Genomic DNA, 113826 nt, shown 5'->3' with positions numbered 1-113826 from the left:
TTCGTGTTCATTGCCGATCTGGTGCGCGAGCTGGACCTGCCGATCGAGGTCGATTTTCTAGAGGCGTCCAGCTATGGCGACGGCATGGAAAGCAGCAGAGAAGTGCGCATTCTCAAGGACTTGCGCGGTGCAATTGAAGGGCGCGATGTGCTGGTCGTCGAGGATATCGTGGATACCGGCCATACCCTGCACCACGTGCGCAATCTGTTGATGTCGCGCGAACCGGCGCGTCTGAAAACCATTGCGCTGCTGGACAAACCCAGCCGCCGCGAGGTCGACATGAAGGCCGATTGGATCGGCTTTGAAATACCGGATGAATTTGTTGTGGGCTATGGCATCGATTTTGCCCAAAGCGACCGCAATCTGCCCTTTATCGGCAAGGTGCGTTTCACATGATGAGCCCCGTCTGGTTCATGCGGATGAAACGATGGGCGCAAAACCCGCCGTCGCCGCGGCGGGTCAAGTTCATCTTTGCCATCATTCTGGTCGCGGCGATCATCTTTGGTCTGGAATACGCCGGCTATTGGCCCGAGTGGTTAACCGCGACCCGTATCGGCCGCGGGCTTTAACCTAACGCGCTGAGAGTTTCGCCAGACGGGCCGCCCGCAGGCGGGCAAAATCATCGCCCGCGTGATAGCTGGACCGGGTTAACGGTGTCGCTGATACCATCAAGAACCCTTTGCCAAACGCCGCCTTTTCATAGGATGCGAATTCCTCAGGATGCACGAAACGATCCACGCGGTGATGTTTTGGCGTGGGTTGCAGATATTGCCCGATGGTCAGGAAATCGATGTCGGCGGCGCGCATGTCTTCCATGACCTGAATGACCGATTGGCGATCTTCGCCCAAGCCGACCATGATGCCGGATTTGGTAAACATCGACGGGTCCAATTCCTTGACCCGCTGCAACAAACGCAAGCTGTGGAAATAGCGCGCGCCGGGGCGGACCTCTGGATATAGGCCCGGCACGGTTTCCAGATTGTGGTTAAACACGTCAGGGCGCGCTTCGACCACCGTCTCAAGCACGGATGGATCGCAGCGGATGAAATCGGGGGTCAGAATTTCGATTGTGGTGTCGGGCGACCGTTTGCGAATGGCGCGAATGGTTTGGGCGAAATGTTCGGCCCCGCCATCGTCGATATCGTCGCGGTCGACGGATGTGATGACCACGTGGTTCAGGCCCAGTTTTGCCACGGCAGCAGCGACGCGGCCCGGCTCGAATACATCCAAATCCTCGGGTGGTTTACCGGTCGCGATGTTGCAAAAGGTACAGGCGCGGGTACAAACCTCGCCCATGATCATCATGGTGGCGTGCCCCTGCGACCAGCATTCCCCCACATTGGGGCAGCCCGCTTCCTCGCACACCGTGACCAGCTTGTTTTCGCGCATGATCTTGGCCGTCTCAGCATATCCTTGACCGCCGGGTGCCTTAACGCGAATCCAGCTTGGCTTTTTCGGCTGCGGATTGTCGGGGCGTTTGGCTTTCTCGGGGTGGCGCTGCTCGGGAATCTTTAGGTCGCGCATGATCAGGCTCCGTATGGCGGTTCGTCTGCAATGTAGTCGGTTCGTGCCCTACAGGAAAGGGGCGTCGGGCGCATGGCGGGTTTTCGTCGTTATGCGTGTTTCCAAACGGTTACGCCCCCCTGCGGCAAATGGAAATCCCCGCCCTGCGTGTATGTTTTTCCTTCGCACCGCCATGTATCGCCCCTATGGTTGTCGCAAATCGGATGGTTACAGTAAAATCGGATGGTTACAGTAAAAAGGGAAATTTTATGTCTACACCGACCAAGACCCAAGATGTCTGCATTATTGGCTCCGGCCCTGCCGGGCTGCAGGCTGCCTATTATTTTGCCAAAAAGGGGCTGTCATTTACCATTCTGGAACGGTCGGACAAGATCAGCGCGTTTTTGCGTAATTTTCCGCGCCACCGCACATTTATTTCGATCAACAAGGTCCACACCGGGTTAAACAACCCCGAAACCCGCCTGCGCCACGACTGGAATTCGCTGCTGAATGACGAGGGGATTCTGTTCAAAGACTGGAGCCGTAAGTATTTTCCCAGTGCCGATGATTTTATCGATTATGCCGAAACCTTTGCCAAACCCTTGGCCGATCACATCATCTGCAATTCCGATGTTCAAAGAATCGAAAAATCCGACGACGGGTTTTTGATTGCCTGCGCCGATGGGGCCACCCACCGTGCGGCCAATGTGATCGTGGCCACGGGGGTCAGCCAAGCCTGGGATCCGGGCATCGAAGGATTTGAGCTGGCGGCAAACTATACCGAATTTGATACCGATCCTGCGCTTTATGAAAACAAACGGGTGCTGATCCTTGGCAAGGGCAACTCGGCCTTTGAAACAGCGGATTCGCTGGTCGAACATGCCGCCAGCATCCACGTGATGAGCCCGAACCCGATCAAGTTCGCGTGGCAGACCCATTTTGTGGGTAACCTGCGGGCGGTGAACAACAATTTTCTAGACACCTATCAATTGAAATCCCAGAACGCGGTGATTGACGCCAAGGCGCTAGAAATCACGAAAGATGGCGACGTTTACACGGTGCGTGCCGCAATGACGGCGGCAGAGGGGCATGAGATTGTGCTGACCTATGATCACGTGATCGCCTGCACGGGCTTCCAATTCGACAATTCAATCTTTGCGCCGGACATCCAGCCCGCCTCGCGCCATTTCGATAAATTTCCCGTCATGACCGGCGAATGGGAAAGCGAAAACGTCAAAGGGTTGTTCTTTGCCGGGACGATTATGCAATCCTGCGATTACAAGAAAACCATGTCGGGGTTCATTCACGGCTTCCGGCACAACGTCAAAAGCTTGGCTGATTTGATCGTGGCGCGGGTTCAGGGCACCGACTACCCCACCGTCACGACGCCGCTAACAGCACCGGCGCTCGGCGACAGTATCATTCACCGGATTAGCACGGCTTCGGGGATATTCCTTCAGCCCGGTTTCATGGCTGATCTGATTTTGCTGGATGGTGATGAGGCGGGTAAAACCTATCACGATGTGCCGGTGTCTTGGGCACAAAACGCGCCCTTCACCACGGGCCGGTTCTTGCAAGTCACGCTGGAATATGGGGATTTTGGCACGGATGCATTGCATGTCAAACGCCAGAACAATGTCTTTGGCAAAGAGCCGGACGCGTTTATTCACCCCGTGATCAGGCTGATAAGCGACGGTGAGGTCGTGGATGAGATGCACATGGCCGATCATCTGGATGCCGATTGGCGCCCCCGTGACGCGCGCGACGGCGACCAAGGCACGGTGTTGCAAATGACATTTGCCGATGCGGGTGGCACGGTTGATCCTGCCGATGTCGCGCGCCGACAACTTGATGCGTTTCTGGCCCGCGTGGGTATCGGCCAAGCCCAGCAACAGGCCGCCGCAGAATAAGGAAATGGCGCGACATATCGTTGCCGCGCCATCCCTGCCCCCACCGTTGGTGATTTTTGGCTATCCGATCATCGCGCTTTCTGGCCCGAGTGTTTCGTCATAATGCTTGCGCAACCGCATCAAGGCGATGCGCAGCACAATCTTGCCGGACCGCGCGGACCAGCCAAGCCGCTTTTCCGTGGTTTCCAACCCTTCAAGATAGCAACAGCAGCGCAACACCACATCCGACAGTCCGGGCCCCAAATCGGCCAGTGCCGAGGCAACCCGCGCACGTGCCGCCGACGGGGCGCTGCCGCTAAAGCTGCCGCTTGGTGCGTCACCGCCGGGGGTCAGGAACCGGTCCCAATTCTGGGTGGTTTTCTCGCCCATTTGAGCCAGTTCAAAATCCTCTCTCAACCGCTCGCCTGCTTGCACCAAACGGTCCGACAGAAAGTTCGTGCCATCCTTGTCCCGGCGCCGCGCAAGGGCGGCCAAGGGGCTTTCGGCCAATGTATAGCGCGCCCTGCGTGACATGCGCGGCGTCTCGTCTTCGTCTTGTTGGGGGGTAAACTCGGCTTGTGCGTCGGCAAAGCCTTGTAGCGCGCGGGGTTTTTCCTGCTGTAGCAACTGCTCAAGGGCCGTGCGCCCCGCTGCGGTAATGAAATAGCGGGTGATGCGGCCGCCGCCATTGGTCGCAATCCAGCCCTTCAATGCCATCGCCTGCGCAATCGGCCGGTCAACCACCGCCGTGCGCGTGCTCGTGCCACCTGCCCCGTCGCGCACCACAACGGCCTTCTCCATTTCCGCCGCGACTGCCAGCACAGCACCGGTTTCGCACAGGCGCCGCAAAATGCGGTGGGCCTCGCAGTTAAGCGTTTCATCATCTGGCATATTCGGGTCATTGGGCTGGTTCATCTTGGGCCTTTCGATATCTGCGGGCATTTCATTACGGCTGGCGCGGCCCAGAGTTTCCAAAGCATCATCAATCAGCGGGTCATCCCGCCGTGTTTCAAGTTTTCTGATCTGGCGTAAAATCGTCGAGGCGTGGCAATCGGCGGAACGCGCCAGCGCACGGATGGGGCACCCCAATTCTACATGCGACAGATAGTGCCGCGCCTCTGTCGGCACCCAGCCCGGTATCTTTGATCCCGCGAAAACTGGCGAAGCATGTGTGTTTAATAGCCCTGTCATAGCAAATGTCCTTTTTCTCCAGGTGGCCGACTTATCCCCAGACTTATCCACATAACCTACGGATGTACTGGTTACGCGTTTGTTAAAATTCGACCGTTCGCTCAATCATTGTTTCTAATTCGTAAACAGCTGTAACCATCCCGTTCGGAGGGATCAAAAGCGACGCAACGGGCGGAAAATTCGTGGAAAGGTTGTGCAGTACCTACATCCAACGTGGGGTCAATCAACCCTTTAAGGACATGAAAACATGCAAGATATTCTCACCCGTCTCAACAGCTTACACCGCCCGTCTCTCTTGATGCGTGCGGCGCGTATTGGTTCGGAACGTTACCGACGGGCAAGCCATTTGCGCCGCCTGTTGGGGTGCAGCACCCTGCCCCGCAGCGGCCCGGCGTTAATGCATCTGATCGAGATGGAGGCAGAGCTGAACGACCAACGAAAAATGGCGGACGCAAGCTATTGCCTGGTCCGCCATGTGGAGGTCGTTATCGCGATGATCGGCGAGGCCCGCGTTTTACGTGGCGGGCTTGATCAGATCACATAAAGCTGTCCGGCTCCGCCGCTTTACGTTCTGCCACAAATGCGTCGAGCGCCTCGCGAATGGCCGGATCCATGGGGGGCTGAACATAGTCGCCCAACAGTTTTTCAACCCGCGCCGTGGCCAAGGTTTGGGTGTCACGTGACCCCTCATCCGACCAGGTCTCGAACGGTTTGTAATCCAGCAAATCGGATTTCCAGAACGCCTGTTTGAAATTCGCCTGGGTGTGGGCGCAGCCCAGATAATGGCCGCCCGGCCCAACCTCGCGGATGGCATCCAACGCTTGGGCGTTCTCGTCCATCTCAATCCCGCGGGCCAGATGGTGCAAGGTGCCCAATTGGTCCGCGTCCATCACGAATTTCTCGAAGGAACTGACCAAACCACCCTCAAGCCAGCCGCAAGCGTGGAGCATGAAGTTCACGCCCGACAACAGGCCCATGTTCAGGCTATTTGCGGTCTCATAAGCCGCCTGCGCGTCGGGCAGCTTCGATCCGCAGAACGATCCTGCGGAGCGGAACGGCAGTTTCATCCGCCGCGCCAACTGTCCCGCGCCATAGGTGATATGCGCGGCCTCTGGCGTGCCGAATGTGGGCGCGCCGGAGTTCATATCAATCGACGTCACAAAGGCACCAAAAATCACCGGCGCGCCTTTGCGGATCAACTGGCTATAGGCGATACCCGCCATCACCTCGGCCAGGACCTGCGTCAGGGTCCCCGCCACCGACACAGGTGCCATCGCCCCGCCGACGATAAAGGGCGAAATAATCGCTGCCTGATTGTTCTCGGCGAACACCTTCAACGCGCCCATCATCACATCGTCAAATGTCATGGGCGAGTTAATGTTGATCAGCGATGTCATGACCGTGTTTTGCTGCACGAAATCAGCGCCAAACAGGATGTTGCACATATCAACCGAATCCTGTGCACGGCTTGGTTCAGTCACAGAGCCCATAAACGGCTTGTCGCTTAGGGTCATATGGGCGTGCAGCATGTCCAGATGCCGTTTATTCACCGGCACATCCGTTGGCTCGCAAACGGTACCACCCGAATGGTGCAGCCATTTCGACATATAGCCAAGCTTCACGAATTTGTTGAAATCATCCATCGTGGCATAGCGGCGCCCGCCGGCGGCATCGCGCACGAATGGCGGGCCGTAAACTGGCGCCAACACCAGATTACGCCCGCCGATCACGACGTTACGCTCCGGGTTGCGGGCATGTTGGGTGTACTCAGACGGGGCGGTCTTGCACAGTTCACGGGCCAAACCACGCGGAATGCGCACACGGTCACCGGTCACAGTGGCCCCGGCTGCGCGCCACAGCTCCAACGCCTCAGGGTTGTCTGGGAAATTCACGCCGATCTCTTCCAGAACGATATCCGCGTTGCGCTCGATGACCTCCAGCGCCTCGTCGTTCAAAATCTCAAAGTTCGGGATATTCCGTTCGATGTACTTTGCGGTCTCAAAGGACACGGCCGAACGCTCCGCTCGCCGTGCTGCCCCACCGCCACCACGCCCACGTCTTGCTGATTCCGCCATGTTACTTTCCTTTTCGTCAAAACTGCCGCCTAGCTACCCTATTCTTACGGGCGGCTTCACTCGGATAACGGCTTTAGGGGTCAAAAACCGACATTGTCTCCCTTCGGCCCCTTCTCTGGCTTAAAAATATCCCGGGGGTCTGGGGGCTGGCCCCCAGTCCTCTCTTGCCACGCGGGCGATCCGCCCATAATCAGTCTGCATGACAGATATCTCCCATGACCGCCTTCTCATCATCGACTTCGGCAGCCAGGTCACCCAGCTGATCGCCCGCCGCTTGCGTGAACTTAACGTGTTTTGCGAAATTCATCCGTTCAACACGGTGGATGACGCCTTCCTCAAGGAGTTTGATCCCAAAGCGGTGATCTTCTCGGGCGGGCCGTCTTCGGTATTCGCCGAAGGGGCCCCCATGCCGCCGCAATCGGTGTTCGATCTGGGCGTGCCGATCTTGGGGATTTGCTATGGCCAGCAAGTGATGATGCACTGCCTGGGCGGCAAGGTTGAACGCGGCCACGGCACCGCAGAATTCGGGCGTGCCTTTGTTACGCCGACCGTAGAAAAGCTTGATCTTCTAGAGGGTTGGTTCACGCAAGAGCGCGAACAGGTCTGGATGAGCCACGGCGACCACGTCAGCGCCATCGCACCGGGGTTCGAGGTTTACGGCACCTCGCCCAACGCACCCTTTGCCATCACCGGCGATGCGTCGCGCCATTTCTACGCGGTGCAATTCCACCCCGAGGTACACCACACCCCGAACGGTGCCAAGCTATACGAAAATTTCGTCAAACTGGCGGGTTTCAAGGGCGACTGGACCATGCGCGCCTACCGCGAGGAAGCGATTGCCGCGATCCGCGAACAGGTGGGCGACGCCAAGGTGATCTGCGGTCTGTCCGGCGGTGTTGATTCGTCCGTCGCCGCCGTGCTGATTCACGAGGCGATCGGTGACCAGCTCACTTGCGTATTTGTCGACCACGGTTTGCTGCGCAAAGGCGAAGCCGAAGAAGTCGTGAAAATGTTCCGCGACAACTACAACATGCCGCTGATCCATGCCGACGAACAAGAGCTGTTCTTGGGTGAATTGGACGGGGTTTCCGACCCCGAAACCAAACGCAAGATCATCGGCAGGCTGTTTATTGACGTATTCCAGAAACACGCAACTGCCGTGGGCGATGCCAAGTTTTTGGCCCAAGGCACGCTGTACCCTGATGTCATTGAATCCGTGTCGTTTTCGGGTGGGCCGTCTGTCACCATCAAATCCCACCACAACGTCGGCGGCTTGCCCGAAAAGATGGGCCTGAAGCTGGTCGAACCCCTGCGCGAATTGTTCAAGGACGAGGTCCGCGCCTTGGGCCGTGAATTGGGGCTGCCCGCCAGCTTTATCGGGCGGCATCCTTTTCCTGGCCCCGGTCTGGCCATCCGCTGCCCCGGCGAGATTACCCGCGAAAAGCTGGCGATCCTGCGCGAGGCGGATGCCGTCTATATCGACCAAATTCGCAAGCATAATCTGTATGACGAAATCTGGCAGGCGTTTGTCGCGATCCTGCCAGTGCGCACGGTCGGCGTGATGGGCGATGGTCGGACCTATGATTTTGCCTGCGCCCTGCGTGCGGTGACATCTGTGGACGGGATGACGGCGGATTACTATCCGTTCACCCATGATTTCCTTGGTGAGACCGCAACGCGGATCATCAACGAGGTGCCGGGGATCAACCGGGTCACCTATGACATCACGTCCAAACCTCCCGGCACGATTGAATGGGAATAAGGACCAAAAGAGATTCTTTGCCTTCGGCGAGGATTTTAGTCCATTTGGAAATAGAATTGTGAACCCGACCCTTAAGGCTGCGCTTTGGATGGTCGGGTCGATCAGTTCATTTTCCGCCATGGCTGTCGCGGGCCGCGAGCTTTCGGGTGTTTACGATACATTTGAGATCATGATGTACCGCTCTGCGGTGGGTGTTCTGATTGTTGTGACTTTGGCCCTTGCCACGGGCGTGTGGCGGCAGATCAACACGCGTAATCTCGGGCTTCAGATCGGGCGCAATCTGGCGCATTTTACCGGGCAAAACCTGTGGTTTTATGCGGTGACGGTGATACCGCTGGCGCAGGTTTTCGCGCTGGAATTCACCTCGCCCTTATGGGTGATCGTGCTTTCCCCGCTGATATTGGGTGAAAAACTGACCAAGATCAGAGCGTTGGCTGCCATCATGGGCTTTGTCGGTATTTTGATCGTGGCGCGGCCCACAGTTGCAGGGATCAACGCGGGTGTCATTACGGCGGCGTCATCGGCGATCTTTTTTGCCCTGACGATCATGCTGACCAAACGTTTGACCCGCACCCAGAGCATAACCACGATCCTGTTTTATCTGACCGTGACACAGCTGGTGTTTGGGTTGGTTATGGCCGGGTATGACGGCGATATTGCATTGCCTGACATGACGCATGGCCCGCTTTTGCTGGTGATCGGGATTGCCGGACTGGTGGCGCATTATTGTCTGACAAATGCGTTGTCGATTGCCCCGGCCACCGTGGTGGTGCCGATTGATTTCATCCGCCTGCCGGTGATCGCAATCATCGGGATGCTTGTTTACGCAGAGGCTTTGGACATCTGGGTATTTGTCGGGGCGGCCATTATCTTTGCCGGTAACTATATCAATCTGTGGTTTGAGACACACAAACGCGCCTAGCCTGTCAGTCGATTTAGTTGCCGCAAAGTCACCCGAGGTTGACCCTAGGTCCTCGTTGACGGAGCGTTTCCCTTACCCTTTCTAATTGTAAAACGCGTGCTCGAACCTGAGCCGTTTTTGACCTTGGGAGGGGTTACAGTAATGAAGAAGTTGATTGCAGTTGCAGTGCTGGCCGGCAGTGCAACAGGGGTTCAGGCGGGCGGGCTTGACCGATCGAACCAGGATATTGGTATTATTTTCGAAAGCGGCAACCGCTTTGAGCTGAGCTTTGGCCAAGTGTCGCCAAGCATTGATGGCACGGATGTGCGCAGTGGCGGCCAAACCACCAGCAATATCGCCAATGACTTCAACATCCTTAGCGGTGCGTTGCGCTATGAACTGTCCGATCAGTGGTCGCTGGGTTTGATTGTTGATGAACCGTTTGGGTCTGACGTTGCGTACCCCGTGATTGCGACTTCGCCCTCTTATGGTGGTACTAAGGCGACGGTAGAGACCGTGGCCCTGACCGCTGTCGCACGGTATAAATTCAACGATGCGTTCAGTGTTCATGGTGGCTTGCGCTATCAAGAGCTGAAAGCGTCGGTCACCCTAAGCGGCCAAGGATATGGCGGGCTGAGCGGCTATAGAGGTGACTTTGCCTCGGACGGGGCTGTTGGGTATGTTGTCGGGGCCGCGTTTGAAAAGCCCGAAATCGCGTTGCGGGTCGCGTTGACCTATAACTCGAAAATCTCGCACCATGTTTCCACTACTGAAACCCTTAACGGGGCTGCGGTTACGGCGGGACCAAGCGAAACACTTGTTGAAACACCTGAAGCCTTAAATCTGGAATTCCAGACGGGCGTCGCAAAAGACACCTTGGTCTTTGGCTCGGTGCGCTATGCACGCCATAGCGGCACCTATGTATCACCAACCTTTTTCAACACGCAGACAGGCGGCGGCAACCTGACCGATATCGAGGATTCGACCGATTATGAAATCGGTATCGGGCGTCGCATCAATGACCAGTGGTCGGGGTCAGTGGCTATTGGCTACCAAGACGAACAGGGCGATGATCTTGTGTCCCCCCTGTCGCCGACGGACGGCGCCACATATGTGTCGGTGGGTGCGAAATACCAAGCGACAGAGCAGTTGGATGTGTCGGTTGGTGTGCGCTATACCAAGCTGGGCGATGCCCGCGCTGCGACGAGCGGGGTAGCTCAAGCAACCTTTGCAGACAACTCAGCCGTGTCTGTGGGCGTGAAAATCGGTTACAATTTCTAATACCGCTGATCACCTGTGAAACTGGCCCGTCGCAAAACTGCGGCGGGCTTTTGCGTTTGGGGGTAATGGGGTGGCTAGTCTATCTGCAAGCCATTTGATAGTTAACGCAAAACCGTTTGATCCAAGGACGATACTGATGCTTTACCCTTCCGCTGATGCATGGCGTGCCGCGCCGCGCAAAAAGGTGCTGTTATTTGCCATGTCGGGCCTTGGGAAAACCCATCTGGCGCATCTGTTGCGCAGCAATGGCGACTGGTTTCACTATTCCATCGATTACCGCATTGGGACCCGCTATCTGGGCGAAACCATTGCCGACAACGCCAAGGCCGAAGCGATGAAGGTGCCGTTTCTGCGCGATCTGCTGCTAAGCGACAGCATTTATATCGGGTCAAACATCACCTTTGATAACCTAAGCCCCGTCGCCACATGGCTGGGCAAGCCGGGCGATCCGGCAAAAGGTGGCCTGCCCATGGCTGAGTATGCAAAGCGGCAAGAGGCGTTCAAACAGGCAGAGCTGTCGGCGTTGATGGACACTGCCCATTTTGCCGACCGTGCCCAAGCCCTGTATGATTATCCGCATTTTATTTGCGACACCGGCGGGTCGATCTGCGAATGGGTTGATCCCGATGACGATCACGATCCGCTGATGACGGCCCTGTCCGAGGAATGCCTGCTGGTCTGGATCAAGGGCGATGATGCCCATACGCAGGAGCTGATCCGTCGCTTTGACAAAGCCCCTAAACCGATGGCCTATCAGCCCGAGTTTTTGGCGCGTGTCTGGAATGAATATCTAAGCGAAAACAACTGCGAAGAAGGCGATGTTGATCCTGATGCCTTCGTGCGGTGGACCTATGCCCAAGCGCTTGCCCACCGTCAGCCGCGTTACGAGGCGATGGCACGTTGGGGGGTCACCGTAAGCGCCGATCAGGTGGCGGCATTGACCTGCGAAGAGGATTTCGTCGACCTGATCGCCAAAGCGATTGACGGCTGACCCTTGGCAGGGATGCCCGCGCGCTCTATCTACTGAACACCCCTTTCTAGACGTCTGTTTCAAGTTGGAATTCACCTATGCCGATCAAGCTCCCCTCTGACCTGCCCGCCTATGATGTGCTGACGCAGGAAGGCGTTATGGTGCTTGATGAAGGTCAGGCCGCCAAGCAGGACATCCGCCCGCTGCGCATTGCATTGCTGAACCTGATGCCGAAGAAAATTCAGACCGAAAACCAGTTTGCCCGCTTGATCGGGGCCACACCTTTGCAGATCGAACTCAGCCTGCTGCGTATGTCAGATCACCAGTCACGCAACACGGCGGCCGACCATATGGAGAGCTTTTATCGTCCTGTTTCCGAAGTTTGGGACGAAAAATTCGATGGTTTGATCATCACAGGCGCGCCGATCGAGCATATGGATTTCGAGGATGTCACCTATTGGGATGAACTGACCCGGGTGATGGACTGGACCCAAACCAACGTGCATTCGACCTTTGGCGTGTGCTGGGGTGGCATGGCCATGATTAATCATTTCCACGGCGTGAAAAAACACATTCTGGATCAAAAGGCCTTTGGCTGTTTCAGGCATACCAACTTGGTGCCATCATCGCCGTATTTGCGCGGTTTTTCAGACGATTGCGTGGTGCCTGTCAGCCGTTGGACCGAAATGCGCGCGGCGGAGGTTGAGGCCGTACCGGGCCTGAATATTCTGCTGGGCAGTTCCGAGGTTGGCCCCTGTCTGGTCGAAGACGCGGCGCACCGCGCGCTGTATATCTTTAACCACTTTGAATATGATCGCGACACGCTGAAAGACGAATATGACCGCGATGTCGAAGCGGGCGTGCCGATCAACGTGCCGGGTAATTATTATCCCAATGACGACCCGACACAGGTGCCGCTGAACCGGTGGCGCAGCCATGCGCATCTGCTGTATGGCAATTGGATCAATGAGATTTACCAGTCGACGCATTTTGATATCACCAAAATTGGCACCTAACCCATGCTGACAACTGTCCTGCTGATTGTGGGGCTGGTGGCCCTTGTCCAATGGCGCGCTTACCGTCGCGAGGCCGCAGCGAATGCGCAATATCCCCCCATTGGGGAGCTGTTGGATGTGAACGGCACGAAGGTACACGCACTGGTGCAGGGGAGCGGGCCTGATCTGGTGTTGATCCACGGCGCGTCGGGCAACATGCGTGATTTCACCTTTGACATGGTCGATGAATTGGCGCGCCGTTACCGGGTGATCCTCTTCGACCGTCCCGGCCTTGGCTGGACAGATGTGTTGCCCCAACACGCCGGGGCGTGGAACAAGCGCGCGGCCTCGCCCGCCGATCAAGCGGCGCTGTTGCAACAGGCAGCCGATCAACTGGGTGTTCATAATCCGATAGTTCTAGGTCATTCCTATGGCGGCGCGGTCGCCTTGGCTTGGGGCTTGTCGCGGCCGGATCAGACCAGCGCGCTCGTCCTTGTTTCTGCCGTGTCCGAGGAATGGCCCGGCAGCCTTGGCTGGCAATATCAGCTGACCGGATCGACCCTTGGTAGTGGTTTGTTGATCCCTGTCATCACGGGCTTTTGGCCGGAAAAACTGGTGCAGCACAGCATCGACAGTATATTCGCACCTCAGCCCAGCCCGGCGGGGTATATCAATCATATCGGTCCCGACCTTGCCCTGCGCCGCGTCTCGATGCGGGCCAATTCCCAACAGGTGAATTCGCTTTTACCACATATCAAGGACATGGTCCCACGCTACAGCACCCTGACCATGCCGGTTGAGGTGATCCACGGCACCGCAGATACGATTGTGCCGATGGATATTCACGCCAAGGTTCTGATGACGCAACTGCCCAACGCCCACCTGACCACCCTGCCCGGCATTGGCCATATGCCCCAACATGTTGAACGCCGCGCGGTTTTTGACGCGATTGACCGCGCAACCGCGCGTGCGGGTTTGCGCTAGGGGCCGGAACGCTTCATAACAAGATAACAACACCACTCAGGAGGCCGCCATGGACCTGCCATTTGACGGGGCAATCAGCGCCTATTTCGAAAATGAAGCCCCCGATTCAATCCGCAAAGAAATCAAACGCGCGGAAAAGGACGATATTTTGGGCGACAGCTATCCGCATTCCGAACGGATGGGCCGCAAAAGCTATGACAAGGAAATGGCACGTCTGCAGATCGAACTGGTGAAATTGCAATCATGGGCACGTGATACAGGCACCCGCATCGCCATGTTGTTCGAAGGACGTGACACCGCTGGCAAGGGCGGCACGATTGAACGTTTCCGTGAAAACCTGAACCCCCGCGAGGCGCATATCGTTGCCCTGCCCAAACCCACCGAAACCGAAATGGGCCAATGGTATTTCCAACGGTATATCCAACACTTACCGAGTGCAGGCAATTCGGCCTTCTTTGACCGGTCTTGGTATAACCGTGGCGTGGTTGAGCCGGTATTCGGCTTTTGCACCGACGCGCAGCGCGAACATTTCTTCTCTCAGGTGGTGCCGTTCGAGCAGATGCTCGTGGACGACGGCATCCATCTGTTCAAGTTTTGGCTGAACGTCGGCCGCGCCGAACAGCTGCGCCGTATGCTGGCGCGCGAGCGTGATCCGCTCAAGCAATGGAAGCTAAGTATGATCGACGTCAAAGGTCTGGCAAAATGGGATGCCTATAGCGCCGCGATCAGCGACACTCTGGCGCGCAGCCACAACGCTGTCACGCCATGGACGGTCATTCGGTCTGATGACAAACGCCGCGCCCGATTGCAGGCGATCCGTACCGTGTTGCACGCGTTTGACTATGCGCAAAAAGACGCACGTGCGATTGGCACTATTGACGATCAGATCTGCGGCGGACCGGATATCTGGGATGCCTAAACAAGGGTATCATCACGGCAATCTACGCCAGGCGCTGATCGATGCAGCGCTCGAGCTGATCGAACTGCGCGGCCCCACGGGCTTCACCCTTTCCGAGGCCGCCAAACAGGCGGGCGTGACCCCCGCTGCCGTTTATCGCCATTTCGAGGGGCGCGAAGACCTGATCGCCGAAGGGGCGCTGCAAGGCTATGTGATTTTCGCCGATCTGATGGAGGCGGCGTATAACTCCGGCCAACCCTCCGCCCTCAAGGCGTTCGAGGCGACCAGCCGCGCCTATCTGGCCTTTGCCCGCGCCAACCCCGGCCATTACATCGCGATGTTCGAAAGCGGAATTTCGGTGAACCGCACGCCCGAACTTGCCGCCGCAGCCAATCGGGCCAGCAATGTTCTGGAACAGGCGGCAAGCGACCTAAGCCAGCATATTCCAGTTGAAAAGCGCCCGCCTGCGTCAATGTTCTCGGCCCATATCTGGGCGTTCAGCCACGGCGTGGTCGAACTTTTCGCGCGGAATTCGCCCGGGCGGGCATCGCCCTTCCCAGCGGATGAATTGCTGGAAAGCGGCGTTGGTATTTATCTGCGCGGATTGGGTTTGGTTGACCCCGACGCCTAGGGACGCGCCCTTAGGCCGCTGCGCGCCCCACCAGTTCCGATAGAACATCCGCCGCAATTTCAAAGGATTTAACCCGCGCCGCATGGTCGTGGATCTGCCCCGTCAGGATCATTTCATCGGGTTGATAGCGCTCGATCATCTCCGCAAGCTGTGCGCGGACGCTATCTGGGCTGCCGACGGCCGTCACCCGCAAGGCCTGATCGACCGCTTGGCGCATCTGCGTGCCAACTTCGGCGTCAATATCATCGACGGGGCGCGGCAGCTTGCCAGGTCGGCCCGTCCGCAACCGGACAAAGGCCTGCTGCATCGAGGTACGCAAATACGCCCCTTGTTCATCGGTATCCGCCGCAAACACATTTGCAGCCAGCATAAAATGCGGCTTTGCCCACTGTGCCGACGGCTTGAAATCACGCCGGTAAATAGCGATCGCATCCTCCAGCGCGTCCGGCGCAAAATGCGAGGCAAACGCATAAGGCAATCCAAAATGCGCGGCCAATTGCGCGCCATAAAGCGATGATCCCAAAATCCAGATCGGCACATGGGTACCTTGGCCCGGATGCGCCTTGACCGGCGCATTGGGCTGCGCGTCGTCAAGATAGCTCATCAATTCGGCCACATCATCGGGGAACCTGTCACCCCCCTGCATCCCGCGCCGCAGCGCATGGTACACGGCCTGATCGCCCCCGGGCGCGCGGCCCAAGCCTAGATCAATCCGGTCGCCGTGGATCGTGGCCAAGGTGCCAAACTGCTCTGCAATGGCCAATGGCGCGTGGTTGGGCAACATAATCCCGCCGGCCCCGACGCGGATCGTTGACGTATGATCTGCCACGTGGCCGATCAAAACAGACGTGGCCGCCGACGCAATCCCCGGCATGTTGTGATGCTCGGCCATCCAATAGCGGTGATACCCTGCCGCCTCGGCCCGCTTTGCCAAATCAACCGTGTTTGCAATGGCTTGGCGCGCATCCGACCCTTCAGGGACGGGCGAAAGATCCAAAACAGAATAGCGCATGGGGATGTCTCCTTTAACCTTGCTGCTAATCTAAGCACGCAAGGGTCAAAACAAAACCACCCCGCCCGTTTCATTTTGCCAAATAAACTCTCCCCGAAGGGTCGGCCCGCCAAAAGCGCCAACGGAAAAAGGCCGCCCCCGGGCAGGAGCGGCCTTTTCCAAATACTCTGAAGATAAAACTTAGCGCTTGGAGAACTGGAAGCTCTTACGCGCTTTGGCCTTACCGTATTTCTTACGTTCAACAACACGGCTGTCACGGGTCAGGAAGCCTGCCGCTTTCAGCGCGCCGCGCAAGGAGGGATCATAAAGCTGCAGTGCTTTGGAAACACCGTGCTTTACCGCGCCGGCCTGACCGGACAGACCGCCACCCTTAACAGTTGCAACAACGTCAAACTGACCGTCGGTGCCTGTGATGGTGAAAGGCTGTGCCAGGATCATCTGCAGAACGGGGCGTGCAAAATATTCGTTTTGCGGCTTGCCGTTTACGATCACCTTGCCGGAACCTGGCTTGATCCAGACGCGGGCAACCGCATCTTTACGCTTACCGGTTGCATAGGCACGGCCAAGCGCGTCACGGACGGGCTCGCGTGGGGTCATTTCAACTTCGGTGCCTTGAACAGCGCCGATGTTCTCGGTTACGGCCGCTTCGAGGCCTTCGAGTGTTTTGATTTCATCAGCCATGCTTATGCACTCCGCGTGTTTTTAGGGTTCATGGATTTCACGTCCAGAACCTCGGGGCTTTGCGCCTCGTGGGGGTGTTCGGAACCGGCATAAACGCGCAGGTTTGTCATGATCTGACGGCTCAGGCGGTTGCCAGGCAACATGCGCTTAACAGCCAAAGTCACGATGCGCTCTGGGTGTGCACCCTCAAGGATTTGCGCCTTGGTGCGCTCTTTGATACCGCCGGGGTGGCCAGTGTGCCAATAGAAGTTTTCTTCGCGCTTCTTGCCGGTCATCTGGATTTTCTCAGCATTGATGACGATGACGTTGTCGCCGCAATCCATGTGAGGTGTAAAGGATGCTTTGTGCTTGCCGCGCAAACGCATGGCGATGATCGATGCAAGACGGCCAAGGACAACGCCTTCAGCGTCGACGATGATCCATTTCTTATCGATATCTGCCGGTGTTGCAGAAAAGGTTTTCATGGAGGGAATTCCCGTTAATGTGGTGAAGGGGCCCGAAACGCGAACCCCGCTATCTGATGGCTGGGTTATAAACACGCCCCATGTCGCGTCAAGCGCAGCTTTTCCGAAATAACCGTTCAAAAACAATGTCTTGAAAATTAGGTATAATAATACCCCACGAAAATCACACGCTCAACTGCTCTGGCGGGTTATCCAGAAGCTGCCGCAGCCGCAAAATCGCGGCCTCATAGCTTTGCAGCGATACTCCGGCATTCACAGCCATCCGTACCGCATGGGGCGCGCGGGCGTCCCGGCTCACGAATTCCTCGGCCGATCTGATCTGCACCCCTTGGGCTTCGGCGGCTTGGCAAAACGCCCCTGCCCGCCAGCCTTGTGGCAAGCGCAGCCAAAGATAGGGCACATTCGCCCGCCAGCTTACGTCATAGCCGCCCAGAATGTTCACAGCGCTTTGCACATAGACGTTAAATCCCTGACGGGTGTTTTCGGCCAAGGTGTCGATTTGCGGATGGGTCAGCAGTTTCGCGCAGAGGTCAATCAACGGGGTGGCAAGGCCAAAGCAATTGTATTCCGCCACGCGGCGGAGATCGGGGGTGCGCCCTTCGGGGGCGACGGCAAAACCGATCCGCAAGGCGGGGGTCAGGATTTTTGCCAGTGACGAGATATACCAACCGCGTTCGGGTGCCAGCATGCGGTAGGTTGGCGCGCGTTCGACACGCATGCGGTAACAATCATCCTCGACGATTTGAATGTCATATTTCCGCGCGACCCGCACCAATTCATTGCGCCGTGCGACGGGGGTAAAGCCGCCGGTCGGGTTGTGGACCTCTGGCGAGGTGCAAAAGATCTGCGCGTCGTGGTTTCTAGCGGCTTCCTCCATCGCCTCGGGGATCACGCCATCAGCGTCCATCGCAAGCGGGATCACATCGGCGCGCAGCAGCTCGGCAGCGCGGCGAAAGCCGGGATAGGACAGCTCTTCGATCAAAATCGCGGGCCTGCGCCCTTGCAAGATCGCCTGAAACGCAAGCAACAGCGCATGCTGCCCGCCATGTGACAGGACCACATCACTTTGATCAAAGGCCCCCATCGGTGTGCCGGTTAACCATCGCACCACAGCTTCGCGGGCCGGTTGCGCGCCGATACGGCTGGGATAATGCATAATGCCCGAGGGCGGTTCCTGCGCCACTTCGGCCAGCAGTTTGCGGATCAGACGTGCCTGCCCGCCTGACGGCAAATGTGGTGAGAACATATTAACGTTATAGTGGTCATCCAGCTTTTGCGACTGGTGGGCGATGACATCAATTTCAATCGGGCCTTCGGGTTCGGGTTTCGGCGTCTTTGATGCCACAAAGGTGCCGCGCCCGACCTCGGCCAGCAATGTGCCGCTTTCGGTCAGCATCGTATAGGCGCGCGCCACGGTGCCGGGGGTAATTTGCAAGGTCCACGCCAGATCGCGCACGGGGGGCAGTTTATCGCCCTCTTTCAGGTCGCCGGTTTCAATGCCTTGCCGAATGGCTGCAACGACAGCTTTGTACTTGGGCCCTGCCCCGTGATCCAGTGACGGCTGCCAAATTGTACCCATTACAATGTTTTCCTTTTCAAAATGTACTGCATTTTGTACCACTTTATTACGGTACACTCAGCATTGTGTCAATACAATTAGATATTAAGGAGATTCTCATGACACAGACCCTTACCCTTTCCACTGAAACAGTGGCCATCCTGAACCAGCGCGGAACGCCTGTTCTAGCTGTTATTGCGGTAAAATTCGCGGTCTGCGTCACGAAAATGGCAACACGTCGCCGTACACGTCATGCTCTAAAACAGTTAGAGGCGTGGCAGTTGGATGACGTAGGACTGACACCTAAACAGGCTCATGATGAGTCTATTCGGGTGTTCTGGAAAGCGTAACGTCCCTGTGGCGCTTGCCAGACCTCTTCACTTGGGCCGGTATATACCGGCCCTTTTTTCAATTGTACCAAAGGTGTTTTGATACATTTATTTTGGCGGAATGGCATAGGTTAGCGATGCCCGCGCCACGGGTTGTTCCATCCCATCGGAAAACACCAGCACATCACAGACTGACAGCAGTTTACCCAGCTTAAGAAGCCGTGTTTTGGCGATCAGATCGACGCCGGCCCCGGGTTTGCGCATGAAATCAATCGAACAGTTTGTTGTCACCGCCAGCGCCTTTGGCCCGATCCGCGCAAGTGTCATCAGATAGGCGCTGACATCGGCCAGCGCAAAAATCGACGGGCCTGACACCGTGCCACCGGGGCGCAGATGGCGGTCGCTGACCAACAGCCGCGTGGTCAGATCGGTCTCTCCTACGTGGTCAATAGCAAAATCATCAGCGACTTGTTTAAACACGTCTTTCATAAAAACGGCGAGCGCATCGGCATCCATCATAATCGGCATACTTGTCTTCCTTCTTATGTCGGGGCTACGCTCTGGCAAATTGATCAGGAGGGCAAGATGACAATTCTCGAAGTTGAAAGTGACGGTGCGGTAGCAAGGTTAACCATGAATGCACCCGAGCGGTTGAATGCCCTTTCGGATGAAATGCTGGCTGCGTTGCAAACCACATTGGACGAGATCGCCGAGACACCTTCGATACGGGTTGTCACCCTCGCCGGACGCGGCAAAGCGTTCTGTGCGGGCCATGACCTCAAGCAGATGACCGCCATGCGCCAGACCCAAGACGGGGGCGCTGCAGCGTTCAAGGATCTGTTCGAGCGGTGCAGCCGCGTGATGGCGCGCATCCAGTCGATGCCGCAGCCGGTGATCGCCCAAGTGCACGGGATCGCCACGGCCGCCGGATGCCAATTGGTCGCGACCTGCGACATGGCCGTCGCCGCCGAAGGCACACGGTTTGGCGTGAATGGCGTGAACATCGGCTTGTTTTGCTCGACCCCCATGGTCGCGCTTAGCCGTAACATCCCGCGCAAACACGCGTTTGAAATGCTCACGACCGGCGAATTTATCGAGGCGTCCCGCGCGCAAGAGTTGGGGCTGGTGAACCGCGTGGTGCCTGAACACGAGCTGGCCATGGAAACGCAAGCGCTGTCTGACCAGATCGCGGCCAAGTTGGGCGTGGCCGTCAAAATCGGCAAACAGGCGTTTTATAATCAGCTGCAACTGCCCACCGATCAGGCCTATGCCTATACGGGCGATGTAATGGTCGAAAACATGCTGCACCGCGATACCGAGGAAGGGATCAGCGCCTTTCTGGAAAAGCGTGATCCGGCTTGGGACCAGTAACCCCAGACTGTCGTTGGTCGCGTTTAGGTTTTGGCGAGGTTCTATTGCATAGATACCGCCCCTGCCCTACATCGGCCGTATGACACAAACACTTCATATCATCGGCGGCGGAATGGCCGGATCAGAGGCCGCTTGGCAGGCCGCGAACGCTGGCATTCAGGTCGTTCTTCACGAGATGCGGCCCAGCGTCGGCACCTTTGCCCATCAAACCGGCTTGCTCGGTGAAATGGTGTGCTCAAATTCGTTCCGTTCGGACGATAGCGAGCAAAACGCGGTGGGTCTGCTGCATTGGGAAATGCGCGCGGCCAACGGGTTGATTATGGCCACAGCCGAAAAACACCGCCTGCCTGCGGGTGGTGCGCTGGCCGTTGACCGTGATCCTTTCGCGCAATCGGTGACAGACGCGCTGATGGCGCACCCCAATATCACTGTTGAATATGGCGAGATTACCGAACTGCCCCGCGAGGGGCATTGGATCATCGCCACGGGGCCGCTGACCTCGGGCAATCTGGCGCAGGCCATCGCGGCTGAAACTGGGGCCGAGGCGCTGGCCTTTTTCGATGCTATCGCGCCAATTATCTACCACGAGAGCATCGACATGAGCAAAGCGTGGATGCAATCGCGCTATGACAAGGGCGAGACCGAGGAAGAGCGCACCGCCTACCTCAATTGCCCGATGACCAAGGATCAATACGAGGCGTTCATCGACGCCCTGCTGGCCGCCGATAAGACCGAATTTAAAGAAGGCGAAACCGCCGGCTATTTCGACGGCTGCCTGCCGATCGAGGTGATGGCAGAACGTGGCCGCGAGACCCTGCGTTTTGGCCCGATGAAGCCTGTCGGCCTGACCAACGCCAATGACCCCGAGAATAAACCCTATGCCGTGGTGCAGCTGCGCCGGGACAATAAGCTGGGCACGCTTTACAACATTGTCGGCTTCCAGACCAAGATGAAATACGGGGCCCAGACCGAAGTTTTGCGGATGATCCCCGGCCTTGAAAACGCATCCTTTGCGCGGCTTGGCGGCATTCATCGCAATACATTCCTGAACTCGCCCACGTTGCTGGACGACCAGATGCGCCTGCGCAGCCAGCCCAATATCCGGTTTGCCGGTCAGATCACCGGCGTAGAAGGCTATGTTGAAAGCGCGGCTATGGGTTTGCTGGCCGGTCGTTTGGCCGTGGCCGAGATCAAGGGCGAAGCCGCCACACCACCCCCACCGACAACGGCCACCGGCGCGTTGATCACCCATATCAGCGGCGGCGCAGAGGCGAAGACCTTCCAGCCAATGAATGTCAATTTCGGGCTGTTTCCGCCGGTTGAAGGGCTGAAATCAGGCCGCCGTGGCCGCAAAGACCGCTACAAAGCCTATACCGACCGCGCCAAGGAAGACTGGCAGGCCTGGCTGAACGGCGCGCCCGTTTCCGCGTGAGTTTCGTCACCCGATTTGCGCCGTCCCCCACGGGGCCGCTGCATCTGGGGCATGCCTATTCCGCATTGCTGGCCCATGACATGGCCCGCGCGGCGGGTGGGCAGTTTCTGCTGCGGTTCGAGGATACGGATCTGGAGCGGTCAAAACCAGAGTATGTCGAGCAGATCATCGATGATCTGACCTGGCTTGGCATCACATGGGACGCGCCACCCTTGATGCAGTCAGAACATTTTGACGTCTATAATCGAAGTGTTAAGGCGCTGATTGCGCAGGGTTTAACCTATCCCTGCCGCTGCAGCCGCAAAGATATCACCGCCGCCTTGGCTGCCCCGCAAGAAGGTGCGCCGCACGCCGTCTATCCACAGACCTGCAAGCATCGGAGCATGTCTGATCGCGGCCCCACCGACGCATTGCGTCTGCATATGGATCGCGCGATGGATGCCTTGGGCGACGAAGGGTTGTCGTTTACGGAGCTTGGTGACTTGAAGAAAGGCGTTCATGTCATTGATCGTAATGAGATAATCACGTCTGTCGGCGATATCGTGATCGGGCGGAAAGATATTCAAACCGCCGCCTATTTCCTTGCCTCTGCGTTGGACGACATCACCCAAGGGATCACCCATGTGGTGCGCGGGGTCGATCTGTTTGAATTTACGCAGGTGCAGGTGCTGTTGCTGCATTTGCTTGGGCATAAACCACCGCTTTACCATCACCACAAACTGATCCGCGATGAAAACGGCAAACGCTTGGCCAAACGTGACGATGCGCGGGCGATATCCCTCTACCGCTCCGAAGGGGCGTCGCCGCAAGATATTCGATTAATGATAGGTATTTAGCGGGCGTCGTTAATCCATCACGTCCAGTGTGATACGTTCAACACCATTATCGACCAAGGTGTAAAAGCAGTTGCGCCGCCCCGTGTGACAGGCCGCCCCGGTCTGGTTCACAACGACCAGCAGACAATCGCGGTCACAGTCGATACGGAACTCAACCAGCTCTTGCACGTGGCCGCTGGTTTCGCCCTTGATCCAGAAGGATTTCCGCGAACGGCTCCAATAGGTGACCCGCCCCGTCTCTAGCGTCTGGCGCACCGCGTCGGCATTCATCCACGCCATCATCAACACTTCGCCCGATTCCGCATCTTGGGCGATTGCGGGGATCAGCCCGGCCTCGTTATATTTCAATGTGCTTGGATCGAATTCCATGGGGACCCCCAATTTATTTTTGCATCATCTGTTTAGTGGCTTATGTAGGGTGTACGCGCAGAAAGGAACAGCCATGAGTGCCGACACGGATCTGATCAAGCTCTACTCCGCCCGTATTTTGGGCTTGGCAGCTGACATTCCGCATGTCGGGCGGTTGGATCATCCCGATGCGACGGTCACGCGGCGCTCGCCCCTGTGCGGGTCCACGGTAACGGTGGATGTGGTCGTGAAAGACGGCAAGCTTGCCGAGATGGGCCAAGACGTCAAAGCCTGTGCATTGGGTCAGGCAGCGGCGGCGGTATCTGGTGCGGCGGCGATTGGGGCCAGTTTGCCCCAGATCGAAACTGCGCGCGACCAGCTTAAGGCGATGCTAAAGGGCAAGGGCCCGGTTCCTGACGCGCCATTTGACGGGTTTGAGGTGCTAACCCCCGCCGTGGACTATAAGAACCGCCATGCGTCGATCCTGCTAACGATCGAGGCATTGGCCGAAGCCATGCAGCAAAGCCAGTCCGAAAGCGTTGCCCAGACCCGCTGATAACCCCGACAGTGGCCAAAAAAAAACGCCGCACATCCAAAGGGATGGCGGCGCAGTCACGCTTTATTTGTGCAGGCTCGTGTTGATCCGGGTGCCGAGGGGACAATCGGCGTTTTCAACCAAGGACAGGCAGTGTGGTTGAACGCATAAAGTTTGGGACAGATGCGTTTCCTAGATCAATACGACACAAAGTGCGTAGGCAGAAGTCAAACAAAAGAGGGAATGTGCAACCCGGCAACAAGGATCACAACCAAGGCGGCCATACCAACAGCATCTTGCAAAATCGTATCTTGCGACCGTTTGGCGATGGCTTTGACTGTTCTAAACGTTGTCATCTGCGTCCTCCACTCTCTGTTGCCTCTTTGTTCTCATTTATTTAACGCTGTGTAAAGAACTTTTTGAGAACATTTGCGAACAAAGGGTGTCGTAATCCGCTAACCCACTGTAATCAAACGGATCGCCTCATCCTGCCGCATGAGCCACAATAACATCCGCGCGGCCTGCCCTCGGGGGCTAGCCAGCTCGGGGTCGTCTGCCAGCAATTTGCGCGCGTCGGATTGGGCGGTTTGCATCAATGCGGCCTGACGTTCCAGATCGGCGACCCGAAAACGCGGAACACCCGATTGTGCCGTACCGATCAAATCACCGGTGCCGCGCATCTTAAGATCGGTTTCGGCGATCACGAACCCGTCCTCCGTCTCGCGCAGCACCTCCAAGCGTTGTTTGCCTGTCTCGCTTAGTGGGGATTTGTACAGCAGCAGACAGGTCGATTCCGCCTGCCCCCGCCCCACACGGCCGCGCAGCTGGTGCAACTGCGCCAAACCAAAGCTTTCGGCCCGTTCAATCACGATGATGCTGGCATTGGGCACGTCAACGCCAACCTCGATCACCGTCGTCGCCACTAGCACTTTGGTTTCGCCGTTCTGAAAAGCCCGCATCGCGGCGTCTTTTTCGGCGGGCGGCATCTGCCCGTGCACCAAGCCAACCACGCCTTCGCCCAGTGCTGCGCGCAGGCGTTTAAACCGCTCCTCGGCGGCAATCAGGTCGCTGACTTCGCTTTCTTCGACCAGCGGACAAACCCAATAGCATTGCCGCCCTTCGTTAACGGCGGCGCGCAGGCGTTCGACCACTTCGGGAATACGGTCGGTGCTGACCAAGGCTGTGCGGATCGGTTTGCGCCCGGCGGGTTTTTCATCCAAGACCGACACGTCCATATCGCCATATTGCGCCAGCGCGAGGGACCGGGGGATCGGCGTTGCCGTCATGACCAACACATCCGCCAGATGACCCTTTTGCCCCAGCTCAAGCCGTTGCCGCACGCCAAAACGGTGCTGTTCATCAACCACGGCAAGGCGCAAATCGGCAAAGCTGACATCGGCCTGAAATACGGCATGGGTGCCGACCAAAATCTGAATCGCACCATCGACCAAGGCTGCCAGCTTGGCCCGACGTTCGGCCCCTTTGTCCCTGCCGGTCAGAATTTCCAACACAACGCCCGCCTGTTCAGCAAGCGGTTGCAGCCCCTCAAGATGCTGACGCGCAAGGATTTCTGTCGGGGCCATCAACACGCCCTGCCCGCCGGATTCAACCGCCGCAAGCAGCGCCATAAAGGCGACCAATGTCTTGCCCGCGCCCACATCGCCCTGCAACAGCCGGTTCATGCGCTGCGCGCTGGCCATATCCGCGGCGATCTCTGCAATTGCACGGGTCTGCGCGCCCGTCGGTTTATAGGGCAAGGCCGCCAGAACCCGTTTCTGGAGTTCACCAGTGCCTTGGCTAGGCCTGCCCTTTTTGCGCCGTTCCTTGGCGCGGGCCAGGGCCAGCGTTAACTGATGCGCCATGAATTCATCATAGGCCAACCGTTCCCGCGCGGGGGCCGTCGCCGATAAATCGGCCATGGTTTCAGGGTCATGGGCGGCGTGGATCGCCACGTTAAAGTCGGGCCAACCGGCCTTGGCTTTCTGCGACGGATCAATCCATTCGTCAAACTCGGGCACCCGGGTCAAACTCGCGCGGGTGGCCTTGTACATCAGTTTTTGCGTGATCCCGCTGGTTAACGGATAGACAGGCTCGAACGCGGGTACCTGGTCCGCTTCATCCTCGGCCACCATAAAATCGGGGTGCACCATCTGTGCCATCCCGTCGAATAATTCGACCCTCCCAGACACAATCCGGCGCGATCCTTCGGGCAATTGGCGCTTAAGGTAATCCCCCCGCGCGTGGAAAAACACCAGTTGAAACGACGTTTGCGAATCTTCGACATGGATGCGGTACGCGCCGGTTTTATTCGCCGCGGGCCGGTGTGGGCCGACGGTGATGGCCACGGTCACCGTGTCGGGCAAAATCGCGTCTTTGATGGTCGGCCGCAATTGCCGGTCAATCCCGGAATATGGCAGTGTAAACAGCAGGTCACGCGGTGCGATAATGTTCAATTGTGCGAAATGCTGCGCCGTTTTCGGCCCGACCCCTTCAAGGGTTTCAAGCCCCGCGAACAGCGGAAAAAGGGGTTCTGGCCGGCCCGTCATAAGCCCGCAATCAGGTCAAGCCATTCGTCTTCGTCCAGTGTTTTGATCCCCAGATCAGCGGCCTTCTTTGCCTTGGAACCGGCCCCCGGACCCGCCACCAAAATATCCGTTTTAGCGCTGACCGATCCGGACACTTTCGCGCCCAAGCGTTCCGCGCGCGCTTTCGCCTCTGCGCGGCTCATTTTCTCAAGCGTGCCGGTGAACACAATCGTTTTACCCGCAACTGGCGATCCTTCGGTAGACGGGCGCTTGGTCTCTTGAATGGTTAACTCCGCCACAAGCCGGTCAATCGACGCGCGCTCTGCCTCTTGGTTAAAGCTGTTGACCAAAGATTGCGCCATCACCGCACCTACGCCATCGACACCGATCAGATCATCCCAAGCGGGCCCTTCCATCGGTGCCGCTTGGGCCATCGCGGCCTCGAACGCGTCCCAGGTGGTGTAATGCTGGGCCACAAGGTTTGACGCGGCTTCGCCCACATGGCGAATTCCAAGGGCGAAAATCAGCCGAGAGAGTGGTATCTTGCGCTTATCCTCAATCGCCTGAAACAGCTTGTCGGCGGATTTATCCCCCCAACCTTCGCGGTTTTTCAACTGCTGCATGCCGCTGCCATAACGTTCTTTCAGCGTAAAAATATCCGCAGGCTCGGCGATCCATCCGTCAGTGTAGAACTGTTCGACCTGTTTTGCGCCCAACCCATCAATGTCAAAAGCCGCACGTGACACAAAATGTTTCACCTTTTCGACAGCCTGTGCCGGACAAATCAACCCGCCGGTACAACGGCGCACGGCATCCCCTTCTTCGCGGATCGCATCGCTGCCGCATTCGGGGCATATGGTAGGAAATTCATAAGGCTCAGCATCCGCAGGGCGTTTGCTCAGGTCAGTATCTGCAATTTTAGGGATTACATCGCCCGCGCGGTACACCTGCACCCAATCGCCGATGCGGATGTCTTTACCATCCCGGATTTTGTTGCCCTTGCTGTCCAACCCTTTGATATAATCCTCGTTATGCAGCGTCGCGTTTGACACAACGACACCGCCGACCGTGACCGGTTTCAACCGCGCCACAGGTGACAAGGCACCGGTGCGACCGACCTGAATTGTGATATCTTCCAGCCGTGTCCACGCCAGTTCGGCAGGGAATTTATGCGCAATGGCCCATCGCGGCGTCGTTGAACGAAAGCCCAAACGTTCTTGCAGGGACAGATCATTGGTTTTGTAGACCACGCCATCAATGTCATAGCCAAGTGTCGCGCGCTGTTCTTCGATCATCGCGTAATGGTCGATCAGACCCTGCGGCGTTTTGCAGATTTCTGTCAGCGCATTAACCGAAAAACCAAATGCTTCCAGTTTTTTGATCGCGCCATATTGGGTGTCCGATAACGGTGCCGACAAAGCACCCCAAGCATATGCAAAGAATTTCAGCGGGCGCGATCGGGTAATCTCAGAATCCAACTGACGCAGTGACCCCGCCGCCGCATTGCGCGGATTGGCAAAGGGTTTGCCGCCGTTGGCCAGTTGGCGTTCGTTCAGCGCCTCAAAATCGGCGTGGCTCATATATACTTCGCCGCGTACCTCAAGCAGATCGGGTGCACCGTCCAGCTTTTGGGGAATGTTGTCGACGGTCTTGGCATTGGCCGTCACATTTTCGCCGACGGCCCCATCGCCTCGCGTGGCCGCCTGTACCAAAACCCCATTTTCATAGCGAAGCGATAAAGACAGGCCATCGATCTTTGGCTCCGCCGTGTATTCAAGCTCGGCTTCTTGTGACAGACCCAGATACTTTCGAATCCGCGCATCGAAATCGATCACGTCCTCATCATCGAAGGCGTTGGACAGCGACAGCATCGCAACCGCATGGGTGACCTTGGAAAACCCCTCGGACGGTACGGCCCCGACCTGCTCGCTGGGGCTGTCGGGACGCTTGAGCGACGGAAACCGTTCCTCGATTTGCGCATTACGCAGCTTGAGCCGGTCATATTCCGCGTCACTGATCCGGGGCGCGTCCTCGCCGTGATAATCCAGGTTGGCATGGCTTAGGATAGCGGCCAGCGCTTCCAACTCAGCCTGTGCTTGGGTTTCCGTCAGGTCTTGAACGGCGATATCTGAATTCAAAGCACTGCCCCAGTTTACTGTCACTACTGGTGCATAAATACGCAGGCATCTTTGGCAGGTCTAGCAGATATCGCGCTCAGAGGATTAAAGCCCGACAGCCATCTTTTCTTGGCCCGACATCGCATCCGGTTCCGGATCGCGCAAAACATAACCACGGCCCCACACGGTTTCGATATAGTTTTCACCACCCGTGGCGACGCTTAGCTTTTTACGCAGTTTACAGATAAAGACGTCGATAATCTTCAGCTCGGGCTCGTCCATGCCGCCATATAAGTGGTTCAGGAACATTTCTTTGGTCAATGTCGTGCCTTTGCGCAGGCTTAGAAGTTCGAACATCTGGTATTCTTTGCCCGTCAGATGCACCGTTTTCTGGTCCACCGTCACCGTTTTGGCATCCAGATTAACCGAAATTTTTCCCGTGTTGATGACAGATTGCGAATGCCCCTTGGACCGCCGGATAATCGCGTGAATGCGGGCGACCAGTTCTTCGCGGTGAAACGGCTTTGTCAGATAATCGTCGGCACCAAAACCAAATCCCTTGATCTTGCTTTCGGTATCGTCGGACCCCGAAAGGATAAGGATCGGCGTTTCAATCCGGCTCAGCCGCAGCTGGCGCAGCACCTCGTGCCCGTTCATATCCGGCAAATCCAGATCCAGCAGGATAAGATCGTAATCATACAGCTTTGCCAGATCGATCCCTTCCTCCCCCAAATCTGTTGCATAGGTGTTCAAATTGGCGTGGGTCAGCATCATTTCGATGCTTTTCGAGGTTGTAGGATCGTCTTCTACCAGCAATACGCGCATTCGGTTTCTCCGCTACTTCAATCTTTGCTCTACCAAAGCATACCGTGGACAAAAACAATTAATCACACGTTAATGGCATATCATTTGCAACAGAACAACCTAAGGTTGCCTGTATTTCTGCAAGGCCGTTGTACGCAAGGCAGCCTCCCCATGTTCTGACACAGCACGAACCCATTCAAGGAACTCGTCTTCACTGATGTTATATCTCTCAAATACATCAGATTGGCTAATCAATCCATAGACTACACCACGCACCACCGCTGCTTTGCGGGATGCAACCCATCTGCAGGTCGCCCTATCGGGTAAATCTGCATGGCTGAACGTTGTTCCGTCCGGCAATGTGACCGCCCTCGGCCCGTCGACTTTCTTTAAATACATACCATCTACCACCATTCACCAATCCTAGTCATAAAAGCGATTGTTAAACGGCAGCCTTAAAGACATATGAAGTGCCCCCTTGAGAATACAGCGCATTTTCTTATATATCGCATCAAACCTCCCGGAGAATTGTCATGCCACTCGATCGCACACCGCCGTTGAACTCATTGGGCTTTGCAAAAGCCCCGGCCGATACGCGTGTCGTCGTCGCCATGTCCGGGGGTGTCGACAGTTCAGTCGTCGCCGCCATGCTGGCCGAAGAAGGCTATGATGTCGTCGGCGTCACCCTGCAGCTTTACGACCACGGTGCGGCCCTGGCGAAAAAGGGCGCATGCTGTGCAGGGATCGACATTCACGACGCGCGCCGCGTGGCCGAGGACATGGGCTTTCCCCACTATGTGCTCGACTATGAAAACGTGTTCAAAGACGCGGTGATCGACGAATTCGCTGACAGCTATCTGGGCGGCGCGACGCCGGTTCCGTGCATTCGCTGCAACGAACGGGTGAAATTCAAAGACTTGCTTGAAACCGCCAAGGATCTGGATGCTGATTGCATGGCGACAGGCCACTATATCCAACGCAAAATGGGCGAAAACGGTGCCGAACTGCACTGCGCCGCCGATGCAAACCGCGACCAAAGCTATTTCCTGTTCTCGACCACCAAAGAACAGCTCGACTATCTGCGTTTCCCCTTGGGGCACTTGCCCTCCAAGAACGATACGCGCGCGCTGGCGGAAAAATACGGGCTGAGCGTTGCGGATAAACCCGACAGCCAAGACATCTGTTTTGTGCCCAATGGTGATTACGCCGCCGTCATCCGCAAACTACGCCCCGAGGCCGCAAACCCCGGTGATATCGTCGACTCAGACGGCAATGTTCTGGCCCGCCACGATGGAGTCATTAACTATACCATCGGGCAACGTCGCGGGCTTGGCATTGGTGGCCTCGCCGATCCGCTCTATGTGGTCCGTCTTGATGCAGACAAGGCCCAAGTCGTCGTCGGCCCGAAATCCATGCTCGCCACACGCACGGTCCCCCTGCGCGAGATTAACTGGCTTGGCGACACCCCGTTGATGTCGAAATCCGAATGGCCAATCGCCGTCAAAGTACGCTCAACCCGCCCGCCGATCGACGCAATCCTGCGCCCGATCAGCGACACCACAGCCGAGGTTGAATTGCTGGTGCCCGAGGAAGGCGTTTCCCCCGGCCAAGCCTGCGTCTTCTATGATACCGAAAGCTCGCGCATCTTTGGCGGCGGATGGATCCACAAAGGCTAAACTATTTCCAAATGGACTAAAATCCCGGGGAGTTTGAGGGGCGGCGCCCCTCATGCGTCGCTTGAAACCAGTCCCATACGGCCCAAAACGGCCCGTGCAGCGCGCAAACCGGGGGCTTCGCCACCCTGCCCCAACCGCGCCATCGTCAGCGCCATGGCGGCCTTCTGTGCATCCGGTGCCTCAAAGACATCCCTTAATCCGCCTGCAATCCGGTCCGGCGTACAGTCGGGACCCAGAAACTCTGGCACCACACGGGTGTCAGATACCAAGTTCACCAAGGTCACCGTGTCAATCAACGCCATCGCCCTGATCAAGCGAAAGCTGAGCCAATGCATCCGATAGGCAATGACCATCGGCGTCGCGGCGGCCGCTAATTCCAACGAAACCGTGCCGGATGCCGCCAGCGAAAGGTCTGCCGCCCGAAATGCTGCCAGCTTGCGCGTTTGCGCGTCCTCTCGGCTTAGCCCGCGTGGATCAAGGATGACGGGCGCGACCGCCCAATCCTGACAGGCCTCCACCACTGCATCCGCAACGGGGCCCGCCGCAGGGATAACGACACGCAAATCCGGCACGGTTTTGGCAAACTGCGCCACGGCATCGCCGAACACACCCGCCAGCTTGGCTACCTCTGACCGCCGCGACCCGGGCAAAACCATCAACAGCGGCGCGTCGCCAATCCCCGCCTCTGCACGAAACGCCTGCGCTTCGCCCTGCGTCGCGACGGGTTCGGCCACCACGGGATGCCCCACAAAATCACAATCCATCCCTTCGGCCTGCATCAGAGGGGGCTCGAACGGGAACAGCGCCAGCACATGATCGATATAGCGGGCCATCTTTTTTGCCCGACCGGGGCGCCATGCCCAGACCGTGGGGGCCACATAATGGACCGTGCGAATATCCGACTTTGCCTTGACCCGCTTGGCCACGCGCAGCGAAAAATCGGGGCTGTCGATGGTGATCATCACGTCGGGCTGCGCGGCAATCACGGCCTCGGCAGTCTCGTTGATCCGGGCCATCAAGGCGCGGTATTTCGGCAAAATCTCGGCGATGCCCATGACCGACAGTTCCGACATGTCGAACCGGCTTTGCAGCCCTTCTGCGATCATGTCGCTACCGCCGATCCCCTCAAATGTCACATCAGGGCGCAGGGATTTCAACCCCGCCATCAGCGCACCACCCAAGCGATCCCCCGAAGGTTCGCCCGCGATGATAAACACCTTCATTCCGGTGCCCGCGCCCAAAGGACCAGCCCCAAATCATCCGCAAGGGCCACGCAGCGTTCAGGCTCTAGGACAATCACGCCGCCGGCTGCGATCACGACACCGGCAAGGCCCGCTTTATGGGCAGCCTCAAGCGTCGCGGGGCCAATGGTGGGCATGTCGATCAGGCGGCTTTGGCCGGGTTTCGGCCCTTTGAACAGGATGGCGCGGGAGGTTTTCACCCGCTCGGGCAAGGTGGCCAGAAGATGATCGGTGCCGCCGATGGCTTCGATCCCAAAGACCTGACCACCACCAACAACGCAGCATTGTCCGATGTCCAAAGGCGCAAGGGTCGCAACCACTTGGGCTGCGCGTGCGGCGTCTTGTTCCATCGCGGCGTCAGGGGTTTGCGCACCCAGCACACCAGCCTTTGCCAAAAGATCAGGGGCCAAATCATGGGCTGCGATGACGGTCATGCCAGCCTGCTCGAATATCTCGATCAACACCCGCAGGGCACCGTCGTCCCCTGCCGCCAAAGCCTTTTGAAACAGCGGCACCAGCGGCATGGTATCAGCGTCCAGCTTTGACGGGTCAAAACGCGGGCGCGGTACGCTGCCACAGAAGCAGACGCCGGAAACGCCCTTTTCTTTCAACGCCTTAATCAAGCTGCCAAGGGTTTCCAGCCGGAAGGTCAGCGACGGATTCACCCCTTCGACGGGCACATCGTCATAGGCACAAACCAGCGGTGCTTCCGCCTGCGTATCTGCCACCCGTTGGGGCAGTCCGCCGCCCCCCGCGATCAGCGCCAGCATCAGCCCGGCGTCAGGAAATGACGGCCCGTGTCGGCCATAACGAAATCGACGATCTCGCGCACATAGTCGCTTTCGGTTTCGCCACCCAAGCGCTGCGCGCGGTCGTGGAACGTGCCCTCGCCCTGCGCCAGCATCTGGAACGCGGCGCGCAATGCGGTGATGTCACTGCGTGCAACGCCGCGCCGTTTCAACCCGACGAGGTTCAAGCCGTCCAAGGCACCGCGTGGGGCCTGCACCAGCCCGTATGGGATCACATCATTGGTCACCATGGTCACGGCCCCGATGATGGCCCCGTGGCCGATGCGCACGAATTGGTGAATGCCCGCAAGCCCACCGATGATCACGTCATCATCAATGATACAGTGGCCCGCAACGGCGCTGCTGTTGGCCATGATCACCCGGTCGCCCAGAATGGCATCATGCGCCACGTGGCAGCCCGCCATAAACAAACCGTCATCGCCGATCTTGGTCAGCCCGCCGCCGCCTTCGGTGCCGCAGTTCATGGTCACATGTTCACGGATGCGGTTGCGCTTGCCAATCACCAGACGGCTGGCCTCGCCCTTGAACTTCAAATCTTGGGGAATCTCACCGATCACGGCGAACTGAAAGATCACCGTGCCCTCGCCGACCTCGGTCTGGCCGGTGACGATGGCGTGGGATTTCAGGACCACATCCGCATGCAGCACGACCTGAGGGCCAACGACGCAGAACGGGCCGACGGTGGCCGACGGATCAATCTGCGCGCCCTCTTCGATAACTGCACTGGGGTGAATATGGCCCATCAGGACATGTCCATCATGGCGGTGAATTCGACCTCGGCGGCCATTTCACCTTCGACGCTGGCCACACCGCCAAAGCGCCAGACCTTGCCACCGGGCTTGCCGCGCAGGGTTTTCAGCTCCATCCGCAGAACGTCACCGGGGATGACCTTGCGGCGGAATTTGCATTTGTCGATGGCCATGAAATAGACCTTCATTTCCTTATCCGCCATCTCAAGCGTCACACCGACCATCACAGCCGCGGTTTGGGCCATCGCTTCGACGATTGTGACACCGGGCATGATCGGCATGCCGGGGAAATGCCCCTGAAAATGCGGTTCGTTCATGGTCACGTTTTTCAGGCCCACAGCGCTGTCGGTACCTTGGATATCAACCACCTTATCAACCAGTAAAAACGGGTAACGGTGGGGAATGATCCGTTGGATCATCTGGATGTCAGCGCTTGGCAGGGTGTCAGTCATTGCGGGTCCTGTCTTTTGAAAAACTACGTCTGGCTAGCAATAATGCTGCGCTTGAGCAAGCGGGCGGTCTAGTCTTTGCCACTGCCCAGTGATGCATTCAGGCGGGCGATGGCCTGATTGGTGATGTCGATGGCGTTGGCGCTTACGAAAACAGAGCGGCGTTCAAGGATCACGGCCGCGCCTGTGTCGCGCATCAGTTCTTCCAGCACGGGGCTGGCGGCGTTCAAGAATACTTCGCGTTCCTGATCCACCAGATCGCTCAACGCCCGGCTTTTGGCGGCTTGTGCCTGACGGGTTTGCTGCACCTTTTCGTCAAAGGCATTTGCCAGCAAACGAAAGGCTTCGGCGTTCATGGTTTTGCGCAGCGCGGTCAGCCGTTCTTCTTCTGTCTCCAGGTCGCGTTCGATCTTGCGGTTTTCAGCCGAGAGTTCCGCGCTTTGGGCTTCGATTTCCGCAGCAACCCGCAGACCAAAGGCGCTTTCGTTAAAAACGCGGTCGGAATCAATGGTCAGGATCGGGCTTTGGATCAAGGCGCGGGCGGCGGGGCCACCTGCCTGTTGCGAAAATCCCGGCCCTGTCAAAAGAGACAAAGCCGGGATCAAGCATATTATAAATAGGTTCAGACGCATCTGGCCATCAGAACTGGGTTCTTAGGGTAACTTCGAACGATTGTTCCTGATCGTAGTCTTCTTTTTTCAGGGCCTTGGACACGTTGAACTGCAACGGCCCGACAGGGGTTTCCCAGAACAAGGATACGCCGATAACATGGCGGAAGGAGCCATCCGCGCCCACAATCGAGCCACCAGTGGTATTCACATCGTCCAGACCCCAAAGGTTGCCGACGTCATAGAAAACACCGCCGTTGATGCCGTATTCTTCAGGCAAACCGATGGGGAATTCAGCCTCGAACCGGGCAACCACATAGATGTTACCACCGAGCGCATCATCGAAACCTCCAGCCTGATCGCGCGGGCCGATGCCACCGGATTCAAAGCCGCGCATGATCGACGGGCCAAGCAAAAAACGGTCAACCACACGGTTGGTGCCGTCTTCCCAGGCTAATGCGCCGCCTTCAAGGCTGGCACGCAAGGTGACTTCCTCGTTCAGGATCTGCCGTTCCCCGACAACCTTGGCGGTTGTTTTGGCGAATTTTGCATCGCCACCCAAACCAGCCACATCCAAGCCAAACTGCAGCAATACACCCGAGGTCGGATCGATTCCGGCACGACGTGTGTCAAAGCTGTAGGTATAGCCCAGCGACGACGCTGTTTGCGCACCCGCAGCGATATCATTGCCAATCACCGCGCCATGCTCTGGCGTCTCGCGCGCGATCATCTCGAAATCTTCAAAGGTATAGCGCAGTTGCAGGCGGCCATTTTCGCTGACCGGGAAGGTCAGGCTGGGGCTAAAGGTCAGACGCTCGGAATCAAAGGTCGCGTAGGACGAATTGGTTTCCGCGTAATCAAGGTTCAGGCCAAAGGCCACGTCGCGGCCCAGCAGGCTTGGTTCAATAAAGCCCAAGCCATAGCGTTTTGCATCTTCTGCGGTACTAACGGTCAGGTTCAGTTTCTGCCCGCGCCCAAGGAAGTTATCCTCGGCAAAGCTGATCGCGACACCGACCCCGTCCGTGGACGAGAACGAGCCACCAAAGTTCAGCGACCCGGTTGGTTTTTCAACGACGTTGACGTCGATCACCACCTGTTCGGGGCTTGACCCTTCGCGGGCATTGACCTCTGCGGTTTCGAAATAATCAAGCGCACGGATACGTTCGGCGCTGGCGCGGATTTCGCGCGGGTTGAACGGGTCGCCTTCGACGCTGTCAAACTGGCGACGCACGACGCGGTCCATCGTCGTTGTGTTGCCTTCGATATCGATCCGTTCGACAAAAACGCGCGGACCACGGGTGATGCGGTATTCCACGTCCAAGGTCAGGGTACGATCATTCCGCGTAATCACCGGTTCGATCCGCATGAAATCGATGCCGTCACGGATCGCTTGGCGTTCCATCCGCGCAATATCGGTTTCGACCAAGGTCGGTGAATAGACAGCACCGGATTTGGCTTTGACGATATTTTGGTAAACAGCGGGGTCAACACCGTTGATTGTCGATGTGACCGACATATCACCGAACTTGAACTGCTGGCCTTCTTGTATGTTGAACTGAACGAAATAGCCGTCCCGTTCTTCGGTCAGCTGGGCGTTCACCGCCGAAATCCGCATATCGACATAGCCGCGCGAATTATAGAAATCGCGCAGCATCTGCCGGTCAATGTCCGTGCGCTGCGCAACAAAGGTGTCGCGTTTGATCAAGAAGCGGAACAGGCCGGCCTGTTTGGTGCCTAGGACACGGCGCAAGCGGCGGTCCGAATAGACGCGGTTGCCAACAAAGCTCAGGCGCTCGATCTCGACGTTGTCGCCTTCGAAAATTTCAAACACCAGATCAACGCGGTTTTGGCTGCGGCGAATGACCTTGGGCTGGACCCGTGCCGAAATACGGCCATCGTTGCCATAGGCCTCGGCGATGGCATTGGCGTCTTTTTCGGCCTGCGTTGGGTTAAACACGCGGCGCGCGTCCGATCCGATCATCGCGGCCAGCGCTTCGTCCTTGATACGGGCGTTACCCTCAAAGCTGATGCGGTTGATCGTGGGATATTCAACAACGGTAATCACCAAGGTGCCGCCGCGCGGTTCAATCGTGACCGATTCAAACAGACCGCTGGCCTGCAGATTTTGATAGGCATCGTTCAATTGACCGCCCGACACAGCCCGGCCGCGTGCGATTCCGGCGCGGTTTAGAACGGCGCTGTCGCCGATCCGGTTATTGCCTTCGATCTGGATCGTACTGAACTGGTAATCCTGGGCGTGCCCTTGCGACCCTGGAACCAGCCAAGCCACTGACAGCATTACACAAAATGAAGCGTTCCGCAGAGATTTTGAGAATGGCACTACCGCCGACTTCTGGACGGAATTGCCCAACCCGTTTTCATGCCCCATTTTATACACCTGTATTTAATTCTATTTTGAATCTGATTAGACAAATTAATGCCCGTTGTCAAAAGCAAGAAGCCGATGAAGCCCCCCAAATCAGGGCTTCAATCGGCTTGTCTCATCATCAGATTGTAACAGGTGGCGCCCCTTAGGCAGAGCCGAGATACGCACCAGCAGCCAGCGCAAATGCCAAAGCGCCCAAGTACAGACCGCGATCCCAGTTGAGATCAACCAAAAGGCTTAGGCCACGGTAGTTGGTTTTGATGGCAGTCATGAGATACCCCTTTGCTCACATAGCAAAGGGGATACGCATCAAATAAGGCGAAACTTTTCGTCAATTGTGGCAATATTGTGTCGTTTTCGACATTTCGGCCTTTACGGGCAGAACAGATCGTTCCCAAGGGCAAAGACCATCAGCCCCAAAACAAGTGTTAACCCGATGGTCATCAGGACCCGCAATGCGCCATCGCTTGGCGGCTTACCAGTGACGGCCTCATAGGCGTAAAACACCAGATGGCCGCCGTCCAAGGCAGGGATCGGGAACAGGTTCAACAGGCCCACGGCCGTTGACAGCACCGCGATGAAATAGATGAACGATTGCGCCCCCTGCGACGCCATCGCGCCAGAGGTTTGGGCAATGCCAACCGGGCCGGACAGATTGCAGGTGCTGATATTCCCGATAATCATGTGTTTGAGGCCGGAAATCGACCCTTCGATAATACGGCCCGTATTGGCCACGCCGGACCACAGCGCATCCAGCACGCCGGGGGTTGTGGTGGCCGCATCAAAGGCCGTGCCCCCTGCAATACCAATCCGCGTCTGCGACTTAAAACTGCCGTCGGGCTGTGGTTCATCAATCACTTTGGGGCGCATGGTGAACTCAAGCGTTTCGCCGTCGCGCCATACGGTCAGCAGCAGCGCCCTGCCCTCCGATGCCTCAACGAATTTCTTGAGCTGGCTAAAGGCAAAAATCGGCACGCCATCAACGCCGGTGATCACGTCACCCGCCATCAATCCGGCCTCATAGGCGGCCGATTGTGGCATGACCTGCTTGATCAAGGTCGGCATAATGTAAGGGCCGGGCACTGTCATCTGCTGGCCGTCGCGCATCACGTCGTAATACAGCGGCTGAGCCAACGGGATGGCGTCAAACGCGTCGGCATAAGCGGTGACATCATCGGCAGACGGGATCGAAATACCCGCAACCGACAGAATTTCATCACCAGACTGCAGCTGCGATTCCACAAACGGCAACGGATGTATGTCACCAATGGTCAGCGGATCCTTGGGTACCCCAACCTGCAAGGCGATCACCGTGAAAATGATAATCGACATGGCAAAGTTGAACAGCGGACCCGCCGCAACCGTGGCCGCGCGCGCCCAAAGCGGGGCACCGTGCATCGTGCTGCGAAGGCGCGCGGGATCGTCCTGCGCCGCCGCCATCGCCGTTTCATCCTTGCCCGAGGCTGCATTCGCATCGCCTGCAAATTTCACATATCCGCCAAAAGGAAGCGCCGCGATCTGCCAAACCGTGCCGCGTTTATCGACACGGCTGTACAGAACTGGCCCGAACCCCAGCGAAAACACATCAGCGTGAATGCCCGACCAACGCCCGACGATATAGTGGCCGTATTCATGGATCGCGACGATCACGGACAGCGCGATAATAAACGCCAGCAAAGTCCAGATCAGCCCGCCAAATTGGGGTATCAGTGCAAAAATATCCAAAACGCTATGCTGCCTTTTTATTGATTATGGTCTGTGCTGCCTGTCTTGCCAGATGGTCCACCTGCGCCACGTTATCAAGGGTCATGGTCGCATCAATCAGGCCGCTGTCGGAATTCAGCTGGGTTAATGTGTCCTCGACCACCTCGGCCATCTGGGTGAAGCGCAAGCGCCCGTCGATAAAGCCATCAAGCGCGGTTTCTTTGGCGGCATTGAAAACGGCCCCCGCCATGCCGCCGCGTTCCATTACTTCGCGAGCCAGCCGCAATGCGGGCCAGCGTGCCTCGTCTGGCGTGCGAAATTCAAAGCTGCCGATCTTGGCAAGGTCCAGCCGTTCGACGGGCAGTGGTTTACGGTGTGGGTGATGCAAGGCAAAGCCGATGGCGTGGCGCATATCAGGTGGCCCCACATGGGCCATCAGCGCGCCGTCGTTAAAGCCCACAAGCGCATGGATCATCGACTGCGGGTGTACCAAGACTTCGATCTGCTTAGGATCGATATTGAAATATTCATGGGTTTCAATAACTTCCATGGCCTTGTTGAACATGGATGCGCTGTCGATGGTGATCCGCTGGCCCATGTCCCAATTGGGATGGTTCGAGGCCTGATCGAGCGTGGCCTCCGCCAGCTTCTCAATGGGCCAGTCGCGAAAGGCACCGCCGCTGGCGGTGATGATAATCCGCTCGACAGCGGCCATGTCTTCACCGATCAACGCTTGGAAAATCGCGGAATGTTCGCTGTCTACGGGCAGGATCGCGGCACCGTGCGTTTGGGCCGTTTCCAGTATCAACTTGCCGGCGGACACCAGCGATTCCTTATTGGCCAGCGCCAAGGTCGATCCCTGTTTCAGCGCCTCGATGCCCGGTGCCAGCCCTGCCGCACCGATGATGGCCGACATCACCCAATCGGCTGGGCGGGTCGCGGCCTCGCGGATGGCATTGGCACCGGCGGCGGCTTTGACACCACTGCCCTGCAAGGCATGGCGCAGATCATCAAGCAGGTTGTCATGGGCCGTAATCGCAATATCTGCGCGCAATTCTTTGGCGTCCGCCGCAAGCTGCGCAATGTTGCCCGCACCGGTCAGCGCCACCACGTCATAATCGTCAGGCGCACGCCGGATCAGATCAATGGTGTTTTGCCCGATAGAGCCGGTAGCCCCGAATATACTTACACGCCGTTTCATATGGGATCAGTTCAAGGTTGGGGTAATGGTCAGAAACTGACCGATGATCAGCAAGAACAAGGCCGCGCCCAGCATGCCGTCAAACCGGTCCAGTAAACCACCATGGCCGGGGATCAGGTTCGAGCTGTCCTTGGCCCCTACCCGCCGCTTCATACCGGATTCGGCCATATCGCCCATCTGCGATGCCATCGACACAGCGATGGACACACCAACCAACTGCATGCCGATGCCGGTGTTAACCGAAAACAGATAGCCCACGATGGCAGCACCGACCCAGCCAGCAGCGGTGCCGGACCATGTTTTCTTGGGGCTGACGCGCGGCCAGAATTTGGGTCCGCCAATGGCGCGGCCCGCGAAATAGCCAAATACATCGGTAATCACGACCACCAACACCAGCCACATCATCCAGCCAAAGCCGTAACCATCGCGAATTTGCACCAGGCCAAAGCCCGCCAGCATGATCATGACGGTAAAGCACATGAAGATCGTACGGTGTTTTTCAAGCTGACCAAAGCCGACCAGCGCCGGGGCCAGCAGAACGGGCAAGGCAAACCCCATCGGCAGATAGATCGCGGCAAGCGTCGCGCCGCCCACCAGCAGCCCCATCTGGATTTTGGCCCGCGGGCGGTCGGGGTTCAGCATGCCCACCAGTTCCCACGCCATAAGCCCGCAAATGATCGATACCAACACGTGAAAAATCGGGCCGCCCATGGCGATGCCACCAAGGCCGATCACGATCATCGCAATTGCGGAGCCTACCCGCGCCGCAAGGTCAGACCATTTTTCCGAAGTTCCCGTCATAGGATAAATCCTTTTGCGCCGGCTTTTGGTCCGGTCATGGTTTCACGGCACCAAAACGCCGGTCCCTGCAGCCAAATGACGCGCAAAGTTTGCCAAACTCCTCTTTCGAGAAATCGGGCCAGAGCGTGTCGATAAATTCGTATTCCGCATAGGCCGATTGCCACAGAAGAAAGTTGGATATCCGCGCCTCGCCGCTGGTGCGGATCACCAGATCGGGGTCGGGCAGCACATAGGTATCCAGATAGCGCGGCAATGTTTCTTCATCCACGTTTTCAGGATCCAGCAAGCCAGCCGCGACATCCTTGGCCAGCCGCTTGGTTGCGCGGGCAACCTCGTCCCGGCCACCGTAGTTCAACGCGATCGTCAAATGGGTGCGGGTGTTATGTTCGGTTTCCCGCTCAAGATCGTTCATCAGCTTGATCAGCTTGTCGTCCAGCTTGACCCGATCCCCGATAAACCGGACGCGCACGCCGCGCGCCTTCAGCGCCCTTGTTTCCTTGGCGATATACATCCGAAACAGGCTCATGAGGCCGGCGACCTCGGTCTGGGTTCGTTTCCAATTCTCGGTCGAAAAGGCAAAAATCGTCAGGTACTCCACGCCGAACGCCTGACAGGCCTCAACGATCTCGCGGACGCGCTTGGCACCTGCGTGATGGCCCATCAGCCGCGGCCTGCCGCGCTGCGTCGCCCAACGACCATTGCCATCCATGATGATTGCCACGTGGCGTGGCGCTCCTGGGACCAGCTCGCACGTTGGGGGAGACGCGTTAGGCATCAGACCTGCATGATCTCGGCTTGTTTCGTCTCAAGCTGCTCATCGATCATGGCGATGTATTTATTTGTCATATCCTGAACTTCGCCCTCCCAGACCTTTTGGTCATCCTCGGACATGCCATCGGCCTTGGCCTTTTTGATCTGGTCCATGCCGTCGCGGCGGATGTTGCGAATGGAAACGCGGGCATGTTCGCTGTATTGACCGGCAACCTTGGTCAACTGCGTGCGGCGTTCTTCGTTCAATTCAGGGATCGGCAGCATGATGATGGTGCCGTTCAGCTGCGGGTTAATGCCCAGACCAGATTCGCGGATCGCTTTTTCAACTTTGCCAACCAGCCCTTTGTCCCAGACATTGATCGTGACCATGCGTGGTTCTGGTACGTTGACCGTGCCCACTTGGTTGATCGGCGTCTTGGTGCCATAGGCGTCAACCATCACCGGCTCCAACATAGAAGCCGACGCACGGCCTGTGCGCAGGGATGCAAATTCAGTGCGCAAGGAAGCAATTGCACCATCCATGCGGCGCTGAAGGTCGTCGGTATCCAACATAAAATCGTCTGACATGATGTCCCCGGTCGTTTTGTAACTGTTTATATTTCAATCGATATAGCGGCATCGCCCCCCATTTGTATAGAGAGACAAGCCCAAGCTTTGGTGCGGCGTTACCCTTGGACGCGGGTATAGGTGCCCTGACCTGCCAATATCCCGCGAAAGCCGCCCGGCTCGTCCAGCGAGAAGACGATGATCGGCAGGTTGTTGTCGCGCGCCAAGGCGATGGCCGATGCATCCATGACCCCGAGCCGTTTTTGCAGCACGTCGTCATAGCTGACGGTGTCATAACGCTTGGCGTCGTCGAATTTTGCGGGGTCTTTGTCGTACACGCCGTCGACCTTGGTACCTTTAAAGATCGCTTCGCAGGCCATTTCATTGGCGCGCAGGGTCGCGGCGGTGTCGGTGGTGAAATACGGGTTGCCGGTGCCAGCGGCGAAAATGCACACGCGTTTCTTTTCAAGGTGGCGCACGGCGCGGCGGCGAATATAGGGTTCGGCGACTTCGTTCATGGTAATCGCGGAAATCACGCGGGTGTGGATGTCCAGTTCCTCAAGGGCGGATTGCATGGCCAGCGCGTTCATCACTGTGGCAAGCATCCCCATATAGTCCGCCGTGGTACGTTCCATCCCTTGGGCGCTGCCCTGAAGGCCGCGAAAGATGTTGCCGCCGCCGATGACCATACAAATCTCGACACCCAGATCATGCACCGATTTGACTTCGCGTGCGATACGCTGGACCGTCGGCGGGTGCAGGCCATACCCCTGATCGCCCATTAACGCTTCCCCCGAAATCTTGAGCATCACCCGGTTGAATGTCACTTTGGGGAGGTCATCTGTCATGGGGGCACCTTTCGAGGGTGAGAGAAGGGTTTTCATTGCGCTGTAAAATGTCGCAAATAGCAGAAATGTTCAATGCTCCGTCAAAGGTCCGTGCAAAGAAATGCCACAAACTTCCCTAACGTCTATCGATGCTGTGATCACATCTGTCGATCCGGCCCTGCCTGTGTTGATCGCAGGGCCCACTGCGTCGGGGAAATCTGCGTTGGCTTTAGCGCTGGCTGAAACCCAAGGTGGGGTGGTCGTAAACGCCGATGCCAGTCAGGTCTACGACTGCTGGCGTGTAATCTCGGCACGGCCATCAGAAGCCGAGGAAAAGCGCGCCAAGCATCTGTTATACGGTCATATTTCCGCAGATCAGTCATACTCCGTCGGCCATTGGTTGCGCGAGGTGGGCGATATTCTGCAACAGGGCATCCGGCCGATCATCGTGGGCGGCACGGGGTTGTACTTTGGCGCGTTAACCCAAGGGTTGGCCGAAATTCCCGCCACGCCCGCCGATGTTCGTGCTGCTGGCGATGCCCTGACCCGCGAGGAAATGATCGCCCAGCTTGATCCGCTAACTTCCGCTCGTTTGGACCTGAACAACCCCATGCGGGTTCAACGCGCGTGGGAGGTGTTGACCGCAACGGGCCGCGGATTGGCGCAATGGCAAGACGATACACCACCCCCGCTGCTGCCCTTGTCAGCTTGCACGGCCATCGCCGTGGATGCCGATAAGGACTGGCTGAACGACCGGATTATCCGGCGCTTTGATCAGATGCTGGACCAAGGGGCGCTGGACGAGGTAGCCGCCGTGCGCCCGGACTATGACCCGTCCCTGCCCGCGCACCGCGCCATCGGCGTGCCAGAGCTGATGGCCTATCTGGACGGGCGCGTAACCTTGGACCAAGCGCGCCAAGACGCCATCATCGCCACACGGCAATATGCCAAACGTCAGCGGACATGGCTGCGAAAGAACGCCGAAATGTGGCGGAAATACGGACCATCATAGGGGTCAAAAATATCACAAACAGGACTTTAATTCGCCACATAAGTGTATAATACTCAATTTGAGTATAATAATTGTGATGGTTTTCTATGATGAATAAAGGCGTGGTTCAAATCCTGTCGCTGGCGCAACTCTCCCAGGGTCAAGACTGGCGATTGTTTCTGTCTCATGACTACCAATCGCATCTTTTGATATGGATCACCCGTGGCCAAGGCCTGTTGCAGCTGGACGGCCAACGGCGTGGATTGGGCGCACATAATGCGATCTTTGTGCCCGCCGGTTCATTGTTTTCTCTCGAATTGGGGCGGCAAGGATTCGGTCATGCCGTGGTCATTCCGAACGGTGCGCCGCTGAACCTGCCCCATATACCGCGCCATTTGCGGATCAGGGATGTGCGCGCCCAGTCCGAGCTGACCGGCCTGATTGAGGCGGCACAGCGCGAACAGCAAGACCCCCGCGCCTTGGCCAGTCAAGCGCTCGAGGCCCATGCCGCGCTGATGTCCGTGTGGCTGCGCCGTCAAATCATGCAGGACGAACATGTGCCCGACCATATCAACGCCGGCATCCGTCTAAGCGCGCGGTTTTGCAAAATGGTGTCGGAACGTTTCGCGACAGGTGCCCCCATGGCCACCTATGCCGACGAGCTGGGCGTGACTCCCACACATCTGACCCGCGCCGTAAAAGCGGCCACCGGCAAAACCGCCGCTGACATCTTAACCGAACGTGTCGTTTATGCCGCGCGCGATCTGCTGACCACGACCGAACATTCGGCCCAAAGCATCGCGCAGCAGCTTGGATTTGGATCGGCCGCCTATTTTACGCGGTTTGTTCAGCAACACACCGGACGCCCGCCCAGCAAGCTGCGCGCCGCCAATCAAGGCCTGCCCTTGCAAGGCAAAACGGTTCCCCAACTTGTCCCCGATCTTGCCGATAGAATTGCCTGACGTCGCATTTAATATTCCAAACACTGAATGCCGACATTGACCTGACGTGCTTTCTTGTGCCTCATGGTGGCACAATACGGTGCCGCTGCGGATGTCAAAGCCGCAAAATGAGCACCGAGGGAGAGATGCAACACGCGTGAGTGGCCAAAGGCCTGACTGATGTGCTGCGCAGACAATCAACAAGGGCGAAATTGCCCGAACTTCGGTGCGGCGTATTGCGTCTGCCACGCAACAGGGATGTTTCATGGGGATTTTCATTCTGCGCCGTCTTGGCCTGATGCTTTTGACGGCGCTCTGTCTGACGTTCATCGTTTTCTGGCTGACCAATCTTTATCCCAATCTTGAAAAACTGGCCAAGACCCAAGGCAACTTTCGCATGTCGGACGAGGCCGTCGCCAGCTATCTGGAAAATCGCGGCTATCTACAGCCCACGCCGGTCAAGTTCGGCCAATGGCTTGGGGTTATGCCGGGCTGGGTGACAGAGGCCGAGGACGGTAAAACCACCGGTCGCTGTTTTACCAGCGCCACCCCGCCCGAGGATCGGCCCCGGTTCTGTGGCATCTTGCAAGGCGATTGGGGCTATTCCACGGTATTCAAAGAAGACGTTGGCGCGACCGTCCTGACCCGTCTTGGGCTGACCGGAAAGCTCATGCTCTGTGTGTTGATGCTGATGGTGCCCTGCGCGTTGATCGTGGGCGTGCTGGCCGGCATGCGCGAAGGGTCGCGGCTGGACCGGTCACTATCCACCTTTTCAATCGCCACCACAGCCACCCCCGAATATGTGTCGGGCGTGATCTTTATCGCGGTGTTGGCCTCCTCGCGCTTTGGCATATCGCCCTGGCTGGCTGAAATGGGCTGGATCGACGGCAAGACCCTTTTCCTAGGCTCCGCCACATCCGCCATGAAAGACGCGACCTTTTGGAACTTCTTCCTGCCGGTTCTGACGATCTCGCTGTACGGGATGGGTTATATCGCGCGGATGACCCGCGCATCGATGACCGAGGTGATGACCGCACAATATATCCGAACGGCGCGGCTTAAGGGTGTCAAATTCCGCGATATTGTCCTCAAACACGCCTTGCGCAACGCGCTGATCGCCCCCTTCACGGTGATCATGCTGCAAATACCGTGGCTGCTGAATGGGGTCGTCATTGTCGAGACCCTATTCAACTACAAAGGCTTTGGTTGGCTGTTGGTTCAGGCCGCCGCCAATAACGATATCGAACTGTTGCTGGCCGTCTCGGTCGTGTCCGTCATCGTGGTTCTGGCCACACAGCTGATTTCCGATATCGGCTATGTGTTTTTGAACCCCCGCATCCGCATCACATAAAGAAAGGGCAGGCACATGGAAGCTTTAACATGGACAGGCTCGATGGGATGGCTGAACCCGGTTTTGGGGATTGCGGTCGCCGTTACGGTTTTGGCCTATGCGCTGCAAATCGCGATGTCCTTTATTCCCAACGCCGAAATGCGCACGGTCGGATCGGGCGGCGTCAGCGCGGCGAGCCAGGGCATGTCGGGGCTGTTGGGCCGCGTCGGGGCCTATGGGTTTCTGGCGGCAGTTTGCGTGGTCCTTATCTATCTGCTGGCGGGCGTCGTTATGGGCCCAGATGCGGGGATTTTCGGCGGCCTTGCGCAGCGGCTTTTGCCGGTGTGGATCGCCCTTGTGGTGCTGTTTGCGGTGTCGATTACGTTCAAGCGTCGGCTGGGCCTATATGGCAAACTATTCGACAGCACCGTGGGGATGATCGGTTTTGCGCTGGTGATGTTCTGGGTTTTTGCCGGTGTGTTTGGCGGCGTCTTTGACATGCTGATCACCCATGACAGCCTAAGTCAGGTGTCGGGGATGAAGAACAAACTGCCCGGGACGCCGCTGGCGCGGGCCGAGCCTGAGGAATATCAATGGTTCCTGCTGGGCGGCGACAATCTGGCCCGCGACGTGTTCAGCCGCTTGATAAAGGGCTCGTGGATCGTGGTGCAAATCGCACCGATGGCCACGCTGTTTGCCTTTATGGTCGGGATCACCTTGGGCCTGCCTGCGGGGTATTACGGTGGCAAGCTGGATATGTTCCTCAGCTTTCTCGCGAACCTGATCCTCGCCTTTCCGGTGATCTTGCTGTTTTACCTGCTGGTCACACCCGAGATCGTCCGCACTGGCATCCCGAATTATATGGCCTTGGTTTTGTTCGTCTTTCCGCTGGTGTTTCTGACGGTGCTGCTGAATTCGCGTTTCTATACGCAGCCGTCCTTGCGCACGCCCTTGCTGATCATCGTGCTGGGGATCGCGGGGTGGCTTTACCTGTCGCTGGTTTCCACCAATGGTTTGATCGTTGATGCGCCAACCTACCGCCTGCCCGGCCTGCCCGCGTTTATGGATCTGTTTGACATTGATGCGGGCGTGTTGGTGGTGTTCGTGTCGGTGGTTTTCGTGAATGCCCCCACGGTGTTTCGGATCGTGCGCGGCTTGGCGCTGGACATCAAAACCCGCGATTATGTGGCCGCCGCCCAAACCCGTGGCGAAGGCCCTTGGTACATCATGCTATGGGAAATACTGCCCAATGCACGCGGGCCGCTGATCGTCGATTTCTGCCTGCGCATCGGCTATACGACGATCCTTTTGGGCACGCTTGGGTTCTTTGGCCTTGGGTTGGAATCCGAAAGCCCAGATTGGGGCACCACCATCAACGCTGGGCGCCGTTTGCTGGCGCTCTATCCGCATGCGGCAATTGCGCCTGCGGTGGCGCTGCTGAGCCTTGTGTTGGGGTTGAACCTGTTGGCCGATGGTCTGCGCGAGGAAAGCTTGCGCGATTGATGTAAGGACGGGACCGGGGGCCAGCCCCCGGACCCCCGGGATTTTGGACCATTTGGAAGCAATATTTGCGGGCATTTGGGTGAAGGAGATGAACCATGGCGACGCAGGATTATGACGGGCCAATTCTAGAGATCGATAGATTGTCGATCTCGTTTTTCACGCGGCTGCGCGAAATTCCTGCGGTGATGGATTTCTCGGTCTCGGTCAAACCGGGCGAGGCTGTTGGTTTGGTTGGGGAATCGGGTTGTGGTAAATCCACTGTCGCCTTGGGGGTGATGCAGGACTTGGGCGTGAACGGGCAGGTCGTTGGTGGGTCAATCAAGTTCAAGGGCCGTGATCTGGCCGAGATGAGCGACGAGGAATTGCGCGATATTCGCGGCAGCCAGATCGCGATGATCTATCAAGAACCCATGGCGTCGCTGAACCCCGCAATGCGGATCGGGCAGCAGTTGATGGAAGTGCCGATGATCCATTTGGGCATGTCCGAAAGCGATGCCCGCACCCGTGCCTTGCAGGTGGTGACGGATGTGAAGCTGCCGGACCCCGAGCGTATCTTGAAAGCCTATCCGCACCAATTGTCGGGCGGGCAGCAGCAGCGTATTGTGATTGCCATGGCGTTGATGGCCGAACCGGCCCTGTTGATATTGGACGAGCCGACGACGGCCCTAGACGTCACGGTAGAGGCGGCGGTGGTCGAGTTGGTCAAGGATCTGGGCAAGAAATACGGTACATCGATGCTGTTTATCTCGCATAATCTGGGGTTGGTCTTGGAAACCTGTGACCGGATTTGCGTCATGTATTCCGGCGAAGCGGTGGAGCGTGGATCAATCGAGGATGTGTTCGACGAGATGCAGCACCCCTATACGCAGGCGCTGTTCCGGTCGATCCCCCTGCCCGGCGCCGACAAGAATGCGCGCCCGCTGATTGCCATTCCCGGCAATTTCCCCCTGCCCCACGAACGCCCGCCCGGCTGCAATTTCGGCCCGCGCTGCGACTATTTTGAGGCAGGGCGCTGCGATCAGGGGCCGATCTTTATGGAAGACGTGCCGGGCAACGAGCGCCACGCCACGCGCTGCCTGAGGTTTCAGGAAATCGACTGGAACGCGCCGCTGGAACTCGCCGATGTCAAAACCAAGGGCGAGATTGGCAAAGTTGTCCTGAAGATGGACAAGCTGAAGAAATATTATGAGGTTGCCGCGAATTCGATGTTCGGCGGATCAGCGACCAAGGTGGTGAAGGCGAACGAAGAGCTAAGCTTTGAGGCCCGCGAATCCGAAACGCTGGCGATTGTGGGCGAATCCGGCTGTGGTAAATCCACCTTTGCCAAAGTGTTGATGGGGCTAGAGACGGCGACATCCGGTCAGGTCTTGCTGGACGGTACCGACATTGGCGGGGTCCCGATCGAAGACCGGAGCACGCAAAACGTGGCGGACATCCAGATGGTGTTCCAAAACCCCTTTGATACCTTAAACCCGTCGATGACCGTGGGCCGTCAAATCATCCGCGCGCTTGAGATTTTCAAGATCGGCAAGAATGAAAAGGAACGGCGCCAGCGTATGTTGGAACTGCTGGATCTGGTCAAACTGCCCCGCGAATTTGCGGGCCGTATGCCGCGCCAGCTGTCGGGCGGGCAAAAGCAACGTGTGGGGATCGCACGCGCCTTTGCCGGGGATGCACGGATTGTGGTGGCGGATGAACCTGTGTCAGCGCTTGATGTATCGGTGCAGGCGGCGGTAACCGATCTGCTGATGGAAATCCAGCGCGAACAAAAGACCACGCTTTTGTTCATCAGCCATGACCTGAGCATTGTGCGCTATCTGTCGGACCGGGTGATGGTCATGTATCTGGGTCATGTGGTTGAATTGGGCACGACGGATCAGGTATTCTCGCCGCCCTACCACCCTTATACAGAGGCGCTTTTGTCCGCTGTCCCCATTGCTGACACGCGGGTGAAAAAGAAACATATCGTGCTGGAGGGCGACGTGCCCTCGGCCATGAACCCGCCGCCCGGTTGCCCGTTTCAAACGCGCTGCCGTTGGAAGCCGCAGGTGCACGGCGATCTATGCGAAACGGTCGTACCAAGCCTGCGCAGTCTGGCGGATGGTCATGAGGTAAAATGCCACCTGACGGATGCCCAACTGGCCGACATGGAACCCGTGATCGAGATTAACGTCGCCGCAGAATAGCATGCCCGGAAACATATAGAGCGGACCGCGCAACACTGCACGGACCGCCCCATAACAGCGACCGCGCAGTGGGGGCTGCGCGATCACCGTTGTCGTGTGTCGGGATTAGTTTACGTGGATCGTGTCGATGCGTTGGGCAACGGTGTCGGCAAAGCCTTCGATCATCGCGTCATAGAAATCATCCTGCGACGGCGGAACAGCGACAAAGCCTTCGGGCACGATTTGGTCGGCAGGATATGCCGCGATGTTCACAGCAAAGCTTTGTGCGCCAATGCTGTTGTTGTCATCGGTAATTGCCACAACGCCCGAGATTTCGTTGAACCCCTCAAGCGAGGTCAACATCGGGTTGCCGTTCAGAGATATCTGACGGATGTCGATTTTGATCGTGGGCAGCGATGCGTCAGACCCGGTGGACACGCGCGATGCGATGGCCTGTTCCAGATCGGTTACGATTTCGGGAAATACGTCCAGGGCGTTGGCATTTTCTGCGGCACCCATAACGGCGGTGACGTTGATTTCAGAGAAGATGATATCTTCGCTTGCGACGGCCGCGGTGGATAGGGCTGCAAGGCTGACTGTGGTCGCCAGAGCGATACGCTTTACTGAATTTAACATTTAATAGTCCTTATCGTCATACTTACACGCAGGGGTTTTGTGCGACCCGAATTGCGTACTGTATGATTAACGGTGGACGAGGCCTTTGGTTCCGCAGCCTTGCGATAATAAAACAGGGCGGCAGTGAAATTAGAAAATTTCTTATATTTTAGGGGCTTAATGGGTGCCTAAAGTCCGGCAATGACTTTGACGTAGTTCTTGGTCTCTTTGAACGGTGGGATGCCACCGTATTTTCTGACCGCACCCGGACCTGCGTTATAGGCGGCAAGGGCCAGATTCCAATTGCCAAAGGCGCGATATTGCAGTTTCAGATAACGCGCGCCGCCATCGAGGTTTTGATAGGGATCATGGGGGTTAACCCGCAACACCCGCGCGGTTTCCGGCATCAGCTGGGCCAGGCCCAACGCCCCCTTGTGGGATTTCGCCGCAGGGTTCCAGCCGCTTTCCTGCTGTACGAGGCGTAAAAACAAATCTTCGGGGATGGCGTGACGGCGGGCGGCCTCGCGGGCCATGCTGTGATACTGGCCTTTGTATTTGCCACCGTATTTCGGCATGTCCCATTTGGTGGGCGTCATGACGCGGGTTGGCTGCAACCGAACCGACGCGGCATATTGGCTGGATGCGCGCGTATCGAGCAGCTTTTTCTGCGAGGCGAAAAGCTTGGACCTGCTTTTGGAAGAGAAAACTTCGGCCGTGACAGGGCTGGACAGCAGAGCAACCGAGCAAAGCGATGCGACGATAAGTTTTTTCATGAAATCCTCAATCCGGCCACAATCCGCAGAACATAGCAAAATGACAGGTCGATGCCACCATTTATTAACCGCATTCGAAATTGTGATCGTGCATTTAACGGCCCTTTGCGCTGTTTCTTGGAGGCAGCACTGATATAACGGCTCTCAACGCAAGGGTCAGCGAGATTCGCATGGCCCTTTCAATCGCATAACAGACAGGGGGCATCATGGCCGGCTCAGTGAATAAAGTGATCCTTATTGGCAATCTCGGGCGCGATCCCGAGGTGCGTTCATTCCAAAACGGCGGCAAAGTGTGCAACTTGCGCATCGCGACCTCTGAAACATGGAAAGACCGCAACACGGGCGAACGCCGCGAGAAAACCGAATGGCATTCGGTCGCGATCTTTCAGGAAGGGCTGGTGCGCATCGCCGAGCAATACCTGAAAAAGGGATCGAAAGTGTATATCGAAGGCCAGTTGCAGACCCGCAAATGGCAGGATCAATCCGGCGCAGACCGCTACAGCACCGAAGTTGTATTGCAGGGCTTTAACGGCACATTGACCATGCTGGACGGCCCATCGGGTGGTGGTTCCGGCGGCGGTGGTGGCGGCTATGACAGCGGCCCGTCTGATCCGGGCGGCTATGGCGGCGGATACGATTCCGGCCCGTCCAGCAGCGGTGGCGGTAACACAGGTGGCGGCGGTGGCCAGTCGTCCCGTGATCTGGATGACGAAATCCCGTTCTAATTACAACAAACTTACTTACTGTCGATAGATAAACGTAAAGCGCCGTCATTATTCATGACGGCGCTTTCATTTTGGAACTCTACAGTGATAGCGGACCTACCGCCCGCATGCCCCGTTTAACGCTGGGCAAGCGCGTCAACCAGCACTTGCCGCACTGTGTCACGCGGCACATCACCGGTCACGAAGGCCTCGCCAATGCTGCGCGCAAGGACAAAGCGTAATTCACCGCTGACAACCTTTTTGTCTTGGCCCATCAGCTCCAACAATCCATCGGCATCCGGCAAATCACCCTCGATGTCGCGCAGGTCGGTCTTCATCCCCATCGTCTTAAGATGCGCCCGCACGCGGCTTGGGTCTTCTTGCGAACACAGGCCCAGACGCGAAGATAGCTCAAACGCCAAGGCGCAACCGATGGCAACGCCCTCGCCATGCAGCAACCGGCTGGAATACTGCGTCGCGGCCTCTAACGCGTGGCCGAATGTGTGGCCAAGGTTCAGCAGCGCACGTTCGCCCTGCTCCGTCTCGTCCCGCATGACGATGTCGGCCTTCATCTGCACCGACCGGCGCACCGCCTCGATCCGGGCCTCCATATCGCCAGCGGCCAGTGCCGGACCTTGGGTTTCCAGCCAGTCAAAGAACGCGGCATCCCCCAGCATCCCGTATTTCACGACCTCGCCATAACCCGCCAGAAAATCGCGGGGCTCAAGCGTGCCCAGCGTGTCCGTGTCGGCCAAAACCAATGTGGGCTGATGAAAAGCCCCCACAAGGTTCTTGCCCTGCGCGACATTGATCCCGGTCTTGCCACCGACCGAACTGTCGACTTGTGCCAGCAACGATGTCGGGATTTGCACAAACCGAACACCCCTGCGCAAAATTGCAGCGGCAAAGCCAACCAAATCCCCAATCACGCCACCACCCAAAGCGATAACAACGTCATTGCGTTCGACATTTTGATCCAGCAACCAATCCACGCAATGGGTCAGCTGCGCCCAGCATTTCGTCGCCTCGCCGGGCGGCAGGCTAAGGGATTCCAGCGTTATGCCATCTGCGGCCAATCCGGCGCGCAGGCTTTCCAGATGCAGGGCGGCGACTGTTTCATCGCTGATCACCACAACCCGAGGGCGCGGCAGAAACGGCGCGATATATTTGCCCGCCTCGGCCAAAAGGCCCGGCCCGATATGGATGTCATATTCACGGCCTGGCAGGCCCACATGTACAGTTTTACGCATCACTTCTCTCCAGTACGTCGGGGCGCGTTAACAATGTATCAATCACCCGGTTTGCCATTTTATCAATCGACAGGCTCGGCTTGGAAGTCGTTGAAAGATTTGCCAGTTTATAGATCGGCACCCGCGCCTCGAAAAGCTCTTCGAGGGTCTTGCGCGGGTTACTGGTGCGCAGCAACGGCCGCGTGTTTCGATGTCTGACGCGGTTCCAGATCAGGTCGATATCAGCCTCAAGCCAGACCGAGACCCCCTTGGCTGAAATAAGATCGCGGTTAATTTCTGCCAAAAACGCGCCGCCGCCGGTGGACAGGATACCGGGTTCTTCTTCCAACAGGCGGGCAATCACTTCGGTTTCGCGTTTACGGAAAAACGGCTCGCCGTCGCGTTCGAATATTTCCGGCACCGTCAGGTTGGCCGCGGCCTCGATCTCGTGGTCGCTGTCCAGAAATGGCACGCCCAGTTTGACCGCCAATGCACGGCCCACTGCCGTTTTCCCCGCACCCATCATCCCGACCAGCACGACCGATTTCTTCAGGTGGTACCGGGGGCGTTTTGGGGCCGGATCGGCTGGGGTTTGCTCAAATTCGTTCATTTGTCTTTGAATGACGTGATCTTAGCGAAAAGGCCATATATAGTTGTCCAAAATGTTCAAAAGAAAGCAGGCAGGCATCATGGGTAAACTTATTAAGTTGTTGATATTCCTTTTCGTTTTCGGATTATTCAGTTTAGCGGTTTATGCATATGTCGGGCCGTTTTTCGGGGCCGACTTTGCACCGGATCAGGTCGAAGTGCGCGAACCTGTACAATTGCCGACGCAGTGACATCGATGACGCGGCAAATTTTTGCGTTTTGTCTGCTGTGCTGGCCCGCATCCGTCATGGCGCAGGCTCCTTCGGTCGATACCGGCCCTTTGTCGGTGATCGACTGGCTGGGCGAGCAACCCAAAACCACCCCGCGCAAACCAAAAGGCCAGATGGCCCCTGGCGAAGCCCCCGTGGCCCAAACCGCCCTGCCGCCCAAGGTCACCGTGACAGTCCTGGGCGAAGGCAGCCCGCGCGCGATTGGTCTTGTTCCCGCCAAGGTCACTGGTTTGCCGCAGGATCTGTGGTCGGCCAGCACCGTCAGCGACATTACCGACTGGCTGGATCACATGCCGGATCTGCATTTACCGGCGGCGCGGGCCCTGTTTTACCGGCTGTTGCTGGCCGAGGCGACTGCGCCTGCGGGCCGCGCCGCCGAAGGTGACGCGCTGGCCTTGGCCCGTGTCCAAGCGCTGGTCGATAATGGTGCCGTTGATCCGGCCCTGTCGTTAATTGAGCAGGCCGGTGTTGCCACATCGTCCGATCATTTTGCCCTGTGGATGCAGGTCAGCCTGCTGGTCGGGACCGAGGACCGCGCCTGCGCCCTGCTGACGCAAAAGCCTTATCTGACAAGCGATTATAGCGTGCGCATCTTCTGTGCGGCGCGGGCGGGCAATTGGGATACGGCTGCGTTAACATTCGGATCGGCGCAAGCCTTGCAACTGCTGCCCCCTGAACGGCTGGCGTTATTGGACAGATTTCTAAATCCGGACCTATTCGAAGGGGAACCCGGCCTTCCCATGCCGCGCACGATGGATGCCATGGGGTTTCGTCTATTTGAAGCGATTGGCGAGCGCCCCCAGACACGATCCTTGCCCCCTGCCTTTGCCGTGGTGGACCTGCGCGATGTGGCCGGATGGAAGGCCCAGCTAGAAGCGGCAGAGCGGTTGACCCGTCTGGGTGCTCTGCCCGACAATCGGTTCTTGGGCATTTATTCTGACCGCGCGCCCGCTGCATCCGGTGGCATCTGGGATCGCGTCGCAGCACTCCAACGCTTTGATACGGCGCTAAGCACCGGCAGTGCCGAGGCCGTGGCCAAAACGCTGCGCCCCGCTTGGACCGCGATGCAAGAAGCCGAGCTTGAAGTAAGCTTTGCCACATTGTTTGCCGAGCCACTGCAAGCCGTCCCGCTGGAGGGTGCCGCCGCCGCGTTGCGGGACCGGATTTCGTTATTATCCCCGATCTATGAATCAGTCGGGTCGGTGGATGATCAAAACACTGAGGCTGCTTTTCTAGCCGCTATCGCGACGGGTGCGGCGCCAGAATCGATCCCGGACATGCGCCACGCCGACGCCATCGCCAGCGCTTTCACCACCCCGTCACCACGGGCGACGCTAATCACAGAGGCGCAAAACGGAAAGCTGGGCATGTCGATCCTTGCAACAATCGCCCTGCTTGAAGACGGTGCAAACGGTGATACTGCGGCCTTGCGGGACGCGCTGTCTACCTTGCGCGCATTGGGTATGGAAGACATCGCAAGACGCGCGGCCCTGCAAGTTCTTTTGCTGGAGCGTAGCTGATGCAGAGCGCAACATTCCATTGGATTTCCACCTTTCTTGAGGCCCAAGCTGCCGAGCTGGGCGCCGCCACGAACACGCTGTTGGCCTATGGCCGCGACCTCAAGGATTTTGACAGTTTTCTTGCCCGCAGAAACCTTGATTTCGACAGCGCCGGACGCGCGGATGTCGAAAGCTATCTGGTCTGGTGCGACGCGCAGGGGCTTGCCAAATCGACCCGCGCGCGGCGGCTGTCGGCGGTCAAACAACTCTACCGCTTTGCTTTCGAGGAAGGGTTGCGCACGGATAATCCGGCGATCCAAATCACCGGCCCCGGTCAGGACAAGCGCCTGCCAAAGGTGTTGACCGAAGACGAGGTGGACCGCCTGCTCGACGCCGCCCGAAACTCCGGCCGCAACATGCAGGATCAACTGCGCAATACCTGCCTGATGGAGCTGTTATACGCCACAGGCATGCGCGTGAGCGAGCTGGTCAGCCTGCCGATCAGTGCGACCCGTGGCGATCCACGGCTGCTGTTGATCATGGGCAAAGGTGGCAAGGAACGTCTGGTCCCGCTGTCGCCCCCTGCCCGTCAGGCCTTGCACGACTGGCTGATTGAACGCGACAAAATCGACGCTGCCGCCAACGAGAAAAAGCAACCACCCTCGCGGTTCTTATTCCCCTCGCGCGGCGCATCCGGCTATCTGACCCGCCATCGGTTCTATCTGATGATCAAGGAGTTTTCGGTCGCTGCTGGCGTCGATCCGTCCAAGGTCACGCCACACACCTTGCGCCACGCATTCGCAACCCATCTATTGGCGAACGGTGCCGATCTGCGGTCGATCCAGACGATGCTGGGCCACGCCGACGTCGCCACGACCGAAATTTACACCCATGTTCTTGAGGCGCGCCTGACCGAGTTGGTGCTCGAAAATCACCCGCTGGCCAAGGCTGACCGCCGCAACTCCGGTGGCAACACATCCTCTGACGGCCAATAACCGCTGCGCAACGCCTCGTGATAGCCTTGGGTTAACCCTGCCTGCACCATCGCGCGAACAGCACCGTCCACGTCATAGTCAAGCGTGTGAAACGTCACCTGCCCATGATCCAGCACCGCAAACCGTGTTTGTTGCCCACCGTTATGGGGCGGCATGCCGATCACGCCCGCATTGATCCAACGGCCCTTGGCACAATCGCGCGCAAACGGTATCCCGCTATGCCCCGCAACGATCCCGTCAACTGGCCCAATCGCGGCCTCGACGGCGTTCCATTCTTCCTCAAAAACATGCCCCGCAGAGGTCGGCCAAATGAACCGCGCAATATCTGTGATACCGCCATGGATCACGGCAAAGCGTTTGCCATCGTGGGTAAAGCTGATGATATCGGGCGCGTCCCCCATCCAATCCCGCTGGCTTTGGATGACCTGCGCATTCGCAACATTGTACCAGCCCACCGACAACAGATCGCAGGTGGTGCCCGCATCAAACCCGCAACCGCAATCCAGCGCATGCGCCGCCAGCTGCTTTTCACAGTTGCCAGCAACCAAGGCGATCGCCGCCTGCCGCACCGCATCAACGGTGGCAGATGGGTCCCCGCAATAGGCCACCACATCGCCTGTGCAGATCATCCGGCTTGCGGGAATGTCCAAACCCTGCGCCGCCGCCATCAACCCCTCAAACGCCTGTAAGTTCGAATATGGGCCACCAAACAGCAACACAGGGCCCGCCAGCACGCCTAAATCTTGATGCTTCACAATGCTCATCCCTTGAATGAAACCGCCCGCGCGCCCATAACGTAACAGCAACCGCAAAAGGTATATTCGCAAATGGACACGGCCCCCGCAATGCTAGACAGCGCGTTCTGGATCAGCATCGGTATCATTCTTTTTCTTCTTATCCTCTCGGGTTTTTTCTCGGGCTCGGAAACGGCGTTGACGGCGGCGTCACGCGGCAAGCTGCGCGCGCAGGCTGACAAGGGCTCGCGGGGCGCGCAGCGTGCGCTTGTGATCACCGAAGATAACGAACGGCTGATCGGCTCCGTCCTGCTGGGCAACAATCTGGTGAATATTCTCGCGGCCTCGCTTGCAACGGCGCTGTTCACGCGATTGTTCGGCGAATCCGGTGTCGCCCTGGCCACCTTGGTTATGACGTTTCTGGTGCTCATCTTTGCCGAGGTGCTGCCGAAAACCTATGCGATCACCAACGCCGAACGGGCCGCTGGCCTGGTGTCGCGCCCGATCTCGCTGGTAGTGCTGATCTTTAGCCCGATGGTAAGCGCCGTCCGCTTTCTAGTACGTGGAATGCTGCGTCTCTTCGGTGTCACCATCGACCCCGACAGTAACATCCTTGCCGTCCGCGAGGAAATCGCCGGAGCCTTGCAACTTGGCCATTCCGAAGGTGTCGTCGAAAAAGAAGACCGCGACCGCATCTTGGGGGCGTTGGACCTGCGCGAACGTGTGGTGGAAGAGGTCATGCTTCACCGCTCGGGCATCGAGATGATCGATGGGCGGCTGGAACCTGAAAAGATTCTCGAGCAGTGTTTGGAATCCAATCACACCCGCCTGCCCGTCTACCGCGATGACCCTGAGAACATCGTGGGCGTCATTCATGCCAAGGACCTGCTGCGCGCCATGTACAAGCGCATCACCGACGCCCAAGGCGACGCCGAACCGTTCAAGGATTTCAACATCACCGATGTGGCGATGAAACCCTATTTCGTGCCTGAAACCTCGACCCTTGACGAACAGATGCGCCAGTTCCTGCGCCGCCGCACCCATTTTGCCTTGGTGGTGGATGAATACGGCTCCTTGCAGGGTCTCATCACGCTCGAAGACATCCTCGAAGAAATCGTCGGCGAGATTACCGATGAATTCGACGCCGAGGCGGACATGGGCGTGACCAAGGCCGAAGACGGCCAGTATTTCGTCGATGGGGCGATGACCATCCGCGACATCAACCGCGCCACCGATTGGAACCTGCCCGATGACGAGGCCAACACCGTCGCCGGTCTGGTGATCCACGAGGCCCAAATGATCCCGACCCCCGGTCAGGTCTTTGTGTTCCACGGTTTCAGGTTCGAGGTCACAGCCCGCGACGGCAACCGCATCACCCAATTCAAAATCCGCCCCCTCTAACCCCCTTCTCTGGCTCTAAAATATCCCGGGGGTCTTGGGGACTGGCCCCCAGTAATAAAAAACAATGGGCTGGCCCCCAATCTGGCGACGGGATTACCCGTCGCAATCCCTATTGCTATGGCAAGGTTAACCGCGCAGCCGTTCACCTTGGGGATCAAACGGCGCCTGTTCCAGCACGACAGCGCCATGGGGCACACCCAGCACCATAACATCCACCCTTTCCCCGGCTTTCACATCCTTTACAAAGCCAAGCGCCAGCGATTGCCCGACAGCATATCCATAAGCACCCGAGGTCACGCGCCCGACACCGACACCGTCCTTGAATATCGGCTCCCCACCCGTGGCATCCGCGTTCGATGCATCCGTCGCCTCCGCATCCAGCGCCAAGACCACCAACCGCTCGCGGGCGGGCTTTTGCAAAACGTCCAATAGCGCGGGCTTATTCAAGAACTCTTTGTCCAGCTTGCATAGACGGTCCAGACCCACCTCTTGCGGCCAATATTCAGGGCTGTATTCACGGCCCCACGATCCGTATCCCTTTTCGATGCGCAGCGACATCAGCGCGCGCGACCCGACAGGGCCAGCCCCGACATCGCGCCCTGCGGCAATCAGCGCCTCATAAAGCGTGATTTGATCGCCAGCGGCGCAATGCAATTCCCATCCCAAATCGCCGGTAAAGGACACCCGCAGCGCCAACACGCGAATGCCTGCAACCTCCATCCATTTCGACCGCATGAACGGGAAATCTGCCGTTTCCAGCGATGCATTCGTCAACCCCTGCAACATCTCACGTGATTTTGGCCCCGCAACATTGAACCCGCACATCTCAACGGTTTTGCTCTCGAATACAGTTCCTTCGGGCAGCGGCACCGCGTTAAAGAATCGCTGGTGATAGCGTTCCGCCATTCCCGACCCGATGATCCAGAATTCATCCTCGGCCAGACGCGTGACGGTGAAATCGCCCGCGATCCCGCCACGCACACCAATCAGCGGCGTCAGGCAAGACCGTCCCACAGCCGTTGGCATCCTGTTGGCGAAAAGGCTGTTCAGCCAGCTTTCCGCGCCCGGTCCCGCACAGCGGTATTTCGCAAAGTTCGAGATATCGATGATCCCCGCGTTTTCCCGCAGCATCCGGCATTCATCGCCCACGGGCCCCCACCAATTCTGTCGCGTAAACCCATCAGTATCGACGGTGCCGGGGGTGTCGGCGAACCACAAAGGATGCTCCCACCCATAGTTCAGGCCGAACACAGCGCCCATCTGTTTTTGCACCTCGTAAACGGGCCGCGTGCGCACGGGGCGACCGGCGGCGCGTTCTTCGTTCGGGAAGTGGATCTTGAAGCGGTTGGCATATTGATCGCCCACCCGCGCCTTGGTGAATGCGGCATCGGCCCAGTCGCCGAACCGCGCCACATCCCAGGCGAACATGTCATAGCGCGGCTCGCCTGTGACGATCCAATCTGCGGCCAGCAACCCCATGCCGCCCGATTGTGAAAACCCCGGAATGATGCCGTTACAGCAGAAATAGTTGCGCAGTTCCGGCACAGGACCGAACAGCACATTGGCATCTGGTGACCAGATCATCGGCCCGTTAATCACCCGCTTGATCCCAGCAGTGCCAACTGCGGGCACACGGTCGATGGCGCGCATCATGTTGGGCTCGATCCGCTCCAGATCATCGGCAAACAGCTCATGCCCGAACCCTTGCGGCGTGCCATCTTCGGCCCAGAACCGCAGGTCCTTCTCATAGGCCCCGACCAGCAGGCCTTTGCCTTCTTGGCGCAGGTAATATTCGCCGTCGCGGTCGGCGACCGATGGCAGGCGTCGATCAAGGCCTGCGATCTCGGGGATGGTTTCGGTCACGAAATACTGATGCTCGGTCGGTTGCAGCGGCAGGGTCAGCTCCGCCATTGCGGCGACTTCGCGGCCCCACAGCCCTGCGGCGTTCACGATCCACTGTGTTGCGATATCGCCCTTTTCCGTGCGGACGATCCACGTCCCGTCAGGCTGTTGTTCCGTCCCTGTAACCGGGCAAAAGCGGATGATCTCGGCCCCGTTCTGCCGTGCGCCTGCGGCATAGGCGTTAGTCACACCGGACGGATCCACATTGCCACCTGATGCTTCGAACATGATGCAGCGGATTCCATCGAAATTGACCAGCGGGTGCAGGCGTTCGGCCTCGTCCCGGCTCACCTCGTGAAAATTCAGGCTATAGTATTTTGCCTTGGCCGCTTGCAAGCGCAGCTGGTGTTCGCGGGCTTCGGTCTGGGCCAGATACAGGCTACCGGGTTGAAAGACCCCGCAAGATTGGCCCGTTTCGGCCTCAAGCGCATTATACAGACCCATCGTGTAATTCTGGATGCGGGTGATGTTGTTGTTATCGTGCAGCCCGTGGATATTCGCAGCGGCATGCCATGTGCTGCCCGATGTCAGCTCTGACCGCTCCAGCAGCACAACATCGGTCCAGCCCAATTTGGTCAGATGATAGAGGATCGAGCAGCCAATGACGCCGCCCCCGATGACAACTGCCGATGCGTGGCTGCGCATGATCATATTTCCGTTTTGCTGTTCCGTCCCCCTCAGACTGACCCGCGCGGCGCGGAGCGGGTTGCCCAAAACCGACAAAACCGGTCGCCACCAAGACAGGTGCTCGGAATGCGCCTAGTCGTTCTGCGCGCTATCGAGTTCAGCGGTAACATGTTCACGCACGTCTTTCGCAGCACTTTTCAGCAGCTGATCCCGATCAGGGGTGAAATTAATCTTGGTCAGGGCACGGAACAGATGCCGTTCGGCGGCGGCGCGCGCGGCTGTGCGCAGACCATCATCAGGGTGGCGCATCAGCCCGGCCAAAGTCGATTGCAAGCATTGCTGCACCTCAACCACCGCCACGCCATCGCGGGCCAAGGCCCCGAACGCGTCCTGTATCAAATCAGTCGGATCAATCGGTTCGACAAAAATGCTGTCTAGAACTTCGTCGCGGTCCCGGCTGACCTCGTCTTCGTAATCGGTCAGAATACGGCCAATGCGGTGGATCACGTCAATCGCCGTACCCGGATCATTCACCCCCGGCGACAGCGCTTTCGAGGCGACCTCTCCCATCACGATCAATCCGAAACGTGGGTCTTGGTCGAATGTCCGCACATCGCCCAAGATTATGGCCTGCTGGATCCCCTTGCGCAGGGTTTCGTCGGTATGGTCGTCGTCCACGGCGTCGCCCACCTGATCAATCTTGACCAAGGGTTCGTTCATGAACACAAAGCTCCCGATATTGCGCACCATATAGATGTGGACGCCATGGTTTTTGGCAATCTCGTCAAGCGCTTCTGGATAGATATGCTGGATATAGCCGCTTTCGCTTGCGCGAATAACCTCGGCGCTGTCGGGGATGGGATCGACCAGCGGGTTGGCCCCTAGGCAGGGGTTGGCCAGCCTGTCGCGGAACATCTGGCTGGTTTCATCTTCGACTTGGCGGGATGTGTCGATCAGGCTGCCAAAGCTTTGCAAATGCAGCACCCAGCGGATCAGATAGAACACGATCAGCACCAGAACCAGCACGGTCGTGATAAATAGGACAAAGGCGCTTTTGTCGTCGAACACGCCCAGTTCACGCATGATAATCGCAATCAGCGCATAGACATAGGCACCGATGAACACAGCCAGCGTATTTTGCGTGGTCTGATCCTGAATGATCAAACGGTGCACGCGCGGGGTCCATTGGGTGGACGTACTTCGGTACACCGTGACCATCACGCTAAGCGAAAAGGTGGTGACCGCCAACATGGCGTTGGCGATGATGGACAGCAACCGATCTGCCGCCGCACCGGTCAGTGTTGAGGCCAGCTCCTCTGGAATCCAGTGCTCAATCACCGAGCTTAGGCCAACGGCAACCACGGCAAGCAGCCCCATGATCACCACCCGCACCGACAATTGCCTGCTTAGATAGCCCGCTTTGCGGATCAGGGTCGATGGGTTCAGCATGTCAATATCCATAGCACCCATATCTAATGCGGCGCGGTGCCTTGTCCAGCGATGCTTTGCCCGACCCATGTCGCGCACGTGGTCAAAACCCGACATCAAATGTCGCTGGCCAGCATGCCACGCATCTGCCCCCTTGCAACGATCCCCTATACCCACCGGAGGGAGAGCCCAGATGAAAACCACCACCCGTGCGCTTGTTATTGGGGGCGGCGTCGTTGGCGCGTCGGTACTTTATCACCTGACCAAGCTGGGCTGGAAAGACGTCATGCTGGTGGAACGGTCTGAATTGACGTCGGGCAGTACGTGGCACGCGGCGGGCGGGTTTCACACGCTGAACGGCGATACGAATATGGCGGCGTTGCAGGGCTATACCATCCGTCTGTATAAAGAGCTGGAAGAGATCACCGGCATGTCATGCGGCTTGCACCACGTCGGCGGTGTGACCCTTGCCGATACGCCGGAACGCTTTGACATGATGTTGGCGGAACGGGCCAAGCACCGTTTCATGGGGCTGGATACCGAGATTGTCGGACCAGAGGAAATCGCCAAAATCGCGCCGATCACCAATCTGGATGGCATTATCGGTGGATTGTATGACCCGCTGGATGGCCATCTTGACCCCTCCGGCACCACCCACGCCTATGCCAAGGCGGCGCGCATGGGCGGTGCCACGATTGAAACCCATTGCATGGTGCGCGAAACCAACCAGCGGGCGGATGGCACATGGGATGTGGTGACCGACAAAGGGACGATCCACACCGAACATCTGATCAATGCAGGCGGGCTTTGGGCGCGCGAGGTTGGGGCCATGGCAGGCGTGTATCTGCCGCTTCACCCGATGGAGCACCAATATATCGTCACCGATGACATCCCCCAGATTTACGAGCGTGACGCCGAGCACCCCCATGTGATGGACCCCGCCGGAGAAAGCTATCTGCGCCAGGAAGGGCGTGGGTTGTGCATCGGATTCTATGAGCAATCCGCGCGGCCATGGGCGGTGGATGGCACGCCTTGGGGTTTCGGGCATGAACTGCTCCCCGATGACTTTGACAAAATCGAACAAAGCATTGATTTCGCGTATAAACGTTTCCCCGTACTGGCCACTGCCGGGGTGAAATCCGTGATCCACGGGCCGTTTACCTTTGCCCCCGACGGCAACCCGCTGGTCGGCCCTGTGCCGGGCGTGCGGAACTATTGGTCGGCCTGCGGGGTCATGGCTGGGTTCTCTCAGGGCGGTGGCGTGGGGTTGATGCTGGCGCAATGGATGATCGAGGGCGAGCCGGAACGCGACGTGATGGCGATGGATGTGGCGCGGTTCGGCGACTGGATCAGCCCCGGCTATACCCTGCCCAAAGTGATCGAAAACTACCAAAAACGGTTCTCGGTCTCCTATCCGAACGAGGAACTGCCCGCCGCGCGTCCGCATCGCACGACCCCGATGTATGATATTTTCAGCGGTTTAGGCGCGGTTTGGGGCCAGCAATATGGTCTTGAGGTCGCCAACTACTTTGCCCAAGGGGACGAGCCGACATTCGAGACCCCATCCTTCCGCCGTTCCGACGCCTTCAGCGCCGTCGCGCGCGAGGTTACTGCCGTCCGCACCAGTGTGGGCATCAATGAGGTGCAAAATTTCGGCAAATATCTGGTCACAGGGCCTAATGCCCGGGCATGGCTTGACCGGATCATGGCCGGGCGCATCCCCAAGACAGGGCGCATGTCATTGACCCCGATGCTGTCTGAAAACGGCAAGTTGATCGGCGACTTTACCGTCTCCTGTCTAGGCGATGAAACCTATCAACTGACCGCATCTTACGGCGCGCAGGCCTATCATATGCGCTGGTTTACCCAGCATCTGAGCGGCGATGCCAAAGTAGAAGTTGAAGTTAAGAACATATCGGACAGCCGCAACGGTTTCCAGATTGCGGGGCCAAACGCGGCCAAGCTGTTGCAGGCCTGCACCCGCTCGGATGTGAGCGACATCAAATTCATGGATGTGCGCGAAATGACCGTTGGCATGGTGAATTGTCTGGTGCAGCGCGTCAGCTACACCGGCGATCTGGGGTTCGAGATTTACTGCGATCCGATGGATCAACGCAGCCTTTGGACGACCCTGTGGGAGGCTGGCCGCGCCTTTGACATGGTGCCGTTCGGAATGCGCGCAATGATGTCGCTGCGCTTGGACAAGTTTTTCGGCAGTTGGATGTCCGAGTTTTCACCTGATTACACCGCCGCTGAAACGGGTCTGGACCGGTTTATCAAGTTCAAGAAGGACATTGATTTCATTGGACGATCCGCCGCCGAGGCCGAACGGGATAAAGGGCCGGATCGCACGCTTTGCGCCTTTGAGGTTGATAGCATCGACGCGGATGTGCATGGCTACGAGCCGATCTGGCATGACGGTCATGTGGTAGGGTTTTGCACCTCGGGAGGATATTCACATTTTGCGCGCAAATCCATCGCGCTGGGCTTTGTCCCCACGGGCAGCAAACGCGAGGGGCTGATGGTCGAGATCGAGATTTTGGGCAAGATGTGCCCTGCCCGATTAATCACCACGCCGCTGTTTGACGCCGACGGCACCCGCATGCGCGGCTAGGGCTTAACCACGCCGCGAAATCCCGTTAACGATAGAACATGAGCACATCCAACATCCCGATCATCCTGCTTGCTGCGGGTCAGTCCTCGCGTATGGGCGGGCGCGACAAGCTGCTTGAGGTCGTTGATGGCATCCCCTTGCTGCGACGTCAGGCGCTGGTGGCGCTGGCCGCCAAGGCGGGGCCGGTGTTTGTGACGCTCCCGCTGGGACCGCACCCGCGCTATGACGTGATTGACGATCTGGATGTGACAGTGATCCCCGTTCCTGATGCGGGCGAAGGAATGAATGCCTCGCTCAGGCGCGGTGTTGCCGCTTTGCCGCCGGACACCACGGCTACAATGCTACTGCTTGCCGACCTGCCTGATCTGACGACAGAGGACCTGATAACATGTTTGAGAGCTGTTGATCTGGCGTCAAATATGTCGATTTGGCGCGGTGCTACAGAAGACGGTAAACCGGGCCACCCCATCATCTTTGCGGCCACGTATTTTGCGGCGTTTGCCAAACTGACCGGCGACAGTGGGGGCCGCGATATCGTCGCTGCGGCGCAGGACCAAACGCAGCTTGTTCCCCTGCCCAGCCAACACGCCCGTCGCGATCTGGACACGCCCCAAGCTTGGGAGGCTTGGCGGCGCGAGAACCCGGATAGATAGCGTTTGGGTCATGAAAAGCAGGGCTTTGTGGCTGTCCGCGACATCAACAACCCACCACCAAAAAAGACAATGCTACCGGCGAAAACAAGGTTTTCACCGATCATCATTATCAGTTTTTTACGGAAAGCCTTGCAAAAGCAAGGTGGTACCCAAGGCCGGACTCGAACCGGCACGCCTCGCGGCGGGGGATTTTGAATCCCCTGCGTCTACCATTCCGCCACTCGGGCACTGAGGGGCTGATAACGTGCAACGCGCGGGTCGGCAAGGGCAAATTTACGGGTTTTCCTTGACCACGCGGCATAGTCGTGGTGTTGCCAATAAAACAAAGTCACTCCAGCGGAGAAGACCCTATGATCCGACGCCTATATGACTGGGTGCTGAGCCTTGCGAACCACCCGCACGCGCTTTGGGCGCTGGCATTTGTTGCATTTATCGAAAGCTCGGTGTTCCCGATTCCGCCGGATATCATGATGATTCCGATGATTCTTGCCCGGCCAAGCCGCGCATGGCTGATCGCGGGCGTGGCTTTGGTCGCGTCGGTTGCGGGCGGCATGTTGGGCTATGCCATCGGGGCCTTTGCGTTCGACACAATCGGGGCACCGATTTTGGCCAGCTTGGGCAAAGCCGACGCAATGGCTGAGTTCTCTACCCGGTTCAACGACATGGGGTTCTGGGCGGTGTTGACCGCTGGCGTCACGCCGTTCCCTTACAAGGTGATCACGATTATGTCTGGCTGGACGGCCATGCCATTGGGAACCTTTATTGTCACATCTATTCTGGCGCGGGCGCTGCGGTTCTTTATTGTAGCGGCCTTGCTGTGGAAATTCGGCGCACCAATCCGTGACTTTATTGAGCGTCGCCTGCCCCTTATGTTTACACTTGCCGTCGTCCTTCTGTTTGGCGGCTTTTTTGCGGTGAGGTATCTGTGATGACGCGCAACACATTGGTTTTATTGGCGACACTTGGGTCGGCGGCGCTGCTTTTGGGGGCGTTTGGCTTTCAACATATCGGCGGGCTGGCCCCGTGCAAGATGTGCCTGTGGCAAAGATGGCCACATGCTGCGGCGATATTCCTTGGGGTGATTGTGCTGTTCGGCGCGCCACGCGCGTTGATCTGGCTGGGTGCCTTGGCCGTGACCATTACAGGCGCAATCGGTGTGTATCACGCGGGTGTTGAATGGAAATGGTGGCCCGGCCCGTCCAGCTGTACCGGCGGTGGTATGGATTTGGGCGCGCTCAGCGGCAGCGATTTGCTGTCAACCACTGCGCCATCCGGCCTTGTCATGTGCGACGAGATCGTCTGGCAATTTCTGGGCCTGTCCATGGCCGGTTGGAACGCGGTGATCAGCGTCGTCTTGCTGGCAATCTGGGTCGCAGCGGCGCGCGCACGGACCTAAGCCGCCCCCGCGCTCTGCCCCGTTTTACGCGTTTTCAGCAGCAGGCTGGTTTCACTGGCCACAACCCCTTCCAGCTTGCGAATGCGGGCCAATACGGCATCAAATTCCTCAAGGGTTTTGGTGCCGATTTCAACGATGACATCCCAGCGTCCATTGGTTGAATGAACCGCGCGCAGCTGCGTCATGCCCATAAGCGTGCGGGTAATGCGGTCGGTACCACGGCCCTCGATCTCGACCATCATCAACCCCCGCACCGGATCGGTCAGGACATCCGACCGCGTGACGACGGTGAACCCCAGAATTTCACCGCTTGATTGCAGCCGTTCCATGCGCGCCCGCAGCGTTGTGCGCGAGATACCCAGCTTGGCCGCCAGGTCCGACAGGGATGCCCGCGCATCCTCGCGAAGGGCGGCAATCAGGGCTTCGTCCGAAATGTTCATTTTATATATCCAAAATGGTCAATTATTGTCCAATTTGATCACTTTACTGCATTGTGGCGATCCAGACCACCCAGTTATGTCTTATGCAACTTAATTTGAGGGGCTTTGTGATGACACAACAAAACTGCATTCTTGTGGGCGCACCGTTGGACAGCGGCAAGCGCAGCCGCGGTTGTTTGATGGGGCCTGATGCCTATCGCACCGCCGGTCTGGCCACCGCACTCACTGATCTGGGGCACAGCGTGACCGATCGCGGTAATGTGGCCCCCGCACCCTTTACCCCCGGCCAACATCCCAAGCTGTACGCGCTAGAAGAAACGGTGGCCTGGACGCAAAGCCTAGCCGATGCCGCCGAAGATGCGTTTCGCGACGGGCTCCCCATCTTTATGGGTGGCGATCATGCGCTGGCATCCGGCACCGTTTTGGGCGCGATGCGTTTTGCGCAGGCGCAGAACCGTCCGTTGTTTGTTTTGTGGCTGGACGCGCATAGCGATTTTCACACCCCCGAAAGCACGGACAGTGGCAATTTGCATGGAACCCCCTTGGGCTATGTGACCGGACGCGAGGGGTTCGATGCCTTTCCCGATCTGCCCTATGCCCTGCCCCATGATAATATCGCCATCATCGGTTTGCGGTCGGTTGACGCGGCAGAGCGAGCCGCCCTGCAAGAGACCACAATCCAGCGCGTCGACATGCGCGAGATTGACGAAACCGGTATCGCCACGCCGCTGAATGCGTTCCTTGAGAAAGTCGCGGCTGTGAATGGGATGCTGCATGTATCCTTGGATGTGGATTTCCTTGATCCCTCCGTCGCCCCGGCCGTAGGCACGACCGTGCCGGGCGGTGCCACAGTGCGCGAAGGCCATCTAGTGATGGAAATGCTGCATGACAGCGGGTTGATCACATCAATGGATCTGGTCGAGCTGAACCCGTTCTTGGACGAACGCGGCCGCACGGCGCGTTTGATGGTTGATCTGGCCGCATCCGCCTTTGGGCGCCGCGTGTTCGACCGCCCGACCCGCGCTTATTGATTTTGAAGGATAGTAAAATGACCAACCTGAACCCCTCTGAAAAGGCGCTTGTCCCCTTTGTCTCCGTTCACAACATGATGAAACTGATCCACCACATTGGCGTTGAACCAATGCTGGTGGGCCTGGGCGAGTATATCGAGGCTGATTTCAAACGGTGGGAGCTGTTTGACAAAACGCCCCGCGTCGCCAGCCACTCCGAGAAAGGCGTGATCGAGCTTATGCCAACCTCGGACGGGGATGTGTACGGGTTCAAATACGTCAACGGGCATCCGTCGAACACCGCCGATGGGTTGCAGACTGTGACGGCGTTCGGGTTGCTGGCCAATGTCGCTAATGGCTATCCTGTGTTGCTGTCGGAAATGACGATACTGACGGCACTGCGCACCGCGGCAACTTCGGCGGTTGTGGCGCGCTTGCTGGCCCCGAAAGGTGCGCATGTGATGGCGATGATCGGCAATGGTGCGCAATCGGAATTCCAGACATTGGCGATGAAGGCGATTGTCGGCATCGACGAGGTACGCCTGTTTGATATCGACCCCGCCGCCACCGCGAAATGTGCTGCGAACCTTGCCGGTCAAGGGATCAAGGTTGTGTCCTGCGATACCGCAGAGGACGCGATGTTGGGCGCGCAGATTGTCACCACCTGTACTGCAGACAAACAATATGCGACGATCCTGACCGACAACATGGTCGGTGCGGGCGTTCACATTAATGCCATCGGCGGCGATTGCCCCGGCAAAACCGAACTGGCCCCTGCGATTCTGCACCGCGCCGGCATCTTTGTGGAATACCCCGAACAGACCCGGATCGAGGGCGAAATTCAGCAGCTGGACGCCGATCATCCGGTGACTGAAATCTGGCAAGTCCTGACCGGGCAGGCCCAAGGCCGCACCGACGACAAGCAAATCACCCTGTTCGACAGCGTTGGTTTCGCGATCGAGGATTTCTCGGCCCTGCGCTATGTGCGTGATCAGATTGCCACCACGGGGTTGTTTGATCCGCTTGATCTGCTGGCCGATCCCGAAGACCCGCGCGACCTGTTCGGCATGCTGCAACGGGCGGGCTAGGGTTTATTTGGCCGTCACATCGTGATGATATAGCCAGTTAAACGCGCCAATCATCGCACCGGGCAGCAGCTTGCTGGCAACGCGCAGTCCGGTGTGCGCGGCGGTCCGTTTCAGACCGGGTGTCATGTGATACCGGTCTGCATTGCCCGCTGCCGCCGCAATCACCCTTTGCGCGCGTGGTTTGCGCAGCGATTGATAGCGGCGCAGTGCCTGATCCTCGGGCGTGTTCAGCACGCAATCGGCCAGCACCCACGCATCCTCCAGCGCCATATTTGCCCCTTGCGCCAAGAACGGCAAAGTTGGATGTGCCGCATCTCCGACCAGCGCAACACCGCCTTGGTGCCACGTCTCGGCGACCGGTTGCAGATGCAAACCCCATAACGTGCAGGCATCCACAGCGGTGATCATCTCGGCGGCACGCCCGCCAAACCCTTGAAACGCCTTGCGTAAATTCGCCGGATCATCGGCGATGGACCATCCCTCGGGTGCCCAATCATCGCGTTCTTCTACGGCAACAAGATTGACCAGCGATCCGCCCCTAATGGGATAGCTGACCAAATGACGACCCGGGCCCATGGTGACATGTGCCTCATTCGGGTGATTAAACGCGTTCGGCACCACCGCCCGCCACGCCACCTGACCACTAAAGCGCGGCTTGCTTGCGCCATTCAGCGCCGCGCGGGTGTTGGAATGAATTCCCGTGGCATCAACGATCAGCTTGGCACGCCGAATCGTATTATCCGCCAGTTTGACTTGCGGCAAAGTGCTCGGCACGCAGACCGCTGACTGAACGCCCAATTCAATAGATACATTGCCCCGTTTCGCAGCCCCCAACAGCACCTCAATCAGGTCAGCGCGGTGCATGAATAGATAGGGGTGATCCGCCTGTCCGCGCATCAGATCAAGCCGCGCCACCTGCGCGCCGTCCTTATAGTCTTGCAACACAACCGCTTGGCCGCGCACCGCACCGCGGGCTTTCAATTGCGGCTCAAGACCCATCGCGCGCAATACGGCCATGCCATTGGGGCTGATTTGCAGGCCGGCGCCAACCTCGGAGATCGCGGGGGCCTGTTCCAGCAGGGTAACGGCCATGCCACGCCGTGACAAACACGCCGCTGTGGCCAGCCCGCCGATTCCGCCACCGATCACCACTGCATTACTGATCGCCATTTAGCCCCCTAAACGACAAAAGCGCCGGAAATCGACCCCGGCGCTTTTGCTAAAACTTCGAACTAGAGATCAATCGTCACGATGCACTTTTTCGCGACGCTCGTGACGTTCTTGTGCCTCAAGGCTCATCGTGGCGATGGGCCGCGCATCAAGACGTTTCAGCGAAATCGGATCGCCAGTGACCGAACAATAACCAAACTCGCCCTCGTCAATACGGCGCAGCGCGGCGTCGATCTTGCTGACCAGCTTGCGTGCCCGATCCCGTGTGCGCAATTCAAGCGCGCGATCTGTTTCTTCTGACGCACGATCGTTCACGTCCGGGATGTTGCGTGTGCCATCCTGCAGACCTTCGATTGTGTCGCGGCTGCCTGCCAGCAGCTCTGCTTTCCAGTTTAATAACTTGCGTCTGAAATATTCTACTTGCCGATCGTTCATGAACGGCTCGTCTTCGGCAGGGGTATACCCGTCTGCCAGAAAAACTTCCTGCTTCATATCACTCCCCATAGCGGTCCTTGATCCAGTCATTGAGGTTAGTCTCCCGACTCCGCTCCTGATGCAGGCATCTAACGCAGCGTTCACCGATTGTCACTACACAATGCACAGGAAAATTGGTTTAAGGATGCAGAATAACGCGCCAAAAAGGGTTGATAACAAGATGAAATTCCAAGGAACTGATGATTACGTCGCAACGGATGATTTGACAATTGCGGTTAACGCCGCCGTCACGCTGGAGCGTCCGTTGCTCGTTAAAGGCGAGCCCGGCACCGGTAAAACCGAACTGGCGCGGCAGGTGTCAAACGCCCTTGGCCTGCCTATGATTGAATGGAACATCAAATCTACAACCCGCGCCCAGCAAGGCCTGTATGAATATGACGCCGTCAGCCGCCTGCGTGACAGCCAACTTGGCGAAGAACGCGTGCATGATGTGAAGAATTATATTCGCAAGGGAAAGCTGTGGCAGGCGTTCGAGGCAGAAGGCAAAACCGTTCTGCTGATCGACGAAATCGACAAGGCTGACATCGAGTTTCCAAACGACCTTTTGCAAGAGCTCGATAAGATGGAATTCTTTGTCTACGAGACAGGCGAAACGATCAAAGCCGTGAACCGGCCCATCGTCATCATCACCTCAAACAACGAAAAAGAACTGCCCGATGCGTTCCTGCGCCGCTGCTTCTTTCACTACATCCAGTTCCCCGAAATGGACACGCTGCGCAAAATCGTCGAAGTGCATCACCCCGGCATCAAGGAAAACCTGCTGACCACCGCGTTGACGCAATTCTATGACATCCGCGACCAACAGGGCCTCAAGAAAAAACCATCCACATCCGAAGTGCTGGATTGGCTGAAACTGCTGCTGGCCGAAGACATGGATGCAGCTGACCTTAAGAAAGACGGCAAAAACGCGCTGCCAAAACTGCACGGTGCCTTGCTGAAAAACGAACAAGACGTGCATCTGTTTGAGCGTCTGGCCTTTATGGCGCGCGCACAGAAATAACCGCGCGGCCTAAATCTGGTGGCGGCGTTTTCGCCGCCCCTTACAGCCCCATACACTTGTGGCGAGCATGACACGCGCGTCACAAGGATGCCGTATTCGTTAACATTTCTCTCTCTTTTGACACCATTGGTCCTTAGAAAGGTCTGGTTAGTGGTTAATTTTGACCCTGTAATCAGCTCCAAAGGGCAAACAGGCAAATGACTTATATGATCGCGGCGCAGGACGTGCCGGCAGTAAGCACGGATTTTGTGCAGCACGCGTTTCTTGCGCATCACCACGGGCCAGCGACGCCTCCTTCCTCAGGTGACCGCTCATGAGGGGTGTTATTCTACTTGCGCTGATGTTGCTGGTTAACGCCTGCACCCCCGCCCACGATAACGCTGTCGTCAGCCGCGCCGCCATCGATACTGGGGCGTCGTCCCTGCCCCCGATGAAAAACTTTGCGACCCATTACCCGCAGGCGGCCCCCCGATCGAATAATGATCTGTCACTTGATTTCATCGAACTGGCGTTTCGCATGGAAAGCGGCAAGGACCTGCGTGTCTTTACCCGGTTTGAGGGGCCGATCACCATCCGTGTCACGGGGGCAGCGCCTGCTACCCTTGGCCCCGATCTGGCACGTCTGATCTCGCGCTTGCGCACCGAGGCCCGGATTGACATCCGCCCGACCACATCGCCCGATGCCAACATCACAATCGAAGCCGTGAGCCGCTCCAAAATCCGTCAGGTATTGCCCCAAGCGGCCTGTTTCGTGGCCCCAAATGTCAGCAGCATCGCCGAGTATAAGAAAGCGCGCCGCACCGCGCGGACAAATTGGGCCCTGATGACCACGCGCGAACATGTCGCGATCTTTTTACCCAATGATGCCAGCCCTCAAGAGGTCCGCGATTGCCTGCACGAAGAAGTTGCCCAAGCCCTTGGCCCGCTGAACGACCTCTACCGCCTGCCGGATTCGGTGTTCAACGATGATAATGTGCACACCGTGTTAACCGGTTTCGACATGATGGTGCTGCGCGCCTATTACGATCCGGCCCTACGCTCTGGCATGTCGCGCGGTCAGGTCGCCAACATCCTGCCCGGCATTCTGGCGCGCATCAATCCACGCGGCACCGCGACCAAGGCACGTTACGTCACACGCACCCCGCAAGAATGGAATATGGCCGTTCAGGGCGCGCTTGGCCCCGGCCGGTCGGCAGGTCAACGCCAAGACGCCGCCTATAGCGCCATCAAAATCGCGCAAAGCCTCGGCTGGCAGGATCACCGCCGCGCCTTTGCCCATTACGCCATGGGCCGCGCCCTGCAAAACGGCGACCCGGAGGCGGCTCATAAACAATACGAAATGGCCGATTTGTTCTATGCCCGCAATGCCGGCACCGATCTGCACCGCGCCTATGTCGCCACGCAGCTGGGGGCCTATGCCATCACCCAAGGGAACGGTGCCGAGGCGTTGCGCATCATCGGCCCGCATGTTGAGACCGCCCATCACCGTGAAAACGCGGCCCTGCTCAGCACGCTTTTGCTGCTGCGTGCCGAAGCGTTAGAGCTGGAAAACCGCCCCGCTGACGCACGGCTGGTGAGACTGGACAGTCTTGGCTGGGCGCGCTACGGCTTTGGTTCTGACTGGGCTGTGCGGGCCAAGATGCGCGAAATCGCGTCGCTGAACCCGCTCAAATAACACGAAAAGCGGGCTGACATGATCGTAATACTATTCGCGCTTATCGGCGCAATCTGGGGCGGATTGACCGCCCGCAAACGCCAAGGCAACCGCAAAGATATTGCGCAATACGCTGCCGGATATGCCATGGCTTTCGTCGTCGTGGGCATGATCCTGACGGTGATCCTCGACCGTCTGCTGATCGGGGTCTAACCGATGTTTCTGCCCTTCTTTGACGAATTGCGCCGCCACAAGGTCCCCGTTTCCATGCGCGAGTTTCTCGCCTTTCTGGATGGGATGGCCGCTGGTCTTGCGACCTATGACGTGGATGCGTTTTACTATCTGGCGCGGGTCAGCATGGTCAAAGATGAACGTAATATCGACAAGTTCGACCAAGCCTTTGCCGCATCATTTAAAGGCTTGGAAAACATCAGCTTGGACGACGTTCTTGAAGCGGTCGATATCCCCAAGGACTGGCTGGAAAAGATGGCTGAAAAGCATCTTAGCGCCGAGGAAAAAGCCGAGATCGAAGCCGCTGGCGGTTTCGACAAACTCATGGAAACCCTGCGCAAACGGCTTGAGGAACAAAAGGGCCGTCATCAGGGCGGCAATAAATGGGTCGGCACGGCCGGCACCTCTCCCTTTGGTGCCTACGGCTACAACCCCGAAGGCGTGCGCGTGGGCCAAGAAGGCTCGCGCCATCAGCGCGCCGTGAAAGTCTGGGACAAACGCGAGTTCAAAAACCTCGACGACACCGTCGAACTGGGCACCCGCAACATCAAGGTGGCCCTGAAACGCCTCCGCCGTTGGGCCCGCGACGGTGCCGCGGATGAGCTTGACTTGGGCGGCACAATCCGCGCCACCGCCGAACACGGCTATCTGGATGTGAAAACCCGCCCCGAACGCCGCAACGCCGTCAAAGTACTGTTGTTCTTGGATGTGGGCGGATCAATGGACCCGCATATCAAAACCGTCGAGGAACTGTTCAGCGCCGCCAAGGCCGAATTCAAACATCTCGAATATTTCTACTTCCACAACTGCCTCTACGAGGGCGTGTGGCGCGACAACCGCCGCCGCTGGTCCGAACAGCAATCCACCCACGAGGTGCTGCGCACCTACGGCCCTGATTACAAATGCATTTTCGTGGGCGACGCCTCAATGTCCCCCTATGAAATCGCCTATCCCGGCGGGGCCAGCGAACATTGGAACCCCGAGGCAGGCTCGGTCTGGCTCGACCGCGCCCGCGAACAATGGAACAGCAGCCTGTGGATCAACCCGATCCCCGAAAAATACTGGCCCTACACCCAATCCATCAAAATGGTGCAGGAAATATTCGGCGCGGATGCCATGGTCCCCATGACACTCGAAGGGCTCAGCCGCGGCATGCGGGCGCTGACCCGTTAACCTAACCTCGGAAATCTGGCCACACCCCATCGCTTCACCCTTTCACAAATACTCATCTGCGCTTGCCCTTCCCCGCAGACCGCCCATATTGGTTACATGATACGCGTCATCCCCATCCTGCTTGCCGTACTTTACGGCCTTGCGATGTACCGCTTTTCCGCGTGGCGCACAGCCAAAGAACTCGACGAAAAATCAACCGAACTTGTCGATCCGGCCTTGGCCGAGATGAGCCGAAAAATGGCCAAGGCGCTCGATCTGCCACGGATCAAGGTTCATATCTACGAGGTCGCTCCGGTCAACGGACTTGCTGCCCCCGACGGGCGCATTTTCATCACGCGCGGGTTTTACAATAAATTCAGATCAGGCGAGGTATCGGCCGAGGAATTGGCCAGCGTCATCGCACATGAGCTGGGCCATGTCGCTTTGGGCCATTCACGCCGCCGGATGATCGATTTTTCCGGCCAGAACGCTATGCGGGCAGCCCTTGGGATGATCTTGGGGCGCCTCATCCCCGGTATCGGGATTTGGATTGCGAATATGGTGGCAAGCCTGCTGGCGGCGCGGCTGTCACGCGCTGACGAATACGAGGCCGACGCCTATGCAGCAGCGCTGTTAACCAAAGCGGGCATTGGCGTCGCGCCGCAGATTTCGCTGTTTAAAAAGCTCGAGGCCTTGACCCAAAGCAACCACGGCACCGCCCCTGCATGGCTGCTGAGCCATCCCAAGACGGATGACCGCATCGCCGAGCTGACCCGCCTGCAAAAGCGCTGGATGTCTTAGCCAAGCGCCTTGGCAAGCCGTGGCAAACGCGCTTTTTTAAGCAGCGCGCGCATCTCCCAATCTTGACCGGATAGCTGTTTCGCTTGTGCCAATACGCCCGTCGCGACGTTTTCGATCATCGCGGGCTCTGCCGACCAAATGCCGTGCAAATAGCTGTCAGGATCAACCCGCGACAGCCCTTCTTCGGCCAATGTACCGCGGGGAAAATCCTTGGCGTTCAGGGTCATAATGATATCTGCGTTGCCTGAAACGGCTGCTGCCAAAACGTGAATGTCATTCTCGTCGGGCAGATATAACCGACGCTCTAGCCCCGGGTTCGGCGTGACCTCGGCCTGTGGCCAGGCGGCGCGCAGCAACGCGATTTCAGCGCGAGCCTGTGCCTCGCCTGTGGGGCCGATCTTGACGGCGGCGCGCGCCCATTCCTCAAGGATACGGGCGGACCAAAGCGGGGTGAACGCGCCTACGCGCGCCGCCCCCAGCACGACTTCTCGCATCACTGTAGGGTATAGAACGCAGGCGTCGATCAGGACCCGTACCGTCATTTAAAGACGAAAGAACAGCGACTTAAGGTAACCGGTTTCGGCCAGCTGCGGCAATTGCGGATGGTCCGGCCCAGCAAATCCGGTGTGCAGCATCGCCGCGCGGCGCCCTGCCCGGCCGATCCCACGGATGGACGAGGTGCGGAACTGCGTCAGGTCAGCCGCGTGCGAACATGAACACAGCGCCAGAATACCGTTTTCCGCAACCAAGGGTGCTGCAAGACGCGCAAGGCGTTCATAGGCGCGCAATCCGGCCTCAAGCGCGGGCTTACCGGGGGCAAAGGCGGGTGGATCACAGATCACCACATCGAATTCCGCACCCTCGGCCCGCAAGGCCGTCAGCACATCAAAAGCATCGCCTTGGCGTGTGGCAAATCGGTCGGCGACGTTCATCGCTTCGGCACCTTTTTGCGCCAGTTCCAACGCAGGGGCAGAGCCGTCTACCGCTAGAACAGAGCTGGCACCGTTTGCCAGTGCAGCAAGGCCAAAGCCCCCCACATGGGCGAACACATCCAGCACCCGCTTGCCCTTGGACAAGTTGGCCGCAAAGGCGTGGTTGGGTCGTTGATCATAGAAAATACCAGTCTTTTGACCACCGGTCAGATCGGCCATATAAGTTGCACCGTTCATCGGTACAGGCAGCGGCCCATCTGGTGCTTGACCTTGCAAGACAAGGCTGACGTCGTCCAACCCTTCCAAGGTGCGCGTGCGGCCTGCTGCGTTTTTCAGCACGTTCTTGATGCCGGTCTGTTCCACCAGTGCAGCGGTCAGCGCGTCGATATGCACATCGGCCCATGCTGCGTTCGGCTGAACCACGGCGGTATCACCAAAGCGGTCGATGATCACACCGGGCAGCCCGTCGGCTTCGGCGTGGATCAGGCGGTAAAACGGCGCATCATAAAGCTGTTCACGCAATTGCAACGCGCGCCCGATATGGGCGGCAAACCAGCTTTGATCAATCACAGCTTCGGAGTTTTGATCCAGCATCCGGCAAAAGATTTTCGACAGCGGGTTCACCGCGACGATGCCCATCACCTGACGGGCGCTGTCCTCAAGAATGGCGAGGCTGCCGGGGGCAAGGCCCTTGGTCCGGCGGTCAACGACCATTTCATTGGCGTAAACCCATGGAAACCCGTGACGAATGGCACGTGCATTGGCTTTCGGCAGCAGGCGAACTACTGGCAAATCAGCGGCGGAGGTCGGGGCGGATGCGATAGGGGCTGTTGTCATAACGCCTCCTCTAGTCGGTTCTGATGGATTGGGAAAGCCTTAGCGTGCGGTCGGGCCCCGAAACGATCTGGATCGGAGACGTATTTAGTGGCGTGGGCGGCTTTTCCAGCCGCCGCGCCGCTGCGGTGTGGCCATGCCTTGCAACCCCTCGCGCATGACGTCTGTCATCGGGTGCTGGTCGGCGGTGGTGCCATATCGTTCCAGCATCAATCGAATGGTGGGGCCCGTTTCGGTATCAAGCGGCAGGCTGAGCGCCCAATCCAGAAAGATGGACCGGCATTCGGCTTTGGTGATGCCCTCGATCTGATAGGATTCGTAAATCAGCCCTTTGGGGTCCAGCGCGTCGCCTTTGCTCATGGTGTTTCCTTTTCTGGACCGGTCTTTGCCGCGTCATCATAGTCTTGCAAGGCATTTCGGATGATCGCCGCTGCCGCTGCATAGGTTTGCGCAAGATGGGTTTCGAGGGCGTCCAAACTGTCGCATTGCAGGCTGCGTGTCAAAAACCCCCTGCCCGCCTGCCCCAGTTGATCACTGCGCAAGACCGTTGCCGACAACAGTCGGGTCGCCGATTGCAGTGACCAGCAGGTGGCATAGGCGTCTTTCAGGGTCTGCGTGTCGGCACCGCTGATAATCCCTGAGGCTGCCGCCGCGTCCAGACCGGTGTCAATCTGAAGGGCGGTTTCACCTTGCAGCAAGGCCCCCGCTTGGGCGAGCAGTTCGATGTCTTGCAACCGCCCCGGCCCATTTTTTGCGTCCCACGTGCCATTCGCCGCCTTGGCCGTGGCCAGCCGCGCGCGCATTTCCGCCACCTCGCGCAGGGTAGCAGCACGATCTCGCGGCTTGGCCAGCACCTTGGTTCTGAGCGCGTTGAAATCCTCCGCCAGATCCTGTGGCCCGACGATCACATCCGCACGGGTCAAGGCCAGATGTTCCCACACCCACGCCTGCGTCATCTGATAGCTTTCAAAGCTGGCAAGGCTGGTGGCAACCGGCCCCTGATTGCCCGACGGACGCAGGCGCATGTCGATCTCATACAGCTTGCCTTGCGACATCGGCGCGGTCATCGCGGTGATCATCGCTTGGGTCAGGCGCGCATAGTAGAGCCGCGCGGCCAGGGGGCGTTTACCATCTGACGCTTCCACATCCAGCGGGTCATAGATCACGATCATATCCAGATCAGAGGTCGCCGTCAGACGCCGCGCGCCAAGCGACCCCATCCCCACCAACACTGCACCGCGTCCGGGGGGCGACCCGTGTTTGCGGGCGAATTCCTCGACCACCACGGGCCACAGGGCTTGCAACACAGCGCGGGCCAGATCGGCATATTGTGCGCCGGCGGTGCGCGCATCGGTCAGACCGCGCAGATGGTGAACGCCAACGCGGAAATGCCATTCGCGGGCCCAGCGTCGGGTGGCATCTAGACGCGCCTCGTAATCGCCTTCGGCCTTCAATGTGTCCGCCAGCGCATCGCGCAGCGCAGCTTCTCCAGGCCAATCGCTAAAGAAATCACCGCCAATCACCGCGTCCAGCACCGCCGCGTTGCGCGACAAATAGGCCGCCAGTTCCGGCGAGGTGCTGACGATATCAATCAAAAGCTCCGACAAGGACGGGTTCACCTTAAGCAGAGAAAACAGCTGCACCCCCGCAGGAAGCCGCGACAGGAAACCGTCAAAGGCCAGCAGCGCCTCGGCGGGTTTATCGGCCTCGGCCAACCGCGCCAGCAAACCCGGCTTGAGTTCGGCAAACAGATCGGCCCCACGCGCGCTGCGCAAGGCGGGATAGGTTAGCCATCGGTCCAGAACGGCGCTGTCAAACACATACGGCGCGGGCGCGTCGGACTGCCCCGCATCCGAGCCGGCAAAGAACCCTTCGGTCAGATGATGCACCTCTGCCAGACGGCGGTGCAGATCCGATTGCAGATCGCCCACGTCCTGATCCATCATCGCGGCCAGCCGCGCGAACCCGTCGTCCGTATTGGGCAACGTATGCGTTTGCGCATCGCGGATCATCTGAACCCGGTGCTCCACAGTGCGGTGCGCGCGGTAATGATCGGCCAAGGTCTCGGCCATATCCGCAGGCAACCAATCCTTTTCCGCCAGCACCGCCAAACCGTCGCAGGTGCCCCGCACCCGCAGATCAGCATCGCGCCCGCCCGCAATCAACTGCCGCGTCTGGGTGAAAAATTCGATCTCGCGAATACCCCCGCGCCCCAGCTTCATGTCATGGCCGGGCAAGGTGATCGGCCCGCCCAGACCTTTATGTTCGCGGATCGCCAGCCGCATGTCATGGGCATCCTGGATCGCCGCGAAATCCAGATGACGCCGCCAAACAAACGGGCGTAAAGCCGTTAGAAAACGGTCCCCCGCGGCCAGATCACCCGCCGCCGGACGCGCCTTGATATAGGCGGCGCGTTCCCACGTGCGGCCAAGGCTTTCGTAATACCGCTCGGCCGCCTCCATCGCCATACACACAGGCGTCACCGCCGGATCGGGGCGCAATCGCAGATCGGTGCGAAACACATAGCCGTCGCCGGTCAGGTCGCTCAACGTGCCGCTCATCGCGCGGGTAGCGCGTACGAAAGCAGTGCGTGCGCCGTGGAAATCGCCTGTCTCAAACCGGGTTTCATCAAACAGGCAGATCAGATCAATGTCCGAGGAATAATTAAGCTCGTTCGCGCCCATCTTGCCCATGGCCAGCACCACCATGCCCGCGCCAGTTTCCGCATCATCCGCCGTCATGCCGGGCAGTTTTCCGCGTTTGATCTGGCCGCGCAGCCCCGCACGCAAGGCCGCGTGACAAGCAGCATCTGCAAAGCGGCTTAGCGTGGTGGTCACCTGCTCTAGCGTCCATGCCCCTGCCAGATCGGCCAGCCCCGTCATCAGCGCAATCCGTCGTTTGCCCTGCCGTAGATGCGCCGACAGCTGATCGTCTGCCACATCCCCCGCGCCTGCGATCACCGCCTGCACTGCCTTTTCAGGGTCGTCAAATGCGGCAGTGCACCATGCGCTTTCCTTTCGCATCAGATCCAGCAGATAGGGTGAAACGGACCCTGCCCCCGTCACCAACGCCGCCAACTCGGGCGCAAGTCCGGGCATGGCCTGACGTGCTTCATCAGCCTGATCGGCGTTGAAAATGCGTGGAACGCGGGTGATTTGGGTGGCAAGGGTGCTCATCCCGCCAGCATTCGCTGTTTCAACGGTTTGGGTCAATGGGTGGTTTTTCTGCATTAAAACAAAGCCGTTTAGGGTTTTTGCAGAATTAATGTAAAAAAGATTTACATCACCCCTTGCGCAAATGCCTGGCAATCACAATCTAGTGTAATGTGAAAGGGATTTACATACACCCACACAACAACAGGCCCGAGGTTTTCAGGGCCACCACACTCTGACCGAAAGGGATTTTAATGACTCAGACCTATTCCCCCGCCTACACCACTGAACGCAGTTGGCTAGGCCGCGCCGAAGACCTGCTCGATTCAAAAGGCAAACCCGCCTGGATCGCCGCAATGATCGTCGGTTTCATTGTCTTCTGGCCTGTTGGCCTTGCCCTTCTTGCTTATATGATCTGGAGTAAACGCATGTTTAAATCATCCTCTTGTGCCAAACGCCGCAGCCATCGTTCAATGGCCAGCCGCCCCACCGGTAACGCCGCCTTTGACGCCTACAAGGCCGATACGCTGGCCCGTCTCGAAGAAGAGCAAAACAATTTCGAGGCCTTCCTCACCCGCCTGCGCGAAGCCAAAGACAAAGCCGAATTCGACCAGTTCATGGCCGACCGCGCGCCTAAAAAAGATAGCTCCGAAACCGCGTAAACTTGCGCACCCCCGTGCCCCCCACCATTTGGGGGGCATATCCACCCCATTCCAAGGACAGTGACATGACAATGCCCCCCGATCCCGAAACACAGCCGGAATTTTACAGCGGCGTCGCCACCAAACGACTGTTTGCGTGGATCGTTGATGCGATCATCATCCTGCTGGCCTGCCTTGTGATGCTGCCGTTCACTGCCTTCACAGGCCTGTTCTTCTTTCCGCTGATGATGCTGGTGGTGGGCTTTTTCTACCGCGTCGCCACGCTGAGCAGCGGATCATCCACCTGGGGCATGCGCCTGATGGGGATGGAACTTCGCACCCAAAACGACGAACGTCTCGATACGGGCACGGCATTCCTGCACACCTTGGGATATACGATCAGCATAAGCGTCATGCCATTGCAGCTGATTTCCATCGTTTTGATGGGCACAACCGCACGTTGTCAGGGGCTTAGCGATATGGTATTAGGAACAGTCGCCCTGAACCGGCGCAAGGAAATCTGACACAGTGGAAAACTGGGGCTTGGCGTCCTGAAATCCTGTTGGTATCCTTTTTGTAACAATATCGGATTAGCATGCGCCATACCCTTCCCATTGCCCCGCAGTTCTATGTGACAGCACCCCAGCCCTGCCCCTATCTTGAGGGGCGGACAGAGCGGAAATTGTTCACTGCATTGCAGGGAGAGGCCGCCGCAACGCTGAACGACAGCCTGTCTGCACAAGGGTTCCGGCGCTCGCAAAACGTGCTTTACCGCCCGTCCTGCGCAGATTGCGCAGCCTGCCTTTCCGCACGGATCAGCGTCGCTGACTTCGTCCCCAGCAAAAGCCAAAAGCGCACGCTAAAGCGGAACGCGGGCCTGACCCGGCGGGCCACCTCCCCTTGGGCGACCGAAGATCAATATGATCTCTTCCGCCGCTATCTGGACAGCCGCCATGCGGATGGTGGCATGGCAGATATGGACGTGTTCGAATTCGCCGCCATGGTCGAGGAAACCCCAATCCGCAGCCGCGTCATTGAATATACGGATGAGGTCACGAACGACCTGATCGGCGTCTGCCTCACGGATGTGCTGGGCGATGGCGTCAGCATGGTCTATTCGTTCTATACACCCGACCAGCCCCAGAACGGCTTGGGCAATTACATCATCCTAGACCATATCGATATCGCGCGCGCGGCAGGCCTGCCCTATGTCTATCTTGGCTACTGGGTGCCCGGCAGCCCGAAAATGGGCTACAAGGCCAAGTTTTCGGGCCTCGAGGTTTATATGGGTGGCAAGTGGCACAAGATGAAAGATCCGGCCGATTTCAACCCGGACCATCACCCGCTAAGCACCGATCCCATCGCCGAACAGGTCGCCAATATCGCCCTGCCCGATCTCAGCTCCAAACGCCGCTGATCGCGCCCCTCTTCTCTGGCTCAAAAATATCCTCGGGGGAGTTTGAGGGGGCAGACAGCCCCCTCATCCCTCAAACAGAACCACCAACCCCAAGTATAAGCACGCCTAGAATCGAATGAGGGCACCCAATCGGGTGCCCTCTCCGTTTTCCTATCGCAAATCTATGCCGATCAGTTCGGCATCAGATCCGGGACAATTGTCACGATCGCCGGGAACATCCACAGCAGCGCCAAGGCACCTACCTGAATCAACACGAACGGGATGATGCCGCGATAGATGTGGCCCGTCGTCACACTCGCCGGTGCCACACCGCGCAGATAGAACAGCGCAAAGCCAAAGGGCGGCGTCAGGAACGATGTTTGCAAGTTCACCGCGATCATGATGGTCACCCATTTCGGGTCGAACGTACCGCCATAGATCACTGGCCCCACAATCGGGATCACGATGTAAATGATCTCAAGGAAATCCAGCACAAAGCCCAAGATAAACAGGACCAGCATAACGATCAGGAACACCGTCAGCTCGTTGTCAAAGCTCTTGAGCCATTGCTGGATATAGTGTTCCCCACCAAAGGAGATCACCACGAGGTTCAGCAGCTGCGACCCGATCAGGATGGTAAACACCATCGAGGTCACCTTGGCGGTTTCGCGCACGACCGGGCTTAGTACCCCGGAAGTGTACAAAATCCAGCACGAGAACAGCAAACCGAACACGGCGTAAAGGTAAGCACCGTAGGCGACAAAGAACGCGACCCAATTCTCGAAACCGACATCATCTTGGTTGATGCGCAGATCGAAATTCACGCCCACAAGGATACAGATCAGAATGGCCAGCGTTGACCAGATGATCACCTTGGGCGACCGGTCCAGATCGGTTAGCTTGCGATAGGCTGCAAGCATGATCGCCCCGCCCGCACCAAGTGCGGCAGCAGGCGTCGGGTTGGTGATACCGCCCAAGATCGACCCCAGCACAGCGACGATCAACACCAGCGGTGGGAACACCACGCGGATCAGCTCGTTGCTTGCGCACAGCTTCAGACCATAAAGCATCCCGTAAACCACAGCGGCAAAGGGCAGCGCCATCAGCACAACCATGGTGCCCGGCGATGTTGTCGGACCGACCAGCAGGATATCGACCAGCACCGTCAGCACCAACCCGATGCCACCGATGATCAGCGGACGTCGTTCAGCAGAGGGCGATACACCGCGCGCCGTTGTCAGAACCAAGCCCAACAGGATCACGATGATGGCAACGCCTGTCCCAATCGGTGCGGCGTCTGCGATCTTATCCGCCTGTTTTTGCGCAAACGCTTCGTCGGACAGTTTTTCGCTGGCCTGTTGGCCGCCTGCGGCCTCGATTGCGGCCTGTTCGGACACGGCTGTATCCCATGCTTCTTGCCCGTGCAGTTCGATCATCGCGGCCTGACATTCAGGCCCGACATTCGTGCGCAGGCTGGCGCCTTCGCTAGTCTCGCTAAAGCTGGAAACGACAGTGGACTGACTGCCCACGATCCCCATGTTGCCAAGGAAGATCGTCCCGACAATCAGCAGGATCGGCGCGCCAAGGAACCAAGTAAAACCTTCGCCCCGTGTGATGGGTTCGGCATTGGTCGATCCCATTGGCACGGCAGGTGCTTTTTCAGGGTTAAACAGCGCATAGACAAAGGCATAAAGCGCATAAAGCAGCGCCAGCATGATGCCCGGCAGCAATGCCGCCTGGAACAATGTACCCACGGAAACCACCGCAGGCTCGCCCAGATAGGTCAATGCGTCGGTACAGCCAGCGGATGTGGCGCGGGCCTCTTGAGCGGCGGAATACAGATCGCCCGCCAATGTGCCCAGCAAAACGATCACGATGGACGGCGGAATGATCTGCCCCAAAGTGCCTGATGCAGCGATCACACCTGTCGACAGTTCTGGCGAATAGCCGTTGCGCAGCATGGTTGGCAGCGCCAGCAAACCCATGGTGACAACAGTCGCGCCCACAATACCGGTCGAGGCGGCCAAAAAGGCACCCACAACAACGATGGACACGGCCAAACCACCGGGCAGCGGGCCAAAGACGCGCGCCATTGTGGTCAGCAGGTCGTTGGCGATTTTCGACCGTTCCAGCGTGATGCCCATCAGAACGAACATCAATACCGCCAGCAGCGTCTCAATCGACTGACCGGCCAGAACGCGTTCGTTCATACGGTTCACGATGAACGATACGTTGCGGTTCATTGCCTCTTCCCAACCGGCGGGGAAAACGCTTTCGGCGATGCGCGGCAAATCAGGGTATCGGAATTTCGACACCGCATCATTGGGCACGCCCGAATTCACCAGATCGCGATACGCTTGCGAGGATTGGTCAATCGCCTGATGGATCAGCAACCCTGCGCTATCAAGCGCCGCGATAATCGCGAATGAAATAATACCGGCACCGCCGATGGCAAAAGCCACCGGGAAGCCAGACAAAATGCCGCCAAACAGGCAGACAAAAACGATGATTAGGCCAATTTCGACCCCGTCGAGACCAAAAAGCATGGGACGTCCCTTAAATTAATGTGTGCCCTCAAAGGCTTCTTCGCCCTCGCCCAGCGTATCGCGGTCGAGATATTTATCTTCGCTCTCGGGTCCTTCGCGGTACTCAAGAATGGCGCGATAAAACGTGGAGATCGCCTGCAAAATCACCATAATGCAGAAGGCGCAGAGCAGGATCTTGAACAGGAAATAACCGTTGAAGCCGTTTGGAGAAAAGCCGATCGTTTCGACGTTCCATTTCAACAGGCGTGATTTGCGCAGCAACAGTTCCAACCGGTCCGATGCCGACGGGTTCGGCGTTACCAGATGGCGCCACAGGAAGAACCAACCATACAGCCATGTCACAACGGCGAATGGCAGCATAAAGAACAGCGCGCCAAACATGTCGATCAGCCGCTTGGTGCGGAATTTCACACCCGCATAGAACAGATCAACACGTACGTGACCGCCCTGAACGAATGTGTAGCTTACACAAAGACAGACGACCAAGGCATTGAAAAGCTTAAGCTCTTCGGCAAACCAGCTGATGTCGAACTGGAGCGGAATACCAAACCCGACCGAGATATCAGGCCGGGTGAAAATCCGCTGCATAAAGACGATGATGATCTGTTGCAGCACCATCAAAATACCGGCCCATGCGAAAAAGCGGCCCACCGTGTTGGCGAACCCTTCGAGGACACGAACGCAGCCCCACATGAAACCTTTGCGCCAAAACCCAAAGGCGGTGACGAACACCAATCCAATGAAAAGCACGAAAAACAGCTCGACCGACGCGCCGTAATAGATAAAGCGCATGAGGGATTCACTGTTTGACCAATCCAGCCACATGCCCGGATTAACCAGAGCGGCGAAAAAGTTGTAAAATGCCTCAAGAATATTGCCGAGAACGAAGTTGATCAGATTGCCGTCCTGAAACTTGTCCAGACAGCTTATCTTGGCACCTTCTGCTGCGCGGAAAAACCCGTCGCACACCACATCATCTGCCATGTATGTCCCCTCCTTCGCATGCCCTGATTGTGACAAGGCTTGGTGCGAAATCTTTGTTGCCCCGGCGTGAACGCCCAGGGTCGTGTAACTGCATCAGGGGCCGCACGATGGCGACCCCTGATACGACTGTTATAAGGCTTAGCCTTGGCCCAGAACGCGCTGACGCTGGTTCACGTAGTACGCGTCAGACTTGGACAGCCACTCTGCAGAAGACTGCAAAGATGTCTCAAAGCTGTTGCGGATGTCTGCGAACAGGCTGTCATCCATGTTTTCGTCCATGACTTCTTTGGACGCTGCACCGAATGCATCCCAAACATCGTCTGGGAACTGCATGGTTTTAACACCTTGCTGCTGCAGACGCGCCAGTGCGGCACCGTTGTTTGCCAGCGTTTCGGCCAGACCTGTGTGCGTTGTCGCCATGCAGGAATATTCGATGATTTTTTGCTGAGCAGGTGTCAGGTCGTTGAAGACATCCAGGTTAACGGATGCGGTCAGGCCGGAACCTGGCTCGTGGAAGCCCGCTGTGTAGTAGACTTTGGCAACTTCTTGGAAGCCCGCGCGTTCGTCCGCAAATGGACCAACCCACTCAAGACCGTCCAACGCGCCCGAGGACAACGCTTGATACAGTTCGCCGCCGGGGATGTTCTGAACGGATGCGCCCAGTTTACCCAGAACCTTGCCACCAAGGCCCGGCATGCGGAATTTCAAACCGTTAAAGTCAGCAGCAGAGTTGATTTCCTTGCGGAACCAACCACCGGATTGCGAACCGGAGTTACCGGCAAGGAACATCTTCATGTTGAAGATTTCGCCGACTTGGTTGTGCAGCTCGTGGCCGCCGCCGTGCAGGTACCAGTTTGTCAGCTCTTGCGCTGTGCCACCGAATGGAACGGCTGTGAAATACGCCAGACCTGGGTGCTGACCGATAAAGTAGTAGTCGGCCGCGTGGTACATGTCGGCCTGACCGGACGATACCGCGTCAAACACTTCGAACGCACCAACCAGTTCGCCCGGTGCTTTCTTTTCGATGGTCAAGCTGCCGTCAGACATCTCGTTAACCATGGCGTTCAGGTAGTTTGCTGCGTCATCAAGAACAGCAAAGCCGCGCGGCCATGCGGTAACCATTGTCAGCGTGCGTTTGCCTTGGGCGTACAGTGGTGCCGCCAGCGTGGATGCTGCGGCAGCGGTGCCGCCAAGTGCGGATGTCTTCAGAAATGAACGACGGTCCATATGGATACTCCTCCCGAGTATAGGATGCCCACGCAGTTTATGTGCGCGCGGGTCGTTTCAAGTGGAGGCAATTTACCTGATCTATTTTGGTTGGAAATACCTATTAATGCGTAGAGACCACCCTCATCCGCAAGATTATGACCCGATTTACGCCTAAACTTTGGGCAAACCTGTTGTGCAAGATACCCAAAGGTCATCTTGGCCTTGCGAACACCCCCTTTGATTCGGCTAGGTTTCCCTTTACCAGAATCACATGCGCCGCCTGTTTTCCCGCCTTGCCCCGACCTATGCACAAAAGCTGACACTGCTTGCCGCTGTGCCTTTGGTGCTGGCCGTTGCGGGGATCGCCGTGGTCGTTGCATTGCAGGCCAAGGCCTTGGCAGACCGCGAGATTAACACCCTGGAAAACCAGTTGATTGCCGCAAAAAAGGTCGAGCTGCGCAATTACGTCACCCAAGCACGCAACGGTTTCTATTTTGTCTATGGGTCTGCGTCGCCCGAGGATGACCCCGCCAAGGCACAGGTCGCACAGATTTTATCGGCGATGATCTATGGCGAGGAAGGGCAGTTTTTCGTCTATGATTTCGACGGCAACGCCCTTGTCAGCCCGCGGCAAACCGACCGGATCAATCAAAACTTTAGCGGTGAAACCGATAGCGCAGGCACACCGGTCGTCGATGAATTGATCCGCATCGCCCGCGCAGGGGGCGGCTATCACACGTATCTGTGGCCAAAACCGTCCACCGGGACCGAGGCGCAGATGATCACCTATGTCACGTCCTTTCCCAGTTGGCGGTGGGCTGTTGGGACTGGCGTTTATATTGACGACATCCTGTCCAGCGTTGCGTCGGCCCGCGCCGATGTGCTGGCCCGCGTGCAACGCACGTTCCTTTATATTGGTGCCATCACCCTTGCCGCGCTGTTTTTGGTGTTCGGCACGGGCATGCTGGTCAATCTGCGTGAACGACGGCTGGCTGATGCCAAGCTGAAAAAGCTGACCCAACGGGTGTTCGACGCCCAAGAAGAAGAACGCGGCCGCGTGGCCCGCGAACTGCACGACGGGATCAGCCAGATTTTGGTCGGGGTGCGCTATGCCCTGGAAAACGCGCGCCGCCGTCTGGATCGCGGCGACCGACGCGCGGCAGAACCCTTGGGCAAGGGGATCGACAGTCTCGGCGAGGCCATATCAGAGGTGCGGCGGATCAGCCGTGATTTACGCCCCGGGGTGCTGGACGATCTGGGCTTGGGCCCTGCCCTGAAAACGCTGGTCGAAGAATTCTCGCGCCGGACAGGTATCACCTGCCGCTTTAACACGGTCGTGTTTCGCAACCGTCTGGATAACGACGCCAAGATCGCCCTCTACCGTATCGCTCAAGAAGCCCTGACAAATATCGAACGCCACGCAGGCGCATCCGAAGTCGTCGTCGATTTGCGCGGCCACCGCCAAGGTGCCACCCTTGAGATCAAGGATAACGGCCGCGGCATCTTTACCGATGCACAAAGCGCCGGTGGCCTTGGTCTGCGCAATATGCAAGAACGCATGGATCAATTGGGCGGCAGCCTGTCGTTGGAAACATCAAGTTCCGGTGGCACGCGGGTACAAGCAACGGTCCCGCTGACACATCTTTTACCGCCGGAACCTAGCCTTCGCGCCCCTGCCCCGATCACTTAGAAAGTAATACCATGTCCGCCCCCGTCAAAGTCATGATTGTCGATGATCACCCCATGGTCGCCGAAGGGATCCAATCGATCCTCGAAAGCTATGATGATATCGAAGTGGTCGCTTGCCTGTCGAATGGCCGCGCCGCAATTGACCAGTTCGAAGGCCTGAACCCCGATGTGATCCTGATGGATCTGAACATGCCGGATGTGGGCGGGTTGTCGGCGACCGAGATCGTGCTGGAACGCCGCCCCGACATGCGCATCGTGATTTTGTCGATGCATGATAACCCCGAATATATTTCCTCGGCGCTTAGTCACGGTGCCATGGGCTATATCCTGAAAGATGTCCCAACGGACGAGATCAAGCTGGCCATCGACACGGTCATGCAGGGCCAGCGCTATCTATGTACTGGTGCCCAAGGGTCGCTAGAGCCCAAAGACGGTGCCCGCGACGCGTTGACCGAACGCGAACAGACCATCCTGCTGCAGCTTGCGCAGGGCAAAGCCAACAAAGAGGTCGCCGTGATCCTTGATATCTCGGTCCGCACGGTCGAGACGCACCGCAAAAACATCAAACGCAAACTGGGCATATCCTCGACCGCTGGCCTTACCCGCTACGCAATGGAACATGGCGTGCTGCAAGGCACCGGTGTGCGCATCTAAATGACGTGATTCACCAAATCTTTTTTGAAAAACTTCAAAAATTCCGGACATGGCGCAATAAGTGCAAAGATTTTTTATCCCTAGCGACACTTTTTGTTGAAAATGGCCATTGACGCCCCTCTGCCCTGAACATAATCTCCCCGCAACGCAAAAGGAGCCTTTGGCCATGACTATTCTAGTCGTCATTGTAGGACACGCGCGCATGGGCCGGTAACGGCAGACCATAATCGTCACCATGCGCCCCCGCCAAAACCGGGGGTTTTTTTATGCGCTACGACAAAGATTGAAACGACACACACGACCCGAAACACCACCCCACGGAGCACCAAGATGACACGCAAAATGACCGGAGCGAAAATGATCGTTCAAGCCCTGATTGATCAGGGTGTCGATACCGTATTTGGCTATCCCGGCGGCGCTGTCCTACCGATTTATGACGAGGTGTTTCAGCAAAACAGCATCAAACATATCTTGGTGCGCCACGAACAAGGTGCCGTTCACGCCGCCGAGGGCTATGCCCGGTCGACCGGTAAGCCCGGCGTTGTTCTGGTGACATCCGGCCCCGGTGCCACAAACGCTGTGACCGGCTTGACCGACGCTTTGCTGGACTCGATCCCGCTGGTGGTTTTGACCGGTCAGGTGCCGACATTCATGATCGGGTCCGACGCGTTCCAAGAGGCCGACACCGTTGGCATCACCCGCCCCTGCACCAAACATAACTGGCTGGTCAAAGAGACGGATAAGCTGAGCGGCGTTCTGCACGAGGCATTCCACGTAGCCACGTCGGGGCGTCCCGGCCCGGTTCTGATCGACATTCCCAAGGACGTTCAGTTTGCCACGGGCATGTACGAGCCCAAGAAACCGTCGGTGTCCCATTATCAGCCACCCGTAAAAGGCGACATGGAAGCGATCACCGAATTGGTCGCCGCCATGGAAACCGCCAAGCGCCCTGTGTTCTATACCGGCGGCGGTGTGGTTAACTCCGGCCCTGCAGCATCGCAATTGCTGCGCGAATTGGTCGAGGCGACAGGCTTTCCAATCACCTCAACCCTCATGGGTTTGGGCAGCTACCCTGCGTCTGGCGAAAAATGGCTGGGTATGCTGGGGATGCACGGCCTTTACGAGGCCAACATGGCGATGCATGACTGCGATCTGATGATCAACATCGGCGCGCGTTTCGACGACCGGATCACCGGTGTTGTTGACCTGTTCAGCCCCAAATCGACCAAAGCACATATTGATATCGACCCGTCCTCGATCAACAAGATCATCCGCGTCGACATCCCGATTGTGGGCGATGTGGGCCACGTGTTGGAAGACATGCTGAAGGTGTGGAAATCCCGGGGCCGTAAAACAAACAGCGAAGCCGTTGCAAAATGGTGGAAACAGATCGACGAATGGCGCAGCATTGACTGCCTCAAGTTCGAGCAAACCGGCAAGGTGATCAAACCGCAATACGCATTGGCCCGGCTTGAAGCGCTGACCAAGAAATACGACCGCTATATCACCACCGAAGTGGGCCAGCACCAGATGTGGGCCGCGCAATACCTTGGCTTTGAGGATCCCAACCGCTGGATGACATCGGGCGGGTTGGGCACCATGGGCTATGGCTTCCCTGCGTCCATCGGCGTGCAAATGGCGCATCCTGACGCCTTGGTGATTAACGTCGCTGGCGAGGCCTCATGGCTGATGAACATGCAAGAGATGGGCACCGCGATGCAGTATAATCTGCCAGTTAAACAGTTCATCCTGAACAACGAACGGTTGGGCATGGTACGTCAATGGCAGGAATTGCTGCATGGCGAACGCTATTCGCAAAGCTGGTCTGAATCCCTGCCCGATTTCGTGAAATTGGCCGAGGCCTTCGGGGCCAAGGGTATTTTGTGTTCCGATCCCGATGATCTGGATGACGCAATCATGGAAATGTTGACCTATGACGGGCCGGTGATTTTCGATTGCTTGGTCGAAAAGCACGAAAACTGCTTCCCGATGATCCCGTCAGGCAAGGCGCATAATGATATGATGTTGGCCGGTGTGGATACGCAAGGTGTGATCGACGCTAAGGGTAGCGTTTTGGTGTAACGCTGTGAACATACCAGACTCCAAGTTCACTAAATACGTTGTTTTGGCGATATTTCTATTCAGTATTGCTAATTACGGTCGCATCGCCGCGGACTTCTCACAGGGGAATGTTTGGTTGCCGATCGACTTACTAACACTCGTAGCAACTAGCATTGTAACGTTTCTGTTAGTACGTAGTGGAATGGAGTGTATTAGCCAAGAGGAGGCAAGGGGATCTATAGTAGCGTTTTTAGGCGTTATTGTCGGAGTTTCGGTCCCGTTGGGATTTGCCACAGCTTATTTAATTTTTCACCAGCATTTTGAATGTATTAGTGGTGACCCCACATCATTAGACATTCTCTATTTCTCTTTCGTAACGTTTACTACACTGGGATATGGGGACTTTAGCCCAGTTGGTGTCTGTAAAGGGTTTGCAGCGCTTGAAGCAATTGTAGGCTACCTTTCGCTCGGCATATTCGCAGCGCTGCTCGTCACCTATCTCGCCCGAAATCAAGGAACTAAATAATGTCAGCCCTAAAAATCAAAAAAGGCTCTACCAGCCACTCCGCCTATAACCTGCGTGCGAATTTTTCGGATGTTATCGAACGCCATACCCTTGCTGTTCTGGTCGAGAACGAACCAGGTGTCCTAGCACGGGTGATCGGGTTGTTCTCGGGGCGCGGGTATAACATCGACAGCCTTACCGTCGCCGAAGTTGACCACACAGGTCACCGCAGCCGGATTACAATCGTCACCTCGGGCACGCCGCAGGTCATCGAGCAGATTAAAGCGCAGCTGGGCCGGATCGTTCCGGTGCATGAGGTGCACGATCTGACGGTCGAAGGCCCGTCGGTCGAGCGTGAATTGGCGATGTTCAAGGTGTCGGGCACCGGCGAAAAACGCGTCGAGGCCTTGCGCCTTGCAGACATCTTTCGTGCCAATGTGGTGGATAGTACGCTCGAAACCTTTGTGTTCGAGATCACCGGCGCGCCGGATAAAATTGATGCTTTCGCGGATCTGATGCGCCCCTTGGGGCTGACAGATGTGGCGCGGACCGGCGTCGCCGCCCTGCCCCGTGGCGACTGATCAGGCCAAACCGACCTGACGTTCAGGGGGATATGCGGGCTGTCTGCTTTGGAATGGGACGATTTCGGCAGACGGCTGGCAGGCAGTATTCGATGTGCCCTGCCCCAGTAATTTCGCCGGAAGATCAACATCCAGCTTTTCGCGAATAACGCGGGGATTGCTGGCTGTTCTGAGTTTGCTATTCAACGTCACGTCGAATTCAACAAGGTCGCCAGCGTCAAATGTGATGTTCTGACAGTCCGGCGATCCGCCGAAATAGGCCAGATCGCCATGATCCTCGCACCAAAAGACGGCTTTTTTGTCTGAAACATCGCTCCACAGAACAACACCGTACATTTCTGATCACTCCCCGCATTTTTCTATCTTCGGTTGGGTTATCGCCAAAATTCAATGGTTTGTCGATTTTTTTGATCTTTCATTTTGTGTCGTTCGCAGCCGGTTTTGACGCTGATTAGCGTCAATGCGCCATTAACCACATGTGACTTGTAAACAATATACAATTGATACAACCTAAGGGGCATCAAGGGATGGAGAATGGTCGACTTAAAGAACCCTGCAACGATCAGATCAGTTTTTGGTGATAATCTGCGGCTATTGTCCAAGGATCAGCCATCCATCACCGTGCTTGCCAGCGAACTTGGAATAAACAGAACCCAATTCAACCGCTACCTGTCCGGTCAAAGCTTTCCAAGGCCGGATATTCTGGCCCGTATTTGCGCATATTTCGATCTAGATGCGCGGATAATGCTGGAACCCTTGGACCAAATCATCAAGCGGCCCGCGCCTACCTTGGGCCACTATATGAACGACTTCCTCATGGCGGATACGACGGGCATCCCCGAAACCGTCTTTCCCAGTGGGTTTTACCGGTTCTCAAGGCGCAGTTTCATTGACCGTGATGTGTTCGTCATTGGCCTTGTCTATGTGTTTCGCAAGGGCGAGGCCACGTATCTGCGCGGCTACGAGACGGTGGAAGCCATGCGGATGCAATGCCTGCCCACCGCCCCCAAATACCGCGAATTCAGGGGCGCTGTCCTGCCGCAGGAGGAAGGGTTGGCGATCATCGCGGGCCGCAGGAACGCCATGACCTCGTCTTTCAACTATCTGGGGCGTGTCGCGTCTTTTGGGAATAACTTTTGGGTGGGCTATACCACGCGGACGATCCCCGAAGGCGCTGCCGGCATGCGCGTCACCCGTCTTGTCTATGAATATCTGTCGCAAGACACGCAAAGCGTGCTTCAAGCGGCGCGCAGCAAGGGCTTTCATGCGATACAGGACCTGGAAGTCTTCCATCAACGTTTGCTGCGCCCAGACGAGGATTTCACGTAAACTCACGCCCTTGCCATGTCGCAGCCGTGAAAAATAGGTCGCTAATTGCACGCTCAAACCCGCACATTGCCGCTACCCTTGACCCACCAGCAAGGAGAGCGTCATGAACATGCCCCATACCGATCTGAGCAAGGTGCGCCGCCCCATTGATCGGGCAAACGGCCTGAGCAACGCCCATTACATCGATCCCGCGCTTTTTGCAGAGGAACGCGAGGCCGTCCTGTTCAAAAACTGGTCCGGCCTTGCCACCGCATCGGATGTCCCCGCTGTTGGCGACGCTGTTCCGCTTGATTTTCTAGGCATGCCCCTGCTGGTGCTGCGGGATAAATCCGGCAAGGTTCGGGTTTTTCAAAACACCTGCAGGCATCGCGGCATGATCCTTGTCGATGCCCCGCGCAAGATCGAGGGGGCGATCCGCTGTCCCTACCACAGCTGGTGCTACAGCACCGAAGGGCGGCTTGTCTCTACACCGCATGTCGGCGGTCCGGGGCTGAATGTGCATCCCGGTATTGACCGTGATCTGCTGGGCCTTGTCGAAATCCGCAGCCATGTCTGGATGGATGTGGTCTGGATCAACATCTCGGGCACGGCACCCCCGTTTGAACAGGCCAATGCCGATCTAATCGCGCGGTGGGCAGAATTCGCCAAACCTCTGCATCATGGCGGGGCCGACAGCCGCTTTCAGCTGAGCGTAAATTGCAATTGGAAGCTGGCGGTCGAAAACTATTGCGAAAGCTATCACCTGCCGTGGGTGCATCCCGGCTTGAACAGCTATTCCCGGCTAGAGGACCATTATAACATTGAAATGGCGGGGAAATACTCGGGCCAAGGCACGCAGGTCTATCGCCAGCTTGCCGGTGACGATGGGCAAAAATTCCCCGACTTCGCCGGGCTTTCCGACAAATGGGACACGGCGGCGGAATATGTGACCGCCTATCCCAACGTTCTGCTGGGCGTGCACCGCGATCATACATTCGCAATCATTCTGGTACCGGAAGGCCCCGAAAAAACTACCGAAAACATCCATCTATACTATGCAGCGGCCACGACCGACCCCGACCTGCGGGCGCGCAATACCGATCAATGGAAACAAGTGTTCGAGGAAGACATCTTTGTCGTCGAAGGGATGCAGTGCGGGCGTCATGCGGTTCAATTCGACGGCGGGCGGTTTTCCCCCGCGATGGATGGCCCCACGCATATGTTTCATGACTGGGTCGCGTCCCAGCTTGAAAACCACCGCGCGGTGTCATGCGCGATCTGAACGACCGGCTGCTGGCGGCCCATAAGGCCTGCGATCACGCCGCATTGGTTAGCCTCTACAGGACCGCTGCGGCGCGCACCGATGATCCTGACGCTGCCGGTTTCTATTTAACCCATGCCTATGTTTTTGCGTTGGAAACCGACCATCAAGACACATCGGCCTTGCGCGCCGAACTGGTGGCCCAAGGGCGTGAAACCCCGCTTTAACGGATCACGGCCGACGTCTTTGCGGCCAATGGGTCGCCTCGTGCCAATGCTGCGCCAGCCTGAGCAGTTGCGCATCGCTGCCCGGCCGCCCGATCAGTTGCAACCCGCCAGGCAAGCCGTCATGGCCAAACCCCGCGGGCACATTCACAACCGGCAACCCGATCAAACTGGCAGGCACCACCACCTGCATCCAGCGGTGATAGGTATCCATGCGCTGTCCGGCAATCTCGGTGGGATGGGCATCCTCCACCGCAAAGGGCCACAGCTGCGCCGACGGCAGAAACAAGACGTCCACCGTATCATACAGATCAACCGCCGCACGATACCACGCCGACCGAACCTCGCTGGCGCGCTGCACGTCCCGCGCGCTCAACGCCAGCCCACGCTCAATCTCCCACAGGGCGGCAGGTTTCAAATGTGGCCGCTCATCCGCGTTTTCAAAATGCGCGCCCAACCCGCCAGCCACAGCAAAGGACCGAAGCGTAATCCAGGCCTCCCACATGGCCGCGGCATCAAAGGGCGGTGCCACATCGGTTACCGCATGCCCCAAATCGGCAAACTGCCCCAACGCAGCCTCGCTGAGTTCCGTGATCCCATCCTCATAGGAAAAGGCACCACCCCAATCGCCCAACCACCCGATCTTTAAACCCGCCGCCGGCCCGCCCATCTGGGGCAAGGTGGCGTCTGGGGTGGTCCCTAATGGCTGTCGCGGATCTGCGCCCGTCATCGTGTCCAGCAAGGCTGCCAAATCCCGCGGGGTCCGCGCCATCGGCCCGGCGGTGGACAGTTGGTGCAGGAACATATCGCCCTCAGGCTCCCCCGGCACGGTGCCCCAACTGGGCCGCATCCCATAGACGTTGTTCCACCCCGCAGGGTTGCGCAAACTGCCCATCATGTCTGACCCGTCAGCCACGCTGACCATTCCGCAAGCCAAAGCCGCCGCAGCGCCGCCCGATGATCCCCCAGCGGATTTCGCCAGATCATAGGGGTTGCAGGTCGCGCCATGCACAGGGTTGAACGTGTGACTTCCAAGACCAAATTCCGGGGTGTTGGTCTTGCCGATGATGATGGCCCCGGCGGCGCGCAATCGCCCGACAACAACACTGTCTTTCTGCGCTACGGTCCCCGCGAACAAGGGCGACCCCATCGAGGTCGGCAATCCTTCAGCATCCGCCAGATCCTTGATCGCCATGGGAATCCCATGCAGCCAGCCGCTGCGCGGGGCCGCATCTGCTGCCCGCGCCTCTTCCATCAACGTCTCAGCACTGCGCAGCGACACAATCGCGTTGACCTGACGGTTCACCGCCTCGATCCGCGCCAAGGTGGCTTCCATCAACGCCTCGGCGGTCAGGCTGCCCTCGGCCAAGGCCTCGGATTGCGCCAACGCCCCCATGTTTAAAATGTCCAAGCCAACTGCCCCCCTGCTTTTGCGCCATCAGACGCCCACAGCCACGCAGACGCAAGCCCCCGCAGGGACCTGCCCTTCGGCTTCTCTGGCTCTTAAATATCCCGGGGGTGGCCGCAAGGCCGGGGGCAGCGCCCCCTCGCCGCTTAGCTGGCTTGCGCTTCGGCCCGGCTTTTACCCGACACGGCCAAGGCCAATGCGGCCCCCATCAACCCGTCCAGATCGCCGTCCAAAACACCTTTGGTATCGGATGTCTCGTAATTCGTGCGCAGGTCTTTGACCATTTGATAGGGTTGCAAGACATAGGACCGGATCTGGTTGCCCCACCCCGCATCGCCCTTGTTTTCATGGGCTTCGTTGATCGCAGCGTTGCGGCGGTCCAGCTCCATCTGGTACAAGCGCGATTTCAGCGCCTTCATGGCGATGTCACGGTTCTGGTGCTGGGATTTCTCGGAGCTGGTGACCACGATCCCAGTGGGATGGTGGGTGATGCGCACGGCCGAATCCGTGGTGTTCACGTGCTGACCGCCCGCGCCCGAGGACCGATAGGTATCGATGCGGATGTCGCTGGGGTTCACGTCAATCTCGATGTTGTCGTCCACCACGGGATAGACCCAGATCGAACTAAACGATGTATGGCGCTTGGCCGCCGAATCAAACGGGCTGATCCGCACCAGACGGTGCACACCGGATTCCGATTTCAGCCAGCCATAGGCGTTCAAACCGCTGATCTTGTAGGTCGCCGATTTAATACCGGCTTCTTCGCCGGGGCTCTCGGACTGTAGTTCAACCTTATAGCCCTTTTTCTCGGCCCAGCGGACATACATCCGCGCCAGAATATTGGCCCAGTCGCAGCTTTCTGTACCGCCCGCCCCTGCGTTGATCTCAAGGAAGGTATCATTGCTGTCCGCCTCGCCGTTCAGCAGCGCCTCAAGCTCTTTTTGCGCGGCGGTTTCTGCGAGCGCCTTAAGCGCGGCTTCGGCCTCGGCGACGACTTCGGCGTCGTCTTCAATTTCGCCCATCTCGATCAGCTCGACATTATCGGCAAGCTCTTGCTTGATGCCGTCATAGGTCGCCATGGAATCCACCAAGGCCTGCCGTTCACGCATCAGCTTTTGCGCGGCGTCGGGATCATCCCACAGATTGGGGTCTTCGACGCGGGCATTGAATTCTTCCAGGCGGTAAGGTGCCGTTTCGACGTTCAAACGCTGTGCCAACAGCTCCAGCGACTTGCTGATCTGATCTGCTGTATTTTGTGCCTCTGCGCGCATCGTTTGTGCCCTTTAAATTAACTGCGGCCCCGAAATGCCGGGGCCGCGTATGAGATAGACCAGCCGTGCTGCATGGGCAAGCGTTTGGCGATGGGATCGCTAGTAAAGCCCGCCGGAACTGATCGTGCCAAAGCTGGCTTTGGGACCGACCACGGCCTTTTTGCCGGTTGATGTTGTGACCGAACGGCCGCCACCATTGCTGATTTCTTCAAACAGCGGCAGGTCCGACCCCATGGCAAAGCCGCCATCGAAGGTGATACCGAAGATCGGCAATTCGCCATCTCGGAAGTATTCCGCAACCACATTCGGCCCGCTTGCATCATCGGGCAGGCGCGCACCGGTGAAACGATCGATGTTGATGAAATTACCGCCCGGAGGCACCTCAAAAGCGCCGCCGCCGTATTTCTTGATGGCTTCGCTCATGAAGCGTTGGAACACCGGGCCACACATGCCGGCACCATAGGCGCGTTTCCCCAAGGATCGTGGGTTGTCGAAACCGATATAACAGCCCGCCACGATATTGCTGGAAAAGCCCACAAACCAAACATCTTTGGCATCATTTGTTGTGCCTGTTTTGCCTGCAATCGGCACTGGCAGCTTAATCGACCCGCTGGCAGTCCCACGGTCCACAACCCCCTTCATCATCGAGGTCAGCTGATAGGCTGTGATCGGGTCCATCACCCGTTCGCGGTTCGAGATAATGCGCGGGGCAACGCCGGGATCAAGGCTGGCCAATTGGCAATCATTACAAATGCGCTGATCATGTTTATAGACGGTGCGGCCATAGCGGTCTTGCACGCGGTCCACGAGGGTTGGGGCCACCCGTTCACCGCCATTGGCGAACATCGCATAGGCCGACACCATCTGGTACAGCGTGGTTTCCTGTGATCCCAAGGCGTTGGCCAAAACCGGCGACAGGCTGTCATAGACACCGAACCGTTCGGCATAATCGCCGACAACGTCCATGCCGACCTCTTGCGCCAAACGGATGGTCATCAGGTTCCGCGATTGTTCGATACCCGTGCGCAGTGGCGTGGGGCCGTAGAACTTGTTCGACGAATTGCGTGGCCGCCACATGCCTTGGGGTGTGTTAATTTCGATCGGGGCATCGACCACGATGGTCGCGGGGGTATAGCCGCTGTCCAGCGCCGCCGCATAGACGAAAGGCTTAAAGCTGGAACCGGGTTGGCGTTTCGCTTGGGTGGCGCGGTTGAACACCGACGCCTGATACGAGAACCCGCCCTGCATGGCGATCACGCGGCCGGTATTTACGTCCATCGCGACAAAACCGCCCTGCACTTCGGGAATTTGGCGCAGGGTCCAGCGGATAAACGACCCGTCATCGTCCGATGTCATGCGGCGCACCAGCACCACATCGCCGACCTCTAGCAGATCGCCCGCAACCTTTGCTTTGCCGGCCAATTTACCGTCGCTTAGCTGTTTACGCGCCCATTGCACGTCCTTGGCGGTGATAAAGTGGCCTTCGGCGGTCTCGTCCACACCTTCAATACCGATCCGCGCATCGCTGTTGCCTACGTTCAGGACAACGGCAGGATACCACGGGTTTTCCAGCACGACGTCGCGCGACACCCGTATGTTTGCCAACGCCTCGCGCCATGTTGCCTCGTCGGTCAACTGATCGGCGGGGATCGTCTTGCCCGTGCCGCGCCAGATGCCGACGCCGCGGTCGTATTCCTCCAGCTGCTGCTGCAAGGCCTGCGCCGCGATGGGCTGCATTTCGTTGTCGATGGTGGCGCGCACGGTCAAACCGCCGGTGAAAAACTCGCCCTCGCCAAAGTTCTCGGACAGTTGGCGGCGGATTTCATCGGTAAAGTAATCGCGCGGCGGCAGTTCGGCCTTAAAGCTTTCAAAGTCGCCATTTTGAACCGACCGTAACGGCTGTGCGACCTCGGTTTCATAGACAGCTTGGGTGATATAGCCGTTTTCCTTCATCTCGCGCAGCACGAAATTCCGGCGCTGCATCAGTCGATCCTTGCGGCGCACCGGATGGTAATCCGACGGGGCCTTGGGCAAGGACGCCAGAAATGCCGCCTCGTGCGGGGCCAGTTCGCTGAGCGTTTTGTTGAAATAGGTCTGCGAGGCGGCGGCAACCCCGTATGAATTCTGACCCAGAAAAATCTCGTTCAGGTAAAGCTCAAGGATTTTTTCCTTGGGCAGGGTTTCCTCAAGCCGGGCGGCAAGGATGATTTCCTTGATCTTGCGTTCGGCACGGCGGTCGCCCGACAGCAAAAAGTTCTTCATCACCTGTTGGGTGATGGTCGACGCCCCGCGCACGTCCTTGCCGCGCGTGCGCACTGCATCCACCGCAGCGGCACCAATGCCGCGCAAATCATACCCTTCGTGGGTGTAAAAATTCTTGTCTTCTGCGGAAATAAACGCCTGCTTGATCAGCGGCGGGATCGTATCGGCGGGGGCAAACAGACGCCGTTCCTTGGCGAATTCATCAATCAAACGTCCCTGACCGGAATAAATCCGACTGATGGTCGGCGGCGTATATTGTGCAAGGGATTCGTGGCTGGGCAGGTCACGCCCATACATCCAAAATACCGCCCCGACGGTCAAAACAACCATGCCGATGCCCATGGTGAGGGTGGTGAAAATACCCCCAAAGAAGGATAGGATTAAACGAAACACGTGTGGCAGTCCCTTGCAAGGCTGTTGGTTAACCCGTCTATACGCGGGGGAATTGGAATCGTCAAAACACGATGCGGTGGGCGTTTGGCGATAACCCGCGCAGGCGTTACGCGGGTATCACACCAAGGGTTACTGCCGGATCAACGGCTTAAGGGCTGCATCCTGATCGCGCCATTTTTTGATCGCGTCGGCAATCGCCGCCACCATCACCGCCCGCCAGACCGGATCGCGCAGATTGTTCATGTCACGGTCGTTGCTTAGAAACCCGACCTCGATCAAAACCGACGGAATATCGGCTGATTTCAGCACCGAAAACCCCGCATTTCGCAACGGGCGGCTGTTCATCGGCCCGCCTGCGGCCTTCATCCCTGCCACCAGCGTTTTCGCCGCCGCGACCGACCGTGGTTCGGTTTCCTGCCGTGCCAGATCCAATAAAATGCCCGCGACCTGATCATCCGATCCGGTCAGATCAGCCCCGGCGATAATGTCAGACCGGTTGTGGCGCGCGGCCAGATGTTCGGTGGCGGTATCGCTGGCCTCCTCCGACAGGGTATAGACCGTGGCCCCTTTTGCGCCGCCCTGTTGCAGGCTGTCGGCGTGCAGCGAGATGAACAAATCGCCTTCGGCCTGATGCGCGATCGCGACGCGGGTTTCGAGTGCCACAAACATATCCGTCTCGCGGGTCATCATCACGTCGATACCGTCCCGTTTCAACGTGTCGCGCAACGCGTGGGCAATGGCCAGCATCAGGTCTTTCTCAAGGATGCCATCGTTTTCGGCCCCCGGATCAACGCCGCCGTGGCCCGGATCAAGAATGACCAGAAACCGGTCTTCGCCTTGCGGCTTGGCGGGTTTGGGGGGTGCCGCCAGCGCCAATGTCCACGCGGGATCAGTCGGCGCGCCGGCAGCAGCGGCAAATTCGCTAGGCTCAACAGGCTTTAGCGTGATCTCAAGCGTGGCTTTGCCCGATCCGCTGTCCACCGGCATCCCAATCTCACGCGGGAGCATCGGTTTGGCCAGATCAGCCACCAGCCGCGACCAACCGGGCTGAAACGGACCAAAGCGTAAATCACTGATATTGCCCGGTTCTGCCAGCAAATCAGCGGTTTTAACGCCCGACCAATCCGCCTCGCGAAAATCCACAACCAGCCGGGCGGGATCATCCAGCAGGAACACCCGAAACGGCACCCCTTGGCTTAGGTGCAGCGTCAGGGTGGTGCTGCCAAACCAACGATCCGAAATCTCGCTTGGGCCGGGATCAACGCGGGCCAGCGCCGTCAGCTCTTGGGCCGATACCGGATGTGCAAACGCCAAAAGCGTCGCCAATAATGGGAAAAACCGCATGCCTGTCACCGTTCTGATCGTGGTGTTTGCGGGCAATCTATCACCTGCGCACCCGCGCGACCAGCCTTTCAGCGCGCCGCCATATAGGCCTTGAGCCGCGCGATGCCTTCGTCGATGTCCGCCGTGCTGCGGGCATAGGAAAACCGCAAGGTTTGGTGCCCGCGAATGGGGTCAAAATCCAAGCCCGGCGTGACGGCCACCCCTGCCCGATCAAGGATATCGCGCGCCAGGACACGGCTGTCATCGGTGATACCGGACACATCGGCATAAACGTAGAACGCCCCGTCAGGTGGCGCAAAGCTGGTGAAGCCCGCGGCACGCAAGCCGTCGATCATCAGCGTCCGGTTGGCGCGGTACACATCCATGTTGGCCTGCAATTCATCCTCACATTCCATCGCGGCAAGGGCCGCAACCTGACTGGCGTGGGGCGCGCAGATAAACATGTTCTGCGCAATACGTTCGACCACGCGCACGTGGTCTTCGGGGACAACCATCCAGCCAACCCGCCAGCCGGTCATGGAAAAATACTTGGAAAACGAATTGATCACATAGGCATCATTGGTGATCTCAAGCGCGGTAACGGCTTTTTTCTCGTATTCGATGCCATGGTAAATCTCGTCTGAGATAAACGACGCCCCCTGCCCCTGGGTCGCCTCGATCAGCGCCTTCATTGACGGATGATCGAGCATTGTTCCGGTCGGGTTTCCGGGTGACGCAACCAACAGCCCCTTCAGGTCCATGCCTGCGAAATCGGCTGGAACAGGCTGATAGCGGTTGTCGGGCGATGTCGGCAAATCGACGGGCTCCAGCGCCAGCGCCCTAAGGATCTGCCGGTAGCTAGGATACCCCGGCGCGCCGATGCCGACCTTGTCGCCGGTGTCAAAAAGCGCGGTAAAGGCAAGGATGAACCCGCCCGACGACCCCGAGGTGATCACCACGCGGTTCGGGTCCAGATCGACATTGTACCAGTCGCCGTACATCTGCGCGATGCGTGCCCTCAAGGCTGGCAGGCCCAAGGCAACCGTATAGCCCAAGGAGCCCTGCTCCATCGCCCGCGCCAGTGCCGCAGTGGCACCGGACGGCGCGCCCGTGCCGGGTTGCCCAACTTCCATGTGAATAATGTGACGGCCAGCGGCCTCGGCGGCCGATGCGGCTTGCATCACGTCCATCACGATAAAGGGATCGACCTGAGAACGGGTTGAAATGCGCATGGGCTTAATCCTAAACTTGGGGCAATGACCTTTCACCGCACCGCGTTGGTGCCGTCAACCCTTGTGCGATGGCCGAAAATCGCGCACCACCTGTGCCAAAGCCGCTCAAGGGCTGCGCAACAACAGTGAGTATTTCCAAGATGACCAAAGCGATCGCTTCTTCTCTTTTTTCCGGCGCAATGATGGCCCTGGCCCTTGGTGTGCCAGCGCAAGCCATGGACTTGACCGAATTGACCGACGCAGAGCGTGTGCAGTTCGGCGTCGAGGTGCGCGCCTATCTGATGGAAAACCCCCACGTGATCATGGAAGCCGTTAACCAGTTGCAGGCCAAAGAGGCCGAGGCGCAGGCCCAAGCGGATTTCAATCTGGTTTCCGACAATGCCGACGCAATTTTCAACGACGGCTATTCCTATGTGGGCGGCAACCCCGAGGGCGATATTACCATTGTCGAATTTATGGATTACCGCTGTGGCTATTGCAAAAAAGCGTTTTCGGAAGTTGAGAAACTGGTAAACGGTGACGGGAACATCCGCTTTATTGTCAAAGAGTTACCGATCTTGGGCGAGCAATCCATGGTCGCGTCTCGCTTTGCGATTGCCACCAAACTGGTCGCGGGCGACGAGGGTTACAAATCGATCCACGACGCGCTGATGAGCTTTAACGGGGATATCACGCCGACCTCGCTGGGCCGCTTGGCCAAAAGCTTTGATCTGGACGCAGATGCCATCACCGAAAAGATGGACAGTGCCGAAGTGACCGCCGAGATCGCCGAAACCCGCGCCTTGGCGCAGGTGCTTTCAATCTCGGGCACGCCCACATTCGTCATGCAAGACGAGCTGCTGCGCGGTTATCTGCCTTATGATCAGATGAAAGCCATCATGGAAGAAAAGCGCGGCTAAAGACGGCCTTGGCCTGCGTGGCCGCCTTGGTGGATGCGCAGGTTTATTACTATTAATTAGATGCTTACAGGCTGTACTTAAGGCGTTACATTAGGCAATGCGGCCACCCCATCACAAGAACCGCTGATGATAGCGGACCATCCGCGCAAAATGGGCGTCCAGCGACCGTTTCAGATGCGGGGCCTCTTTCACTGTCAGGATATAATCAACCAGCAGATCATATTGCTTGATCTGACGCGGCAACCGGTTTGACGGGATCAGGCGCGATTGCCGCTCCTCTTCCTCGATTACTTGGGCGATCTGTTTTTCCGGCCAGTTCACCGTACCCTCGCCCGGCACCATGGCCTTGCCATTCATCAAGGGCAGCTCGGCATCGTAATGCGCAAAAATTGCGCGCTCTAACGGTTCAACCTCTGCCTTGCTATCCACGGGCCACGCCCAGACATAGGCGATCTCCCACACATCAATCTGACGGTTGGCAATCACATCTGACCGGGCCGAGGTCAAATGCCTGCGCACCCGCGTGCGAATGCCGTCGACCGATTGGCCCACATAAATCGGCTGCTGGTCCAGATCACACAGGGCATAGACACCGATTTGATTGGTCAGCGCGCTGAGCGCCCGACCGCGAAAGCTTTGCGCGGTGGTCATGCCACCGCTTCCAAACTGCGCCGTGCGAGGATCGGCGCAAATAGCGCGTGGTCAAGGTATCGCACCACAGGCACGGCCACGCCATCGCCCGCCACGCGGTAAGCGTTGTTGTATGTGTCAGGCATCCGGTAGCTGTCTGCCAGCCCCATCAGCCGCGCGACCTCTCGCGAGGAAACAAGGCGCGCACGGGTACTATTGCCCTTAATAAACAACAGGATTTGCCGTGATGATCCGCCCGCAGGTGTGCGCAAGCAGCCCGCCAGCCCGTCTGTGCGCAGCTCTGCCCGTTGGCGCACATTGCCGTCGGCGTCTGGCCGTCCGCGCTTGTAGATCGTACCGACCACGGTCCGCCCCGCCTTGCGGGCAACGCGCAAACGCTCAAGGCTTGGGGGCGACATCAGGGTCATAAGGCGGTCTGTGTCAGCCTCGGAAAACCACGGCATCGACGCGCGTTTTTCCAGCACATCATCCAACGCGTGATCGGCAGCGGGCGCATCGTCCAGCTTCCACCACACCCAGTTTGACCGCACGGGCCGCGTCGCCGCGCCCAGAAATTTTTGCAGTTTTTTGCCGTGAAACGCATGCGACGGTTTGGGCACCGTCAGGCCGGTAATATCAATGTCGTTGCGCACACAAACCACAAACAACCGTGGGCGGCTTTGCGGCAGGAAACGCCGTGCATCAATCTCGAGCGCGCCAACCTTGTAACCAAGGCCGACAAAGGTCGCGAGGACGGTGTTCAGATCCGCGCCACCGTTGCGCGATACCAGCCCGACCACGTTTTCAAAGGCAATAATACGCGGGGCAAAACCGGCCTTGATCGCCGTGGTGATCTTTTCCGCCCAATGGGAAAATACGCCGCTGCGTGCGCCCGACAGCCCGCGCCCCTTGCCGGCAAGGCTGAAGTCCTGACAGGGGCTGGACGCCCAATAAAGGTCGATCTGTTGGCGTAAAACCGCATCATCAAGGGCCGCAATATCGCATTCATGCAGCCCTTGGGTGCCCCAGTTCTGCCCGTAGACCTTGCATTTCATCGCATCGATGTCATTGGCCAGCACGCAATCCCAACGGTCTTGCAATGCAGCACGCACCATCCCGCCGCCGCAGAAAAATTCAGCGTATTTCGGGGGATGATCGGGATTTTCGGCCATAGCTATTAGTATGAAATGCGGTTTTGCGTGTCGATGGCTAAATCACCATCCGAGGCGCGCCGCATCACTCTGCTGCTTGCTTTTCGGCCTCGATCACGGCGGCGCGGGCTTCGACCTGTTCGACAATATGTTCGATCATGCCTTCATTGCCCAGCTTGTGGCTTTGCTTGCCCGCCAGATAAACCATCCCAGATCCGTTGCCGCCACCGGTAAAGCCGACATCGGTCATCAGCGCCTCTCCGGGGCCATTCACCACGCAGCCGATGATGCTTAGGCTCATCGGGGTTTTGATATGCTCAAGCCGTTTTTCCAGCGCCTCAACGGTTTTGATCACGTCAAACCCCTGCCGCGCGCAGGACGGGCAGCTGATAATGTTCACACCGCGATGGCGCAGGCCAAGGGATTTGAGGATTTCAAAGCCCATTTTGACTTCTTCCACCGGATCGGCAGACAGGCTGACGCGGATCGTGTCGCCAATACCCATCCACAGCAAGTTGCCCATGCCAATCGCAGATTTGACGGTGCCGCTGATCAGCCCGCCTGCCTCGGTAATACCAAGGTGGATCGGCGCGTCGGTGGCTTCGGCCAGCTGTTGATAGGCGGCGGCGGCCATGAACACGTCAGAGGCTTTGCAGCTGATCTTGAACTCGTGGAAATCATTGTCTTGCAGGATCTTGATGTGATCCAAGCCACTTTCGACCATCGCATCGGGGCAAGGTTCGCCGTATTTCTCAAGCAGATCGCGTTCCAGCGATCCTGCGTTGACACCAATCCGAATGGAACAGTTGTGGTCGCGGGCGGCTTTGATCACTTCCTTAACGCGCTTTTCGTCGCCGATGTTGCCGGGGTTAATCCGCAGACAGGCGGCCCCCGCTTCGGCGGCTTCGATCCCGCGTTTATAGTGGAAGTGGATGTCGGCCACGATGGGCACCGATACTTCGCGCACGATCTCTTTGAGCGCCTTCGACGATGCCTCGTCCGGGACGGACACGCGTACAATGTCGGCACCCGCTTCTGCGGCTGCTTGGATCTGCGCAATGGTGCCTTTGATGTCGGTCGTCAACGTGTTCGTCATGGTCTGCACCGAAATCGGCGCGTCGCCACCCACGGGCACGTTACCAACCATGATCTGACGGGATTTCCGGCGGTAAATATTTCGCCAAGGACGGATGTGATTCAGCGACATGGACAGCACCTTTGGCAATAGATCAGCGTTGCCCGCAACCTATGCAGCCGCAGCCCCGCTTGCAATGGCAAGTGGCCTATTCTGTCGGGCTTGTTGTCGCGGCGTTTTGAAGTTCGGCAACCATTGTCGCAAGGGCCGAGTTTTCTTCGAGCAAGGCCGGTTGATACAGATCGTCGACGGCCTGACGCTGCAACGGCAGGTTCGACGTCACAGTGCCGCGATCGCCAACGGGGCCGTAATACTGACCATCCATGGCAAAATACAACGCACCGGATTCGCCGGTGCGCAACATGGGCGGTTCCTGCGTTGCAGGCACGTCCCAGCTGTCGCCCTTGTTCATGATCCCTTCAAAGATCACCTTGCCATCTGCGGCGCGAATGCGAACCCAAGATGGGTACGCGGCAACCAAACGCAACTCGGGTGCCGCATCTTCGACAACCTGTGGCATTGCGAAATCAACGAAAGAAGGATCAGCCGTGGCACCAGTCGACGGGATGCCGGCAATCACTTGATCGTTCATCGCGGGCGGTACAAAGCTGCCAACGGTGTGCGGGTCAATCGATGCAATCGGCGCGTCACGTGCGATCAGTACCGGTACATCAAGGGCCGCAGGACGGTACAGACGGTCAAGCGCATCGGTACGCGGCACGGTCAAATCCTGCGCCACGACAACGTTAGACGATGTTTGCGGCGCGGGGCTCAGCGCCCCTTCCAACGGGTCAAGGTCGGACAACACCACGGGTGTTTCATCAACCGGCGTCACCTGCACGCGTTGCACTTCTTTCAGCACGCTCCAGCCGCCAAAGCCGATTGTGCCGATCAACGCGACCAGCACCAGCACAGACCCCAACGCACCCGGTTCAATCCGGCTAAGCAGGCTGTCGCCCATGGGGGTAAAGGGAGTGGCGGGACGGTTGAAAATATCGCTTTCCGCTTTGCGCATCAGACGCTCTTCGCGGGGCGTCTTTTTGATTACGGACGCCTTGTCGGACATACCATGCGCAACTGAAAAGCCGGACTCAGCACAAAAAGACGCGAAGGCCTCGTCGGGGTCCATGTTCAGATAGCGCGCGTAAGACCGGACATATCCGGCAATAAAACCGGGCGTGTCAAACGCATCAGGATCAGCATTTTCGATGGCAGCAATATAGGACGCTTTGATCCGCAATTCGCGTTGGACATCAAGCAGGGATTTGCCCATCGTCGCCCGCTCACCGCGCATCAAGTCACCTAGGCGCAACTCATACGCGTCGAAGCCGCGGGCTTCAACTTGCTCGTCCTCATTTGCCCTGGAGACCCAACGCCCGATCATACCTACGTCCCGTCGTTTTCGTGCCTGCTCCACTTTCTCGGGCCGTTTTCACGATTCGAGATGTGTTGTTTCTTGCGTTATCCTTAACACAAATCAACGGGCTACGAAGAAAAAACGTATTTATCCGGCTAACTCGGCACGATTCAGCGCACAATGCGACCACAAACCGTCCATTGCATGAACAAGACCGTCCATTTCGCGCGGGCCATGAACTGGCGACGGGGTAAAGCGCAAACGCTCGGTCCCGCGGGGCACAGTTGGGAAGTTGATCGGCTGCACATAGATGCCGTGCTGCTCTAGCAGCATATCCGACAGGATCTTGGTGTGCACAGGGTTGCCGACGATCACCGGCACGATGTGGCTGCCGTGATCAATGATCGGCAGGCCCAACCCTTTCAGACGTAGTTTCAGTATCTTGGCCTGCTGCTGGTGCTTTTCGCGCAGCTCTGGCGCGGTCTTCAGATAGGCGACAGATGCCGCCGCCCCTGCGGCCACAGCGGGCGGCAATGACGTGGTAAAGATAAAGCCCGGCGCATAGGAACGGATCGCGTCGCACATTTTCTCGGACGCGGCGATATAGCCGCCCATGACACCGTATGCCTTGGCCAAAGTACCGTTGATGATGTCCAGACGGTGCATCAGGTTGTCACGTTCTGCCACACCGCCACCGCGTGGGCCATACATGCCCACAGCGTGCACTTCGTCGATGTAAGTCAGCGCGCCAACCTCATCCGCAAGGTCGCAAATTTCCTCGATCGGGCCAAAATCGCCATCCATCGAGTAAATTGATTCAAAAGCAATCAACTTTGGTGCGGCAGGATCGTCCGCCGCGATCAATTCGCGCAGGTGATCGACATCGTTGTGGCGGAAAATGCGTTTCGCCCCACCGTTGCGGCGCACACCTTCGATCATCGAGGCATGGTTTAACGCATCGGAATAGATGATCAGGCCCGGGAAAAGCTTGGGCAACGTGCTGAGGGTCGCGTCATTGGCGATATAGGCGCTGGTGAACAGCAAAGCCGCTTCCTTGTGGTGAAGATCGGCGATCTCGGCCTCAAGACGTTTGTGGTAAATGGTGGTGCCGGAAATATTGCGCGTGCCGCCAGACCCTGCCCCAGTGTTTTCTAGCGCTTCGTGCATGGCTTGCAGAACGATAGGGTTTTGCCCCATCCCAAGATAGTCATTGCCACACCAAACAGTGATGTCTTTTTTCTCGCCATCGGGCTGCGTCCACTCGGCGTGCGGGAAGTGCCCGTTGCGGCGTTCGATATCAATAAAGGTGCGATAGCGCCCTTCCTCGTGCAGACGATCAATCGCCTGTTCAAGCTGTTTGGTGTAATCCATCGCGCCTTCCTCCTAACACTCGACCGGGCCTTAAAGGCGAAGGACCCAATCGCCATATTCGTGTTTTAGAATGAATACAGTTCTAACACTTTTGTTTCAATGCCTTAATCTGTCCCAATTGTCGCAGGTATTCGTTTAGGCCTTTTCCTATGGCCTTCCTATGCCCCTTGTCCTTGCATGGGTTGATCGAAATCAAGTTAACGTGGATAGAATTAGGTCGGCGAATGACGTTGATTTAGCGCCATCGCGCCAAAATCAACCCAAGACTGATGGTAAACAGCGCCATTATCCAAGGAATCAGGCTCGGGCCGTACCCGAACCGGCCGCGCAATTTATTCCCGCTCTGCTATCCGTCACATACGCGCAGGCCCATGCAACGACCCTGCCCCCCCTAGACACTGCGCGGCGCGCTGGTACGGTCTCGGCAAACTCCATGGATATGAAAGGTTTCTCCCATGCCGTTAAGTGATGTTCTGACCCAGATCGACAGCAATCTGGATGCCGCGACCGACCGTCTGTTCGAACTGCTACGCATCCCGTCGATCTCTACCGACCCAGCGTACAAGGCCGATTGTGACCGTGCCGCTGACTGGCTGGTTGATGATTTGAACGCCATCGGTATCACCACGACCAAGCGCGCGACCCCCGGTCACCCGATGGTTGTGGGCCATGTGGACGGGCCAGCGGACAGGCCTCACATCCTGTTTTACGGCCATTACGACGTGCAACCCGTTGACCCGCTTGAACTGTGGAACCGTGACCCCTTTGACCCCGCGATTGAGGACACAGCAAAGGGTCGCGTGATCCGGGCGCGCGGTGCGGCGGATGACAAGGGCCAGCTGATGACCATCATCGAGGCCCTGCGCGCATGGAAGGCCGTTAACGGCGATTTCCCCTGCCGCATCACGATGTTCCTTGAGGGTGAGGAAGAATCAGGTTCCCCCTCGCTGATCCCTTTCATGCAGGAAAACGCGGCGGAACTGTCAGCCGATTATGCGATGATCTGCGACACGACCTTGTTCCAATCAAAAGTGCCGGCCATCGTCACCATGCTACGCGGGTTGCTGGGCGAGGAGATTACCATCACCGGCCCTGATCGGGACCTGCATTCGGGCATGTATGGCGGTATCTCGACCAACCCTGCGCGGGTGCTGGCGAAAATCATCGCGTCGCTGCATGACGACACCGGCCGCATCACGGTGCCCGGCTTCTATGACGGCGTGCCCGAACTGCCCGATGATATTCAGGCGCAGTGGCAGGGCCTTGCCTTTGACCACGCGACATTCCTGGGCGATGTGGGCCTGTCACAGCCCGCAGGCGAACAAGACCGCATGCCGATTGAAATGCTCTGGTCGCGCCCCACCTGCGAGGTCAACGGCATGTGGAGCGGCTATACCGGCGCGGGGTTCAAAACCGTGCTGCCGTCGCAAGCCCATGCGAAAATCAGCTTTCGTCTGGTCGGCGACCAAGACCCCATCGCCATCCGCGAGAGTTTCCGCAAAATGGTGACCGACATGCTGCCCGTCGACTGCAAGGTCAGCTTCAAAGACCACGGCACCAGCGGTGGATCGGTGTTCGAGACGACAAAACCCGCGTTCGAGAAAGCCCGCAACGCGCTGACCGAAGAATGGAACATCCCCGCCGCCTATATCGGCTGCGGCGGGTCGATCCCGATTGCGGGGCATTTTCAAGAGATCGTGGACACAACGCCCGTGCTGATCGGCTTTGGCAAAGACGACGACGCACTCCACTCCCCGAATGAGAAATACGACATGGAAAGTTTTCACAAGGGTATCCGCAGCTGGGCGCGGATTCTGGACGCTTTGACGTAAGAAGGATGCCTGGGGGCGGTGTGGTCGTTTTGTGCGCCGCCCCTATGCGATGCTGTGCGGATCACGGACGTCTTAGGAAGTTATTTTTTAGGCACAAACGCCTGCCCTGAAAACCAGATCAAAAGAGTGCCTGCCAATGCCACCAGCGCAAGGTACAGGCTTTCATCCTGAAAACGTGACGTGTCGAGCAAGCCAACAGCAACTGCGGCTTGTTCAAACATCATGCCGAATAAAGGGAGCAGTGAGATTGCAGCGGTATAGCCTTGCGCACCCGCAGTACTGACAGCCCAGAAGGCCAAGAACATTGACGGCGCTCTTAGCAGTACACCGACGATGACGCTGGACAGGATCAAAGGGGTGGTGATCTGGGTGAGGATTTCTTGGCCTTGCAATATCCGCAGGCATAGAAACATAGCGGCAGTAATGGCGAGGACGACACCGGTAAACCATGCACGACCCGACAAGGTCGCCATTTTATTTTCTGGGTGCTGCTCCGCGATGAGGTTCATTGCAGCAAGACACATCGCATTCAGCCCCATCAGGCCAAGAACGGTCAGTTGCAGGTCACTTTCAAGACGTCGGGCCATAACCGTCACAACGACCAGCAAGATTGCATGCCCGACCCAGGCAATGGCGGCAGGGCGCTGCTTGTGTAAAACCCATACGAAAACTGCGACGACCGGCAAGTTTAACGCACTGATAATGCCCGTCTCCAACACGCTGATGATGGCCAACACGGCTGTATAAAGCGCCGCGGACAGAACCCGCAGCGCGCCCAGAACCCAAGTGGATGGTCTGGCAAAGCTGCTTGCACCACCCGCGCCACGATAGCCGATCAGCAACAAGGTAAGACCGCCCGACACGAGCTGTAGAAAGCTGAACATCCACGGATCAAGATCGAAGTTAACAAGTAAAATGCGGCTGACCACGCTCAGGAGTGCCCACGATATGATTGCAGAAACAGTGATGGTGATGATCTGCATAAGGGACTTCTCTGATTTACTTTGACCGGACCCTCGCCGCATTACAGGTAAATGGCAAGATAGGCTCTGACCAGACATTCGATACCGTGAGTGAAAGGGAATTTTCTGCCGACCGAAGCTGGCCCACCCAAATGCGGAAACGCGGCCTATATCGCGCAGTACTTCGTTATATCGGCGGATATGAACTCCCCCCAAACGAAAAAGACCACCCGAGGGGTGGTCCGTTTCGTACCCAACGAGTGGGAAGATAGTGGCGCGGTTGACGGGGCTCGAACCCGCGACCCCCGGCGTGACAGGCCGGTACTCTAACCAACTGAGCTACA

Annotated in this window: 108 protein-coding genes and 1 tRNA gene (1 of these 109 only partly in view); 52 read left to right on the top strand and 57 right to left on the bottom strand. The window is 57.9% G+C overall.

Translation table 11 applies throughout. The features are described 5' to 3' along the window. Together hpt and AADJ11_RS13940 are read left to right on the top strand one after the other, a co-directional pair. Positions 1–396 carry the 3' portion of a hypoxanthine phosphoribosyltransferase gene (gene hpt, locus AADJ11_RS13945; protein WP_341235130.1) on the top strand. 141 nt of this gene lie to the left of the window's left edge, so only the last 396 of its 537 coding nucleotides appear in the window; its start codon lies beyond the left edge, outside the window; its stop codon occupies positions 394–396. Next, a complete protein-coding gene (locus AADJ11_RS13940; protein ID WP_341235129.1) occupies positions 393–569 on the top strand; it encodes a hypothetical protein in 177 nt (58 codons plus the stop codon). Before hpt ends, AADJ11_RS13940 begins: the two co-directional genes overlap by 4 nt. Before the next feature lies 1 nt (position 570). On the opposite strand, the gene lipA is transcribed toward AADJ11_RS13940, so the two are convergent. Beyond that, on the bottom strand, positions 571–1524 hold the full coding sequence (gene lipA, locus AADJ11_RS13935) for a lipoyl synthase (RefSeq protein WP_341235128.1): 954 nt from the start codon (positions 1522–1524) through the stop codon (positions 571–573). Positions 1525–1772: 248 nt separating this feature from the next. Between lipA and AADJ11_RS13930 the strand changes: the two genes are divergently transcribed. Further along, on the top strand, positions 1773–3413 hold the full coding sequence (locus AADJ11_RS13930) for an NAD(P)-binding domain-containing protein (RefSeq protein WP_341235127.1): 1641 nt from the start codon (positions 1773–1775) through the stop codon (positions 3411–3413). A 60-nt stretch (positions 3414–3473) separates the two neighbouring features. Here AADJ11_RS13930 and AADJ11_RS13925 read toward each other — a convergent pair whose 3' ends face one another. Then, positions 3474–4583: a DUF6456 domain-containing protein gene (locus tag AADJ11_RS13925; protein WP_341235126.1), complete on the bottom strand. Its 1110-nt coding sequence runs from the start codon at positions 4581–4583 to the stop codon at positions 3474–3476. Between the two features lie 247 nt (positions 4584–4830). Between AADJ11_RS13925 and AADJ11_RS13920 the strand changes: the two genes are divergently transcribed. Continuing rightward, positions 4831–5127, top strand: a complete 297-nt coding sequence (locus tag AADJ11_RS13920) for a DUF6477 family protein (RefSeq protein ID WP_341235125.1) — start codon at positions 4831–4833, stop codon at positions 5125–5127. On the opposite strand, the gene AADJ11_RS13915 is transcribed toward AADJ11_RS13920, so the two are convergent. Continuing rightward, positions 5120–6658 carry a trimethylamine methyltransferase family protein gene (locus AADJ11_RS13915; protein WP_341235124.1) on the bottom strand — a complete coding sequence of 513 codons (1539 nt, stop codon included), beginning with the start codon at positions 6656–6658 and terminating at the stop codon, positions 5120–5122. The genes AADJ11_RS13920 and AADJ11_RS13915 overlap by 8 nt on opposite strands. 199 nt (positions 6659–6857) lie before the next feature. On the opposite strand from AADJ11_RS13915, the gene guaA reads away from it, so the two are divergent. From guaA to AADJ11_RS13875, 8 genes are all read left to right on the top strand, one after another. Further along, on the top strand, positions 6858–8420 hold the full coding sequence (guaA, locus tag AADJ11_RS13910) for a glutamine-hydrolyzing GMP synthase (RefSeq protein ID WP_341235123.1): 1563 nt from the start codon (positions 6858–6860) through the stop codon (positions 8418–8420). A gap of 58 nt (positions 8421–8478) precedes the next feature. Next, complete coding sequence (locus AADJ11_RS13905) at positions 8479–9342, top strand: DMT family transporter (RefSeq protein ID WP_341235122.1); 864 nt, start codon at positions 8479–8481, stop codon at positions 9340–9342. Positions 9343–9483: 141 nt separating this feature from the next. Beyond that, positions 9484–10602, top strand: coding sequence for an outer membrane protein transport protein (locus AADJ11_RS13900; protein ID WP_341235121.1), 1119 nt, complete (start codon positions 9484–9486; stop codon positions 10600–10602). Positions 10603–10738: 136 nt separating this feature from the next. Continuing rightward, complete coding sequence (locus tag AADJ11_RS13895; RefSeq protein WP_341235120.1) at positions 10739–11593, top strand: ATPase; 855 nt, start codon at positions 10739–10741, stop codon at positions 11591–11593. Positions 11594–11670: 77 nt separating this feature from the next. Then, on the top strand, positions 11671–12588 hold the full coding sequence (metA, locus tag AADJ11_RS13890; protein ID WP_341235119.1) for a homoserine O-succinyltransferase: 918 nt from the start codon (positions 11671–11673) through the stop codon (positions 12586–12588). Positions 12589–12591: 3 nt separating this feature from the next. Beyond that, positions 12592–13551: an alpha/beta hydrolase gene (locus tag AADJ11_RS13885; RefSeq protein ID WP_341235118.1), complete on the top strand. Its 960-nt coding sequence runs from the start codon at positions 12592–12594 to the stop codon at positions 13549–13551. 49 nt (positions 13552–13600) lie between these two features. Next, the gene (ppk2, locus tag AADJ11_RS13880) at positions 13601–14470 is read left to right on the top strand and encodes a polyphosphate kinase 2 (RefSeq protein ID WP_341235117.1); all 870 of its coding nucleotides are present in this window, start codon (positions 13601–13603) and stop codon (positions 14468–14470) included. Then, positions 14463–15080: a TetR/AcrR family transcriptional regulator gene (locus AADJ11_RS13875; RefSeq protein ID WP_341235116.1), complete on the top strand. Its 618-nt coding sequence runs from the start codon at positions 14463–14465 to the stop codon at positions 15078–15080. Before ppk2 ends, AADJ11_RS13875 begins: the two co-directional genes overlap by 8 nt. 10 nt (positions 15081–15090) lie before the next feature. Here AADJ11_RS13875 and AADJ11_RS13870 read toward each other — a convergent pair whose 3' ends face one another. The 4 genes from AADJ11_RS13870 to AADJ11_RS13855 all read right to left on the bottom strand — a co-directional run bounded on the left by AADJ11_RS13870 (position 15091) and on the right by AADJ11_RS13855 (position 18816). Further along, positions 15091–16092 (bottom strand): LLM class flavin-dependent oxidoreductase, encoded by a 1002-nt coding sequence (locus tag AADJ11_RS13870; protein ID WP_341235115.1) that lies wholly within the window; start codon positions 16090–16092, stop codon positions 15091–15093. A 180-nt stretch (positions 16093–16272) separates the two neighbouring features. Then, positions 16273–16773: a 30S ribosomal protein S9 gene (rpsI, locus tag AADJ11_RS13865; protein ID WP_341235114.1), complete on the bottom strand. Its 501-nt coding sequence runs from the start codon at positions 16771–16773 to the stop codon at positions 16273–16275. Positions 16774–16775: 2 nt separating this feature from the next. After that, complete coding sequence (gene rplM, locus AADJ11_RS13860; RefSeq protein ID WP_341235113.1) at positions 16776–17237, bottom strand: 50S ribosomal protein L13; 462 nt, start codon at positions 17235–17237, stop codon at positions 16776–16778. 163 nt (positions 17238–17400) lie between these two features. Continuing rightward, positions 17401–18816, bottom strand: coding sequence for a PLP-dependent aminotransferase family protein (locus AADJ11_RS13855; protein ID WP_341235112.1), 1416 nt, complete (start codon positions 18814–18816; stop codon positions 17401–17403). 98 nt (positions 18817–18914) lie between these two features. On the opposite strand from AADJ11_RS13855, the gene AADJ11_RS13850 reads away from it, so the two are divergent. After that, positions 18915–19145 carry a DUF1127 domain-containing protein gene (locus AADJ11_RS13850; protein WP_341235111.1) on the top strand — a complete coding sequence of 77 codons (231 nt, stop codon included), beginning with the start codon at positions 18915–18917 and terminating at the stop codon, positions 19143–19145. A gap of 87 nt (positions 19146–19232) precedes the next feature. Here AADJ11_RS13850 and AADJ11_RS13845 read toward each other — a convergent pair whose 3' ends face one another. Then, positions 19233–19652: a PaaI family thioesterase gene (locus tag AADJ11_RS13845; protein WP_341235110.1), complete on the bottom strand. Its 420-nt coding sequence runs from the start codon at positions 19650–19652 to the stop codon at positions 19233–19235. A 57-nt stretch (positions 19653–19709) separates the two neighbouring features. Between AADJ11_RS13845 and AADJ11_RS13840 the strand changes: the two genes are divergently transcribed. The 3 genes from AADJ11_RS13840 to gluQRS all read left to right on the top strand — a co-directional run bounded on the left by AADJ11_RS13840 (position 19710) and on the right by gluQRS (position 22763). Then, a complete protein-coding gene (locus AADJ11_RS13840; RefSeq protein ID WP_341235109.1) occupies positions 19710–20495 on the top strand; it encodes an enoyl-CoA hydratase in 786 nt (261 codons plus the stop codon). Positions 20496–20574: 79 nt separating this feature from the next. Then, positions 20575–21927 carry a methylenetetrahydrofolate--tRNA-(uracil(54)-C(5))-methyltransferase (FADH(2)-oxidizing) TrmFO gene (gene trmFO, locus AADJ11_RS13835; RefSeq protein ID WP_341235108.1) on the top strand — a complete coding sequence of 451 codons (1353 nt, stop codon included), beginning with the start codon at positions 20575–20577 and terminating at the stop codon, positions 21925–21927. Further along, positions 21924–22763 (top strand): tRNA glutamyl-Q(34) synthetase GluQRS, encoded by an 840-nt coding sequence (gene gluQRS / locus AADJ11_RS13830; RefSeq protein WP_341235107.1) that lies wholly within the window; start codon positions 21924–21926, stop codon positions 22761–22763. The genes trmFO and gluQRS overlap by 4 nt, the downstream gene beginning before the upstream one ends. Before the next feature lie 9 nt (positions 22764–22772). Here gluQRS and hisI read toward each other — a convergent pair whose 3' ends face one another. Next, a complete protein-coding gene (gene hisI, locus AADJ11_RS13825) occupies positions 22773–23132 on the bottom strand; it encodes a phosphoribosyl-AMP cyclohydrolase (RefSeq protein WP_341235106.1) in 360 nt (119 codons plus the stop codon). 73 nt (positions 23133–23205) lie between these two features. Between hisI and AADJ11_RS13820 the strand changes: the two genes are divergently transcribed. Then, positions 23206–23667, top strand: a complete 462-nt coding sequence (locus AADJ11_RS13820; protein WP_341235105.1) for an iron-sulfur cluster assembly scaffold protein — start codon at positions 23206–23208, stop codon at positions 23665–23667. 206 nt (positions 23668–23873) lie between these two features. On the opposite strand, the gene AADJ11_RS13815 is transcribed toward AADJ11_RS13820, so the two are convergent. The 5 genes from AADJ11_RS13815 to AADJ11_RS13795 all read right to left on the bottom strand — a co-directional run bounded on the left by AADJ11_RS13815 (position 23874) and on the right by AADJ11_RS13795 (position 29491). Continuing rightward, a complete protein-coding gene (locus tag AADJ11_RS13815; RefSeq protein WP_257884172.1) occupies positions 23874–24002 on the bottom strand; it encodes a hypothetical protein in 129 nt (42 codons plus the stop codon). A gap of 99 nt (positions 24003–24101) precedes the next feature. Beyond that, on the bottom strand, positions 24102–26192 hold the full coding sequence (recG, locus tag AADJ11_RS13810; protein ID WP_341235104.1) for an ATP-dependent DNA helicase RecG: 2091 nt from the start codon (positions 26190–26192) through the stop codon (positions 24102–24104). Further along, the gene (gene ligA / locus AADJ11_RS13805; protein WP_341235103.1) at positions 26189–28309 is read right to left on the bottom strand and encodes an NAD-dependent DNA ligase LigA; all 2121 of its coding nucleotides are present in this window, start codon (positions 28307–28309) and stop codon (positions 26189–26191) included. Before ligA ends, recG begins: the two co-directional genes overlap by 4 nt. Positions 28310–28393: 84 nt before the next feature. Beyond that, a complete protein-coding gene (locus tag AADJ11_RS13800; protein ID WP_341235102.1) occupies positions 28394–29113 on the bottom strand; it encodes a response regulator transcription factor in 720 nt (239 codons plus the stop codon). Positions 29114–29212: 99 nt separating this feature from the next. After that, complete coding sequence (locus tag AADJ11_RS13795) at positions 29213–29491, bottom strand: DUF1153 domain-containing protein (protein WP_341235518.1); 279 nt, start codon at positions 29489–29491, stop codon at positions 29213–29215. A gap of 134 nt (positions 29492–29625) precedes the next feature. Here AADJ11_RS13795 and mnmA point away from each other — a divergent pair, with 134 nt between their 5' ends. Next, positions 29626–30768, top strand: a complete 1143-nt coding sequence (mnmA, locus tag AADJ11_RS13790; protein WP_341235101.1) for a tRNA 2-thiouridine(34) synthase MnmA — start codon at positions 29626–29628, stop codon at positions 30766–30768. A 50-nt stretch (positions 30769–30818) separates the two neighbouring features. Here mnmA and lpxB read toward each other — a convergent pair whose 3' ends face one another. The 13 genes from lpxB to pyrH form a co-directional block, all read right to left on the bottom strand. After that, a complete protein-coding gene (gene lpxB, locus AADJ11_RS13785) occupies positions 30819–31991 on the bottom strand; it encodes a lipid-A-disaccharide synthase (RefSeq protein ID WP_341235100.1) in 1173 nt (390 codons plus the stop codon). Beyond that, positions 31988–32779: a UDP-2,3-diacylglucosamine diphosphatase LpxI gene (gene lpxI / locus AADJ11_RS13780; RefSeq protein ID WP_341235099.1), complete on the bottom strand. Its 792-nt coding sequence runs from the start codon at positions 32777–32779 to the stop codon at positions 31988–31990. The genes lpxB and lpxI overlap by 4 nt, the downstream gene beginning before the upstream one ends. Further along, the gene (lpxA, locus tag AADJ11_RS13775; RefSeq protein ID WP_341235098.1) at positions 32779–33561 is read right to left on the bottom strand and encodes an acyl-ACP--UDP-N-acetylglucosamine O-acyltransferase; all 783 of its coding nucleotides are present in this window, start codon (positions 33559–33561) and stop codon (positions 32779–32781) included. Before lpxA ends, lpxI begins: the two co-directional genes overlap by 1 nt. Beyond that, on the bottom strand, positions 33561–34019 hold the full coding sequence (fabZ, locus tag AADJ11_RS13770) for a 3-hydroxyacyl-ACP dehydratase FabZ (RefSeq protein ID WP_341235097.1): 459 nt from the start codon (positions 34017–34019) through the stop codon (positions 33561–33563). Before fabZ ends, lpxA begins: the two co-directional genes overlap by 1 nt. Positions 34020–34087: 68 nt before the next feature. Beyond that, entirely contained in the window at positions 34088–34609 is a 522-nt protein-coding gene (locus AADJ11_RS13765; protein ID WP_341235096.1) for an OmpH family outer membrane protein, read from the bottom strand. Between the two features lie 46 nt (positions 34610–34655). Beyond that, a complete protein-coding gene (gene bamA / locus AADJ11_RS13760; protein WP_341235517.1) occupies positions 34656–36923 on the bottom strand; it encodes an outer membrane protein assembly factor BamA in 2268 nt (755 codons plus the stop codon). 232 nt (positions 36924–37155) lie between these two features. After that, complete coding sequence (locus tag AADJ11_RS13755; protein WP_341235095.1) at positions 37156–37281, bottom strand: hypothetical protein; 126 nt, start codon at positions 37279–37281, stop codon at positions 37156–37158. Between the two features lie 101 nt (positions 37282–37382). Then, positions 37383–38735, bottom strand: a complete 1353-nt coding sequence (gene rseP, locus AADJ11_RS13750) for an RIP metalloprotease RseP (protein WP_341235094.1) — start codon at positions 38733–38735, stop codon at positions 37383–37385. A 4-nt stretch (positions 38736–38739) separates the two neighbouring features. After that, positions 38740–39915: a 1-deoxy-D-xylulose-5-phosphate reductoisomerase gene (gene dxr / locus AADJ11_RS13745; RefSeq protein ID WP_341235093.1), complete on the bottom strand. Its 1176-nt coding sequence runs from the start codon at positions 39913–39915 to the stop codon at positions 38740–38742. A 6-nt stretch (positions 39916–39921) separates the two neighbouring features. Beyond that, positions 39922–40716 (bottom strand): phosphatidate cytidylyltransferase, encoded by a 795-nt coding sequence (locus AADJ11_RS13740; protein WP_341235092.1) that lies wholly within the window; start codon positions 40714–40716, stop codon positions 39922–39924. A gap of 34 nt (positions 40717–40750) precedes the next feature. Continuing rightward, positions 40751–41491, bottom strand: coding sequence for a polyprenyl diphosphate synthase (gene uppS / locus AADJ11_RS13735; protein WP_341235091.1), 741 nt, complete (start codon positions 41489–41491; stop codon positions 40751–40753). Further along, positions 41491–42054, bottom strand: a complete 564-nt coding sequence (gene frr / locus AADJ11_RS13730; protein ID WP_341235090.1) for a ribosome recycling factor — start codon at positions 42052–42054, stop codon at positions 41491–41493. Before frr ends, uppS begins: the two co-directional genes overlap by 1 nt. 98 nt (positions 42055–42152) lie before the next feature. Next, a complete protein-coding gene (pyrH, locus tag AADJ11_RS13725; RefSeq protein ID WP_341235089.1) occupies positions 42153–42881 on the bottom strand; it encodes a UMP kinase in 729 nt (242 codons plus the stop codon). Positions 42882–42981: 100 nt separating this feature from the next. Here pyrH and miaA point away from each other — a divergent pair, with 100 nt between their 5' ends. The 5 genes from miaA to AADJ11_RS13700 all read left to right on the top strand — a co-directional run bounded on the left by miaA (position 42982) and on the right by AADJ11_RS13700 (position 49811). Further along, positions 42982–43872, top strand: coding sequence for a tRNA (adenosine(37)-N6)-dimethylallyltransferase MiaA (gene miaA, locus AADJ11_RS13720; RefSeq protein WP_341235088.1), 891 nt, complete (start codon positions 42982–42984; stop codon positions 43870–43872). Between the two features lie 89 nt (positions 43873–43961). Next, positions 43962–44813: an AraC family transcriptional regulator gene (locus tag AADJ11_RS13715; protein WP_341235516.1), complete on the top strand. Its 852-nt coding sequence runs from the start codon at positions 43962–43964 to the stop codon at positions 44811–44813. A 244-nt stretch (positions 44814–45057) separates the two neighbouring features. Further along, positions 45058–46143, top strand: coding sequence for an ABC transporter permease (locus tag AADJ11_RS13710; RefSeq protein ID WP_341235087.1), 1086 nt, complete (start codon positions 45058–45060; stop codon positions 46141–46143). A 15-nt stretch (positions 46144–46158) separates the two neighbouring features. After that, the gene (locus AADJ11_RS13705) at positions 46159–47625 is read left to right on the top strand and encodes an ABC transporter permease (RefSeq protein ID WP_341235086.1); all 1467 of its coding nucleotides are present in this window, start codon (positions 46159–46161) and stop codon (positions 47623–47625) included. 95 nt (positions 47626–47720) lie between these two features. Next, positions 47721–49811, top strand: a complete 2091-nt coding sequence (locus AADJ11_RS13700; RefSeq protein WP_341235085.1) for an ABC transporter ATP-binding protein — start codon at positions 47721–47723, stop codon at positions 49809–49811. A gap of 105 nt (positions 49812–49916) precedes the next feature. Here AADJ11_RS13700 and AADJ11_RS13695 read toward each other — a convergent pair whose 3' ends face one another. Together AADJ11_RS13695 and AADJ11_RS13690 are read right to left on the bottom strand one after the other, a co-directional pair. After that, the gene (locus AADJ11_RS13695) at positions 49917–50426 is read right to left on the bottom strand and encodes a hypothetical protein (RefSeq protein WP_341235084.1); all 510 of its coding nucleotides are present in this window, start codon (positions 50424–50426) and stop codon (positions 49917–49919) included. A 167-nt stretch (positions 50427–50593) separates the two neighbouring features. Further along, the gene (locus AADJ11_RS13690; RefSeq protein ID WP_341235083.1) at positions 50594–51178 is read right to left on the bottom strand and encodes a lytic transglycosylase domain-containing protein; all 585 of its coding nucleotides are present in this window, start codon (positions 51176–51178) and stop codon (positions 50594–50596) included. Between the two features lie 206 nt (positions 51179–51384). On the opposite strand from AADJ11_RS13690, the gene AADJ11_RS13685 reads away from it, so the two are divergent. Beyond that, the gene (locus AADJ11_RS13685; protein ID WP_341235082.1) at positions 51385–51903 is read left to right on the top strand and encodes a single-stranded DNA-binding protein; all 519 of its coding nucleotides are present in this window, start codon (positions 51385–51387) and stop codon (positions 51901–51903) included. Between the two features lie 116 nt (positions 51904–52019). Here AADJ11_RS13685 and aroB read toward each other — a convergent pair whose 3' ends face one another. Then, positions 52020–53132 carry a 3-dehydroquinate synthase gene (gene aroB, locus AADJ11_RS13680; protein WP_341235081.1) on the bottom strand — a complete coding sequence of 371 codons (1113 nt, stop codon included), beginning with the start codon at positions 53130–53132 and terminating at the stop codon, positions 52020–52022. Beyond that, positions 53125–53721 carry a shikimate kinase gene (locus AADJ11_RS13675; protein WP_341235080.1) on the bottom strand — a complete coding sequence of 199 codons (597 nt, stop codon included), beginning with the start codon at positions 53719–53721 and terminating at the stop codon, positions 53125–53127. The genes aroB and AADJ11_RS13675 overlap by 8 nt, the downstream gene beginning before the upstream one ends. 79 nt (positions 53722–53800) lie before the next feature. On the opposite strand from AADJ11_RS13675, the gene AADJ11_RS13670 reads away from it, so the two are divergent. The 3 genes from AADJ11_RS13670 to AADJ11_RS13660 are packed head-to-tail and all read left to right on the top strand — an operon-like array spanning position 53801 to position 56483. Then, complete coding sequence (locus tag AADJ11_RS13670) at positions 53801–53950, top strand: hypothetical protein (protein ID WP_341235079.1); 150 nt, start codon at positions 53801–53803, stop codon at positions 53948–53950. A gap of 5 nt (positions 53951–53955) precedes the next feature. After that, positions 53956–55509 (top strand): hypothetical protein, encoded by a 1554-nt coding sequence (locus AADJ11_RS13665; protein WP_341235078.1) that lies wholly within the window; start codon positions 53956–53958, stop codon positions 55507–55509. Further along, positions 55509–56483, top strand: a complete 975-nt coding sequence (locus AADJ11_RS13660; RefSeq protein ID WP_341235077.1) for a site-specific tyrosine recombinase — start codon at positions 55509–55511, stop codon at positions 56481–56483. The genes AADJ11_RS13665 and AADJ11_RS13660 overlap by 1 nt, the downstream gene beginning before the upstream one ends. On the opposite strand, the gene AADJ11_RS13655 is transcribed toward AADJ11_RS13660, so the two are convergent. Continuing rightward, complete coding sequence (locus AADJ11_RS13655) at positions 56420–57247, bottom strand: metallophosphoesterase family protein (RefSeq protein ID WP_341235076.1); 828 nt, start codon at positions 57245–57247, stop codon at positions 56420–56422. The two genes, AADJ11_RS13660 and AADJ11_RS13655, sit on opposite strands and share 64 nt — an antisense overlap. A 63-nt stretch (positions 57248–57310) precedes the next feature. On the opposite strand from AADJ11_RS13655, the gene AADJ11_RS13650 reads away from it, so the two are divergent. Further along, the gene (locus AADJ11_RS13650) at positions 57311–58618 is read left to right on the top strand and encodes an HlyC/CorC family transporter (RefSeq protein WP_341235075.1); all 1308 of its coding nucleotides are present in this window, start codon (positions 57311–57313) and stop codon (positions 58616–58618) included. A 126-nt stretch (positions 58619–58744) separates the two neighbouring features. On the opposite strand, the gene AADJ11_RS13645 is transcribed toward AADJ11_RS13650, so the two are convergent. Next, on the bottom strand, positions 58745–61165 hold the full coding sequence (locus tag AADJ11_RS13645) for an FAD-dependent oxidoreductase (RefSeq protein WP_341235074.1): 2421 nt from the start codon (positions 61163–61165) through the stop codon (positions 58745–58747). Between the two features lie 114 nt (positions 61166–61279). After that, positions 61280–62608, bottom strand: a complete 1329-nt coding sequence (locus AADJ11_RS13640) for a DUF2254 domain-containing protein (protein WP_341235515.1) — start codon at positions 62606–62608, stop codon at positions 61280–61282. 160 nt (positions 62609–62768) lie between these two features. On the opposite strand from AADJ11_RS13640, the gene AADJ11_RS13635 reads away from it, so the two are divergent. Both AADJ11_RS13635 and AADJ11_RS13630 read left to right on the top strand, forming a co-directional pair. Then, positions 62769–65189, top strand: coding sequence for an FAD-dependent oxidoreductase (locus AADJ11_RS13635; RefSeq protein WP_341235073.1), 2421 nt, complete (start codon positions 62769–62771; stop codon positions 65187–65189). 38 nt (positions 65190–65227) lie between these two features. Then, positions 65228–65842, top strand: a complete 615-nt coding sequence (locus AADJ11_RS13630) for a nucleotidyltransferase family protein (protein ID WP_341235072.1) — start codon at positions 65228–65230, stop codon at positions 65840–65842. A gap of 143 nt (positions 65843–65985) precedes the next feature. Here the strand turns inward: AADJ11_RS13630 and AADJ11_RS13625 are convergent. Next, a tRNA-Leu gene (locus tag AADJ11_RS13625) sits at positions 65986–66069 on the bottom strand. 123 nt (positions 66070–66192) lie between these two features. On the opposite strand from AADJ11_RS13625, the gene AADJ11_RS13620 reads away from it, so the two are divergent. Then, positions 66193–66771 carry a YqaA family protein gene (locus AADJ11_RS13620; protein ID WP_341235071.1) on the top strand — a complete coding sequence of 193 codons (579 nt, stop codon included), beginning with the start codon at positions 66193–66195 and terminating at the stop codon, positions 66769–66771. Next, positions 66771–67238 carry a disulfide bond formation protein B gene (locus tag AADJ11_RS13615; protein ID WP_341235070.1) on the top strand — a complete coding sequence of 156 codons (468 nt, stop codon included), beginning with the start codon at positions 66771–66773 and terminating at the stop codon, positions 67236–67238. Before AADJ11_RS13620 ends, AADJ11_RS13615 begins: the two co-directional genes overlap by 1 nt. Here AADJ11_RS13615 and AADJ11_RS13610 read toward each other — a convergent pair. Continuing rightward, complete coding sequence (locus tag AADJ11_RS13610) at positions 67235–67678, bottom strand: Lrp/AsnC family transcriptional regulator (RefSeq protein WP_341235069.1); 444 nt, start codon at positions 67676–67678, stop codon at positions 67235–67237. The two genes, AADJ11_RS13615 and AADJ11_RS13610, sit on opposite strands and share 4 nt — an antisense overlap. A 110-nt stretch (positions 67679–67788) precedes the next feature. Here AADJ11_RS13610 and rocF point away from each other — a divergent pair, with 110 nt between their 5' ends. Together rocF and AADJ11_RS13600 are read left to right on the top strand one after the other, a co-directional pair. Next, the gene (rocF, locus tag AADJ11_RS13605) at positions 67789–68709 is read left to right on the top strand and encodes an arginase (RefSeq protein WP_341235068.1); all 921 of its coding nucleotides are present in this window, start codon (positions 67789–67791) and stop codon (positions 68707–68709) included. A gap of 17 nt (positions 68710–68726) precedes the next feature. Further along, on the top strand, positions 68727–69776 hold the full coding sequence (locus tag AADJ11_RS13600; protein ID WP_341235067.1) for an ornithine cyclodeaminase: 1050 nt from the start codon (positions 68727–68729) through the stop codon (positions 69774–69776). A gap of 3 nt (positions 69777–69779) precedes the next feature. Here the strand turns inward: AADJ11_RS13600 and AADJ11_RS13595 are convergent, their stop codons facing one another. Next, positions 69780–70946: an FAD-dependent oxidoreductase gene (locus tag AADJ11_RS13595; RefSeq protein ID WP_341235066.1), complete on the bottom strand. Its 1167-nt coding sequence runs from the start codon at positions 70944–70946 to the stop codon at positions 69780–69782. A 69-nt stretch (positions 70947–71015) separates the two neighbouring features. Then, positions 71016–71438, bottom strand: a complete 423-nt coding sequence (gene dksA / locus AADJ11_RS13590) for an RNA polymerase-binding protein DksA (RefSeq protein WP_341235065.1) — start codon at positions 71436–71438, stop codon at positions 71016–71018. A 163-nt stretch (positions 71439–71601) separates the two neighbouring features. Between dksA and AADJ11_RS13585 the strand changes: the two genes are divergently transcribed. The 5 genes from AADJ11_RS13585 (at position 71602) to AADJ11_RS13565 (ending at position 76279) form a co-directional block, all read left to right on the top strand. Further along, positions 71602–72441 (top strand): MoxR family ATPase, encoded by an 840-nt coding sequence (locus AADJ11_RS13585; RefSeq protein ID WP_341235064.1) that lies wholly within the window; start codon positions 71602–71604, stop codon positions 72439–72441. A gap of 313 nt (positions 72442–72754) precedes the next feature. Beyond that, positions 72755–74116, top strand: coding sequence for a DUF2927 domain-containing protein (locus AADJ11_RS13580; RefSeq protein ID WP_341235063.1), 1362 nt, complete (start codon positions 72755–72757; stop codon positions 74114–74116). 18 nt (positions 74117–74134) lie between these two features. Next, positions 74135–74308, top strand: coding sequence for an apolipoprotein acyltransferase (locus AADJ11_RS13575; protein WP_341235062.1), 174 nt, complete (start codon positions 74135–74137; stop codon positions 74306–74308). Positions 74309–74311: 3 nt separating this feature from the next. Continuing rightward, on the top strand, positions 74312–75499 hold the full coding sequence (locus tag AADJ11_RS13570) for a VWA domain-containing protein (protein WP_341235061.1): 1188 nt from the start codon (positions 74312–74314) through the stop codon (positions 75497–75499). A gap of 96 nt (positions 75500–75595) precedes the next feature. Further along, entirely contained in the window at positions 75596–76279 is a 684-nt protein-coding gene (locus AADJ11_RS13565; protein ID WP_341235060.1) for a M48 family metalloprotease, read from the top strand. Here AADJ11_RS13565 and AADJ11_RS13560 read toward each other — a convergent pair. The 4 genes from AADJ11_RS13560 to AADJ11_RS13545 form a co-directional block, all read right to left on the bottom strand. Further along, on the bottom strand, positions 76276–76821 hold the full coding sequence (locus tag AADJ11_RS13560) for a PIN domain-containing protein (RefSeq protein WP_341235059.1): 546 nt from the start codon (positions 76819–76821) through the stop codon (positions 76276–76278). The genes AADJ11_RS13565 and AADJ11_RS13560 overlap by 4 nt on opposite strands. Further along, positions 76822–78048, bottom strand: coding sequence for a class I SAM-dependent rRNA methyltransferase (locus tag AADJ11_RS13555; protein WP_341235058.1), 1227 nt, complete (start codon positions 78046–78048; stop codon positions 76822–76824). It abuts the gene before it with no gap. Between the two features lie 84 nt (positions 78049–78132). After that, a complete protein-coding gene (locus AADJ11_RS13550; RefSeq protein WP_341235057.1) occupies positions 78133–78405 on the bottom strand; it encodes a hypothetical protein in 273 nt (90 codons plus the stop codon). Then, the gene (locus AADJ11_RS13545; protein WP_341235514.1) at positions 78402–81221 is read right to left on the bottom strand and encodes a glutamine-synthetase adenylyltransferase; all 2820 of its coding nucleotides are present in this window, start codon (positions 81219–81221) and stop codon (positions 78402–78404) included. The genes AADJ11_RS13550 and AADJ11_RS13545 overlap by 4 nt, the downstream gene beginning before the upstream one ends. A gap of 230 nt (positions 81222–81451) precedes the next feature. On the opposite strand from AADJ11_RS13545, the gene AADJ11_RS13540 reads away from it, so the two are divergent. The 3 genes from AADJ11_RS13540 (at position 81452) to AADJ11_RS13530 (ending at position 83255) form a co-directional block, all read left to right on the top strand. After that, positions 81452–81859: a DUF2852 domain-containing protein gene (locus tag AADJ11_RS13540; protein ID WP_341235056.1), complete on the top strand. Its 408-nt coding sequence runs from the start codon at positions 81452–81454 to the stop codon at positions 81857–81859. A gap of 65 nt (positions 81860–81924) precedes the next feature. Then, entirely contained in the window at positions 81925–82362 is a 438-nt protein-coding gene (locus tag AADJ11_RS13535) for an RDD family protein (RefSeq protein WP_341235055.1), read from the top strand. A gap of 71 nt (positions 82363–82433) precedes the next feature. Then, positions 82434–83255 carry an arginyltransferase gene (locus tag AADJ11_RS13530; RefSeq protein ID WP_341235054.1) on the top strand — a complete coding sequence of 274 codons (822 nt, stop codon included), beginning with the start codon at positions 82434–82436 and terminating at the stop codon, positions 83253–83255. 170 nt (positions 83256–83425) lie between these two features. Here the strand turns inward: AADJ11_RS13530 and AADJ11_RS13525 are convergent, their stop codons facing one another. From AADJ11_RS13525 to AADJ11_RS13515, 3 genes are all read right to left on the bottom strand, one after another. Then, positions 83426–85780, bottom strand: a complete 2355-nt coding sequence (locus AADJ11_RS13525; protein WP_341235053.1) for a TRAP transporter large permease subunit — start codon at positions 85778–85780, stop codon at positions 83426–83428. Positions 85781–85795: 15 nt separating this feature from the next. Continuing rightward, a complete protein-coding gene (locus AADJ11_RS13520) occupies positions 85796–86764 on the bottom strand; it encodes a C4-dicarboxylate ABC transporter permease (RefSeq protein WP_341235052.1) in 969 nt (322 codons plus the stop codon). A gap of 138 nt (positions 86765–86902) precedes the next feature. Beyond that, the gene (locus AADJ11_RS13515) at positions 86903–87991 is read right to left on the bottom strand and encodes a TRAP transporter substrate-binding protein (RefSeq protein WP_341235051.1); all 1089 of its coding nucleotides are present in this window, start codon (positions 87989–87991) and stop codon (positions 86903–86905) included. A 253-nt stretch (positions 87992–88244) separates the two neighbouring features. Here AADJ11_RS13515 and AADJ11_RS13510 point away from each other — a divergent pair, with 253 nt between their 5' ends. The 5 genes from AADJ11_RS13510 (at position 88245) to ilvN (ending at position 93463) form a co-directional block, all read left to right on the top strand. Next, on the top strand, positions 88245–89663 hold the full coding sequence (locus AADJ11_RS13510; protein WP_341235050.1) for a cache domain-containing protein: 1419 nt from the start codon (positions 88245–88247) through the stop codon (positions 89661–89663). Positions 89664–89674: 11 nt separating this feature from the next. Continuing rightward, positions 89675–90316 carry a response regulator transcription factor gene (locus AADJ11_RS13505; RefSeq protein ID WP_341235049.1) on the top strand — a complete coding sequence of 214 codons (642 nt, stop codon included), beginning with the start codon at positions 89675–89677 and terminating at the stop codon, positions 90314–90316. Between the two features lie 330 nt (positions 90317–90646). Beyond that, positions 90647–92398, top strand: coding sequence for an acetolactate synthase 3 large subunit (locus AADJ11_RS13500; RefSeq protein ID WP_341235048.1), 1752 nt, complete (start codon positions 90647–90649; stop codon positions 92396–92398). 4 nt (positions 92399–92402) lie between these two features. Next, positions 92403–92903, top strand: a complete 501-nt coding sequence (locus AADJ11_RS13495) for a potassium channel family protein (RefSeq protein WP_341235047.1) — start codon at positions 92403–92405, stop codon at positions 92901–92903. Continuing rightward, the gene (gene ilvN / locus AADJ11_RS13490) at positions 92903–93463 is read left to right on the top strand and encodes an acetolactate synthase small subunit (protein WP_341235046.1); all 561 of its coding nucleotides are present in this window, start codon (positions 92903–92905) and stop codon (positions 93461–93463) included. Before AADJ11_RS13495 ends, ilvN begins: the two co-directional genes overlap by 1 nt. Here ilvN and AADJ11_RS13485 read toward each other — a convergent pair whose 3' ends face one another. Continuing rightward, on the bottom strand, positions 93464–93799 hold the full coding sequence (locus AADJ11_RS13485; protein WP_341235045.1) for a hypothetical protein: 336 nt from the start codon (positions 93797–93799) through the stop codon (positions 93464–93466). A gap of 198 nt (positions 93800–93997) precedes the next feature. Between AADJ11_RS13485 and AADJ11_RS13480 the strand changes: the two genes are divergently transcribed. The 3 genes from AADJ11_RS13480 (at position 93998) to AADJ11_RS13470 (ending at position 96259) form a co-directional block, all read left to right on the top strand. Beyond that, positions 93998–94792 (top strand): helix-turn-helix transcriptional regulator, encoded by a 795-nt coding sequence (locus tag AADJ11_RS13480; protein WP_341235044.1) that lies wholly within the window; start codon positions 93998–94000, stop codon positions 94790–94792. A gap of 103 nt (positions 94793–94895) precedes the next feature. Then, positions 94896–96053, top strand: coding sequence for an aromatic ring-hydroxylating dioxygenase subunit alpha (locus AADJ11_RS13475; RefSeq protein WP_341235043.1), 1158 nt, complete (start codon positions 94896–94898; stop codon positions 96051–96053). After that, complete coding sequence (locus AADJ11_RS13470) at positions 96041–96259, top strand: hypothetical protein (protein WP_341235042.1); 219 nt, start codon at positions 96041–96043, stop codon at positions 96257–96259. The genes AADJ11_RS13475 and AADJ11_RS13470 overlap by 13 nt, the downstream gene beginning before the upstream one ends. A gap of 4 nt (positions 96260–96263) precedes the next feature. On the opposite strand, the gene AADJ11_RS13465 is transcribed toward AADJ11_RS13470, so the two are convergent. The 5 genes from AADJ11_RS13465 to AADJ11_RS13445 form a co-directional block, all read right to left on the bottom strand. Next, positions 96264–97667, bottom strand: a complete 1404-nt coding sequence (locus AADJ11_RS13465) for an amidase (protein WP_341235041.1) — start codon at positions 97665–97667, stop codon at positions 96264–96266. A gap of 143 nt (positions 97668–97810) precedes the next feature. Further along, entirely contained in the window at positions 97811–98935 is a 1125-nt protein-coding gene (prfB, locus tag AADJ11_RS13460) for a peptide chain release factor 2 (protein ID WP_341235040.1), read from the bottom strand. Positions 98936–99034: 99 nt separating this feature from the next. Next, positions 99035–101590, bottom strand: a complete 2556-nt coding sequence (locus tag AADJ11_RS13455; RefSeq protein ID WP_341235039.1) for a penicillin-binding protein 1A — start codon at positions 101588–101590, stop codon at positions 99035–99037. 129 nt (positions 101591–101719) lie between these two features. Then, entirely contained in the window at positions 101720–102934 is a 1215-nt protein-coding gene (locus AADJ11_RS13450) for an N-acetylmuramoyl-L-alanine amidase (protein ID WP_341235038.1), read from the bottom strand. 68 nt (positions 102935–103002) lie between these two features. Beyond that, on the bottom strand, positions 103003–104145 hold the full coding sequence (locus tag AADJ11_RS13445; protein WP_341235037.1) for an aminotransferase class I/II-fold pyridoxal phosphate-dependent enzyme: 1143 nt from the start codon (positions 104143–104145) through the stop codon (positions 103003–103005). 140 nt (positions 104146–104285) lie between these two features. Here AADJ11_RS13445 and AADJ11_RS13440 point away from each other — a divergent pair, with 140 nt between their 5' ends. Further along, complete coding sequence (locus AADJ11_RS13440) at positions 104286–105044, top strand: DsbA family protein (protein ID WP_341235036.1); 759 nt, start codon at positions 104286–104288, stop codon at positions 105042–105044. A gap of 111 nt (positions 105045–105155) precedes the next feature. On the opposite strand, the gene AADJ11_RS13435 is transcribed toward AADJ11_RS13440, so the two are convergent. The 5 genes from AADJ11_RS13435 to hemA form a co-directional block, all read right to left on the bottom strand. After that, positions 105156–105695, bottom strand: coding sequence for a GIY-YIG nuclease family protein (locus AADJ11_RS13435; protein WP_341235035.1), 540 nt, complete (start codon positions 105693–105695; stop codon positions 105156–105158). Next, positions 105692–106846: a DNA cytosine methyltransferase gene (locus AADJ11_RS13430; protein ID WP_341235034.1), complete on the bottom strand. Its 1155-nt coding sequence runs from the start codon at positions 106844–106846 to the stop codon at positions 105692–105694. Before AADJ11_RS13430 ends, AADJ11_RS13435 begins: the two co-directional genes overlap by 4 nt. Before the next feature lie 64 nt (positions 106847–106910). Beyond that, positions 106911–108032 carry a flavodoxin-dependent (E)-4-hydroxy-3-methylbut-2-enyl-diphosphate synthase gene (ispG, locus tag AADJ11_RS13425; RefSeq protein WP_341235033.1) on the bottom strand — a complete coding sequence of 374 codons (1122 nt, stop codon included), beginning with the start codon at positions 108030–108032 and terminating at the stop codon, positions 106911–106913. Positions 108033–108108: 76 nt separating this feature from the next. Then, positions 108109–109344: a RodZ domain-containing protein gene (locus AADJ11_RS13420; protein WP_341235032.1), complete on the bottom strand. Its 1236-nt coding sequence runs from the start codon at positions 109342–109344 to the stop codon at positions 108109–108111. 120 nt (positions 109345–109464) lie between these two features. Continuing rightward, positions 109465–110688 (bottom strand): 5-aminolevulinate synthase, encoded by a 1224-nt coding sequence (gene hemA, locus AADJ11_RS13415; RefSeq protein WP_341235031.1) that lies wholly within the window; start codon positions 110686–110688, stop codon positions 109465–109467. A 455-nt stretch (positions 110689–111143) separates the two neighbouring features. On the opposite strand from hemA, the gene AADJ11_RS13410 reads away from it, so the two are divergent. Then, a complete protein-coding gene (locus AADJ11_RS13410) occupies positions 111144–112520 on the top strand; it encodes a M20/M25/M40 family metallo-hydrolase (RefSeq protein WP_341235030.1) in 1377 nt (458 codons plus the stop codon). 80 nt (positions 112521–112600) lie between these two features. Here AADJ11_RS13410 and AADJ11_RS13405 read toward each other — a convergent pair whose 3' ends face one another. Continuing rightward, a complete protein-coding gene (locus tag AADJ11_RS13405) occupies positions 112601–113503 on the bottom strand; it encodes a hypothetical protein (RefSeq protein WP_341235029.1) in 903 nt (300 codons plus the stop codon). Positions 113504–113826: the final 323 nt, after the last annotated feature.

Origin of the sequence: uncultured Sulfitobacter sp. (assembly GCF_964021855.1) — a bacterium.
Taxonomy (GTDB): Bacteria; Pseudomonadota; Alphaproteobacteria; order Rhodobacterales; family Rhodobacteraceae; genus Sulfitobacter.
Note: the sequence above shows the minus strand (reverse complement) of the source record. Positions and strands in the feature narration are given on the sequence as shown.

Excerpts from the sequence above, each read along its gene's own strand:
- AADJ11_RS13940 (WP_341235129.1), top strand. The coding sequence starts at position 393 with ATGATGAGCCCCGTCTGGTTCATGCGGATGAAACGATGGGCGCAAAAC.
- lipA (WP_341235128.1), bottom strand. The coding sequence starts at position 1,524 with ATGCGCGACCTAAAGATTCCCGAGCAGCGCCACCCCGAGAAAGCCAAA.
- AADJ11_RS13930 (WP_341235127.1), top strand. The coding sequence starts at position 1,773 with ATGTCTACACCGACCAAGACCCAAGATGTCTGCATTATTGGCTCCGGC.
- AADJ11_RS13925 (WP_341235126.1), bottom strand. The coding sequence starts at position 4,583 with ATGACAGGGCTATTAAACACACATGCTTCGCCAGTTTTCGCGGGATCA.
- AADJ11_RS13920 (WP_341235125.1), top strand. The coding sequence starts at position 4,831 with ATGCAAGATATTCTCACCCGTCTCAACAGCTTACACCGCCCGTCTCTC.
- AADJ11_RS13915 (WP_341235124.1), bottom strand. The coding sequence starts at position 6,658 with ATGGCGGAATCAGCAAGACGTGGGCGTGGTGGCGGTGGGGCAGCACGG.
- guaA (WP_341235123.1), top strand. The coding sequence starts at position 6,858 with ATGACAGATATCTCCCATGACCGCCTTCTCATCATCGACTTCGGCAGC.
- AADJ11_RS13900 (WP_341235121.1), top strand. The coding sequence starts at position 9,484 with ATGAAGAAGTTGATTGCAGTTGCAGTGCTGGCCGGCAGTGCAACAGGG.
- AADJ11_RS13895 (WP_341235120.1), top strand. The coding sequence starts at position 10,739 with ATGCTTTACCCTTCCGCTGATGCATGGCGTGCCGCGCCGCGCAAAAAG.
- metA (WP_341235119.1), top strand. The coding sequence starts at position 11,671 with ATGCCGATCAAGCTCCCCTCTGACCTGCCCGCCTATGATGTGCTGACG.
- AADJ11_RS13885 (WP_341235118.1), top strand. The coding sequence starts at position 12,592 with ATGCTGACAACTGTCCTGCTGATTGTGGGGCTGGTGGCCCTTGTCCAA.
- ppk2 (WP_341235117.1), top strand. The coding sequence starts at position 13,601 with ATGGACCTGCCATTTGACGGGGCAATCAGCGCCTATTTCGAAAATGAA.
- AADJ11_RS13875 (WP_341235116.1), top strand. The coding sequence starts at position 14,463 with ATGCCTAAACAAGGGTATCATCACGGCAATCTACGCCAGGCGCTGATC.
- AADJ11_RS13870 (WP_341235115.1), bottom strand. The coding sequence starts at position 16,092 with ATGCGCTATTCTGTTTTGGATCTTTCGCCCGTCCCTGAAGGGTCGGAT.
- rpsI (WP_341235114.1), bottom strand. The coding sequence starts at position 16,773 with ATGGCTGATGAAATCAAAACACTCGAAGGCCTCGAAGCGGCCGTAACC.
- rplM (WP_341235113.1), bottom strand. The coding sequence starts at position 17,237 with ATGAAAACCTTTTCTGCAACACCGGCAGATATCGATAAGAAATGGATC.
- AADJ11_RS13855 (WP_341235112.1), bottom strand. The coding sequence starts at position 18,816 with ATGGGTACAATTTGGCAGCCGTCACTGGATCACGGGGCAGGGCCCAAG.
- AADJ11_RS13850 (WP_341235111.1), top strand. The coding sequence starts at position 18,915 with ATGACACAGACCCTTACCCTTTCCACTGAAACAGTGGCCATCCTGAAC.
- AADJ11_RS13845 (WP_341235110.1), bottom strand. The coding sequence starts at position 19,652 with ATGCCGATTATGATGGATGCCGATGCGCTCGCCGTTTTTATGAAAGAC.
- AADJ11_RS13840 (WP_341235109.1), top strand. The coding sequence starts at position 19,710 with ATGACAATTCTCGAAGTTGAAAGTGACGGTGCGGTAGCAAGGTTAACC.
- trmFO (WP_341235108.1), top strand. The coding sequence starts at position 20,575 with ATGACACAAACACTTCATATCATCGGCGGCGGAATGGCCGGATCAGAG.
- hisI (WP_341235106.1), bottom strand. The coding sequence starts at position 23,132 with ATGGAATTCGATCCAAGCACATTGAAATATAACGAGGCCGGGCTGATC.
- AADJ11_RS13820 (WP_341235105.1), top strand. The coding sequence starts at position 23,206 with ATGAGTGCCGACACGGATCTGATCAAGCTCTACTCCGCCCGTATTTTG.
- AADJ11_RS13815 (WP_257884172.1), bottom strand. The coding sequence starts at position 24,002 with ATGACAACGTTTAGAACAGTCAAAGCCATCGCCAAACGGTCGCAAGAT.
- recG (WP_341235104.1), bottom strand. The coding sequence starts at position 26,192 with ATGACGGGCCGGCCAGAACCCCTTTTTCCGCTGTTCGCGGGGCTTGAA.
- AADJ11_RS13800 (WP_341235102.1), bottom strand. The coding sequence starts at position 29,113 with ATGCGCGTATTGCTGGTAGAAGACGATCCTACAACCTCGAAAAGCATC.
- AADJ11_RS13795 (WP_341235518.1), bottom strand. The coding sequence starts at position 29,491 with ATGTATTTAAAGAAAGTCGACGGGCCGAGGGCGGTCACATTGCCGGAC.
- mnmA (WP_341235101.1), top strand. The coding sequence starts at position 29,626 with ATGCCACTCGATCGCACACCGCCGTTGAACTCATTGGGCTTTGCAAAA.
- lpxB (WP_341235100.1), bottom strand. The coding sequence starts at position 31,991 with ATGAAGGTGTTTATCATCGCGGGCGAACCTTCGGGGGATCGCTTGGGT.
- lpxI (WP_341235099.1), bottom strand. The coding sequence starts at position 32,779 with ATGCTGGCGCTGATCGCGGGGGGCGGCGGACTGCCCCAACGGGTGGCA.
- lpxA (WP_341235098.1), bottom strand. The coding sequence starts at position 33,561 with ATGGGCCATATTCACCCCAGTGCAGTTATCGAAGAGGGCGCGCAGATT.
- fabZ (WP_341235097.1), bottom strand. The coding sequence starts at position 34,019 with ATGACTGACACCCTGCCAAGCGCTGACATCCAGATGATCCAACGGATC.
- bamA (WP_341235517.1), bottom strand. The coding sequence starts at position 36,923 with ATGCTGTCAGTGGCTTGGCTGGTTCCAGGGTCGCAAGGGCACGCCCAG.
- AADJ11_RS13755 (WP_341235095.1), bottom strand. The coding sequence starts at position 37,281 with ATGACTGCCATCAAAACCAACTACCGTGGCCTAAGCCTTTTGGTTGAT.
- dxr (WP_341235093.1), bottom strand. The coding sequence starts at position 39,915 with ATGAAACGGCGTGTAAGTATATTCGGGGCTACCGGCTCTATCGGGCAA.
- AADJ11_RS13740 (WP_341235092.1), bottom strand. The coding sequence starts at position 40,716 with ATGACGGGAACTTCGGAAAAATGGTCTGACCTTGCGGCGCGGGTAGGC.
- uppS (WP_341235091.1), bottom strand. The coding sequence starts at position 41,491 with ATGCCTAACGCGTCTCCCCCAACGTGCGAGCTGGTCCCAGGAGCGCCA.
- frr (WP_341235090.1), bottom strand. The coding sequence starts at position 42,054 with ATGTCAGACGATTTTATGTTGGATACCGACGACCTTCAGCGCCGCATG.
- pyrH (WP_341235089.1), bottom strand. The coding sequence starts at position 42,881 with ATGACAGATGACCTCCCCAAAGTGACATTCAACCGGGTGATGCTCAAG.
- miaA (WP_341235088.1), top strand. The coding sequence starts at position 42,982 with ATGCCACAAACTTCCCTAACGTCTATCGATGCTGTGATCACATCTGTC.
- AADJ11_RS13715 (WP_341235516.1), top strand. The coding sequence starts at position 43,962 with ATGAATAAAGGCGTGGTTCAAATCCTGTCGCTGGCGCAACTCTCCCAG.
- AADJ11_RS13710 (WP_341235087.1), top strand. The coding sequence starts at position 45,058 with ATGGGGATTTTCATTCTGCGCCGTCTTGGCCTGATGCTTTTGACGGCG.
- AADJ11_RS13705 (WP_341235086.1), top strand. The coding sequence starts at position 46,159 with ATGGAAGCTTTAACATGGACAGGCTCGATGGGATGGCTGAACCCGGTT.
- AADJ11_RS13700 (WP_341235085.1), top strand. The coding sequence starts at position 47,721 with ATGGCGACGCAGGATTATGACGGGCCAATTCTAGAGATCGATAGATTG.
- AADJ11_RS13695 (WP_341235084.1), bottom strand. The coding sequence starts at position 50,426 with ATGTTAAATTCAGTAAAGCGTATCGCTCTGGCGACCACAGTCAGCCTT.
- AADJ11_RS13690 (WP_341235083.1), bottom strand. The coding sequence starts at position 51,178 with ATGAAAAAACTTATCGTCGCATCGCTTTGCTCGGTTGCTCTGCTGTCC.
- AADJ11_RS13685 (WP_341235082.1), top strand. The coding sequence starts at position 51,385 with ATGGCCGGCTCAGTGAATAAAGTGATCCTTATTGGCAATCTCGGGCGC.
- aroB (WP_341235081.1), bottom strand. The coding sequence starts at position 53,132 with ATGCGTAAAACTGTACATGTGGGCCTGCCAGGCCGTGAATATGACATC.
- AADJ11_RS13675 (WP_341235080.1), bottom strand. The coding sequence starts at position 53,721 with ATGAACGAATTTGAGCAAACCCCAGCCGATCCGGCCCCAAAACGCCCC.
- AADJ11_RS13670 (WP_341235079.1), top strand. The coding sequence starts at position 53,801 with ATGGGTAAACTTATTAAGTTGTTGATATTCCTTTTCGTTTTCGGATTA.
- AADJ11_RS13665 (WP_341235078.1), top strand. The coding sequence starts at position 53,956 with ATGACGCGGCAAATTTTTGCGTTTTGTCTGCTGTGCTGGCCCGCATCC.
- AADJ11_RS13660 (WP_341235077.1), top strand. The coding sequence starts at position 55,509 with ATGCAGAGCGCAACATTCCATTGGATTTCCACCTTTCTTGAGGCCCAA.
- AADJ11_RS13655 (WP_341235076.1), bottom strand. The coding sequence starts at position 57,247 with ATGAGCATTGTGAAGCATCAAGATTTAGGCGTGCTGGCGGGCCCTGTG.
- AADJ11_RS13650 (WP_341235075.1), top strand. The coding sequence starts at position 57,311 with ATGGACACGGCCCCCGCAATGCTAGACAGCGCGTTCTGGATCAGCATC.
- AADJ11_RS13645 (WP_341235074.1), bottom strand. The coding sequence starts at position 61,165 with ATGCGCAGCCACGCATCGGCAGTTGTCATCGGGGGCGGCGTCATTGGC.
- AADJ11_RS13640 (WP_341235515.1), bottom strand. The coding sequence starts at position 62,608 with ATGGATATTGACATGCTGAACCCATCGACCCTGATCCGCAAAGCGGGC.
- AADJ11_RS13635 (WP_341235073.1), top strand. The coding sequence starts at position 62,769 with ATGAAAACCACCACCCGTGCGCTTGTTATTGGGGGCGGCGTCGTTGGC.
- AADJ11_RS13630 (WP_341235072.1), top strand. The coding sequence starts at position 65,228 with ATGAGCACATCCAACATCCCGATCATCCTGCTTGCTGCGGGTCAGTCC.
- AADJ11_RS13620 (WP_341235071.1), top strand. The coding sequence starts at position 66,193 with ATGATCCGACGCCTATATGACTGGGTGCTGAGCCTTGCGAACCACCCG.
- AADJ11_RS13615 (WP_341235070.1), top strand. The coding sequence starts at position 66,771 with ATGACGCGCAACACATTGGTTTTATTGGCGACACTTGGGTCGGCGGCG.
- AADJ11_RS13610 (WP_341235069.1), bottom strand. The coding sequence starts at position 67,678 with ATGAACATTTCGGACGAAGCCCTGATTGCCGCCCTTCGCGAGGATGCG.
- rocF (WP_341235068.1), top strand. The coding sequence starts at position 67,789 with ATGACACAACAAAACTGCATTCTTGTGGGCGCACCGTTGGACAGCGGC.
- AADJ11_RS13600 (WP_341235067.1), top strand. The coding sequence starts at position 68,727 with ATGACCAACCTGAACCCCTCTGAAAAGGCGCTTGTCCCCTTTGTCTCC.
- AADJ11_RS13595 (WP_341235066.1), bottom strand. The coding sequence starts at position 70,946 with ATGGCGATCAGTAATGCAGTGGTGATCGGTGGCGGAATCGGCGGGCTG.
- dksA (WP_341235065.1), bottom strand. The coding sequence starts at position 71,438 with ATGAAGCAGGAAGTTTTTCTGGCAGACGGGTATACCCCTGCCGAAGAC.
- AADJ11_RS13585 (WP_341235064.1), top strand. The coding sequence starts at position 71,602 with ATGAAATTCCAAGGAACTGATGATTACGTCGCAACGGATGATTTGACA.
- AADJ11_RS13580 (WP_341235063.1), top strand. The coding sequence starts at position 72,755 with ATGAGGGGTGTTATTCTACTTGCGCTGATGTTGCTGGTTAACGCCTGC.
- AADJ11_RS13575 (WP_341235062.1), top strand. The coding sequence starts at position 74,135 with ATGATCGTAATACTATTCGCGCTTATCGGCGCAATCTGGGGCGGATTG.
- AADJ11_RS13570 (WP_341235061.1), top strand. The coding sequence starts at position 74,312 with ATGTTTCTGCCCTTCTTTGACGAATTGCGCCGCCACAAGGTCCCCGTT.
- AADJ11_RS13565 (WP_341235060.1), top strand. The coding sequence starts at position 75,596 with ATGATACGCGTCATCCCCATCCTGCTTGCCGTACTTTACGGCCTTGCG.
- AADJ11_RS13560 (WP_341235059.1), bottom strand. The coding sequence starts at position 76,821 with ATGACGGTACGGGTCCTGATCGACGCCTGCGTTCTATACCCTACAGTG.
- AADJ11_RS13555 (WP_341235058.1), bottom strand. The coding sequence starts at position 78,048 with ATGACAACAGCCCCTATCGCATCCGCCCCGACCTCCGCCGCTGATTTG.
- AADJ11_RS13550 (WP_341235057.1), bottom strand. The coding sequence starts at position 78,405 with ATGAGCAAAGGCGACGCGCTGGACCCCAAAGGGCTGATTTACGAATCC.
- AADJ11_RS13545 (WP_341235514.1), bottom strand. The coding sequence starts at position 81,221 with ATGAGCACCCTTGCCACCCAAATCACCCGCGTTCCACGCATTTTCAAC.
- AADJ11_RS13540 (WP_341235056.1), top strand. The coding sequence starts at position 81,452 with ATGACTCAGACCTATTCCCCCGCCTACACCACTGAACGCAGTTGGCTA.
- AADJ11_RS13535 (WP_341235055.1), top strand. The coding sequence starts at position 81,925 with ATGACAATGCCCCCCGATCCCGAAACACAGCCGGAATTTTACAGCGGC.
- AADJ11_RS13530 (WP_341235054.1), top strand. The coding sequence starts at position 82,434 with ATGCGCCATACCCTTCCCATTGCCCCGCAGTTCTATGTGACAGCACCC.
- AADJ11_RS13525 (WP_341235053.1), bottom strand. The coding sequence starts at position 85,780 with ATGCTTTTTGGTCTCGACGGGGTCGAAATTGGCCTAATCATCGTTTTT.
- AADJ11_RS13520 (WP_341235052.1), bottom strand. The coding sequence starts at position 86,764 with ATGGCAGATGATGTGGTGTGCGACGGGTTTTTCCGCGCAGCAGAAGGT.
- AADJ11_RS13515 (WP_341235051.1), bottom strand. The coding sequence starts at position 87,991 with ATGGACCGTCGTTCATTTCTGAAGACATCCGCACTTGGCGGCACCGCT.
- AADJ11_RS13510 (WP_341235050.1), top strand. The coding sequence starts at position 88,245 with ATGCGCCGCCTGTTTTCCCGCCTTGCCCCGACCTATGCACAAAAGCTG.
- AADJ11_RS13505 (WP_341235049.1), top strand. The coding sequence starts at position 89,675 with ATGTCCGCCCCCGTCAAAGTCATGATTGTCGATGATCACCCCATGGTC.
- AADJ11_RS13500 (WP_341235048.1), top strand. The coding sequence starts at position 90,647 with ATGACACGCAAAATGACCGGAGCGAAAATGATCGTTCAAGCCCTGATT.
- ilvN (WP_341235046.1), top strand. The coding sequence starts at position 92,903 with ATGTCAGCCCTAAAAATCAAAAAAGGCTCTACCAGCCACTCCGCCTAT.
- AADJ11_RS13485 (WP_341235045.1), bottom strand. The coding sequence starts at position 93,799 with ATGTACGGTGTTGTTCTGTGGAGCGATGTTTCAGACAAAAAAGCCGTC.
- AADJ11_RS13480 (WP_341235044.1), top strand. The coding sequence starts at position 93,998 with ATGGTCGACTTAAAGAACCCTGCAACGATCAGATCAGTTTTTGGTGAT.
- AADJ11_RS13475 (WP_341235043.1), top strand. The coding sequence starts at position 94,896 with ATGAACATGCCCCATACCGATCTGAGCAAGGTGCGCCGCCCCATTGAT.
- AADJ11_RS13470 (WP_341235042.1), top strand. The coding sequence starts at position 96,041 with ATGCGCGATCTGAACGACCGGCTGCTGGCGGCCCATAAGGCCTGCGAT.
- prfB (WP_341235040.1), bottom strand. The coding sequence starts at position 98,935 with ATGCGCGCAGAGGCACAAAATACAGCAGATCAGATCAGCAAGTCGCTG.
- AADJ11_RS13450 (WP_341235038.1), bottom strand. The coding sequence starts at position 102,934 with ATGCGGTTTTTCCCATTATTGGCGACGCTTTTGGCGTTTGCACATCCG.
- AADJ11_RS13445 (WP_341235037.1), bottom strand. The coding sequence starts at position 104,145 with ATGCGCATTTCAACCCGTTCTCAGGTCGATCCCTTTATCGTGATGGAC.
- AADJ11_RS13440 (WP_341235036.1), top strand. The coding sequence starts at position 104,286 with ATGACCAAAGCGATCGCTTCTTCTCTTTTTTCCGGCGCAATGATGGCC.
- AADJ11_RS13435 (WP_341235035.1), bottom strand. The coding sequence starts at position 105,695 with ATGACCACCGCGCAAAGCTTTCGCGGTCGGGCGCTCAGCGCGCTGACC.
- AADJ11_RS13430 (WP_341235034.1), bottom strand. The coding sequence starts at position 106,846 with ATGGCCGAAAATCCCGATCATCCCCCGAAATACGCTGAATTTTTCTGC.
- ispG (WP_341235033.1), bottom strand. The coding sequence starts at position 108,032 with ATGTCGCTGAATCACATCCGTCCTTGGCGAAATATTTACCGCCGGAAA.
- AADJ11_RS13420 (WP_341235032.1), bottom strand. The coding sequence starts at position 109,344 with ATGATCGGGCGTTGGGTCTCCAGGGCAAATGAGGACGAGCAAGTTGAA.
- hemA (WP_341235031.1), bottom strand. The coding sequence starts at position 110,688 with ATGGATTACACCAAACAGCTTGAACAGGCGATTGATCGTCTGCACGAG.
- AADJ11_RS13410 (WP_341235030.1), top strand. The coding sequence starts at position 111,144 with ATGCCGTTAAGTGATGTTCTGACCCAGATCGACAGCAATCTGGATGCC.
- AADJ11_RS13405 (WP_341235029.1), bottom strand. The coding sequence starts at position 113,503 with ATGCAGATCATCACCATCACTGTTTCTGCAATCATATCGTGGGCACTC.